This window comes from Rhodococcus sp. As11, assembly GCF_048957735.1.
GTDB lineage: Bacteria > Actinomycetota > Actinomycetes > Mycobacteriales > Mycobacteriaceae > Rhodococcus > Rhodococcus gordoniae.
The window spans coordinates 1-115,343 of sequence record NZ_JARDJE010000005.1; the positions used below are offsets into that span (position 1 = coordinate 1).

General features: G+C 68.7%; 84 protein-coding genes (1 of these 84 running past the window's edge). 68 read left to right on the forward strand and 16 right to left on the reverse strand.

The window, feature by feature from the left end; translation table 11 throughout:
- From PV766_RS07960 to PV766_RS07985, 6 genes are all read left to right on the forward strand, one after another.
- A partial coding sequence (locus PV766_RS07960) for an amino acid adenylation domain-containing protein (protein WP_421096829.1) occupies positions 1–8,010 on the forward strand: 8,010 nt, incomplete at its 5' end.
- Positions 8,011–8,215: 205 nt separating this feature from the next.
- Positions 8,216–15,688, forward strand: a complete 7,473-nt coding sequence (locus PV766_RS07965) for an amino acid adenylation domain-containing protein (protein ID WP_421096830.1) — start codon at positions 8,216–8,218, stop codon at positions 15,686–15,688.
- Between the two features lie 275 nt (positions 15,689–15,963).
- Complete coding sequence (locus PV766_RS07970) at positions 15,964–21,783, forward strand: amino acid adenylation domain-containing protein (RefSeq protein WP_421096831.1); 5,820 nt, start codon at positions 15,964–15,966, stop codon at positions 21,781–21,783.
- 141 nt (positions 21,784–21,924) lie between these two features.
- The gene (locus PV766_RS07975) at positions 21,925–27,759 is read left to right on the forward strand and encodes an amino acid adenylation domain-containing protein (protein ID WP_421096832.1); all 5,835 of its coding nucleotides are present in this window, start codon (positions 21,925–21,927) and stop codon (positions 27,757–27,759) included.
- A 184-nt stretch (positions 27,760–27,943) separates the two neighbouring features.
- Entirely contained in the window at positions 27,944–44,605 is a 16,662-nt protein-coding gene (locus PV766_RS07980) for an amino acid adenylation domain-containing protein (RefSeq protein ID WP_421096833.1), read from the forward strand.
- A 142-nt stretch (positions 44,606–44,747) separates the two neighbouring features.
- Positions 44,748–45,803, forward strand: a complete 1,056-nt coding sequence (locus tag PV766_RS07985; protein WP_421096924.1) for an alpha/beta hydrolase — start codon at positions 44,748–44,750, stop codon at positions 45,801–45,803.
- 122 nt (positions 45,804–45,925) lie between these two features.
- Here PV766_RS07985 and PV766_RS07990 read toward each other — a convergent pair whose 3' ends face one another.
- From PV766_RS07990 to PV766_RS08005, 4 genes are all read right to left on the reverse strand, one after another.
- Positions 45,926–46,990 carry an esterase/lipase family protein gene (locus PV766_RS07990; RefSeq protein WP_421096834.1) on the reverse strand — a complete coding sequence of 355 codons (1,065 nt, stop codon included), beginning with the start codon at positions 46,988–46,990 and terminating at the stop codon, positions 45,926–45,928.
- A 100-nt stretch (positions 46,991–47,090) separates the two neighbouring features.
- Positions 47,091–47,942, reverse strand: coding sequence for an ABC transporter permease (locus tag PV766_RS07995; protein WP_421096835.1), 852 nt, complete (start codon positions 47,940–47,942; stop codon positions 47,091–47,093).
- A gap of 4 nt (positions 47,943–47,946) precedes the next feature.
- A complete protein-coding gene (locus PV766_RS08000; RefSeq protein WP_421096836.1) occupies positions 47,947–48,798 on the reverse strand; it encodes an ABC transporter permease in 852 nt (283 codons plus the stop codon).
- The gene (locus PV766_RS08005; protein WP_421096837.1) at positions 48,795–49,895 is read right to left on the reverse strand and encodes an ATP-binding cassette domain-containing protein; all 1,101 of its coding nucleotides are present in this window, start codon (positions 49,893–49,895) and stop codon (positions 48,795–48,797) included. The genes PV766_RS08000 and PV766_RS08005 overlap by 4 nt, the downstream gene beginning before the upstream one ends.
- Positions 49,896–50,747: 852 nt before the next feature.
- On the opposite strand from PV766_RS08005, the gene rpsJ reads away from it, so the two are divergent.
- From rpsJ to map, 24 genes are all read left to right on the forward strand, one after another.
- Positions 50,748–51,053: a 30S ribosomal protein S10 gene (rpsJ, locus tag PV766_RS08010; protein WP_003938093.1), complete on the forward strand. Its 306-nt coding sequence runs from the start codon at positions 50,748–50,750 to the stop codon at positions 51,051–51,053.
- A gap of 45 nt (positions 51,054–51,098) precedes the next feature.
- Positions 51,099–51,752 (forward strand): 50S ribosomal protein L3, encoded by a 654-nt coding sequence (gene rplC / locus PV766_RS08015; protein WP_064063811.1) that lies wholly within the window; start codon positions 51,099–51,101, stop codon positions 51,750–51,752.
- Complete coding sequence (rplD, locus tag PV766_RS08020) at positions 51,749–52,432, forward strand: 50S ribosomal protein L4 (RefSeq protein WP_064063812.1); 684 nt, start codon at positions 51,749–51,751, stop codon at positions 52,430–52,432. The genes rplC and rplD overlap by 4 nt, the downstream gene beginning before the upstream one ends.
- Positions 52,429–52,734 carry a 50S ribosomal protein L23 gene (gene rplW / locus PV766_RS08025; RefSeq protein WP_016935026.1) on the forward strand — a complete coding sequence of 102 codons (306 nt, stop codon included), beginning with the start codon at positions 52,429–52,431 and terminating at the stop codon, positions 52,732–52,734. The genes rplD and rplW overlap by 4 nt, the downstream gene beginning before the upstream one ends.
- A 38-nt stretch (positions 52,735–52,772) precedes the next feature.
- Positions 52,773–53,606, forward strand: a complete 834-nt coding sequence (gene rplB / locus PV766_RS08030; protein ID WP_026003489.1) for a 50S ribosomal protein L2 — start codon at positions 52,773–52,775, stop codon at positions 53,604–53,606.
- A 19-nt stretch (positions 53,607–53,625) separates the two neighbouring features.
- Complete coding sequence (gene rpsS / locus PV766_RS08035; RefSeq protein ID WP_003938088.1) at positions 53,626–53,907, forward strand: 30S ribosomal protein S19; 282 nt, start codon at positions 53,626–53,628, stop codon at positions 53,905–53,907.
- Complete coding sequence (gene rplV, locus PV766_RS08040; RefSeq protein ID WP_006554606.1) at positions 53,904–54,296, forward strand: 50S ribosomal protein L22; 393 nt, start codon at positions 53,904–53,906, stop codon at positions 54,294–54,296. The genes rpsS and rplV overlap by 4 nt, the downstream gene beginning before the upstream one ends.
- Complete coding sequence (rpsC, locus tag PV766_RS08045) at positions 54,296–55,093, forward strand: 30S ribosomal protein S3 (protein WP_059382415.1); 798 nt, start codon at positions 54,296–54,298, stop codon at positions 55,091–55,093. The genes rplV and rpsC overlap by 1 nt, the downstream gene beginning before the upstream one ends.
- A gap of 4 nt (positions 55,094–55,097) precedes the next feature.
- The gene (gene rplP, locus PV766_RS08050; protein WP_006554604.1) at positions 55,098–55,514 is read left to right on the forward strand and encodes a 50S ribosomal protein L16; all 417 of its coding nucleotides are present in this window, start codon (positions 55,098–55,100) and stop codon (positions 55,512–55,514) included.
- The gene (rpmC, locus tag PV766_RS08055) at positions 55,514–55,750 is read left to right on the forward strand and encodes a 50S ribosomal protein L29 (protein WP_006554603.1); all 237 of its coding nucleotides are present in this window, start codon (positions 55,514–55,516) and stop codon (positions 55,748–55,750) included. The genes rplP and rpmC overlap by 1 nt, the downstream gene beginning before the upstream one ends.
- Entirely contained in the window at positions 55,747–56,031 is a 285-nt protein-coding gene (rpsQ, locus tag PV766_RS08060) for a 30S ribosomal protein S17 (protein WP_024101619.1), read from the forward strand. Before rpmC ends, rpsQ begins: the two co-directional genes overlap by 4 nt.
- Positions 56,032–56,321: 290 nt before the next feature.
- On the forward strand, positions 56,322–56,690 hold the full coding sequence (gene rplN, locus PV766_RS08065; RefSeq protein ID WP_006554601.1) for a 50S ribosomal protein L14: 369 nt from the start codon (positions 56,322–56,324) through the stop codon (positions 56,688–56,690).
- Positions 56,690–57,007 (forward strand): 50S ribosomal protein L24, encoded by a 318-nt coding sequence (gene rplX / locus PV766_RS08070; protein WP_006554600.1) that lies wholly within the window; start codon positions 56,690–56,692, stop codon positions 57,005–57,007. The genes rplN and rplX overlap by 1 nt, the downstream gene beginning before the upstream one ends.
- A gap of 1 nt (position 57,008) precedes the next feature.
- The gene (gene rplE, locus PV766_RS08075; protein ID WP_006554599.1) at positions 57,009–57,575 is read left to right on the forward strand and encodes a 50S ribosomal protein L5; all 567 of its coding nucleotides are present in this window, start codon (positions 57,009–57,011) and stop codon (positions 57,573–57,575) included.
- Between the two features lie 4 nt (positions 57,576–57,579).
- Complete coding sequence (locus PV766_RS08080) at positions 57,580–57,765, forward strand: type Z 30S ribosomal protein S14 (RefSeq protein ID WP_006554598.1); 186 nt, start codon at positions 57,580–57,582, stop codon at positions 57,763–57,765.
- A 173-nt stretch (positions 57,766–57,938) separates the two neighbouring features.
- Positions 57,939–58,337 carry a 30S ribosomal protein S8 gene (gene rpsH / locus PV766_RS08085; protein WP_006554597.1) on the forward strand — a complete coding sequence of 133 codons (399 nt, stop codon included), beginning with the start codon at positions 57,939–57,941 and terminating at the stop codon, positions 58,335–58,337.
- 15 nt (positions 58,338–58,352) lie between these two features.
- Entirely contained in the window at positions 58,353–58,892 is a 540-nt protein-coding gene (gene rplF / locus PV766_RS08090; RefSeq protein WP_006554596.1) for a 50S ribosomal protein L6, read from the forward strand.
- Between the two features lie 2 nt (positions 58,893–58,894).
- The gene (gene rplR, locus PV766_RS08095) at positions 58,895–59,302 is read left to right on the forward strand and encodes a 50S ribosomal protein L18 (protein ID WP_026002910.1); all 408 of its coding nucleotides are present in this window, start codon (positions 58,895–58,897) and stop codon (positions 59,300–59,302) included.
- A 31-nt stretch (positions 59,303–59,333) separates the two neighbouring features.
- The gene (gene rpsE, locus PV766_RS08100) at positions 59,334–59,981 is read left to right on the forward strand and encodes a 30S ribosomal protein S5 (RefSeq protein WP_006554594.1); all 648 of its coding nucleotides are present in this window, start codon (positions 59,334–59,336) and stop codon (positions 59,979–59,981) included.
- Positions 59,981–60,160, forward strand: coding sequence for a 50S ribosomal protein L30 (gene rpmD, locus PV766_RS08105; RefSeq protein ID WP_006554593.1), 180 nt, complete (start codon positions 59,981–59,983; stop codon positions 60,158–60,160). The genes rpsE and rpmD overlap by 1 nt, the downstream gene beginning before the upstream one ends.
- Positions 60,161–60,162: 2 nt before the next feature.
- Positions 60,163–60,606: a 50S ribosomal protein L15 gene (rplO, locus tag PV766_RS08110; RefSeq protein WP_016932433.1), complete on the forward strand. Its 444-nt coding sequence runs from the start codon at positions 60,163–60,165 to the stop codon at positions 60,604–60,606.
- A 203-nt stretch (positions 60,607–60,809) separates the two neighbouring features.
- The gene (gene secY, locus PV766_RS08115; protein ID WP_016932432.1) at positions 60,810–62,123 is read left to right on the forward strand and encodes a preprotein translocase subunit SecY; all 1,314 of its coding nucleotides are present in this window, start codon (positions 60,810–60,812) and stop codon (positions 62,121–62,123) included.
- Positions 62,120–62,665, forward strand: a complete 546-nt coding sequence (locus PV766_RS08120; RefSeq protein ID WP_016932431.1) for an adenylate kinase — start codon at positions 62,120–62,122, stop codon at positions 62,663–62,665. Before secY ends, PV766_RS08120 begins: the two co-directional genes overlap by 4 nt.
- A 14-nt stretch (positions 62,666–62,679) precedes the next feature.
- Positions 62,680–63,477 carry a type I methionyl aminopeptidase gene (map, locus tag PV766_RS08125; protein WP_016932430.1) on the forward strand — a complete coding sequence of 266 codons (798 nt, stop codon included), beginning with the start codon at positions 62,680–62,682 and terminating at the stop codon, positions 63,475–63,477.
- 9 nt (positions 63,478–63,486) lie between these two features.
- Here the strand turns inward: map and dtd are convergent, their stop codons facing one another.
- Positions 63,487–63,924 carry a D-aminoacyl-tRNA deacylase gene (dtd, locus tag PV766_RS08130; RefSeq protein ID WP_129976486.1) on the reverse strand — a complete coding sequence of 146 codons (438 nt, stop codon included), beginning with the start codon at positions 63,922–63,924 and terminating at the stop codon, positions 63,487–63,489.
- A 220-nt stretch (positions 63,925–64,144) separates the two neighbouring features.
- Between dtd and infA the strand changes: the two genes are divergently transcribed.
- From infA to PV766_RS08175, 9 genes are all read left to right on the forward strand, one after another.
- Complete coding sequence (infA, locus tag PV766_RS08135) at positions 64,145–64,366, forward strand: translation initiation factor IF-1 (RefSeq protein WP_006554587.1); 222 nt, start codon at positions 64,145–64,147, stop codon at positions 64,364–64,366.
- A gap of 93 nt (positions 64,367–64,459) precedes the next feature.
- Positions 64,460–64,573 carry a 50S ribosomal protein L36 gene (rpmJ, locus tag PV766_RS08140; protein WP_003938068.1) on the forward strand — a complete coding sequence of 38 codons (114 nt, stop codon included), beginning with the start codon at positions 64,460–64,462 and terminating at the stop codon, positions 64,571–64,573.
- 209 nt (positions 64,574–64,782) lie between these two features.
- Entirely contained in the window at positions 64,783–65,151 is a 369-nt protein-coding gene (rpsM, locus tag PV766_RS08145) for a 30S ribosomal protein S13 (RefSeq protein ID WP_016932426.1), read from the forward strand.
- Positions 65,151–65,564, forward strand: coding sequence for a 30S ribosomal protein S11 (gene rpsK, locus PV766_RS08150; protein WP_006554585.1), 414 nt, complete (start codon positions 65,151–65,153; stop codon positions 65,562–65,564). The genes rpsM and rpsK overlap by 1 nt, the downstream gene beginning before the upstream one ends.
- A gap of 22 nt (positions 65,565–65,586) precedes the next feature.
- Positions 65,587–66,192 carry a 30S ribosomal protein S4 gene (gene rpsD, locus PV766_RS08155; protein ID WP_016932425.1) on the forward strand — a complete coding sequence of 202 codons (606 nt, stop codon included), beginning with the start codon at positions 65,587–65,589 and terminating at the stop codon, positions 66,190–66,192.
- Between the two features lie 101 nt (positions 66,193–66,293).
- Entirely contained in the window at positions 66,294–67,355 is a 1,062-nt protein-coding gene (locus PV766_RS08160; RefSeq protein WP_016932424.1) for a DNA-directed RNA polymerase subunit alpha, read from the forward strand.
- Between the two features lie 30 nt (positions 67,356–67,385).
- Positions 67,386–67,940: a 50S ribosomal protein L17 gene (gene rplQ / locus PV766_RS08165; RefSeq protein ID WP_421096838.1), complete on the forward strand. Its 555-nt coding sequence runs from the start codon at positions 67,386–67,388 to the stop codon at positions 67,938–67,940.
- Between the two features lie 65 nt (positions 67,941–68,005).
- The gene (gene truA / locus PV766_RS08170) at positions 68,006–68,842 is read left to right on the forward strand and encodes a tRNA pseudouridine(38-40) synthase TruA (RefSeq protein ID WP_245959018.1); all 837 of its coding nucleotides are present in this window, start codon (positions 68,006–68,008) and stop codon (positions 68,840–68,842) included.
- A 35-nt stretch (positions 68,843–68,877) separates the two neighbouring features.
- Positions 68,878–69,879 carry an alpha/beta hydrolase gene (locus PV766_RS08175; RefSeq protein WP_421096925.1) on the forward strand — a complete coding sequence of 334 codons (1,002 nt, stop codon included), beginning with the start codon at positions 68,878–68,880 and terminating at the stop codon, positions 69,877–69,879.
- Between the two features lie 171 nt (positions 69,880–70,050).
- On the opposite strand, the gene PV766_RS08180 is transcribed toward PV766_RS08175, so the two are convergent.
- Both PV766_RS08180 and PV766_RS08185 read right to left on the reverse strand, forming a co-directional pair.
- Positions 70,051–70,908 carry a phosphotransferase family protein gene (locus PV766_RS08180; protein WP_242496680.1) on the reverse strand — a complete coding sequence of 286 codons (858 nt, stop codon included), beginning with the start codon at positions 70,906–70,908 and terminating at the stop codon, positions 70,051–70,053.
- Between the two features lie 47 nt (positions 70,909–70,955).
- Positions 70,956–72,098: an acyl-CoA dehydrogenase family protein gene (locus PV766_RS08185; protein ID WP_129976485.1), complete on the reverse strand. Its 1,143-nt coding sequence runs from the start codon at positions 72,096–72,098 to the stop codon at positions 70,956–70,958.
- 68 nt (positions 72,099–72,166) lie between these two features.
- Between PV766_RS08185 and PV766_RS08190 the strand changes: the two genes are divergently transcribed.
- Both PV766_RS08190 and PV766_RS08195 read left to right on the forward strand, forming a co-directional pair.
- Positions 72,167–72,772, forward strand: a complete 606-nt coding sequence (locus PV766_RS08190; RefSeq protein WP_026002907.1) for a TetR/AcrR family transcriptional regulator — start codon at positions 72,167–72,169, stop codon at positions 72,770–72,772.
- A complete protein-coding gene (locus PV766_RS08195; protein ID WP_016932418.1) occupies positions 72,769–73,344 on the forward strand; it encodes an NADPH-dependent FMN reductase in 576 nt (191 codons plus the stop codon). The genes PV766_RS08190 and PV766_RS08195 overlap by 4 nt, the downstream gene beginning before the upstream one ends.
- Here PV766_RS08195 and eccE read toward each other — a convergent pair.
- Positions 73,332–74,975 (reverse strand): type VII secretion protein EccE, encoded by a 1,644-nt coding sequence (gene eccE, locus PV766_RS08200; protein ID WP_421096839.1) that lies wholly within the window; start codon positions 74,973–74,975, stop codon positions 73,332–73,334. The genes PV766_RS08195 and eccE overlap by 13 nt on opposite strands.
- 177 nt (positions 74,976–75,152) lie before the next feature.
- Between eccE and eccB the strand changes: the two genes are divergently transcribed.
- Positions 75,153–76,622 carry a type VII secretion protein EccB gene (eccB, locus tag PV766_RS08205; protein WP_421096840.1) on the forward strand — a complete coding sequence of 490 codons (1,470 nt, stop codon included), beginning with the start codon at positions 75,153–75,155 and terminating at the stop codon, positions 76,620–76,622.
- Here eccB and mycP read toward each other — a convergent pair.
- Complete coding sequence (gene mycP / locus PV766_RS08210) at positions 76,611–77,939, reverse strand: type VII secretion-associated serine protease mycosin (protein WP_421096841.1); 1,329 nt, start codon at positions 77,937–77,939, stop codon at positions 76,611–76,613. The genes eccB and mycP overlap by 12 nt on opposite strands.
- A 35-nt stretch (positions 77,940–77,974) precedes the next feature.
- Positions 77,975–79,429, reverse strand: coding sequence for a type VII secretion integral membrane protein EccD (gene eccD, locus PV766_RS08215; RefSeq protein WP_255161421.1), 1,455 nt, complete (start codon positions 79,427–79,429; stop codon positions 77,975–77,977).
- Positions 79,430–79,624: 195 nt separating this feature from the next.
- Here eccD and eccCa point away from each other — a divergent pair, with 195 nt between their 5' ends.
- The 9 genes from eccCa (at position 79,625) to PV766_RS08260 (ending at position 90,085) form a co-directional block, all read left to right on the forward strand.
- Positions 79,625–83,608 (forward strand): type VII secretion protein EccCa, encoded by a 3,984-nt coding sequence (eccCa, locus tag PV766_RS08220; RefSeq protein ID WP_421096842.1) that lies wholly within the window; start codon positions 79,625–79,627, stop codon positions 83,606–83,608.
- The gene (locus tag PV766_RS08225; RefSeq protein ID WP_421096843.1) at positions 83,608–85,110 is read left to right on the forward strand and encodes a type VII secretion-associated protein; all 1,503 of its coding nucleotides are present in this window, start codon (positions 83,608–83,610) and stop codon (positions 85,108–85,110) included. Before eccCa ends, PV766_RS08225 begins: the two co-directional genes overlap by 1 nt.
- Before the next feature lie 131 nt (positions 85,111–85,241).
- Entirely contained in the window at positions 85,242–85,595 is a 354-nt protein-coding gene (locus tag PV766_RS08230) for a WXG100 family type VII secretion target (RefSeq protein ID WP_421096844.1), read from the forward strand.
- 45 nt (positions 85,596–85,640) lie between these two features.
- Complete coding sequence (locus tag PV766_RS08235; protein ID WP_016932690.1) at positions 85,641–85,931, forward strand: WXG100 family type VII secretion target; 291 nt, start codon at positions 85,641–85,643, stop codon at positions 85,929–85,931.
- Between the two features lie 292 nt (positions 85,932–86,223).
- Positions 86,224–86,667: a 50S ribosomal protein L13 gene (gene rplM / locus PV766_RS08240; protein WP_213930144.1), complete on the forward strand. Its 444-nt coding sequence runs from the start codon at positions 86,224–86,226 to the stop codon at positions 86,665–86,667.
- On the forward strand, positions 86,664–87,167 hold the full coding sequence (rpsI, locus tag PV766_RS08245; protein WP_085470052.1) for a 30S ribosomal protein S9: 504 nt from the start codon (positions 86,664–86,666) through the stop codon (positions 87,165–87,167). Before rplM ends, rpsI begins: the two co-directional genes overlap by 4 nt.
- A gap of 152 nt (positions 87,168–87,319) precedes the next feature.
- Positions 87,320–88,660, forward strand: coding sequence for a phosphoglucosamine mutase (gene glmM / locus PV766_RS08250; protein WP_421096845.1), 1,341 nt, complete (start codon positions 87,320–87,322; stop codon positions 88,658–88,660).
- Between the two features lie 73 nt (positions 88,661–88,733).
- Positions 88,734–89,090, forward strand: a complete 357-nt coding sequence (locus PV766_RS08255; protein ID WP_129976477.1) for a hypothetical protein — start codon at positions 88,734–88,736, stop codon at positions 89,088–89,090.
- 11 nt (positions 89,091–89,101) lie between these two features.
- Positions 89,102–90,085 carry a hypothetical protein gene (locus tag PV766_RS08260; RefSeq protein WP_421096846.1) on the forward strand — a complete coding sequence of 328 codons (984 nt, stop codon included), beginning with the start codon at positions 89,102–89,104 and terminating at the stop codon, positions 90,083–90,085.
- Positions 90,086–90,109: 24 nt separating this feature from the next.
- Here the strand turns inward: PV766_RS08260 and PV766_RS08265 are convergent, their stop codons facing one another.
- Complete coding sequence (locus tag PV766_RS08265; protein WP_421096847.1) at positions 90,110–90,958, reverse strand: hypothetical protein; 849 nt, start codon at positions 90,956–90,958, stop codon at positions 90,110–90,112.
- A 128-nt stretch (positions 90,959–91,086) separates the two neighbouring features.
- On the opposite strand from PV766_RS08265, the gene glmS reads away from it, so the two are divergent.
- From glmS to tsaD, 8 genes are all read left to right on the forward strand, one after another.
- The gene (gene glmS, locus PV766_RS08270) at positions 91,087–92,952 is read left to right on the forward strand and encodes a glutamine--fructose-6-phosphate transaminase (isomerizing) (RefSeq protein WP_255161415.1); all 1,866 of its coding nucleotides are present in this window, start codon (positions 91,087–91,089) and stop codon (positions 92,950–92,952) included.
- 44 nt (positions 92,953–92,996) lie between these two features.
- Entirely contained in the window at positions 92,997–94,448 is a 1,452-nt protein-coding gene (locus tag PV766_RS08275; RefSeq protein ID WP_421096848.1) for an NAD(P)H-hydrate dehydratase, read from the forward strand.
- Between the two features lie 58 nt (positions 94,449–94,506).
- The gene (gene alr, locus PV766_RS08280) at positions 94,507–95,697 is read left to right on the forward strand and encodes an alanine racemase (RefSeq protein WP_421096849.1); all 1,191 of its coding nucleotides are present in this window, start codon (positions 94,507–94,509) and stop codon (positions 95,695–95,697) included.
- The gene (locus PV766_RS08285; RefSeq protein WP_421096850.1) at positions 95,685–96,743 is read left to right on the forward strand and encodes an alpha/beta fold hydrolase; all 1,059 of its coding nucleotides are present in this window, start codon (positions 95,685–95,687) and stop codon (positions 96,741–96,743) included. The genes alr and PV766_RS08285 overlap by 13 nt, the downstream gene beginning before the upstream one ends.
- 22 nt (positions 96,744–96,765) lie before the next feature.
- Positions 96,766–97,224 (forward strand): tRNA (adenosine(37)-N6)-threonylcarbamoyltransferase complex ATPase subunit type 1 TsaE, encoded by a 459-nt coding sequence (gene tsaE / locus PV766_RS08290; RefSeq protein WP_084421696.1) that lies wholly within the window; start codon positions 96,766–96,768, stop codon positions 97,222–97,224.
- 91 nt (positions 97,225–97,315) lie between these two features.
- On the forward strand, positions 97,316–97,984 hold the full coding sequence (gene tsaB / locus PV766_RS08295) for a tRNA (adenosine(37)-N6)-threonylcarbamoyltransferase complex dimerization subunit type 1 TsaB (protein WP_064063827.1): 669 nt from the start codon (positions 97,316–97,318) through the stop codon (positions 97,982–97,984).
- Positions 97,981–98,496, forward strand: a complete 516-nt coding sequence (gene rimI, locus PV766_RS08300) for a ribosomal protein S18-alanine N-acetyltransferase (protein WP_064063828.1) — start codon at positions 97,981–97,983, stop codon at positions 98,494–98,496. The genes tsaB and rimI overlap by 4 nt, the downstream gene beginning before the upstream one ends.
- A 44-nt stretch (positions 98,497–98,540) precedes the next feature.
- Positions 98,541–99,569 (forward strand): tRNA (adenosine(37)-N6)-threonylcarbamoyltransferase complex transferase subunit TsaD, encoded by a 1,029-nt coding sequence (tsaD, locus tag PV766_RS08305; RefSeq protein ID WP_064063883.1) that lies wholly within the window; start codon positions 98,541–98,543, stop codon positions 99,567–99,569.
- Between the two features lie 24 nt (positions 99,570–99,593).
- Here the strand turns inward: tsaD and PV766_RS08310 are convergent, their stop codons facing one another.
- A complete protein-coding gene (locus PV766_RS08310) occupies positions 99,594–101,246 on the reverse strand; it encodes an Hsp70 family protein (protein WP_421096851.1) in 1,653 nt (550 codons plus the stop codon).
- 312 nt (positions 101,247–101,558) lie between these two features.
- Between PV766_RS08310 and groES the strand changes: the two genes are divergently transcribed.
- Both groES and groL read left to right on the forward strand, forming a co-directional pair.
- Positions 101,559–101,861, forward strand: a complete 303-nt coding sequence (groES, locus tag PV766_RS08315; protein ID WP_006550071.1) for a co-chaperone GroES — start codon at positions 101,559–101,561, stop codon at positions 101,859–101,861.
- Positions 101,862–101,948: 87 nt separating this feature from the next.
- On the forward strand, positions 101,949–103,559 hold the full coding sequence (gene groL, locus PV766_RS08320) for a chaperonin GroEL (protein ID WP_016934255.1): 1,611 nt from the start codon (positions 101,949–101,951) through the stop codon (positions 103,557–103,559).
- A gap of 219 nt (positions 103,560–103,778) precedes the next feature.
- Here the strand turns inward: groL and PV766_RS08325 are convergent, their stop codons facing one another.
- Positions 103,779–104,072 (reverse strand): WhiB family transcriptional regulator, encoded by a 294-nt coding sequence (locus PV766_RS08325; protein WP_006550073.1) that lies wholly within the window; start codon positions 104,070–104,072, stop codon positions 103,779–103,781.
- 521 nt (positions 104,073–104,593) lie between these two features.
- On the opposite strand from PV766_RS08325, the gene PV766_RS08330 reads away from it, so the two are divergent.
- The 3 genes from PV766_RS08330 to PV766_RS08340 all read left to right on the forward strand — a co-directional run bounded on the left by PV766_RS08330 (position 104,594) and on the right by PV766_RS08340 (position 107,238).
- The gene (locus tag PV766_RS08330; RefSeq protein WP_421096852.1) at positions 104,594–105,481 is read left to right on the forward strand and encodes a hypothetical protein; all 888 of its coding nucleotides are present in this window, start codon (positions 104,594–104,596) and stop codon (positions 105,479–105,481) included.
- A 127-nt stretch (positions 105,482–105,608) separates the two neighbouring features.
- On the forward strand, positions 105,609–106,187 hold the full coding sequence (locus PV766_RS08335) for a sigma-70 family RNA polymerase sigma factor (protein WP_026003555.1): 579 nt from the start codon (positions 105,609–105,611) through the stop codon (positions 106,185–106,187).
- Entirely contained in the window at positions 106,180–107,238 is a 1,059-nt protein-coding gene (locus tag PV766_RS08340; RefSeq protein WP_421096853.1) for an anti-sigma-D factor RsdA, read from the forward strand. Before PV766_RS08335 ends, PV766_RS08340 begins: the two co-directional genes overlap by 8 nt.
- Before the next feature lie 96 nt (positions 107,239–107,334).
- On the opposite strand, the gene PV766_RS08345 is transcribed toward PV766_RS08340, so the two are convergent.
- Positions 107,335–107,745, reverse strand: coding sequence for a DUF5319 domain-containing protein (locus PV766_RS08345; RefSeq protein WP_016934277.1), 411 nt, complete (start codon positions 107,743–107,745; stop codon positions 107,335–107,337).
- Between the two features lie 260 nt (positions 107,746–108,005).
- Here PV766_RS08345 and guaB point away from each other — a divergent pair, with 260 nt between their 5' ends.
- The 4 genes from guaB to guaA all read left to right on the forward strand — a co-directional run bounded on the left by guaB (position 108,006) and on the right by guaA (position 114,288).
- A complete protein-coding gene (guaB, locus tag PV766_RS08350; protein ID WP_064063832.1) occupies positions 108,006–109,529 on the forward strand; it encodes an IMP dehydrogenase in 1,524 nt (507 codons plus the stop codon).
- Positions 109,530–109,600: 71 nt separating this feature from the next.
- Positions 109,601–110,734 carry a GuaB3 family IMP dehydrogenase-related protein gene (locus PV766_RS08355; RefSeq protein WP_064063833.1) on the forward strand — a complete coding sequence of 378 codons (1,134 nt, stop codon included), beginning with the start codon at positions 109,601–109,603 and terminating at the stop codon, positions 110,732–110,734.
- 186 nt (positions 110,735–110,920) lie between these two features.
- Positions 110,921–112,645 carry an FAD-dependent oxidoreductase gene (locus PV766_RS08360; RefSeq protein WP_421096854.1) on the forward strand — a complete coding sequence of 575 codons (1,725 nt, stop codon included), beginning with the start codon at positions 110,921–110,923 and terminating at the stop codon, positions 112,643–112,645.
- A gap of 68 nt (positions 112,646–112,713) precedes the next feature.
- Positions 112,714–114,288 carry a glutamine-hydrolyzing GMP synthase gene (gene guaA, locus PV766_RS08365; RefSeq protein WP_064063835.1) on the forward strand — a complete coding sequence of 525 codons (1,575 nt, stop codon included), beginning with the start codon at positions 112,714–112,716 and terminating at the stop codon, positions 114,286–114,288.
- Positions 114,289–114,396: 108 nt separating this feature from the next.
- Here the strand turns inward: guaA and PV766_RS08370 are convergent, their stop codons facing one another.
- Together PV766_RS08370 and PV766_RS08375 are read right to left on the reverse strand one after the other, a co-directional pair.
- Complete coding sequence (locus tag PV766_RS08370; RefSeq protein WP_064063836.1) at positions 114,397–114,630, reverse strand: hypothetical protein; 234 nt, start codon at positions 114,628–114,630, stop codon at positions 114,397–114,399.
- Positions 114,623–115,343: the 3' portion of a PspC domain-containing protein gene (locus PV766_RS08375; RefSeq protein WP_421096926.1), read on the reverse strand. Its footprint extends 701 nt past the window's final position; only the last 721 of its 1,422 coding nucleotides appear in the window; its start codon lies off the right edge, out of view; its stop codon occupies positions 114,623–114,625. The genes PV766_RS08370 and PV766_RS08375 overlap by 8 nt, the downstream gene beginning before the upstream one ends.

Consider the following 115,343-nt stretch of genomic DNA (forward strand, 5'->3'; position numbering starts at 1 on the left):
CGGGATCCGGCCTATCTGAACCGGTTGCTGACGGAGCGGGCGGTGACGACGTTGCATGTGGTGCCGTCGATGCTCGAAGCATTGATGGTCGACGCCGACGGAGTGCTGGCCCCCTCGCTGCGCCACATCCTCGCCATCGGCGAAGCGCTGCCGCCGGCGACCGCCCAGCGGTTCCTGACCCACAACCGGGCGCGGCTCGTGAACCTGTACGGTCCGACCGAGGCCGCGGTGTCCGTCACCGCCGGTGATGTCACCGACACCTCCGGTGCGTCGGTGCCGATCGGTGTGCCCGAGTGGAACACCCGTGTCTACGTGCTCGACGAGCGTCTGCATCCGGTTCCGGCCGGTGTCGCCGGTGAGTTGTATCTGGCCGGTGCGCAGCTCGCGCGCGGGTATTTCGGGCGTGCGGATCTGAGTGCGGAGCGGTTCGTCGCGTCGCCGTTCGGTGACGGGGAGCGGTTGTACCGTACGGGCGATCTGGTGCGGTGGACCCGTGACGGGCAGTTGGATTACCTGTCGCGCACGGACTTCCAGGTGAAGGTGCGTGGTTTCCGGATCGAGCTCGGTGAGATCGAGTCCGCCCTGCGCGCGATGGATGCGCTGCGTGATGTCGCGGTGATCGCCCGGGAGGACGAGCGGGTCGGCACGCAGCTGGTCGCCTACGTCGTGCCCGCGGACGGTGCGCAGGCGGACATCGAGTCGATAAGATCCGCCCTCGGTGCTCGAGTGCCGTCGTACATGGTGCCGTCGGCGTTCGTGACGCTCGATGCGTTGCCGCTGAACGTCAACGGGAAGCTCGACCGCAGGGCCCTGCCCGAACCGGTCTTCGAGACCCGCGAGTTCCGTGCCCCGAGCACACCGATCGAGGAGATCGTGGCCGGCGTGTTCGCCGACGTCCTCGGCCTCAGCCGAGTGGGCGTCGACGACGACTTCTTCGAACTCGGCGGCAACTCGCTGCTCGCCACCCAGGTCGTCTCGCGGATCGGCGCGGCGCTCGACACCCGCGTCCCCGTTCGCGTGCTGTTCGAGGCCCCCAGCGTCGCGGCGCTCGCCGTCGCGGCCGAGCAGCACACGGGTGCGGCGGCACGTCCGGCGCTGGTGCCGCAGCCGCGGCCCGACCGTGTGCCGTTGTCGCTCGCGCAGCAGCGCATGTGGTTCCTCAACCGCTTCGACACCGAATCGTCGGTCGACAACATCCCGGTCGCGGTGCGCCTGAGCGGTGCACTCGACCTCGGTGCGCTGCAGGCGGCGGTCCAGGACCTGCTGGCCCGGCACGAGGTGCTCCGCACCATCTACCCCGAGATCGACGGACAGCCCTACCAGCTGATCCTCCCCGTCTCGCAGGCCGCGCCCGACATCGACGTCGAACCGGCCACCGAGGACGACCTGCTGCACAAGGTGACCGGGGTCGTCTCCCGCGGGTTCGACGTCACCACCGAGATCCCGCTGCGCGCACGACTGTTCGAGCTCTCCGAGCGCGATCACGTGCTCGTCTTCGTCGTCCACCACATCAGCGCCGACGGCTGGTCCATCTCGCCGCTGACCCGCGACGTGATGACGGCGTACATGTCCCGCGCCGAGGGTGAAGCCCCCGGCTGGGCGCCGCTGCCGGTGCAGTACGCCGACTTCGCGATCTGGCAGCGTGCGGTCCTCGGCGGAGAGGACGATGCCGAGAGCCTGCTCGCTGCGCAGGCCGAGTACTGGAAGCGCACGCTCGCGGGTCTGCCCGACGAGCTGAATCTCCCCATGGACCGGCCGCGTCCTTCGATCCAGTCCTTCACCGGCGGCAAGATCGAGTTCGTCCTCGGCGCGGACCTGCACCGCGGCCTCGCGGCACTCGCACGCTCCACGGGCACCACGATGTTCATGGTGATGCACACCGCGCTCGCGGTGTTCCTGTCGAGGATCTCCGACAGCGACGACATCGCGATCGGCACGCCCATCGCCGGTCGTGGCGAATCGGAGGTCGACGACCTGGTCGGCATGTTCGTCAACACGCTCGTCCTGCGCACCCGGGTGGACGCGGGCAAGAGCTTCTCGGACCTCCTCTCGCGCGTGCGGGAGGGCGACCTCGAGGCGTTCGCCCACGCCGACATCCCCTTCGAGCGGCTCGTGGAGATCCTCAACCCCGAGCGGTCGACGGCACGCCACCCGCTGTTCCAGGTGGCACTGTCGTTCGAGAACCTGCCCGAGACGGCGCTGGAACTGCCCGAACTCACGGTGTCCGGAGTGCCCTTCGAGGTCGACACCGTCAAGTTCGACCTGTCGCTGACCCTCCGCGAGCATCGCGGCGGATCGGATGTCCCCGCCGGAATCTCGGCTGAATTCTCCTACGCGAGTGCGTTGTTCGACCGCTCGACGATCGAAGGATTCGCTCGACGGTTCGAGATGCTCGTCGCGGGAGTACTGGGCGATCCGCACCTGCCGGTCGGAGATCTACCGCTTCTCGACACAGACGAGTTCGACCGGCTCACGCACGTCCACGGCGACCGCGTCAGTGCAGGTGGAAGCCTCAGCGACATCCTCACTTCGGGCGTCGCGCGGGCCCCCGAGGCCGTCGCGGTGCGGTACGAGGGCCGGTCGGTCACCTACCGGGAACTCGACGAGACCTCGTCGCGCCTGGCCCGCATGCTCATCGAGCGAGGGGTCGGACCGGAGGACATCGTCGCCGTCGCGTACCCGCGTTCGTACGAGATGGTGCTGAGCGTGTGGGCGATCGCGAAGGCCGGTGCCGCCCACCTGCCGGTCGATCCGAACTACCCGATCGACCGCGTGCGCTACATGCTCGCGGATTCCGGTGCGGCCATGGGTATCACCGGGTCCGAATATCGCGAGGCGATGCCGGACGACTCCGACTGGGTCGTGCTCGACGCGCCGGAGACGGCCGCGGAACTGGACGCGCGGTCCGGTGCACCGGTCACCGACGCCGACCGCGTGCGGCCGATCCGGCTCGAACACCCGGCCTATGTGATCTACACGTCGGGTTCGACGGGTAGGCCCAAGGGCGTCGTGGTCACCCACACCGGTCTCGGTGGCGTCGTCGACACCGCCGTGGACCTCTACCACCTGCGTGCCGGCCACCGGTTCCTGCACATCTGCTCGCCGAGCTTCGACCCGTCGGTGCTCGAGTGGATGGCTGCATTCTCGAGCGGTGCGACGCTGGTGATCGTGCCGGGCCGGATCATCGGCGGCCCGGATCTTGCGGAACTGCTGCAGACCGAACAGGTGACCCACACGATCATCACGCCCGCAGTGCTGGGCACGATGGATCCTGCCGGTATCGACAGCCTCGAGGTGGTGTCGGTGGGCGGCGACGTCACCACACCCGAACTGCTCGGTCGCTGGGCGCCGGGACGGAAGTACTTCAACGGTTACGGCCCCACCGAGACCACGATCATCTCGTCGTTCGCCCGCCTGCAACCGGGCCGGCCGATCACGATCGGCAACCCGACCCACGGTGTATCCGCGCTCGTCCTCGATGCCCGGCTGAACCCGGTGCCCGAGGGTGTCGCAGGCGAGCTCTACATGGCAGGTGGCGCGCTCGCGCGGGGTTACCACGGGCGCACCGCCCTGACCGCCGAGCGGTTCGTCGCCAATCCCTACAGCAGCGACGGCTCGCGCATGTACCGCACGGGCGACGTGGTTCGCTGGCGTTCGCTCGAGGGCGGTCCCGTCGAGCTCGAATTCGTCGGCCGCAGCGACTTCCAGGTCAAGGTCCGCGGTTTCCGTATCGAGCTCGGCGAGATCGACGCGGCTCTCGCCGGACACGACAGTGTGGATTTCGCGGCTACTCTCGGCCGGACCACCGGTTCCGGCGCCACCGTGCTGGTGTCGTACGTGCTGCCGGTGCGGGGCCGAACGGTCGACACGGTGGAGTTGACCGAGTTCGTGGCACGGTCGTTGCCGCCGCACATGGTGCCGTCGGCCATCGTGGTGCTCGACGAGGTGCCGCTCACGCCGGTGGGCAAGCTCGATCGCGATGCGCTGCCGGAACCGGTGATCGAGGAGCGTGAGTACCGGGCCGCCGAGGGTGAGGTCGAGCAGATCATCTCCGAGGTGTTCGCGGAGGTTCTGCATCTGGACAAGGTGAGCGTCGACGAGTCGTTCTTCGCGCTCGGCGGCGACAGCATCGTGTCGATCCAGTTGGTGTCGCGGGCGAAGGCGCGCGGTGTGGTGTTCACCCCCCGGGACGTCTTCGAGCGTCGGTCGGTCGCCGGTCTCGCCGAGGTCGCGACGCGCTCCGAGGGCGGGACGACACTGCGTCCGGCCGAGCTTCCCGGTGGCGGTGTCGGCGAGGTTCCGCTGACGCCGATCATGCACGAGGTCCTGTCGTGGCCCGGTGGTTTCGATCGGTTCTCGCAGATCGTCGCCGTGACATTGCCGCGCGGGATCGATCAGGACGTGCTCGTTCGTACGATCGGTGCCGTCGTCGATCACCACGACGCCCTGCGTTCGATCCTCGAGCGCGGAACCGATGGGGAGCATGTCCTACGCGTTCGCGCCGCGGGAAGTGTCGATCCGGTGTCGATTCTCGAACGGGTCGAGCTACCCGCCGGAATCAGCGACGCAGATCTGACCGTCGTTGCGGAACGCGAGATCGACGCGGCGCTGGGCCGGCTCGATCCTGCCAGCGGTTCGGTCCTCCGGTTCGTGTGGTTCGATTTCGGCGGTGAGCGTGCGGGCATCCTCGCGGTCGTCGCCCACCATCTGGTCGTGGACGGCGTCTCGTGGCGCATCCTGCTGCCGGACCTCGGCCTGGCCTGGGGGCAGATCGTCTCCGGCCAGGAAGTGTCGCTCGACGCCGTGGGCACGTCCCTGCGGCGATGGGCGCACGGTCTCGTGGCTGCGGCCTCGGAGCGCCGGGCGGAACTTCCTCTGTGGGAGCGCATTCTGGAGGGCCCGGACCCGGCTCTGGGCTCACGTCCGTTCGATCCTGCCGTCGACACCGTCTCCACCGTCCGACGGATCGAGCTGTCTCTCCCGGCGTCCGAAACCGATGCTCTGCTGACGTCGGTGCCGACATTGTTCCGCGGTGGTGTCGCCGACGGCCTGATGGCTGCGCTCGGCCTGGCACTCGTGCGGTGGCGACGCGATCGAGGCATCGAATCGTCTTCGGCACTGGTCGAATTCGAAGGTCACGGACGGGAGGAGTCCGTCCTGCCGGGAGCGGACCTGTCGAGGACGGTCGGGTGGTTCACCAGTGCGTACCCGGTCCGGGTCGACCTGACCGGAGTGGACGTGGACGAGGCGTTCGCCGGTGGCGCTGCGATCGGATCGGCCGTGAAGGCGGTCAAGGAACAGCTCCTGGCCATCCCGGACAAGGGCATGGGATTCGGCCTGCTGCGCTATCTGGATCCGGAATCGTCGGCGCGGTTGGCGTCGATCGCCCGAGTGCCGCAGGTGAGCTTCAACTATCTGGGCCGGATGTCGTCGGCGGACGTACCGGAGGGTCTCGCGGAGATCGGCTGGGCACCGACCTCCGCGCTCGGCGAGCTGGATGTTGCTCAGGACGCCGACATGCCCGCCAACGCGAGCGTCGATATCAATGCGATCGTCTCGGACGGCGACGGCGGACCCCAGCTCGGCGCGAGCATCGCCTTCCCGTCGGGGTTGCTGGATTCCGACGACGTGGACGAGCTTGCTCAGCATTGGTCGCAGGCGCTGAGCGCACTCGCACAGTACGCGGCATCACCGGATGCGGGTGGCCTGACACCGTCCGACCTGCTGCTCGCCGGTCTGGAACAGAGCGAGATCGAGGAGTGGGAGCAGCGCTACCCGGCGCTCTCGGACGTGTGGCCGCTGTCGCCGCTGCAGGCGGGTCTGCTGTTCCACGCGTCGATGGTGACCGAGGAGCACGTCGACGTCTACACCATGCAGGCCGTGCTGGACCTCGAGGGTGAGGTGGATCCGGCGCGCCTGCGTGCGGCCGGACAAGCACTGCTGGACCGATACCCGAATCTCAGGACCGCTTTCGTCACGGACGCGGAGGGACGGTCCCTGCAACTGGTGCTCGACGACGTCGAGCTTCCCTGGCGAGAACTCGATTCGAGCGACACCGAGGACGAGCGACGGATGGCCGCGGTCGCATCGGCATTGGCGGACGAGCAGTCCCGCCGCTTCGACATGGAGTCGGCACCGCTCATTCGGTTCCTGCTCGTGAGATCCGGAACGAACCGGTACCACCTCGGAGTCACGACCCATCACATCCTTCTCGACGGCTGGTCGATGCCGCTGCTCATGCAGGATCTGATGGCCCTGTACGTGCTCCGCGGTGATCCCACGGCACTGCCGCGCGCGCGCTCCTACCGCAGTTTCCTCGCGTGGCTCGCCGAGCAGGACAGGACGGTTTCGCTCGACGCGTGGGCCACCGCGCTCGAAGGGCTCGGAGATCCGACCGCCATCGCTCCGGTTCAGCGCGACCCCGGGAACGACACGATCTCCACGGTCCGCGTCCTGCTCGACACCGAGCGCACCGCCCGGTTGACCGCCCTCGCGGCCGATCTCGGCGTAACCGTGAACACCCTCGTGCAGGCTGCCTGGGGCGTAGTGCTCGGCCGCATCACCGGCAGCTCGGACGTCGTGTTCGGCGCGACCGTGTCGGGTCGTCCCGCCGACCTGCCCGGCGTCGAGTCGATGGTGGGTCTGTTCATCAACACACTGCCGGTGCGCGTGAGGACGAACCGGCACGAATCCGTGTCGCAGATGCTCCGACGTCTGCAGGCGGAGCAGGCGGGATTGCTCGATCACCACTATGTCGGCCTGTCCGACATCGAACAGCGCATCGGCACGCCGATCGGATTCGACTCCCTGCTGGTGTTCGAGTCGTACCCGATCGATCGGGACGCGCTGTCCGACGCTGCGGGCTCGATCGACGGCATGACGATCACGGGCGTCGGAGTGAAGGACGCCACGCATTATCCGATAACGCTGCTCACCGTCGCCGACAACGAGATCGAGCTGACCTTCAAATACCTGGAGCGGTTCTTCGACGAGGCCGAGGTCGTTCACCTCTCCCGGCGATTCGTGCGTGTGCTGGAGGCGTTCGTCGAGGATTCCGACACGGCGGTCGCCGACATCGAACTCGTCGAGGCCGACGAACTCGCGCGTATCGTGGCCGAATCCGGGCCCTCCGCGGTGGTGGCCGGTACGGGAGCGGGCACCCTCGCCACCGTGCTCGCGGAAGTGGTCGAAGTGGACCCCTCGGCGCCCGCACTCGCCGTGCCCGCCGAACCCGAGGCCGACGGGCAGGGTGTGGAGATCTCGTACCGCGAACTCGACGAACGGTCTTCCCGCCTGGCCCGCATGCTCATCGATCGCGGGCTGGGAACAGGCGATGCTGTCGCCGTCTCGATGCCACGATCGGTGGACTCGGTGGTCGCGCAGTGGGCGGTGGCCAAGACCGGCGCGGCACTCGTGATGGTCGACCCGGCTCGCCACGGCGAAGAGCTGCCGGCGGGAGCCGCGGTGGGTCTGACCCTCTCGAAGGCGGCAGGATCCCTGTCGGGCGACTGGATCGTCGTGGACGACGAGAAGGTGCAGACGGACCTGTCGGCTCTCTCGGCCGCTCCTGTGACGTACTCGGACCGGCTGCGTCCGGTGGAACCGTCGGACGCGGCGGCGGTCATCGGGTCGCGGACGTTCACGAACGCCGAACTTCTCGAGCGGATCGACGAGCTCCGCGAGAGGTACGAGCTGACCTACGAGTCGCGGAGCGCCGCCCTGGGCAGCGTCGACGTCGAATCGGTGGCCCTCGAGCCGCTGACCGTGACCGCGACGGGTGCGGTCGTCGTGGTCGTACCCGAGAAGACGGTGTCGGGGGCCTCCCTGGACGGTGTGCTCTACAACGAGTGGGTCACGCACGTCCACCTGCCGGAAGCCTCGCTGCGCACGCTCGAGCCGGGCAGTCTCGAGGATCTCGCGGTGGTCGTCGTGGTCGACGAGGTGCCCCAGGATCTGCTCGACGAATGGGGCGCGGCGCACCGGGTGCACCGGCTCTCCGATCCGGACTGACCGCAGGCGGGGCCGTCCTCGGACGGCCCCGCCGATGCGCGAGGTGGGACCCCGGAGGTACCGCCCGGTAACGTCGAGGGCGACTCGGGAGATGAACCAGAGAGGTTACTGTCGAGTAAGGTCACGCGATTCGGGTGGATGACTATGCTTGCTCGGTTCGCAGGCGCGACCACTGGTATCGAAAGCGAAGGGTGTGGGCTTTTTCATGCGTTCACGACACGACGGCAGCGCGGACGGAGCCACTCCGGTGAACGCATCGCGATCGAGTGACGCGGACTCGCACGTATCTCCGGCCGATCGCGCTCGTGCCCGGGCGTCGCGTCCCGAACGAGCTCCCCGCTCCGAACGTGCTCCCCGCCCCGAGCGCGCCGCGCGTTCCGAGCGTGCTGCCCGCCCGGAGCGGCGTGGGCGTGGTCGTCGTGGTGTGTTGTTGCCGCAGTTGTTGGTGTCGGCGGTGGAGTCGGCCGGTGATGCGGTGGCGGTGGTGGAGGGTTCTCGGTCGTTGTCGTATCGGGAGCTCGATGCGGTGTCGTCGCGGTGGGCGCGGTGGTTGATCGGTCGTGGGGTGGGGCCGGGGGATGCGGTGGTGGTGGCGGTGCCGCGGTCGCTCGAGTCGGTGGTGGTGTTGTGGGCGGTGGCGAAGTCGGGGGCGACGTTCGTGCCGGTGGATCCGGGTTATCCGGCCGAGCGGGTGCAGTTCATGGTGGCCGATTCGGGTGCGGTGGTGGCGTTGACGGTGTCGTCGGTGTCGTCGGTGGTGGCCGGGGCGGCGGGGTCGGTGCCGGTGGTGGCGGTCGATGAGGTGTCGGTGGCGGCGCAGGTGCGGGGGTTGTCGTCGCGGCCGATCTCGTATGCGGATCGGGTGCGGTCGCTCGAGCCGTCGGATGCGGCGTGGATGATCTATACCTCGGGGTCGACGGGGCGGCCGAAGGGTGTGGTGGTCTCGCATGCCGGTGTCGGTGGGGTGATCGCGGCCGAGCGTGAGCATTTCGGGGTCGATTCCTCGTCGCGGGTGTTGCATGTGTGTTCGCCGAGTTTCGATGTGTCGTTGCTCGAGTTGGGGGTGGGGTTCTCGGCGGGGGCGACGGTGGTGGTGGCGCCGGCGGGGGTCGGTGGTGGTCCGGATCTGGCGGATGTGATTGCCGCGCAGTCGGTGTCGCATGTGTTCATGACGCCGGGTGCGTTGGGGTCGATGGATCCTGCCGGGTTGGATGCTCTGCGTGTGGTGGTGGTGGCGGGGGAGTCGTTCACTCCGGATCTGGTGCGGCGGTGGTCGGTGCCGGGTCGGCGGCGGTTCTTCAATGCTTATGGTCCGACGGAGACGACGATTCTGGCGACGTCGTCGGCGGAGTTGGTGCCCGATGCGCCGGTGGTGATCGGGTCGGCGATCGCGGGGGTGGGGGCGTTCGTGCTCGATGAGCGGTTGCGTCCGGTGCCCGAGGGTGTGGTCGGTGAGTTGTATGTGGCCGGGGCGCAGGTGGCGCGGGGTTATCACGGTCGGTTCGGGTTGACCGCGGCGCGGTTCGTGGCCGATCCGTTCACCCCGGGTGGTCGGATGTACCGGACGGGGGATCTGGTGCGTCGGGGTGGCGATGGGGTGTTCGAGTATGTGGGGCGCAGTGATTTCCAGGTCAAGATCCGGGGGTTCCGGATCGAGTTGGGGGAGATCGATGCGGTGTTGTCGGCGGTGCCGGGGGTCGGGTTCGCGGTGACGGTGGGGGTGGTGTCGGCGTCGGGGGAGTCGGTGTTGGTGTCGTATGTGGTGCCCGAGGCGGGGGCGGTGCTCGATCCGGTGCGGGTGCGGGCGTCGGTGGGGGAGGTGTTGCCGGGGTTCATGGTGCCGTCGTCGGTGACGGTGCTCGACGAGGTGCCGCTGACGCCGGTGGGGAAGGTGGATCGGGCGGCGTTGCCGGCGCCGGTGTTCGAGGTGGCCGAGTATCGGGCGCCGCGGTCGGTGGTCGAGGTGGCCGTGGCCGAGGAGGTGGCGCAGGTTCTGGGGGTCGAGCGGGTCGGGTTGGACGATTCGTTCGTCGATCTGGGGGGTAATTCGTTGGCGGCGACGCGGTTGGTGGCGCGGTTGTCGGCGCGGTTGGGGTATCGGGTGGCGGTGCCGGTGGTGTTCGAGACGTCGTCGGTGCAGGAGTTGGCGGCTCGTCTGGGTACCGAGACCGCCGGTGCCGGTGCCGGTGGCGGTGCCGGGACTGTGGTGTTGTCGGCGTGGGAGCGTCCGGAGCGGGTGCCGTTGTCGTTGGCGCAGCAACGCATGTGGTTCCTCAACCGTCTCGAACCGCACTCCGCCGTGAACAACATCCCCGTGGCCATTCGCCTTTCGGGGCGACTGGACACCGACGCGCTGCAGGCGGCGGTCTCCGACGTGGTGGAACGCCACGAATCGCTCCGCACCGTCTACCCCGAGATCGACGGTGTCGGCCATCAGCAGGTGCTGCCCGCCGCGGAGGCGATCGTCGAAGTCCGCCCCGAGAGCATCGACTCCGACGAGGTCGCGACCCGGGTCGCCGAAGCAGTCACCACCGGCTTCGATGTGACACAGCAGGTTCCGATCCGGGTGCGCCTGTTCTCCGTGGCCCCGGACGAGCACGTGCTCGTCGTCGTGGTGCACCACATCTCCGCCGACGGCTACTCGATGGGACCGCTGACCCGCGACGTGGTGACGGCCTATGCCGCGCGTGTCGCGGGCGGGGAACCCGGATGGGCACCGCTCGAGGTGCAGTACGCGGACTACACGCTGTGGCAGCGCGAGATCCTCGGCGACGAGTCCGATCCCGAGTCGCTCATGGCGCGGGAGGTGGACTTCTGGAAGCGGACCCTGGCGGATCTGCCGGAAGAAGTGACGCTGCCGTTCGATCGTCCCCGGCCGGCCGTCGCGAGCCATCGGGGTGCCTCGCACCGCCTCACTCTCGGGGAGCGAGTCCGCGCAGCGATCGCCGATCTCGCCCGTCGCAGCGGTGCAACGGAATTCATGGTCGTCCATGCCGCACTCGCCGTGCTCCTCGCCCGGCTCGGCGGCAACGAGGACATCACGATCGGCACTCCCGTCGCCGGCCGTGGCGACGCGGCGCTCGACGACCTGGTGGGCATGTTCGTCAACACCCTGGTGCTGCGCACACCCGTCGAATCCGATGCGTCCTTCGGAGACTTCCTCGACTCGGTGCGCACGGCCGACCTCGAGGCGTTCACCCACGCCGACGTGCCGTTCGAGCGGCTCGTCGAGGTGCTCGACCCGTCGCGTTCCCTTGCACGCCACCCGCTCTTCCAGGTGATGCTCACCTTCCAGAACATGCCGGTCTCGCAGCTGGAACTGCCCGAGCTGACCGTGTCCGGTATCGATTTCGACACACAGGTCGCCAAGTTCGACCTGCAGGTGACCGTCGCGGATGTCGTCGACGCCGCCGGCGATCCCTCCGGCCTCGTGGTGGAATTCGACTACGCCACCGAACTGTTCGACCCGCAGACCGTCGCCGCTGTCGCAGAACGATTCTCGCGGATCCTCGAGGCGGTCACCACCGATCCGCGCATCGCGATCGGTGACGTGCCGCTCGTCACCGACGGCGAGCTCGACCGCATCCTCACCGAGTGGAACACGCTCGGCGAGTCCGTCCCGGTCGTCGAACCGGCCACGCTGACTGCACGTTTCGACACGGCCACCCGTGCCCACGCCGCGAACGCCGCGGTGACCCACGGGGAGACGACCCTCACGTACGCCGAGCTCGGTGCCCGCGCGAACCGGATCGCACGTCGGCTCGCCGCCGCGGGGGTCGGACCCGGCACTCTCGTCGCGGTGGCCCTGCCGCGGACCGAGGACCTCGTGGTCGCCCTCACCGCGGTCGTGCTCTCCGGCGGCGCCTACCTGCCGATCGACACCGCACATCCGCAGGATCGTGTGCGGTACATCCTCGACCAGGCCCGGCCCCGCGTGATCCTCACCTCCGATGCGCTCGGAGACGAGCCCGGAGCAGAGGCGTTGCGCGACAGCGGAATCGAGATGCTGGACGTCGTCGCCGCGCAGAACGACGACTCGGTCTCCACCGATCCGCTCACCGCCGCCGACCGGATCGCATCGCCGCAGCCGGACGATCTGGCGTACGTCATCTTCACCTCCGGTTCGACCGGTCGCCCCAAGGGCGTCGCCGTCACGCACCGGAACGTGCTGACCCTCTTCGCCAACGCCGAACCCCGTTTCGGCTTCGGCCCGGACGACGTGTGGACGCTGTTCCACTCCTACGCCTTCGACTTCTCGGTGTGGGAGCTGTGGGGGCCGCTGCTCCACGGTGGTCGTCTGGTCGTCGTCGACTACCTGACTTCACGATCGCCGGAACTGTTCGTCGAACTCGTACGGCGCGAAGGAGTCACGGTTCTCAACCAGACGCCGTCGGCGTTCCACCAGTTCGACGAGGCCGAGCGGATGCTCGCGTCGTCCGCTTCGGTCGACGCCGGGCCGCTCGCGCTGCGGTACGTGATCTTCGGGGGCGAGGCGCTCGACCCCGGCCGGCTGACGGCATGGTTCGAACGCCATCCCGTGCGGCCGCAACTCGTCAACATGTACGGCATCACCGAGACCACGGTGCACGTGTCCTTCCATGTCGTGGAACCGACGGAAGCGCGACCGGGCGTTCCGAGCGCGATCGGACGGTCGCTGCCGGGTCTGGACGTCCGGATCCTCGACGAGCGGCTGCACCCGGTTCCCGCCGGCGTGGCCGGCGACGTCTACGTCTCCGGCGATCAGCTCGCCCGCGGCTATCTCGGACGCCCCGAGCTCACGGCGGCCCGTTTCGTCGCCGACCCCTTCGGCTCCGGACGTCTCTACCGGACGGGCGACGTCGCCCGGTGGAACGCCGACGGCATCATCGAGTACGCCGGCCGGAGCGACTCGCAGGTGCAGCTCCGCGGCTTCCGCATCGAGCTCGGGGAGGTCGAGGCAGCGCTGCTGCGCGCTTCCGGCGTCGCCCACGCTGTGGCAGTGGTGCGCGACGACGGCATCGGCGAACGTCTGGTCGGATACGTCGTACCGCGGGCCGGCGACAGCATCGAGCCCGCCGCCGTCCGTCGGGCTGCCGCCGAGTTCCTCACCGGATACATGGTGCCCGACGTGGTGACGGTCCTCGAAGAGCTGCCGTTGACGGTCAACGGCAAGCTCGACCGGCGCGCACTGCCGGCACCGCAGGTGACCGCGGACGGTGGCGACCACCGCGAGCCGGTCACGGAGTCCGAGATTGCCGTCGCGGCCGTCTGGTCCGATGTCCTGGGGCTCGAGCGCGTGGGTGCCGACGACTCCTTCTTCGATCTCGGAGGCAACTCGCTCGTGGCGACGCGGGTGATCGCCCGGATCAACGAGGCACTCGGATCCTCCCTGGCCATTCGTGAGTTGTTCGAGGAACCGACGGTGGCGGGCCTCGCAGCCCGGATCGACGGCGGTTCGACCGCCGCAGCCGTGCCCGAACTGCGGGCACGGCCCCGTCCCGAGCGCATTCCGCTCTCGCTCGCACAACAGCGGATGTGGGTGCTCAATCAGCTCGACCCCGGTTCGTCCACCTACAACATCCCCCTGGCGATCCGGCTGCGCGGAAACCTCGACACCGAGGCACTCGCAGCTTCCGTGCGCGATGTGATCGAGCGCCACGAGACGCTGCGTACCGTCTACCCGCACGACGATCAGGGTCCGTACCAGCGGATCCGGTCCGTCGACGCGGTCGAGGAACTGACGGTCGTCACCGCGGGTACCGAGGGAGAGGCGTTCGAGGCGGTCGTGGAGGTCGCGTCGCAGGGCTTCGATGTCTCCACAGACGTACCCGTGCGGGGCCGGTTGGTCTCGCTCACGCCGGACGACCACGTCCTCGTGCTCGTCGTGCACCACATCTCGGCGGACGGTGCGTCGCTCGCACCGCTCGCCCGCGACCTCGTGTCGGCGTACATCGGGCGCATCTCCGGCAGCTCCGTCGAGCTCCCTCCGCTCGAGGTGCAGTATGCGGACTTCGCGCTGTGGCAGCAGGACGTGTTCGGGGACGCCGACGATCCGGCATCGCCTGCGGGGAAGCAGCTCGACTACTGGCGTGAACGCCTGGCAGGGGTGCCGGACCTGCTGGACCTTCCCGCCGACCGGCCGCGACCCGCACAGACCAGCACCCGCGGTGCCACGACCATGATCGATGTGTCCGCGGACACCCGTGCTCGTCTCGACCTTCTCGCCTCGGAACATCGTGCCTCGCTGTTCATGGTGGTGCATGCCGCTCTCGCGGTGTTGCTGTCGAGACTGAGCAGTTCGCGCGACGTCGTGATCGGGACGGCAGTGGCCGGGCGCGGTGCTCGGGCACTCGACGACGTGGTCGGCATGTTCGTCAACACGCTGGCACTGCGCAGCGACGTCGACCCGGCTACGGCGTTCGACGCCCTGCTCGACACGGTCCGAGCCGGCGACCTCGAAGCCTTCGCGAATGCGGACGTGCCGTTCGAGCGTGTCGTGGACGAACTGGGGATCGCTCGTTCGAGCTCCCGGCATCCGGTCTTCCAGACGGTGCTGTCCTTCCAGAACCTCGACCCCGTGCGTATGGAACTGCCGGAGCTGACCGTCGAAGCGCTCGACACGGGAGAGCTCTCCGCCAAGTTCGATCTGCAGGTCACGGTGGAGCCTCGGGAGGACTCCGCGAGCGGGCCGGGTGGGATGGCCGTTGCCTTCACCTACGCGACCGATCTGTTCGACGCGGACACCGTGGAGGCCTACGCGCGTCGTTTCGTGGCGGTGCTCGACGCGGTGGCCGCCGATCCCGCCGCGGTGGTCGGGGACATCGATATCCGGACCGCTGACGAGGTCGCCGTGGTCACCGGTGCCCCTCGCGCCGTGCCGGAGTCGTCCTCTCAGGTCCCCGATACGACGATCGCCCAGGAACTGCGCGTTGTGGTCGAATCGGATCCCGACGCTCCTGCCGTCGTGTTCGGCGAGACCGAGTCGACCTTCGCGGAGGTCGAGAAACGATCCTCTCGGTGGGCGCGGCATCTGATCTCGCTCGGTGCGGGTCCGGGCGAGACCGTCGCCGTCGACGTCCCCGCCGGAATCGACCTGGTGACCGCCATCTGGGCAACCGTGAAGACGGGGGCCGCGATCGCGGCGGGGACGTCCTCCGAGGCTCGTTGGATTCTCACGACCTCACAGCGCACCGCCGACGGCTCGGCGGTTCTGCTTCCGATGGACGACCCGGAACTGGTGTCGAGGGTGTCGGCGCAATCGGAGCGCCCCGTCGCCTACACCGAGCGCAGGTCCGTCCTCCGTGCCGGGGACCCTGCGCTGAGGCTGCCGCAGGGCGACCTCACTCAGGGACGTGCGGTGGCTGCTCTTCGCCGCGATCGCACCGAGTTCGGTCTCACCTACGATGCTCGGATCCTGGTGTCGGGGCGGGCGGCAGACCCCTGGTCGGTATATGCGGTGCTCGCTGCCGCACTGGCCGGTGCTGTCGTGATCGTTCCCGAAAACCGTGACGATCTCGCCCGTGCTGCGGAAGAGGAATGGGTGACACACGCATTCGTTCCCGGTGATGCGGTGGCCGACCTCGTCGGCTGTGCGGATCTCGAGTTCGTCTCGGTCACGGACGGGGTCGGGACGGCGGCTTCCGAATCGGTCGACGCCACCATCTGCGCGAGAACTCACCCGTGGTCGTCCGGTTCATGATCGACTTCTCGGGGTGACACTCCGGACGGATTGTGAGCTGTGACGAACACGAGCGCCCGACGGTCCTCCCGGTCGGGCGTGCAGGACACGTGACCGAACGGTAACTTTACCGTGACCGGGGCCGTCGGGGTGCTCCGACGGGGAGGAGTTGTCACGTGGCCGAGGCGGGGTCCGAACGAGGAATCGACAGGTTCGGAGGAGCCGCGACACAGTCGCGGAGTGGTCGCCGGTCCGGCGGACCCCGCCCGGAGCGGCGTGGGCGTGGTCGTCGTGGTGTGTTGTTGCCGCAGTTGTTGGTGTCGGCGGTGGAGTCGGCCGGTGATGCGGTGGCGGTGGTGGAGGGTTCTCGGTCGTTGTCGTATCGGGAGCTCGATGCGGTGTCGTCGCGGTGGGCGCGGTGGTTGATCGGTCGTGGGGTGGGGCCGGGGGATGCGGTGGTGGTGGCGGTGCCGCGGTCGCTCGAGTCGGTGGTGGTGTTGTGGGCGGTGGCGAAGTCGGGGGCGACGTTCGTGCCGGTGGATCCGGGTTATCCGGCCGAGCGGGTGCAGTTCATGGTGGCCGATTCGGGTGCGGTGGTGGCGTTGACGGTGTCGTCGGTGTCGTCGGTGGTGGCCGGGGCGGCGGGGTCGGTGCCGGTGGTGGCGGTCGATGAGGTGTCGGTGGCGGCGCAGGTGCGGGGGTTGTCGTCGCGGCCGATCTCGTATGCGGATCGGGTGCGGTCGCTCGAGCCGTCGGATGCGGCGTGGATGATCTATACCTCGGGGTCGACGGGGCGGCCGAAGGGTGTGGTGGTCTCGCATGCCGGTGTCGGTGGGGTGATCGCGGCCGAGCGTGAGCATTTCGGGGTCGATTCCTCGTCGCGGGTGTTGCATGTGTGTTCGCCGAGTTTCGATGTGTCGTTGCTCGAGTTGGGGGTGGGGTTCTCGGCGGGGGCGACGGTGGTGGTGGCGCCGGCGGGGGTCGGTGGTGGTCCGGATCTGGCGGATGTGATTGCCGCGCAGTCGGTGTCGCATGTGTTCATGACGCCGGGTGCGTTGGGGTCGATGGATCCTGCCGGGTTGGATGCTCTGCGTGTGGTGGTGGTGGCGGGGGAGTCGTTCACTCCGGATCTGGTGCGGCGGTGGTCGGTGCCGGGTCGGCGGCGGTTCTTCAATGCTTATGGTCCGACGGAGACGACGATTCTGGCGACGTCGTCGGCGGAGTTGGTGCCCGATGCGCCGGTGGTGATCGGGTCGGCGATCGCGGGGGTGGGGGCGTTCGTGCTCGATGAGCGGTTGCGTCCGGTGCCCGAGGGTGTGGTCGGTGAGTTGTATGTGGCCGGGGCGCAGGTGGCGCGGGGTTATCACGGTCGGTTCGGGTTGACCGCGGCGCGGTTCGTGGCCGATCCGTTCACCCCGGGTGGTCGGATGTACCGGACGGGGGATCTGGTGCGTCGGGGTGGCGATGGGGTGTTCGAGTATGTGGGGCGCAGTGATTTCCAGGTCAAGATCCGGGGGTTCCGGATCGAGTTGGGGGAGATCGATGCGGTGTTGTCGGCGGTGCCGGGGGTCGGGTTCGCGGTGACGGTGGGGGTGGTGTCGGCGTCGGGGGAGTCGGTGTTGGTGTCGTATGTGGTGCCCGAGGCGGGGGCGGTGCTCGATCCGGTGCGGGTGCGGGCGTCGGTGGGGGAGGTGTTGCCGGGGTTCATGGTGCCGTCGTCGGTGACGGTGCTCGACGAGGTGCCGCTGACGCCGGTGGGGAAGGTGGATCGGGCGGCGTTGCCGGCGCCGGTGTTCGAGGTGGCCGAGTATCGGGCGCCGCGGTCGGTGGTCGAGGTGGCCGTGGCCGAGGAGGTGGCGCAGGTTCTGGGGGTCGAGCGGGTCGGGTTGGACGATTCGTTCGTCGATCTGGGGGGTAATTCGTTGGCGGCGACGCGGTTGGTGGCGCGGTTGTCGGCGCGGTTGGGGTATCGGGTGGCGGTGCCGGTGGTGTTCGAGACGTCGTCGGTGCAGGAGTTGGCGGCTCGTCTGGGTACCGAGACCGCCGGTGCCGGTGCCGGTGGCGGTGCCGGGACTGTGGTGTTGTCGGCGTGGGAGCGTCCGGAGCGGGTGCCGTTGTCGTTGGCGCAGCAACGCATGTGGTTCCTCAACCGTGTCGATTCGTCTGCGGCCTATAACATTCCGGTCGTCGTCCGGTTCACCGGAGCGCTCGACGCAGACGCGCTCGGCCGTGCGATCGATGACGTCGTGGCCAGGCACGAGTCGTTGCGGACGGTCTACCCGGAGGTCGACGGCCGTCCCGTACAGCACATTCTCGGTGCGGACTCGGTGCGGTCCGGGCTCGTCCCGGTCGACATCTCGCCGGATGCGCTGGCCGGCAGGATCGAACGGGTCGTCTCCACTCGGTTCGATGTCACCCGTGAGGTCCCGTTCCTCGTCGAACTCCTCCGGACGGCGCCGGAGGAGCACGTGCTCGTCGTCGTGGTGCACCACATCTCCGCCGACGGCTACTCGATGGGACCGCTGACCCGGGATCTTGCGGCTTGCTACGTCGCCCGACTCTCCGGTTCGGAACCGCGGCTCCCCGAATTGTCCGTGCAGTACGCGGATTACACGCTGTGGCAGCGCGAGATCCTCGGCGACGAGTCCGACCCCGGCTCGATGTCCTCCCGACAGGTGGATTTCTGGCGTCGCGCCCTCGACGGGATCCCCGACCGGATCGACCTTCCCGCCGATCACCCGCGGCCGAAGGCGCAGTCGTATCGTGGTGCAAGCGTGGATGTCTCGATCGGTACGGAGGTCCACACGGCGCTCCGGGCACTTGCGCAGGATCACGGCGCCACGCCGTTCATGGTGGTTCACGCGGCGTTCGCGGTGCTGCTCTCCCGGCTGTCCGGCATGCGCGACATCGTGGTCGGTACTCCCGTCGCGGGACGGAACGACCCGGCACTGGACGACCTCGTCGGAATGTTCGTCAACACCATCGTCTTCCGGGCCGAGGTAGATCTCGTGGAGTCGTTCTCCACTCTGCTCTCCCGGGTCCGGAAGGCGGACCTCGCCGCGTTCGCGCACGCCGATGTGCCGTTCGAGCGTCTCGTCGAGGTGCTCGATCCGGTGCGGTCTCTCGCGCACCACCCGTTGTTCCAGGTCGGATTGTCCTTCCAGAACCTGTCGCGCGCGTATCTCGACCTACCGGGTCTCGAGGCCGAAAGTCTCGTAGCGGAAAGGAACGTCTCCCAATTCGATCTGCACCTGATCCTCGCCGAACGCTACGACGGCGAGGGCGTGGTGGACGGGTTGGCCGGTGTGCTCACCTACGCGACAGATCTCTTCGAGGAGTCCACCGCGCAGGCACTCGCGGGCATGTTCGTGCGCCTGGTTCGCGACCTCGTGACCGACCCCACGCGGCCGGTGGGCGACGCACAGATGCTCGACCCCGCGCAACGCACCCGCCTCCTGCACATCTCGGGCGGCCGGCGACACCCGGCCGACGCGCAGACGCTACCGGAGCTCTTCCGCAGAAACGTATCCCGTGTCCGGGAGGCCACCGCGGTGGTCCACCCCGGCGGACGAGCGTCGTACCGGGAATTCGCTGCGCGGGTGAACCGTACGGCACGCGCACTCGTCGCAGCAGGTGTCGGACCCGAGACCCGGGTGGGACTTCTGATGCCGAACTCTCTCGAGCTCGTCGTCGCGATGTTCGCCGTCTCGACGGCAGGCGGCGCCTACGTTCCCCTCGATCCTTCTCTGCCGCCCGGCCGGATCGAACAGATCGTGGACACCGCCCGTCCCGCGCTCGTTCTCCGTTCGTCGAAGACCACCGGCGCAACCCGCACGGTCGATACCCGTGACGCGGTTCTGTTCGACATCGACGACCCGGCGTGGGAAGAGCTGCCGGCGGACGATTTCACCGATGCGGACCGGATTTCGCCGCTGTCACCCGACAATGCGGCCTACGTGCTGTTCACCTCGGGCTCCACGGGAACACCGAAGGGGGTGGTCGTCCCGCACCGGGCGGTGGTGAACCAGCTGGAATGGATCCGTTCCCGGTTCGGAGCGGACGACCGTGAAGTGGCAGTGCTGCACACACCGCCGACCTTCGATCTGTCGGTGTGGGAGTTCTGGGGTGCGCTCACTTCCGGTGGATGCCTGGTCGTTCCGCCGCCCGGACGGTATCTCGACCCTGCGGCGATGCTGGCCTTGATGGATCGGGAGGAGGTCACCACCTTCCACTCCGTACCGACCATGCTCGATATGCTCACCGCGGCAGCGACCGGCGGATATCCCGCCTCGTTGCGCCGGGTGCTGTCCATCGGGGAAGCGCTGTCGCCCGCCTCGGCCGAGGGATTCCGGAAGTGCTCGGATGCCGTGCTGACGAATCTCTACGGTCCCACCGAGGCGACCGTCTCGGTCACTGCCCACGAGGTGCGGGAGGACGACCGGCATGTCGTTCCGATCGGTGTGCCCGCATGGAACACGACCGTGCGTGTGCTCGATGGGCGCCTGAACCCGGTTCCGGTGGGGGTCGTGGGCGAGCTGTATCTGGGTGGGGTACAGCTTGCGCGCGGATACCTCGGCCGTACGGCGGAGACCGCCGCTCGGTTCGTCGCGGACCCGTTCGGCGACGGACGGTTGTACCGCACCGGTGATCTCGTGCGGTGGGTGGAGACCTCGGCCGGCACCGAACTCGAGTATGTGGGACGTCGGGACCAGCAGGTGAAGATCCGCGGTTTCCGGGTCGAACTCGCCGAGATCGAGGATGCGCTGCGTTCGTGCCCGGGGGTGATCACCGCCGCCGCGGCGGTGCAGAAGGATGCGGACCGGGGAGACCGGCTGGTGGCCTTCGTCGTGGCGGACGACGACACCGACCTCGACGTGGAAGCGCTACGACCCGCCCTCACCGAGCGGCTGCCGGGATACATGATTCCGACCGCGATCGGCCTGCTCGACCGACTGCCCCGGGGGACCACCGGAAAACTCGACCGCAATGCTCTTCCCGTTCTGCGGGCCGAAGCCTCTCGGTACCGTCCGCCACGGACGGACACCGAAGCAGCTGTCGCGTCGGCATTCGCTCGCACGCTCCGGATCGAGCGAGTGGGACGGGACGACGACTTCTTCGCACTCGGCGGTACGTCGTTGCTCGCGATCGCCGTCAACGGCGAGTTGGCGGCTACGGTGGGGCACACCGTGCCGGTCGAGTGGATCTTCGACAGTCCTGTGGTCGCCGATCTCGCGGAACGGATCGATCGCACCGACCCGACCGGCGAGGACGGACGCAGTGCGGCTTTCGACATCGTGCTACCGCTGCGCACACCGGATGCCGATGGTCCACCGGTGTTCTTCGTGCATCCCGTCGTCGGCCTGGCGTGGAGTTTCGCCGGGCTGGCCGAGTATGTGGAGGACGGACGCCCGGTCTACGGACTGCAGTCACCGGCACTGTCGGGTGACGCGCCGCTACCCGGGTCCATCGAGGAATGGGCGGCCGTCTACGTCGAGGCCGTTCGTGAAGTCCGGCCCGCCGGTCCGTATCACCTCGTCGGTTGGTCGATGGGTGGCGTCATCGCCCACGAGATGGCGGTCCGGTTGCAGCGTGCGGGATCGATCGTCTCGTCGCTGACCCTCCTCGACGCGCACGTACGGATCGTCCTGACCGATCGGGTCGATCCGGCGGAGGTCGCGATGGCAGGCCTGATGGGGGCCGGGCAGGGTGGCGACACACCACCCGCAGGTGTGTTTCGTTTCACAAACAACCCGGCCGACGACAACGGGCCGGCGCTCGGGTCGCTTCCCCTCGACGGGATTCTGCGCGGCATAACCCACTCCTTCGAGGTGCTCGAAGGTCACACACCGGGCCTGTTCGACGGGAACATGTTGTTCGTCGAGGCCGGGAAATCCTCCCGCCGGGAACAGCCTTCGCTTCGGGAGTGGGATCCGTTCGTCACCGGTCGCGTGGTGCGGCACATCGTGGACGTCGATCACTGGGGCATCACCTCCGATGAAGGATGCCGTGAGATCGGGCCGATCCTGGCGAAGTTCACCTGCGGTGAGAATGTCCGAATTGCCCAGTCGGGCAACCGGGGAGACGGAGTCGGTCCGTCCGTTCGAGTGGAGCCCTAGCCCGGCCTGTGCCAGACTCGATCACGATCGGCAGGTGTGGACCGGTAGTCGGGGACCAGTCCACACGGATGCTCGATCGATGGGCGCCGCGAACTCTCGCGACGTCTGGTTCTGCGTACCCCCGGCGAGATCGGGGAGGGCATGACCACCAGTGCAATCGGGCCGGAATCGAGTCCGGCGGTGTCCGCAGACGCTCACCGACAGCGCGGTTCTCGCCGGTGGAAGCACCGTCTACGCCGCCGTCCCGCGACCGCGCTTCTCCCGCATCTGCTGGCCGCGGCGGTCGAGCGCGATCCTTCCGGTATCGCGATGCTCTCCGAATCGGGATCGACGACCTACGCGGAACTCGACGCCGCTTCGTCACGTCTGGCGCGACTGCTGATCGGCCGTGGTATCGGCCCCGAGGACGTCGTAGCGCTGGCTTTCGTCCGGTCGCCGGAATCGGTGGTCGCCACCTGGGCCGTCGCCAAGACGGGCGCGGCCTTCGTTCCCGTCGACCCCACATACCCGCCCGATCGGGTCGAGCACATGGTGGTCGACTCCGGCGCTGTTACCGGACTGACCCTTTCGGACACCGCTTCCTCGTTGCCGGAGACCGTCGAGTGGCTGCGGATCGATGCACCGGACGTGTCGTCCGAAGCGGAGGCGCTGGCCTCGACCCCGGTGGGCTTCGACGAGCGACGCGGTCCGCTGCGACCGGACAACGCCGCCTACGTCATCTACACGTCCGGTTCGACCGGACGGCCCAAGGGTGTGGTCGTCACCCACACCGGTCTCGCGAACTTCTGTGCGGAGCAGGTCGAACGCTACGGCCTGACGGCCGATTCGCGCACCCTGCACTTCGCATCGCCGAGTTTCGACGCTTCCGTACTCGAACTGCTCCTGGCGGTCGGGGCGTCGTCGACCATGGTCGTGACGCCGCGCTCGGTCTTCGGCGGTGGCGAATTCGCAGAATTCGTTCTGCGACACGGGGTCACCCACGCCTTCGTCACTCCGGCCGCGTTGTCCTCGGTGGACCCGTCCGGGCTCGGCGTGCTGAACACGGTCGTCGTCGGTGGTGAGGCGTGCCCGCCCGAACTGGTGACGCGATGGGCTCTCGGACGCCGATTCTTCAACGGCTACGGCCCCACCGAGACGACGATCATGTCGAACATCTCGGACGAACTCGCTCCCGGCGACCGGGTGACGATCGGGCCCCCGATCCGCAACGTGTCGGAGTCCGTGCTGGACTCGCGTCTGCATCCGGTTCCCGCAGGTGTCGTGGGGGAACTGTACGTCTCGGGTCCGGGCGTGGCCCGCGGCTATCACGGACGTCCCGGATTGACGGCGACACGATTCGTCGCGGCTGCCGGAGGCGCACGGATGTACCGCACCGGTGACGTCGTACGCGGACCCGAAAGCGCCGATGCGGGCATCGTCTACGTGGGCCGCAACGACTTCCAGGTGAAGGTGCGCGGATTCCGCATCGAACTCGGGGAAATCGACGCGGCGCTGTCGTCCTTCCCCGGAGTGGATTTCGCCGTCACCCTCGGCCGCCCGACACCTGCCGGGGAGACACGTCTCGTGGCGTACGTGCACGGGGCCGGCGCGGCGCTCGATGCGGATGTCCTCACCCGCCACGTCGCAGACCTGCTTCCGGCGTACATGGTTCCCGCAGCCGTCGTCGTCCTCGACCGGATTCCCCTCACCCCGTCCGGCAAGGTCGACCGCGCCGCCCTGCCGGAACCCGAGATCACGGCCACCGAGTTCCGTTCCCCCGCGACGGTATCGGAACGGGCGATCGCCGAGGTGTTCGCCGACGTGCTCGGTGTGGACCGGGTCGGGCTCGACGACAACTTCTTCGATCTCGGCGGCAACTCGCTGCTCGCGACCTCCGTCACCGGTCGTCTCCGGACACGTCTCGGAGTCACGGTCGGTGCCGCGGCGCTGTTCGAGGAACCGACCGTCGCGGGGCTCGCGGGCCGTCTCGACGCCACCTCGTCCGGCGGAACGGTGCCGCTCGTCGCACGGCCCAGACCCGCACGCCTGCCGCTGTCCTACGCCCAGCAGCGCATGTGGTTCCTCAACCGCCTCGATCCCGAGTCCGCCGTCTACAACATTCCGCTGGCGGTCCGGCTCGCGGGCACGCTCGACATCGACGCGATGCGTACGGCGTTCGCCGACATCGTCGAACGTCACGAGACCCTGCGCACGGTCTACCCGGAGGTCGACGGCACCGGGGAACAGCGCATCCTCGAACCCGGGAGGGTCGCGGTCGACGTGCCGGTGGAGCAGATTCCGGCAGAGGCACTGGTCGAGCGGCTCGCGGCCGTCGCCGGACGTGGATTCGACGTGACCGCGGAGGTGCCGGTCCGCGCGGCCCTGTTCGAGACCGGAACCGACGACCATGTGCTCATGCTCGTGATGCACCACATCGCCGGTGACGGCACGTCGCTCGCGCCGCTCGTGCGCGATCTCGTGACCGCGTACACCGCCCGCGCCGGAGGCCGTCCGCCGGCGTGGACGCCGCTGCCGGTGCAGTACGCCGACTACACGCTGTGGCAGCGCGAGGTCCTCGGCAGCGACGACGATCCCGGCTCCGTCGCCGGCCGACAACTGGCGTACTGGACCGAAGCGCTCGCCGGTATCCCCGACCACCTCGACCTCGCCACCGACCACGTCCGCCCCGCCATCCTCGGCTCGGGCGGCGGCACCGTGCGCACCGAACTCGACGGCGACACCTACGAGTCGATCACCGCGCTGGCACGCCGCACCGGGACGACGCCGTTCATGGTCGTCCACGCCGCGCTCGCGGCGCTGCTGGCGCGACTGTCGAACACCCACGACGTGGTGATCGGGACGCCCGTCGCGGGCCGATCGGCACCCGAACTCGACGACCTCGTGGGCATGTTCGTCAACATGCTCGCCCTGCGCACCGACGTCGACCTCGGCGCGTCCTTCACCGAACTGCTCGACCAGGCGCGCCGAGTGGACATCGCGGCCTTCGACCACGCCGACGTCCCGTTCGAGCGGCTCGTGGAGGTGCTCGACCCGGTTCGGTCGCCGGCGCGCCATCCCCTCTTCCAAGTGGGCCTGTCGTACCACAATTTCACTCTCGACGCGCTCGAGTTGCCGGGCCTGCGGGTCGAACCGCTCGACGCCTCGTCCTCGTCGGTCCGGTTCGACCTCCACGTCACGATCGTCGACCGCGGCGTGAACGGCGGACCCGGTGGGTTCGACATCGAATTCGGTTACGCCACCGACCTGTTCGACGAGTCGTCCGTCCGCCGCATGGTCGACCGTTACCTGCGGATCCTGTCGGTCGTCGCCGACGACGCGGACGTCGTGGTCGGCGATATCGACCTGCACGATCCCGACCAGCTCGCCGCCATGCTCGAAGCATGGGAGGCCGAGCAGGTCGCGGTGGGCCCCGGCCGGACCCTCGCCGACCTGTTCGCCGACCAGGTCCGCGCAACACCGTCGGCCTGCGCGCTCGTCGATGCGAAGGGCGAACTCACCTACGGTGAATTCGCCACGCGGGTACGCCGTCTCGCACGGGTGCTGATCGAACACGGAGTCGGCCCCGAGACGGTCGTCGCCCTCCCCATCCGTCGTTCGATCGATCTCGTCGTCGCGATGTATGCCGTCGTCGAGGCCGGTGGAGCGTACCTGCCGCTCGACCCCGACCATCCCCGCGAGCGGATCGAGTACATCGTGGAGTCGGCCGACCCGGCGTGTGTGCTCACCACCGGCCGCGACCGGATCGACCTCCCCGGTGACCGCCCGACGATCGAGGTCGACACGGTCGATCTCGCCGCGTACGACGGTCGCGCCCTGCGGAACTCCGACCGTCTCGCACCCCTGCGCGCCGGGAACGCGGCGTATGTGATCTACACCTCGGGCTCGACCGGCCGTCCGAAGGGAGTCGTCGTCTCGCACGAGGCGATCGTCAATCAGCTGGTCTGGAAGAAGAACGAGTACCGGCTCGGCGAGGGGGACGCGGTCCTCCTCAAGACCGCCGCGACCTTCGACCTGTCGGTGTGGGAGTTCTGGTCGGCGCCCACCTCGGGTGCGAAGCTCGTCGTCGCGTCGCCCGACGGACACCGTGACCCCGCCTACCTCAACGAGTTGATCCGCCGCGAGAACGTGACGACCCTGCACGTCGTCCCCTCGATGCTCGATGCGCTGCTCGACGACGCAGAAGGAGAACTGCCGGGTTCGCTGCGACGCGTCCTGGCGATCGGCGAGGTACTTCCGATCGACACCGCGGAACGCACCCTCGAGCACTCCGACACGGACCTCGTCAACCTCTACGGTCCGACCGAGGCGGCGGTCTCGGTGACGGCTCACCGAGTCACCGAGACGGCGGACACATCCGTGCCCATCGGGGCGCCGATCCCCAACACGCAGGTGTTCGTCCTCGACGACCGCCTGCATCCGGTGCCGCCGGGTGTCGCGGGAGAGCTGTATCTCGCCGGTGCCCAGCTCGCTCGCGGTTACCTCGGGCGTCCCGAGCTCACCTCCGAACGGTTCGTGGCGAACCCGTTCGGTGCACCCGGTACGCGTCTGTACCGCACCGGCGACGTCGTGCGCTGGCGGTTCGACGAGGACGGGCTGTCGGGCACGCTCGAATACCTCGATCGCGCCGACTTCCAGGTGAAGGTGCGGGGTTTCCGCATCGAACTGGGGGAGATCGAATCGGCGTTGCGTGCGCTTCCGCAGGTTCGTGACGCCGTCGTCACCGTGCAGAACGGCGATCGGATCGTGGCATTCGTGGTTCCCGTCGCCGAATCCCCGGACATCGCGTCGATCCGCGCCGCACTGACCCGGACCCTGCCGTCCTACATGGTCCCCCAGGGCTTCGTCACGCTCGACGTGCTGCCGCTCAACGTCAACGGCAAGGTCGACCGCAAGGCTCTTCCGGAAGCGGAGGTCGCCTCGGCGCCGTATCGCGCCCCGCGCGGCCGCACGGAGACGGTCGTCGCCTCGATCTACGCGGAAGTGCTCGGTACCCGGGACCGCGTGGGTCTCGACGACGACTTCTTCGGAATCGGGGGCAACTCGCTCAGCGCCGTGAAGGTCGCCGCACGCCTGCGGGACGTCCTCGACGCCCACGTCGAGTTGCCGTGGCTCTTCCTTCATCCGGGCGTCGAGGAACTCGCCGCCCGGATCGATGCGCACGGCGACTCGGCGCGAGACGCACTCGGCGACGCAGGCCTGGATCTCGTTCTACCCCTGCGTGCCGGTGGGGAGGGTGCGCCGGTGTTCTGCATCCATCCCGTGACGGGACTCGCATGGGGTTTCGCCGGTCTCGTCCCGTATCTGGGCGACCGTCCCGTCTACGGCCTGCAGTCGCCCGCCCTCGGGGCGAGTGGCGCTCTCCCCTCGAGCATCGATGCGTGGGCGGACGAGTACGCCCGGCGTATCCGGGAGATCCACCCTCACGGTCCCTACCATCTCGTCGGCTGGTCGATGGGAGGCATCCTCGCCCAGGCCGTCGCGATACGACTGCGCCGCGCCGGGCAGGAGGTTCCGACCCTCGCGCTGCTCGACGCCTACCCGGAGACACGAGGCGCTGCGGCTCCGGAGCGGGCGACCGCACCCACCGTCGCCGAGGTCCTCGGTTTCGGCGGGGACTTCCCGGAGGCCTCGGTGCCCTTCACCGAGCTCACCCCCGAGAACGCGCAGAAGATCGTCGAGGGTCTACCGGCCCCGTTCGACGTACTCACCCCGGAGCGGATCGAACGGATCGTCGAGGGTGTGCGTCACTCCTACACCCTCCTCGCGTCACATCGACCCGAGGTCTACGACGGGGACCTGACGGTCTTCGTCGCCGAGGCCGACCGCTCCGCGTCATCCGCGGAGACGTGGTATCCGTTCGTGAACGGACTGGTGACCACGCGCGAGGTCCCCGTCTCCCACTGGGACCTCGCCACCCGGAAGGCCTGGGCCGTGATCGGTCCCGCCCTCGGCCGACGGCTCGATTCGGGGCGCTGACCGGCAAGAACTCGATATCTCTGCCGCATGGGGCGAACCGCCGAGGGTCGCCCCATGCGGGCGTGCCCGAGGCTCGCCGTAACATGACGCCTTGCCCCGCGATGCTCTAATGGGGCAACTGACCACCCGGTAACAACGGGTGGTCGCGGCCGAAACGGGACGTTCGAGGGAATCGGTACCAGTGGTGAGTGAGTTCTCGCGCGAGGTCGGCGGGCAGCAGGGGGACGAGGCTCGGACGAACCTCGACGACGTCCGGAACGCCGATCCGGCACGGACGGACCGCGGCAGCCGGCCCCGTCGGCGCCCCGCCCGGCGGCGCGGACCGCGTGCCGTGCTCCTTCCGCAGTTGCTGGCGGCTGCCGTGGAACGAGACCCGGCGGCCACGGCCGTGGTCTTCGGCGACCGTTCCCTGACCTACGCCGAACTCGACGCCGCGTCGTCGCGAACGGCTCGTCTCCTGATCGACCGGGGGATCGGCCCCGAGGACGTGGTCGCGGTATCGCTCGCCCGTTCGATCGAGTCCGTGCTCGCGGTGTGGTCGGTCGCCAAGTCGGGCGCGGCATTCGTTCCCGTCGACCCGAACTATCCGGCAGACCGCATCGAGTTCATGATCGCCGACTCCGGCGCACGCCTGGGTCTGACCCGGGCGGCCGCGGTGGCCGCGCTGCCCGAGACCGTCGAGTGGATCGCGCTCGACGATCCGCAGACGATCACCGATGCCGACGCTCTGCCGTCCGCTCCCGTGAGCTTCGACGAGCGGGTGCTGCCGCTGCGGGCCGAGAACCCGGCCTATGTCATCTACACCTCGGGTTCGACGGGCCGGCCGAAGGGCGTCCCCGTCACCCACACGGGCCTCGACGACCTCGCGCAGGAAGTCGCGGCACGCTTCGATCTGACACCGCAGTCGCGCGTGCTGCACGTGGCGTCGCCGAGCTTCGACGCGTCGGTCTTCGAATGGCTGATGACGATCTCCGTCGGCGCGACCATGGTCGTCGCACCGCCCACCGTGTTCGGCGGGGACGAGCTCGCCGAACTGCTACGCCGCGAGCGCGTGACGCACGCCGTGATCACCCCGGCCGTGCTGACCTCGATCGACCCGAGCACTCTGACCGATCTGGAGATGGTGCTCTCCGCTGGTGAGGCATGTCCGCCGGATGTCGTGGAGCGCTGGGCACCCGGGCGCCGATTCTTCAACGGTTACGGACCGACCGAGTCGACGATCATGACGCACTGCAGCGGGCCGCTCGAACCGGGACGGCCTGTGACGATCGGTACGCCGGTTCGCAATCTGAGCGCGTCCGTCCTCGACGCCCGCCTGAATCCGGTCGCTCCCGGCGTGGCCGGTGAACTGTACGTGTCCGGGACGGCTCTGGCCAGAGGCTATCGGGGACGCCCCGGTCTGACCGCAGAACGATTCGTCGCAGGGCCGGGCGGTACCAGGCTCTACCGTACCGGCGATCTCGTCCGTACCTCCCGCGGCACGAACGGCGAATTGATCTACCTGGGACGCAACGACTTCCAGGTCAAGATCCGCGGTTTCCGAGTCGAACTCGGTGAGATAGACGCAGCGCTCGCCGCCTGTGACGGAGTCGATTTCGCGATGACGGTGGGTCGCGAGACGCCGGCGGGTCAAGCACAGTTGGTGTCCTACCTGCACTCCTCGGAGGGGGCGGGGATCGACACCCGCGTGGTTACCGAAGAGATATCGAACGCTCTTCCGTCGCATATGGTTCCGTCGGTGATCGTCGTACTGGACGAGATCCCGCTGACGCCGTCCGGCAAGGTCGATCGCGCGGCGCTGCCGGACCCCGATCCGGTGACCGTCGAGTTCCGCCCGCCTGTCACGGATACCGAGATCGCTGTCGCCGAGGAGTTCGCGACGCTGCTCGGCCTGGAACGGGTGGGTCTCGACGACGACTTCTTCGATCTCGGCGGCAACTCGCTCGTGGCGACCCGGGTGGCGGCCCGGCTCGGTGAACGCCTCGACACCCGTGTGCCGGCCCGACTGTTGTTCGAGGGCTCGACCGTGGCTGCGCTCGCCGCGCTGATCGAACCCCTCGGCACCGGCGGCCGTATCCCGCTCACCGCCGGTACGCGGCCCGAGACGATTCCGCTGTCGCTCGCCCAGCAGCGGATGTGGTTCCTCAGCCGGTTCGACACCGGCTCGGCAGCGAACAACATCCCCGTCGCGCTCCGGTTGCGCGGGGCGCTCGACGTCGACGCGCTCCGCGCGGCGATCGCCGACCTCGTGGATCGGCACGAAACGCTCCGCACCGTCTACCCCGATCGCGACGGGGTGGGCAGTCAGGTGATCCTTCCCCCGTCGGCGGCCACCCCGACGGTGCGTGTCGAGGACGTCCCGGTCTCCGAAGTGGAGAACCGCGTCCTGCGCACCGTGTCGGCCGGTTTCGACGTGACGACGGAGGTGCCGCTGCGGCTCGAACTCCTGCGGGTCGCGCCCGACGAGCACGTCCTGGTCATCGTCGTCCACCACATCGCCGCAGACGGGGCGTCCACCGAACCGTTCGTACGCGACCTCGTCACCGCCTACCTCGCCCGCACCGCCGGAGCGGTCCCCGGGTGGCAACCGCTCGCCGTGCAGTACGCCGACTACACCCTGTGGCAGCGTGCGGTGCTCGGCTCCGAGGACGATCCCGATTCTCCGGTGGCGAAGGAGATCGCGTACTGGACGTCCGTTCTCGCCGACCTACCGGACCGGCTCGAACTCCCTACGGACCGGCCCCGGCCGGTCGAGGCGTCGGGTCGCGGCGCCACCGTCGATTTCGAGATCGATCCGGCACTGCACGCGGCCGTCGCCGAACTCGGCCGGGCAGCGGGATGTTCGCCGTTCATGGTCGTCCACGCAGCCTTCGCGGTGTTGTTGTCGAGGATCTCGGGCGCACACGACATCGCGATCGGCACACCCGTCGCCGGGCGTGGCGAACAGGCCCTCGACGACCTCATCGGCATGTTCGTCAACACCCTTGTGCTGCGCACCGACATCACGCCCGACCTGACCTGCGCCGAGCTCCTGCGCCGGGTCCGCGATACCGACATCGACGCATTCGCGCACGCCGATCTGCCGTTCGAGCGGCTCGTGGAGATCCTCGATCCGGTCCGCTCCGCGGGGCACCACCCGCTCTTCCAGGTCGCCCTGTTCTTCCAGAACATGGCGCAGCCCGAACTCGCGCTGCGCGATCTCGAGCTCGTACCGGTGGATCTCGGCGGAAGCATCGCCAAGTTCGACCTCCAGCTCACGGTGACCCCCCGGGAGGTGGACGGGCGCCCCGCCGGAATCGGAGCCCAGTTCACCTACGCCACCGATCTTTTCGACGACTCGACCGTTCGCGCCCTGGCGGAGCGCCTGGTGTCGGTGCTCGGAGCCTTCGCGAGCGACGCCGACATCCCGGTCGGGGAGATCGACCTGCTGACCCCGCACGAGCGTCATGCACTCACCGTCGGGGTCAACGCGACCGACCATCCGACGGACACGGGGACACTGCTGTCACGCTATCGGGCCCAGGTCGACCGCGTCCCGGGAGCCACCGCGGTCCTCTTCGGCGACGAGTCGCTCACCTATGCCGAGTTCGACGCACGCGTCAACCGACTCGCGCGGCACCTGATCTCGTCCGGGGTCGGACCGGAATCGCTCGTGGCCCTGGGGATCCGGAGGTCGATCGATCTCGTGGTCGCCATGTACGCGGTCGTCACCGCCGGCGGTGCCTACGTGCCGCTCGATCCCGACCATCCGGCCGACCGGATCGGTCACATCCTCGACACCGCCCGACCGGTGTGTGTGCTCAGCACGAGCGCGGACACCGGCGACCTCCCCGAGGGAATCGCCCCGATCCTCCTCGACACCCTGGAGACGGATGGGTACGACGCGCATCCTGTCCGGGAGGACGAACTGCGCGGCACCGTACAGCCCGCATCACCGGCCTACGTGATCTTCACGTCGGGTTCGACGGGACGGCCGAAGGGTGTGTCCGTCCCCCACGAAGCGATCGTCAACCAGCTCGAGTGGATGGCTGCCGAGTACGACATCGCCGGGAGCGATGTGTACCTGCAGAAGACCGCCACGACCTTCGACGTCTCGCTCTGGGGCTACTTCCTGCCACTGCGCACCGGGGGCACCCTCGTCGTGGCGCCGCACGACGCCCATCGCGACCCCGCCTGGGTGGCGGATGCCGTCACACGCCACCGCGTCACCCTCACCGATTTCGTCCCGTCGATGCTCACCGTCTTCGCCGCACAGGCACCCGCCGGCAGCTGCGCGAGCCTGCGGCACGTGTTCGTCATCGGAGAGGCACTGCCGCCGGAAACGGTGTCGGCCTTCCGCCGGCTCGGCGATGCGGCGCTCCACAATCTCTACGGCCCGACCGAGGCGGCGGTCTCGGCGACCTACTGGCCGGCCGACGGCGACGGTCACGCCGTGCCGATCGGTGTGCCCGAGTGGAACGTGCAGGTCTACGTCCTCGACTCGGGCCTGGCTCCCACACCGGTCGGGACGCCGGGCGAGCTGTATCTCGGCGGGGTTCAACTCGCTCGGGGTTACGAGAAGCGCCCCGACCTGTCCTCCGACAGGTTCGTCGCGAGTCCGCTCGGACGACCGGGGAGCCGGATGTACCGCACCGGCGACCTCGTGCGGTGGCGTCGTACCGCTGCGGGAGAGCTCGTCCTGGACTATCTGGGTCGCACCGACTTCCAGGTCAAGTTCCGCGGCCAGCGCATCGAACTCGGCGAGATCGAGACGGCTCTGCTCGGCTGCGCCGAGGTATCGCAGGCAGTCGCGCTCGTCGTGCCCACCTCCACCGGTGAGCAACTGGTCGCGTACGTCGTGCCGGCACCGGGACACACCGTCGACCGGGCGGCGCTGCTCGATGCGGTGAAGAAGACGTTGCCTTCCTACATGGTGCCCTCGGCCGTCGTCGCGCTCGACGAGTTCCCCTTGAACACCAGCGGAAAGCTCGACCGCAAGGCCCTGCCCGCACCGGTCTTCGAAGCACGCGAGTTCCGCGCGGCCCGTACCCCGATCGAGGAGATCGTGGCAGGTGTCTACGCCGACGTGCTCGGCGTGGCCCGGGTGGGTGCCGACGACGACTTCTTCGAACTCGGCGGCAACTCGCTCGTCGCGACGCGCGTCGCATCACGGATCTCCGACGCACTCGGCACGCGGGTCCCGGTTCGGGAACTGTTCGAATCGCCCACGGTCGCGGCGCTGGCCGTGCGCCTCGAATCGCGCGGGACGGGTGAGGACCGGCCCCGTCTCGAGGCCCGGCCCCGTCCCGAGCGCGTGCCACTGTCGCTCGCACAGCAGCGCATGTGGTTCCTCAACCGATTCGATCCGGACTCGCCGGCCTACAACCTGCCGGTGGCGCTCCGGATCACGGGATCTCTCGACGCCCGGGCTCTCGAAGCCGCGGTCGCCGACGTGATCGATCGGCACGAAATCCTGCGCACCGTCTACCCGGAGTCCGAGGACGGTCCGGTGCAGGTCGTGCTGCCGGCGGCCGGGGCCGTTCCCGACCTGACACCGGTCGAGATCGTCCCCGGCGATCTCGAGGCCGCCGTCACCGCGCTGGCCGTCGCCGGATTCGACGTCACAGCCGATGCCCCGCTTCGTGCCAGGCTGTTCCGCTTGGATGCCGACGACCACGTGCTCGCGTTCGTCGTCCACCACATCAGTGCCGACGCGTCGTCGATGGCGCCGCTCACCCGCGACCTGATGACCGCGTACATGTCGCGACTCGCAGGTGAACGTCCGTCGTGGACGCCGCTGCCGGTGCAGTACGCCGACTACAGCCTGTGGCAACGCGAGGTGCTCGGCTCCGAATCCGATGCGGATTCCGTCGCGGCAGCGCAGATCCGGTACTGGGTCGAGACCCTCGACGGTCTTCCCGACCAGCTGGAACTGCCGATCGACCGTCCCCGCCCACCGGTGCAGTCCCTGCGGGGTCGCCGCGTTCCGTTGCGGATCCCGGCGGACGTGCACTCCGCGCTGTCGTCTCTCTCGCGCGAGCGCGGGGCGTCGCTGTTCATGACTTTCCATGCAGCGCTCGCGGTCCTCCTGTCACGATTGAGCGCGAGTTCCGACGTCGCGGTCGGCACGCCGATCGCGGGTCGCGGCGAGGCCCGGCTCGACGACGTCATCGGCATGTTCGTCAACACGCTCGTGTTCCGCACCCGAGTGGACGACGACGCGCGATTCGGCGAGCTCCTCGACCGCGTGCGGGAGATCGATCTCGACGCCTACGCCAATGCGGACCTGCCGTTCGAGAGGATCGTCGAGATCCTCAACCCCACCAGATCGCAGGCGCGGCACCCCCTGTTCCAGGTCGGCCTGTCGTTCCAGAACGTCGAGCGGTCGAGCCTCGAACTGCCGGGCCTGACGGTCACGGGTCTCGACATCGAGACCGGGATCTCCCAATTCGACCTGCACTTCATCGTCGCGGACCATTACGCCGAGGACGGATCGCCCCTCGGTGTCGGCGGTTTCGTCACCTACGCCACCGACCTGTTCGACGAGTCCACGGTCGTGCGGTTCACCGAACTGCTCGAGACGGTCCTGCGCGCGGTGACCGCCGACCCGCACGTGGTGGTGGGCGACATCGATCTGCTCGGGGAGGCCGATCGGCGACGGCTCGCCGAGCTCGACGACACCGACCGGACCACGGACGGTTCCGCCACATTGGTGACCCTGTTCGACGAGCAGGTCGCACGCCGACCGGACGCGGTGGCTCTCGTATCGGGTGACAGGCACTGGACCTATGCGGAGCTCGACACCGAGGTCAACCGGCTCGCGCACATGCTGCTCGAGCGGGGTGTCGGTACGGAGGATCGTGTCGCGCTCCTCCTGCCGCGTTGTGCGGAGCTCCCCATCGCGATGTACGCGGTCGCGAAGACGGGTGCGGCATACGTACCGATCGATCCCGCGATGCCCGTGGCCCGCGTCGAGTACATCCTGGAGACGAGCGCCCCCACGGTCGTCCTCACGAACGGCGACGCTCGCCGGACCTGCGCCCTCGATCTGCCGAAGATCGTCGACCTCGACGAGATCGACACGGCCAGGTATCCGTCCGGTCCGGTACTCGACGCGCATCGGAGCTCACCGCTGCGGCCCGACGATCTCGCATACGTGATCTTCACGTCCGGGTCGACCGGCCGGCCGAAGGGCGTCGCGGTCGGCCACCGCGCCGTCACCAACCAGTTGCTCTGGAAGGCCGAGGAATTCGATCTCGGCCCCGACGACGTCGTGCTTCTCAAGACCGCCTCGACGTTCGACCTGTCGGTGTGGGAGTTCTGGTCGGCGCCCACCACAGGCGGCCGGTTGGTCGTGGCACGACCGGACGGTCATCAGGACCCGGACTATCTGCTTGCCACGATGCAGGAGCAGGGTGTCACCGTCGTGCACCTGGTGCCCTCGATGCTCGAGATGCTCATGACCGCCTCGGAGGGGTCGCTCCCCGAATCCGTGCGCGCCGTCCTCGCGATCGGTGAAGCGCTACCGGCCACGACCGCTCGCGCGTTCCGCCGCACCCACCGTGCAGCACTGTTCAACCTCTACGGCCCGACCGAAGCCGCCGTGTCGGTCACCTCGCACGAGGTCGACGACGCGGACGAGCACGTCGTGCCGATCGGCACACCCGAATGGAACACCCGCGTCCACATCCTCGATCGGCGTCTCCATCCGGTGCCCGCCGGGGTGATCGGGGAGCTCTACCTCGCCGGTATCCAGCTCGCACGCGGCTACCAGGATCGACCGGCCCTGACGGCGGACCGCTTCGTCGCCGACCCGTTCGGACCGGCCGGGACGCGCATGTACCGCACCGGTGATCTCGCGGTGCTCCGCACCGACGGCGAGATCGAATACCGGGGCCGCTCCGACTTCCAGGTGAAGATCCGCGGTTTCCGCATCGAACTCGAGGAGATCGAATCGGCACTCCGTCGCCTCGACGACATCGCTGCGGCCGTCGTGACCGCGCACCACGATGCGCGTCTCGGTGATCGGCTCGTCGCGTACCTGGTTCCCGCCGCCGGTGCGGTCGTCGACACCGGCCGGGTCGCCGAGGCTCTCGCCCGGGAACTGCCCGGATACATGATCCCCGGGACGTTCGTCGTTCTGACCGAGCTTCCGCTGACCGCCAACGGAAAGCTCCACCGCGCAGCACTTCCCGCGCCCGTCTTCGAGTCCACGGAGTTCCGCGCCCCGACCACGACGATCGAGCAGACCGTGGCCGGTGTGTTCGCGGAAGTGCTCGGCGTCGACCGCATCGGTCTGGACGACGACTTCTTCGATCTCGGCGGCAACTCGTTGCTCGCCACCCAGGTCGTCGCGCGTCTCGGTAAGACATCGGGACTGCGCGTTCCCGTCCGCGCACTGTTCGAGGCCCCCGGCGTGGGTGCGCTCGCTGCCCGCCTCGAGCAGTGCTCCGCGGTCGAACACCACGAACCTCTCGTCCCGGTGATTCGCCCGGTGGAGATTCCCCTCTCGCTGGCGCAGCAGCGGATGTGGTTCGTCAACCAGTTCGACACGTCCTCGCCCGCCTACAATGTCGCCGCGGCGGTGCGGCTGTCCGGATCGCTCGATGCCGAGGCCCTGCAACACGCCGTCAACGACGTCGTGGCGCGACACGAGACCCTGCGTACGCGATATCCGCGCGGGACGGAAGGTCCGATCCAGCAGATCCTCCCGGCAGTGGAGGCCACCGTTCGCCTCGAACCCGTCGACGTGACCGAGACCGACCTGCCGGCCCGGGTACACGACATCGTCGCGCGCGGCTTCGATGTCACCACCGAGATCCCGGTCCGGCTCGCGCTGTTCCGTCTCGCCGCGACCGAGCACGTCCTCGTGACGGTGGTGCACCACATCAGCGCCGACGGCTGGTCGGTCGGGCCGCTCACGCGAGACCTCGTGGTCGCCTACAGCGCACGCTCGACGGGCGCGGTGCCCGCCTGGGCGGCACTCCCGATCCAGTACGCCGACTTCGCTCTGTGGCAGCGACGGATGCTCGGTTCGGAGGACGATCCCGCCTCGGTCCTCGCCGGACAGGCGGCCTACTGGAAGAACGCCCTCGCCGGGATCGCCGACGAGATCGCCCTGCCCACCGATCGTCCGCGCCCGCCCGTGCAGTCGATGCGAGGTGGCAAGGTGCGCTTCGTCGTCGACCCGTCGACCCATCACGGGCTCACCGAGGTCGCCCGCACGCACAACGCGACCCTGTTCATGGTGCTGCACGCCGCACTCGCCGGCTTCCTGCACCGCATCACCGGTGACGTCGACATCGCGATCGGTACGCCCGTCGCCGGCCGCGGACACGAGGAACTCGACGACCTGATCGGTATGTTCGTCAACACTCTCGTGCTGCGGACCGCGCCGCGTGGCGACCGGTCGTTCGCCGACCTGCTCGCCGAGGCACGTGAGACGGATCTCGATGCGTTCGCACACGCCGATATCCCGTTCGAGAGACTGGTCGAGATCCTGGCGCCGGAACGGTCCACCGCGCGGCAGCCACTGTTCCAGGTCGCACTCTCCTTCGAGAACCTGGGCCGGACCGGTTTCGATCTGCCGGGCCTGAGTTTCGGCATCGTGGATTCCGATATCGACGTCGCCAAATTCGACCTGTCGCTCACCCTCGCCGAACAATTCGATCAGGCCGGCGAACCGGCCGGTATGGCAGCCGAGTTCTCGTATGCGCGAGACCTGTTCGACGAGAACACGATCGACGGCTTCGCGCGTCGCTTCGTGCGTTTCCTCGACGGTGTCCTCACCGACACCGACCGGGCGATCGGCGACGTGGACATCCTCGACGCCGACGAACGTGCACGTCTCGCGGGAGTGCGCGGCGCCGAATCGGTCGAGCCGCAGACCCTGTCACGGCTCCTGTCGCTCGCCGTGGCGGGGGGGCCGGACCGCATCGCCGTGCGCTGCGGCGACGAGGCCCTGACCTACCGTGAGCTGGACGCCGAGACCAACCGGCTCGCCCGCATCCTCCTCGCTCGCGGCGCCGGCCCGGAGACGTTCGTGGGCCTCGCCTTCCCGCGATCGGTCGACATGATCCGGGCGGTGTGGGCGGTCGCCAAGACCGGGGCGGCCTACGTGCCGATCGACCCCGACTATCCCGCCGACCGCATCACCTACATGCTGGAGGACTCCGGCACCCGTCTCGGCGTCACCTCCTCGGCTCACGCCGGCGAGCTCCCCGACGCCGAGTGGCTCGTACTCGACGACCACGAGTTCCGCGACCGGTGTGATCGGATGTCGTCCGACCCGATCGACCCGTCGGAACTGCGCGGCGCGGTCCGCGTCGACAATGCGGCCTACGTCATCTACACTTCCGGCTCCACCGGCCGGCCGAAAGGTGTCGTCTCGACCCATGCGGGCCTGGCGAATCTCGCACGCGCGCAATGCGAGACCTTCCGAATCACGGCCGACGCACGCACCCTGCAGTTCGCTTCACCGAGCTTCGACGCGTCCGTGCTCGAGATGCTTCTCGCGGTCGGAGCGGGAGCGACGATGGTGATCGTGCCGCCCGCGATCTACGGCGGCGAGGAACTTGCGGCCGTCCTGCGGCGCGAGGCCGTCACGCACGCCTTCGTCACTCCGGCCGCGCTGGCCACCGTCGATCCGTCCGGCCTCGGTGAACTCGAGGCGGTGATGGTCGGCGGCGAGGCGTACTCCTCCGATCTGGTGACCCGGTGGGGAAGCGACCGTCGGTTCTACAACGTGTACGGCCCGACCGAGACCACGTGTATCACCACCAGCTCCGAACCGCTCGTGCCGGGAGGCGCGATGCCTATCGGTCATCCGTTGCGCGGTGTGGGTGCGCACGTGCTCGATGCCCGGCTGCATCCCGTCCCGCTCGGCGTCACCGGCGAGCTCTACCTCTCGGGACCGGCGCTGACCCGCGGATATCACCGCCGGGCCGGGCTCACCTCGGAACGGTTCGTCGCATCCCCGTTCGGCGACGGGCAACGCCTGTACCGCACGGGCGATCTCGTCCGCTGGGCCGCAGGCGGAGAACTCGAGTACGTCGGACGTGCCGACCAGCAGGTCAAGATCCGCGGGTTCCGGATCGAGCTGGGGGAGGTCGACGCGGCCTTCGTCGCACATCCGGACGTCGACTTCGCGGCTACTCTCGGGCACGAGACCGCAGCCGGCGCCGTAGTTCTCGTGACCTACGTCAAGCCGTGCGAAGCGCGGACCGTCGACACCGACGAACTGCTCGGGTTCGTGGCCGGGTCACTGCCCGACTACATGGTGCCCACGGCCGTCGTCGTCATCGACCGGGTGCCGTTGACCCCGGTGGGCAAGCTCGACAAGAAGGCCCTGCCGGAACCGGTGTTCGCTTCCACGGAGCGTCGCGCACCGTCGACTCCGGCGGAGACCGCGATCGCCGGGATCTTCGCCGAGATCCTCGGTGTCGACGAGATCGGCGCCGACGACTCGTTCTTCGCCCTCGGTGGTGACAGTATCGTGTCCATCCAGTTCGTCGCCCGAGCCCGGACGCTCGGATTCGAACTGAGCCCGCGCGACGTCTTCGAACGGAAGACGGTCGCGTCGCTCGCCGAACTCGTCGATGCCGGGGCTGCCACGGAGGCAGGGGAGGCGGAGGCGGATCCTGCAGCCGAGGACACCGCTCCTCGGACACCCGAGATCGCGCGTGTTCGCGCAGGCGGGCACCACGGTGTCACGAGTGTCGTCATCGAGATGCCGGGCGGAGTCGACGACGACGGGCCGGCCGAGTGCCTGACCGCTGTACTCGCGGCGCATCCGCTGCTGCGTCTGGTCGTGCCGCGCGAGGTCGACGAGTCCCCGCGGGTCGTTGCCGCGTCGGCCCTCGATATCTCGAAGGTGTTGCGGCACCAGGTGATCGAAGGCCCCCTTGCGCTCGAGGAGATCGTCGACCGCGTCGTGCGGGAGGCCGCAGACCGGCTGGACCCGGCTGCCGGCATCGTCGTGCAATTCGTCCGGGTGTCCGCCGGTGACTCCGATCTGCTCGTGGCCGTCGGCGACGCGGTCGCCGTCGACGGAGTGTCGTGGCAGGTGCTCGCCGACGATCTGGCCGCCGCCTGGACCGCCCGTGCCGCCGGTCGCACCCCCACCGTGGCGGCCGAGAAGGTCTCGGCGCGGGCATGGTCGAACACGTTCGCGACGCCTCCGGCCGCGCCGGTGACGAGAGTCACGACTGCGGATTCGGACGAGCGGGCTCCCCTCGGGGCCACCGTCCGTCATTCGGCCTCGGACACCGCATCCGTCTTCGCCGATCTCGCTGCGGCCTTCCGCGCCGAACCGATCGACGTGCTCGTCGCGGTCGCTGCGGTCGCGGTCACCGGCACCGGCGGGTCGACACAGGTCGATCTCGTGGTGGGCGCCGACGGGCGACGACTCGCATCTGCGGCCGGTACGTCCCGGACGGTCGGCGGCCTGCAGGTGCAGTATCCGGCGCGCATCGACCTGGACGGGGTCGGGGAACTCACCGGGCCCGAAGGGGCGGCCCCACTCGTCAAGGCCGTCAAGGAACAACTCCGTGCGGCGCTGCGCCGGTCGCCCGACGACGCGGTGACGGCTGGTCCCGACACGATGGTGACCCTGCACGGCGAACCACGCGCCGGGGACATGCGCGAGGCCTGGCGGTTGTCCGCCGAGTACGGGATCCGGCCCGTCTTCCGTACCGCACCGGAACATCGGCTCGAAATCCACGCCTCGTCGGTTGCGGGGGAACTCACCGTGACCCTCACCGCCGATCCCGCGCGCGTCCACGAAGACGAACTCGCCGACGTGGTCCGGACATGGACCGCGACGGTGGACGCACTCGCCCGGTACGCGGCACAACCCGGTATCGGCGGACTCACCCCCTCCGACCTGCCCCTCGTCGACGCGGATGCCGACGACATCGAGATATGGGAGCAGCGGTACCCGGGCCTCGAGGACGTGTGGCCGCTCACCCCGCTGCAGCAGGGCATGTTGTTCCACGCCCTGCTCGCGAGCGACGGCGTCGACGTGTACACGACCCAGTTCGTGCTCCGTCTCCGCGGTGATCTCGACACCGCCCGCTTGCACCGGGCCGCACAGACCCTGCTCGACCGTTACCCCAACCTGTGCGCGGCGTTCACCACGACGCGCAGCGGTGTGCCGGTGCAGGTCGTGCAGCGCGGGATCGAGGTTCCGTGGCGTGAGGTGGACGTCACCGAGGCCGGCGACCCGGACGCGATCGACGCGCGCATCGAGCAGGCGAAAGCAGAGGATCTCGCAACGCATTTCGTGATGGACCGCGCCCCGCTGCTGCGGTTCACCCTGTTCCGTGCCGCCTCGGACCGTGTCGATCTGCTCGTCACGAGCCATCACATCCTCATCGACGGCTGGTCGATGCCGCTGCTGATGCGCGACATGCTCGTGCTGTACGCAGCCGACGCGGATCCGGCCGTGCTGCCGCCCGTCGCTCCCTATCGGGACTATCTCGAGTGGCTGCACGCACGGGATCACGCCGAATCGAGGGAGGCATGGAAGCGCTCGCTCGACGGCCTGGACGGTCCCACGACGATCACCACGCTCGACACCGCTCGCGGGATCGAGGCGGGCATCGGCGAAGCCGGTTTCGAACTCACGCCGGACACCACGGCGAAGCTGTCCGCGACGGCGCGCCGACTCGGCGTCACCCTCAACACCATGGTGCAGACGGCATGGGGGCTGTTGCTCTCCCGGATGACCGACCGCGACGACGTCGTCTTCGGCGCCACCGTATCCGGACGTCCGCCACAGCTACCCGGTATCGAGTCGATGGTCGGCCTGTTCCTCAACGCCGTCCCCGTCCGGGTGCGCATCGACCCGGACGAGACCGTCGCGAACCTGGCGTCGACGGTGCAACGCGAACAGGGCGCGCTCCTCGATCACCACTATCTCGGGTTGGCCGAGATCCAGGAGTCGGCCGGTGCGGACGCACTGTTCGACTCGCTCGTGGTCTTCGAATCGTTCCCGGTGGACGCGGCCGCCCTGTCGGAGGCGCGCTCCGGCATCGGTCTCGACGTCGCCGCCGTGGACGCGGCCAGCGGCACACACTATCCGCTGACACTCATGGTGGTCGCCGACGACCGGGTTCGGGTGACGGTGAAGTATCTGGAGGACGTGATCGGCGGGACCTTCGCGCGCGACGTGGCCGGCCGGCTGGAGGTCGTGCTCGACGCGTTCGCCGAGTCGGTCGACCGGCGGATCGGGCAGCTCGACGTGTCGACCGGACACGATCGGGCGCGTCTCGACCGATGGAATGCGACGGACGTCCCCGAACTGCTCGACGAGGCGACGCTGGTGTCGTTGTTCGAGGAGCAGGCGGCCCGCACCCCACAGGTGCCGGCGCTCGTGTTCGAGGACACCGAGTGGGACTACGCGACCTTCGACGCGGAAGCCAACCGGCTCGCCCGGCACCTCGTCGCACTGGGCGTGGGGCCGGAGACGCTCGTCGCGGTGGCGATGCGGCGCTCGCTCGAACTGCCGCTCGCGATCTACGCGATCGTCAAGGCCGGTGGTGGGTACGTACCCATCGACCCGGATCATCCCGCCGATCGCACCGCGCTCGTACTCGACGGGGCGCGTCCCGCATGCGTCCTCACCACGAGCCGTGACGGTGTCGACGTCGCGACGACCGTTCCGGTGATCGACGTGGACCGCCTCGACCTCGGTCACCTGCCCTCTCACCCTCTCGACGACTGCGAACGGCTCGGCTCCCTGAGGCCCGACAACACGGCCTACGTGATCTACACGTCGGGGTCGACGGGCCGTCCCAAGGGCGTCCAGATCACCCATCGGCAGGTCGCCAACCAGTTCCGCTGGGCGCAGCGCACATTCCCGCATTCCGTGGGGGATGTGGTCCTGCACAAGACTCCCGTCACCTTCGACATCTCCACATGGGAATTGTTCTGGCCGTTGCAGACCGGGGCGACGGTCGTGGTGGCCCGGCCCGACGGGCACCGCGACCCGCAGTATCTCGCCGAGACGATCCGTCGCCGGTCGGTGAGCTCGGTGCATTTCGTGCCGTCCATGCTCGATGTCTTCTGCGAGTCCGCGGATGCCGGCGACCTCGCATCGCTGAAGTACGTCTTCGCGGCCGGGGAGGAACTGACCGCCGACACCGTCGACGCCTACCAGGCGATCGGCACGGCGGCACTCGTCAACTGGTACGGCCCTGCGGAAGCAACCGTGGTCACCAGTGTGGACACGGCCCGAGTGCACGGCCGGCCGGTGCCGATCGGTGCACCGGTCGCCAACACGACGGTGCACGTACTCGACAGCCGGCTCCGGCCGGTGCCGGTCGGAAGCGTCGGCGAACTGTACGTCGGGGGAGTGCAACTCTCCCGCGGATACGCCCACGCAGCGGTTCTCACGGCGGAGCGTTTCGTCGCCGATCCCCGCAACACCGGAGCGCGGTTGTACCGCACCGGAGACCTCGTCCGGTGGAGGGAGGACGGCAGACTCGACTACCTCGGCCGGTCCGATTTCCAGGTCAAACTGCGCGGGCAGCGCATCGAGCTCGGTGAGATCGAAGCAGTGCTCGTCTCGCGACCCGAGGTGGCGCGCGCCGTGGTCACCGTCGTCGCGGGACCGGACGGAGGCGACCGTCTCGCGGCCTATGTCGTCGCTGCCGAAGGATCGTCGCTGGATGTCGGCGAACTCGCCGTGCATGCGCGGCATTCGCTGCCGTCGTACATGGTGCCTGCGGTCCTCGTGCCCTTGCGCGAACTGCCGCTCAACGCCAACGGCAAGCTCGACCGGAAGGCGCTTCCCACCCCGGTGATCGACACCGTCGCGTACACGGCGCCGCGTACTCCGCTCGAAGAGCTCGTCGCAGGCGTCGTCGAGGAGGTCCTCGGCGTCGAGAAGGTCGGTGTGGACGACGACTTCTTCGCGCTCGGCGGCAACTCGTTGAATGCGACGCAGGTCGCGAGCCGGCTCCGCGACAGCGTGGGCGCCGACGTCCGCGTCCAGTGGTTGTTCACCGACCCCACCGTCGCTGCACTGGCAGGACGCATCTCGGCCGAACGCGACGCCGGCGAGGAGTTCGATCCCTTCGCCGACAGTGCGATGCAGGTGCTGCTCCCGCTCCGGGCACGCGGTTCCCGGGCCCCACTGTTCTGTGTCCATCCGATGTACGGACTCGCGTGGACGTACTCGGGCCTGACCCGCTTCGTGCACGATCGGCCGATCTACGGCATCCAGTCGAAGGCGCTGTCGGAGGACGGATACCTGCCGGAGTCCCTGGCCGGGATGGCGGCGCGATACGTCGAGGAGATCCGGACGGTGCAGCCACACGGTCCGTACAACCTCATGGGCTGGTCGCTCGGTGGTGTGCTCGCGCACGAGATGGCCGTGCAACTGCAGGCGGCGGGGGAGAGCGTCGACTGCCTCGCCATGCTCGACAGCCATCTGAATCTCGATGTCGGCGACTTCCGGGGAGCGATCCGCGACGAGCTCGAACAGATCGGCGTCGTCCTCGACGACTCGGCCGACGTGACGAGCCTGTCGGACGAGCACCTCCAGCGCGTGATGGAGACCGTTCCGCAGGAGATGGTCACGCTCACCGCGGAGCGTTTCCGCAATCTGTACGAGAGTGCGCTGCGATCGGCGGAACTCATCGCGTCGCACACCCCAGGGGTGTTCGAAGGAGACCTGATGTACTTCAGCGCGGCCGATCATCCGCCCGCCCAGGACGGTGCCGCGGGACGCTGGTCGCACCTGGTGACCGGCACCATCTCGGACGTTCCGATCGACTGTGTGCACGGCGCGATGACCACACCCGAGTCGCTGGCAGCGATCGGGCCGGTGCTCGAGGAACACCTCCACAGGGAGTGGATGTAACGAGTTGCTCCCGGACGACGACGCATGTAACTGTACGTAGGCCGCCATCGGGTAGGTTCCGTTCGAGCATCGGACCGCACCGCGCCCGACGCCGACCACCACTGCCTATTCGAAAAGGTGAGAGAACCGTATGAGGCATCCGATGCGAGGATCCGGACGACTTCGCGTACTGACCGTCGGCGCGGCATGCGCAGTTTTCTCGGCTGCGTTGTCGGTGGCTCCGGCAATTGCCCAGCCGGCAGACCCTGTGGCCGAGAGCCAACAGCCGCTCCAGTCGGTGACCAGCGAGAACGGCTCGAAGATCACTCGCATCGAGAACTACGGCGAGCAGCAGCTGCTCGTCTATGTGTACTCGGCCTCGATGGACAAGGAGATCCTGCTCGACGTCTGGCGTCCCGCCGACACCAGCGAGCCGCGCCCGACGCTGTATCTCCTCAACGGAGCCGGTGGTGGCGAGGACAGCGCGACCTGGCGCTTCCGCACCGACGCGATCGAGTTCATGAAGGACAAGAACGTCAACGTCGTCTCCCCGGTCGGTGGCAAGTGGAGCTATTACACCGACTGGAAGGAAGAGGACCCGGTTCTCGGTGTCAACAAGTGGGAGACCTTCCTGACGAAGGAGATCCCGCCGCTGATCGACGCGGCGCTCGGTACGAACGGGATCAACGCGATCGCGGGTCTGTCGTCCTCGGGTACGTCGGTCCTGCAGCTGCCCATCGCTGCTCCCGGCCTGTACCAGGGCGTCGCAGCGTACAGCGGCTGTGCCCAGACCTCCGACCCGATCGGGCAGCAGTTCGTCAAGCTCGTCGTCGAGACCTGGGGTGGCGGCGACACCCGCAACATGTGGGGTGAGCTGAACGATCCGGCCTGGGCCGAGAACGATCCCTACGTGCACGCCGAGGAGCTGCGCGGTCTCGATCTCTACATCTCCAACGGCACGGGCCTGCCGGGGCGTTACGACACCCTGAACGGTCCGGAGATCGACGGCCAGGTCGATGTGCTCGCCAACCAGGTCGTGGTCGGCGGCGTCATCGAAGCGGCGACCAACTACTGCACGCACAACCTCCGTACCCGCCTCGACGAGCTGGACATCCCCGCCACCTACAACTTCCGCGACTCCGGCACCCATTCGTGGGGTTACTGGCAGGACGATCTGAAGGACTCGTGGCCGGTGCTGCAGAAGGCCCTCGGCCTCTGACCGTCCTCGTCGGTCGGTTCGTGTGACCGATCGGAAAGGCCCCTACCGCCTCCGGGCGGTAGGGGCCTTTCCGTGTCGACGAGCGAATCGCCGGGTGTCCGTGGCGGCCGAGGCCGCCGGCGCTATCCGTTCTCGGGCAGGTCGCACGGCACCGCGTGGGCCTCAGCGTATCCGGGGTCGAGCGCCGACTTCACGAGGTGGAGTGATTCGGGTCGTACGAGGATCGTGGAGTGGTCGGCGGGCGAATCAGGGCAACCGTCCTGAACCCACACGTTGTGGACCTCGGCGTCCGGTCCCGGGCGCAGGAACGAGCTCTCGGGCGGTGTGACGATCTGATCGTGGCGCGTCGCGATCGAGGTGTAGGTCACGCCGGGAAGCGTGTCGCCACCCTCGTTGAGATTGCTGAGCATGCGCGACCCGATCAGCTGCTGCTGCCCGGCCGCGCCGAGATTGCTCCCGCGGAACAGCAACTCGGCCACGGCATCGTTGCCGTTCGTCACGCCGAGCACCGCGAGCACCGTGTACAGCTGCTGCAGGCCGTTGAAGGTGGTGCCGTGATTCGTCGCGCCCAGCATGACGAGGTTCCGGACCCGGTTGCGGGAGGGATCCGTCGCGTCCGTCCCGCCCTCGAACTTGAGGTACTGACGGGAGACGACGCCGCCCTGCGAGTGGCCGACCAGATCCACCTGTTCGGAGCCGGTGTGCTCGCGAACGGCATCGACGAACGTTCCGAGTTCCACGGCGGACCGTTCGATGTCCGAGACACCCCAGACCGTGCGGTCGGGATCGAAGTATCCCTGCGCAGCGCCGTAGTTCAACGCGTATACGCAGTAGCCGAGCCGTGCGAGTTCGGGAGCGACGTAGACCCACGTGGGGTACATGCCCGTCCCGGTGCCGTGCACGAGCACGACCGGCCGGGGATGCTCCGGCGACGGGACGCAGCCGAGGTCGTTGGCTCCCTCGACCCCCTCACCCATCGTGCTCAACAGGGTCGCGAGGGGGCTCCCCGGAGCGTCTGACGAGGTGGGCAGGGGAACCGGATCGGGCACGGTGATGGTAGGCGCCGGCTCGGCCGGCGCGGCAGGGGCAGGATCGGCCGCCGATATCGCCGGGGTGGCGAACATCGACGACGCAAGGGCGAGGGCAGCAGTGGCTGTGGCTACGACGCTGCGACGCGCACGGATCATCGGTACTCCTCGACGAACATGGGGATCGTATGTTCGTGCTGGTTGGGGGATCGCCGAGTAGGTTAGCAGCCCGTCGGGGGACGATCCGGGCAGCGGAAGATCAATTCTGTTCGGCCGAGCGCCGGTAACCGACGACGGCGGGGACCACGAAGACCGCCACCATCCCCACCGACCACGCGACCGTCTTCAGGAAGGGCTCGGCGACAGGCCCTCCCATCGCCAGCGCGCGCATCGTGTCGATCGCGCAGGACATCGGCTGGTTCGCCACGACGGGTTGCAACCAGCTCGGATACGCCATGACCGGCACGAACCCCGAGTTGAAGAACATGAGCAGGGTGCACAGGATCGAGACGGTCTCGACCAGGGGTGTGCGCCCCGGCAGGGTCGCCAGAGCGGTCACCATCATCGCGAAGCCCAGACCGAAGATCAGTGGGACCACGAGGATGAGCAGGGTGGGACCGAGACCCTGGGTGAACCGGAAGCCCAGCGCCATGCCGGCGGCGAAGATCACGAGAGAGGTGACGAACACGCGCACCATCTCGGCCGTCAACCGGCCCACGAGCCCCGCCGAACGATGAACGGGCAGCGTGTGGAATCGGCTCAGCAGACCGGAATCACGTTCGGTGCGCAATCCCACCGCGCTGACCACCGAACCGAACATCGCGCCGACGAGCACGATCATGGGGACGGTGCCGAAGATCGACGAATATCCGGTCGCGGCAGTGATGCTGTCACCGAGCACGATACGGAACATCACGAGCGTCAGAGCCGGATAGACGAGCGCCTGGATCATCGTGGCGGGATCGCGGGCCCACCTCAGCAGCAGCCGTCCGCACTGGAGACGGCTGTGCTCCCACAGGGCACCGAGCGAACGCTCGCCGCGGATACGATCCGGCTCCGGGTAGGCGAAGCCGTGGCCCGGCCCCCGCGACGTCTCGACGGTTCCGCTCATCGCCTCACGCCCGTCTCGTCGCGGCCCATACGGCCCCCGGAATGCAGATCACGGCCAGCCCGATCATCCAGAACAGACTCGGGCGGAAGACCTCCCAGGTCACCCCGTCCTGGGCCATGTCGCGCATCGCGAAGGAGAACTGGGAGATCGGCTGGTTGCGGACGAACGGCCTGATCCACTCGGGGAATCCTTCCTCGGGCACGAAACCGCACGACAGCATCCCGAGGATCAACTGCGGCAGGGTCAGCGCCTGCGCGGTCGCTTCGGGGCTCCGGGACAGACAGCCGATCGCATCGGCGCCCAGGCACAACAGCACGCTGATGATCAGTGCGGTCGCGCAGAACAACACCGCCTGCCCGAGCCCTGCGGAGAAACGGAAACCGATCAGATAACCGAATCCGATCGCGGCCGCCAGGGAGATGACCGATCGCACCGTGCTCGCCGTCATCCGCGACGCCAACGGCGCCGCGGCGGCGACGGGCATCGTCTGCAGGCGGGAGGTCACACCGGTCGTGCCCTCCTGCGCCGCCAGTTGCGCCGCGGAGATGGCGGTGAACGCCATCGACTGCAACACGATGATGGGCATGAGGAACTGCGCGTAGTCGATGCCCTGCAGCTGCATGACGAACTTGAGCGGCAGGTAGAAACCCAGGCCGAAGACGAACGGTGCCAGGACCGCGAGGACCAGCTCGCCGTATCTGGCCATCGTGCGCAGCGAACGGGCCGTCAGCACCCACCACTGGTCGAGCGACGACGGGGTGATCCGGCGGTGCGCGCCGCCCCGGCGTGACGGAGGAGCGAACGAGGAGGACTCCGGTGAGCGTGCCACCGTCACCTCGTCGGTGCGGGCGGTCACGGTCGTTCCCCCGCCGGGGCAGGTCCCGCTCGCTCGGACGGAGGCGCAGCGGTTCCCTGAGCGAGCGCGGTCGGGTCGGTGTCGGACGCTTCCGGATCACAGCCGTCCGGGGTGGACGCTCCCGGAGCGTGACCGTCCGGAGTGGACGCCGAGTGCCCGGTGAGCCGGAGGAAGACGTCGTCGAGGGAGGGCCGCCGCAGGCCGATGTCGGCGAGCTCTACACCCAGGGGTTCGATACGCCGCAGCACCTCGGTGAGGGTCGCGGCGCCGCCGGGCGCCGGAACGGACACCCGATCCGTCTCGGGGACCGTGCCCTTCTTCGGATCCCGCGGGAGGAGACCGTCGAGTGCCCGGAGGAGCTCGGGTATCGCGCGCGGGTCGACCGGGACGATCTCGCAATGGGTGCCGCCTGCGGACGACTTCAACTGGTTCGCGGTGCCCTCCGCGATCACCGTCCCCTTGTCGATGACGATGATGTTGTCGCTCAGCACATCCGCTTCTTCGAGGTACTGCGTCGTCAGCAACACCGTGATGCCCTGCTCCTTGAGTGCCGCCACCAGCGACCACACACCCTGCCGGCTACGCGGGTCGAGTCCGGTGGTGGGCTCGTCGAGGAAGACCACCTTGGGGCGGACCACGAGGCCGCACGCGATGTCGACCCGTCGGCGCATGCCGCCGGAATAGCCCTTCACGGGGCGGCGACCGGCGTCGACGAGATCGAACTCCTCGAGCAGTTCGTCCGCTCGTCGCGTGGCGGACTTCTTGTCGAGCCCCATCAGGCGACCGAACAGGATCAGATTCTCGCGACCGGTGAGGGTGTCGTCGAGCGCGGCGAACTGACCGGTCATCATGATCGAACGCCGGACCGCGGCGGCCTCGGTCACCACGTCGTGCCCGGCGACCACGGCGCGACCCGAGGTGGGCCGCAGGAGGGTCGACAGCACCTTGACCATCGTGGTCTTGCCGGCGCCGTTGGGACCGAGAATGCCGAGGACGCGGCCCGGCGGTGCGGAAAAACTGATCCCGTCGAGCGCGCGGACCTCGCCGAAGGACTTGTGGACGTCCTCTACGAGAACTGCCTGGTCGTGATCGCTCACATCACACCCCGCCGTAGATCTCGGTCCCTGTCGGGGACGGGTCGGTCCGTCACCGTCGGAATCGTACCGGGACGCACGGTTCCGGGAGGTGCGGACGGACACGCTCGTCCGCGTCCGCAGGTCAGGACCGGACGCCGAGATCGTCGCGATGATCGACGAGGCGGCGGGCCCGTCGGTGAAGTGCGCGCGCCCGGCGGCTTCGACGTCGTCGCGGCGCAGTGCCTGCAGCAGCCGCTCGTGGGACGCGACCGCCTCCGTTCCCCGACCGCGATCACGCAGGCCCCTCCCGACGCCGGTCCCGTCCCGGCGAATACGATGGAGCGGCTGCGCCGGTACGGACACTGCCGATGAACCCCATCGGTCAGGGTCGATCGCGCAGACCCGACCGCGCGGCGTGCCCTGTGGAGGCGCACATCACGCACCGTCGTGAGTTGAACTCTCGGCCGTGCTCCTGCATACTGGTCGGGTTGCCTTGACCGGGCCATGGATGTTTCGCGGCTCGGATCGGGAAAGACGTGACAGTCGCGGATCGAGCCTCACGGCCTGGTCGCGGCCACATGCAAGACGGAAGCAGTACCCCTGTGTGCTCCTGCGAGCACAGCCGGTTCCGTTCCTTGCGGTGTCGAAGCCTACGAGTCTCGACGCCGGGGAATGAGCGGCGGGCCGACACGCCCGACCGCGTGGGCCGGAGAACAATGACAGATGAACAGCGGCAAGCGGATCGGATACGTCCGGCTCGCACTGTGTTTCGAGTGCTGTTCTCGGTCGCCGTTCCTCGGGGAACTGTGCAGACGAGGTGATTTCCCGGCTCCGCCGGGGATCACGAAACGCGGCAAGAAAAGGACACTAAGCGTGGCGGGACAGAAGATCCGCATCAGGCTCAAGGCCTATGACCACGAGGCGATCGACGCATCTGCGCGCAAAATCGTCGAGACGGTGACCCGTACGGGTGCCCGCGTGGTCGGCCCGGTGCCGTTGCCCACTGAAAAGAACGTGTACTGCGTCATCCGCTCGCCGCACAAGTACAAGGACTCGCGCGAGCACTTCGAGATGCGGACGCACAAGCGGCTCATCGACATCCTCGACCCGACGCCGAAGACCGTCGACGCGCTCATGCGCATCGATCTCCCGGCAAGCGTCGACGTCAACATTCAGTGACATTCGATTACAGCGAGCTTGTGAAAGACGCAGCGGAGACAACACATGACTAACCAGATCAAGGGAATCCTGGGCACCAAGCTCGGCATGACCCAGGTCTTCGACGAGAACAACCGGGTCGTCCCGGTGACCGTCGTCAAGGCCGGACCGAACGTGGTCACGCAGATCCGTACCGAGGAGCGCGACGGCTACAACGCCGTGCAGCTCGCCTACGGTGCCATCGCGCCGCGCAAGGTCAACAAGCCGGTTCGCGGCCAGTTCGACAAGGCCGGCGTCACGCCGCGCCGTCACCTGGTCGAGCTCCGGGTCGAGGACGCCTCCGAGTACGAGGTCGGCCAGGAACTCACTGCGGAGGTCTTCGAGGACGGCGCCTACGTCGACGTCACCGGAACTTCCAAGGGCAAGGGCTTCGCCGGCACCATGAAGCGTCACGGCTTCGCCGGCCAGGGCGCGTCGCACGGTACGCAGGCCGTGCACCGCCGTCCGGGTTCCATCGGTGGCTGCGCCACCCCGGGCCGCGTGTTCAAGGGCACGCGCATGTCCGGCCGTATGGGCTCCGACCGCATCACGACGCAGAACCTCTCGGTCCACAAGGTGGACGCCGAGAACGGGCTGCTGCTGATCAAGGGCGCGATCCCGGGTCGCAAGGGCGGCCTCGTGATCGTCAAGACCGCAGTGAAGGGTGGTGCACGGGCATGACCAGCACCGAGACCGCAACCAAGCTGACCTTGGACGTCAAGGCCCCCGGTGGCCAGACCTCCGGCTCCGTCGATCTCCCCGCCGAGATCTTCGACGCTCCCGCGAACATCGCGCTGCTGCACCAGGTCGTCACCGCGCAGCTCGCCGCGGCTCGTCAGGGAACGCACTCCACCAAGACCCGCGGCGACGTCCGCGGTGGTGGCAAGAAGCCGTACCGCCAGAAGGGCACCGGCCGCGCACGTCAGGGCTCGACCCGTGCGCCGCAGTTCGCCGGCGGTGGCGTCGTCCACGGCCCGCAGCCGCGCGACTACAGCCAGCGCACCCCCAAGAAGATGAAGGCCGCCGCTCTGCGCGGTGCCCTCTCCGACCGGGCGCGCAACGAGCGCATCCACGTGATCACCGAGCTCGTCGCGGGCCAGACCCCGTCGACCAAGGGTGCCCGCACCTTCCTCGCTGAGCTGTCGGATCGCAAGAACCTGCTGCTCGTCGTCGGTCGCCAGGACATCGCGGCGTGGAAGTCCGCGCAGAACCTGCCGAACGTCCACGTGCTCGCGCCGGATCAGCTGAACACCTACGACGTGCTCTACAGCGATGACGTCGTGTTCAGCGTCGAGGCGCTCAACACGTTCATCCACGGGCCGGCCGAGTCCGGCCAGGAAGTGAAGGAGGAGAGCAAGTGAGCACGATCGCCGATCCTCGCGACATCCTGCTGGCTCCCGTCGTCTCCGAGAAGTCCTACGGGCTGATGGAAGAGGGCACCTACACCTTCCTGGTGCACCCGGACTCGAACAAGACGCAGATCAAGATTGCCGTCGAGAAGGTCTTCGGCGTCAAGGTGAGCAGCGTCAACACCGCCAACCGTCAGGGCAAGCGCAAGCGGACCCGTTTCGGTTACGGCAAGCGCAAGGACACCAAGCGCGCGCTCGTGACCCTCGCGGCCGACAGCAAGCCCATCGAGATCTTCGGAGGCCCGGTCGCCTAGCGATCGGAACTCTCGAGAGATAGAGGACGAGAAGACTCATGGCAATCCGTAAGTACAAGCCGACTACGCCGGGCCGCCGTGGCGCCAGCGTGTCGGACTTCGCCGAGATCACTCGGTCGACGCCCGAGAAGTCGCTGATCCGCCCGCTGCACGGTCGCGGTGGACGTAACGCGCACGGCCGCATCACCACCCGTCACAAGGGTGGCGGACACAAGCGCGCCTACCGCCTGATCGATTTCCGTCGCAACGACAAGGACGGCGTGCCGGCCAAGGTCGCTCACATCGAGTACGACCCCAACCGCACCGCGCGCATCGCGCTGCTCCACTACGTGGACGGCGAGAAGCGCTACATCATCGCTCCCAAGGGACTCGTGCAGGGCGCCCCGATCGAGTCGGGCCCCAACGCCGACATCAAGCCGGGCAACAACCTGCCGCTGCGCAACATCCCGACGGGTACGACCATCCACGCGGTCGAGCTGCGTCCGGGTGGCGGCGCCAAGATGGCCCGTTCCGCCGGTGCGAGCATCCAGCTCCTCGGTAAGGAAGGCACCTACGCCACGCTGCGTATGCCCTCCGGTGAGATCCGTCGCGTCGACGTGCGCTGCCGCGCCACCGTCGGCGAGGTCGGCAACGCCGAGCAGTCGAACATCAACTGGGGCAAGGCCGGCCGTATGCGCTGGAAGGGCAAGCGCCCGACGGTCCGTGGTGTCGTGATGAACCCGGTCGACCACCCGCACGGTGGTGGCGAGGGCAAGACCTCGGGTGGTCGCCACCCGGTCAGCCCGTGGGGCAAGCCCGAGGGCCGCACCCGCAAGAACAAGGCGTCCGACAAGCTCATCGTCCGTCGTCGCCGTACCGGCAAGAAGCGCTAGTCAAGGAGGGAGTTAGAGAATGCCACGCAGCCTCAAGAAGGGCCCGTTCGTCGACGACCACCTCCTGGCGAAGGTGGACACGCAGAACGAGAAGGGCACCAAGCAGGTCATCAAGACCTGGTCGCGCCGTTCCACGATTCTGCCCGACTTCATCGGTCATACGTTCGCTGTCCACGATGGACGCAAGCACGTGCCGGTGTTCGTCTCGGAGTCCATGGTCGGTCACAAGCTCGGTGAGTTCGCGCCGACCCGTACGTTCAAGGGCCACATCAAGGACGACCGGAAGAGCAAGCGTCGATGAGCACTGAAACCACCACCAACAGCGCTCGGGCTGTTGCGCGCCACGTGCGCGTGACCCCGATGAAGGCGCGCCGCGTCGTCGACATCGTTCGCGGTAAGTCCGTCGAGGAGGCCCTGGCCATCCTCAAGTTCGCGCCGCAGGCCGCGGCCGAGCCGGTCGCCAAGGTGATCGCGTCGGCCGCTGCGAACGCGCAGAACAACTACAACCTCGACCCCAGCACGCTCGTCGTCGCGACGGCGTACGTGGACGAGGGCGCGACCCTGAAGCGGTTCCAGCCGCGCGCCCAGGGCCGTGCGTTCCGCATCCGCAAGCGGTCGAGCCACATCACCGTGATCGTGGAAAGCGTCGGGTCGGCTTCGACTCGTAACCGCCGGAAGGGAGCTCAGTAGTGGGCCAGAAGATCAACCCGCACGGCTTCCGTCTGGGCATCACCACCGACTGGAAGTCTCGTTGGTACGCCGACAAGCAGTACGCGGACTACGTCAAGGAAGATGTCGCGATCCGCAAGTTCCTGGCCTCCGGCCTCGAGCGCGCCGGCATCGCGAAGGTCGAGATCGAGCGCACCCGCGACCGTGTGCGTGTGGACATCCACACCGCTCGTCCGGGCATCGTCATCGGACGCCGCGGCGCCGAGGCCGATCGCATCCGCGCCGAGCTGGAGAAGCTGACCGGTAAGCAGGTCCAGCTGAACATCCTCGAGGTCAAGAACTCGGAGTCCGAGGCTCAGCTCGTGGCGCAGGGCGTCGCCGAGCAGCTCTCGAACCGTGTCGCCTTCCGTCGTGCGATGCGCAAGGCCATCCAGTCGGCCATGCGTCAGCCGAACGTCAAGGGCATCCGCGTGCAGTGCTCGGGCCGCCTCGGTGGCGCCGAGATGTCGCGTTCGGAGTTCTACCGCGAAGGTCGCGTCCCGCTGCACACGCTGCGCGCGGATATCGACTACGGCCTCTACGAGGCACGGACCACCTTCGGCCGTATCGGCGTGAAGGTCTGGATCTACAAGGGCGACATCGTCGGTGGCCGTCGTGAGCTCGCTGCTGCTGCAGCCGCTCCCGCCGACCGGCCGCGTCGTGAGCGTCCGAGCCGCCCGCGTCGTTCCGGCGCGTCGGGCACCACCGCGACGAGCACCGAGGCCGGCCGCGCCGCATCGAGCGACGCTCCTGCCTCGACCGAGAACAAGGAGGGCTGACGCAATGTTGATCCCCCGGCGGGTCAAACACCGCAAGCAGCACCATCCGAGCCGTACGGGTGCCGCCAAGGGCGGAACCCAGGTGGCCTTCGGTGACTACGGCATCCAGGCTCTCGAGCCGGCCTACATCACCAACCGGCAGATCGAGTCCGCTCGTATCGCCATGACCCGGCACATCAAGCGTGGCGGCAAGATCTGGATCAACATCTTCCCGGATCGTCCGCTCACGAAGAAGCCCGCCGAGACCCGCATGGGTTCCGGTAAGGGTTCGCCGGAGTGGTGGGTCGCGAACGTCAAGCCCGGTCGCGTGCTGTTCGAGATGAGCTACCCCAACGAGGAGATTGCGCGCGAAGCCCTGCGTCGTGCGATGCACAAGCTCCCCTGCAAGTGCCGCATCGTGACGAGGGAGGAGCAGTTCTGATGGCTACCGGTACCCCCGCCGCAGAACTCCGCGAGCTGAGCGACGAGGAGCTGACCGACAAGCTCCGCGAGGCCAAGGAAGAGCTGTTCAACCTCCGCTTCCAGATGGCCACCGGCCAGCTGGACAACAACCGTCGGCTTCGCGTCGTGCGCAACGAGATCGCCCGTATCTACACGGTGCTGCGCGAGCGCGAGCTCGGACTGGCCACCGGCCCGAATGCGGGTGACGTGGCATGAGTGAGGAAAAGGCAGTGAGCAACCAGGAACAGCGCGCGAGCCGTAAGGTCCGCATCGGCTACGTCGTCTCCGACAAGATGGAGAAGACCATCGTCGTCGAGCTCGAGGACCGCGTGAAGCACCCGCTGTACGGCAAGATCATCCGCCGTACCACCAAGGTGAAGGCGCACGACGAGAACGGTCTGGCCGGCATCGGCGACCGCGTTCAGCTGATGGAGACCCGTCCGCTGTCCGCGTCGAAGCGCTGGCGTCTGGTCGAGGTGCTCGAGAAGGCCAAGTAGGCCTCCTCGTCCTCGACGGAACGAGATCATGCAGCACCCCACCGCCCGCATCACGGGTGGTGGGGTGCTGTGCGTCCGGTAGGCACCGCCGCTCGCGACACGCCCGGTTCCGGGGTGGGGAGGGGCATCACAATTCGCGAATTTGCCCTGCGTACGGTATATGGCCTACTCTGGACGGGTTGCTTACAGGACCCGTGTGTGATTCGCACGTGCGTCGTGTGCAGCCGACGACCGCGTACGTCCAGGTCGGAAATCTGACGTACACACCAATCCAGGTCAAGGAGAAGTAAGTGATCCAGCAGGAGTCGCGACTGCGTGTCGCCGACAACACGGGTGCCAAGGAGATCCTCTGCATCCGCGTTCTCGGTGGCTCGTCCCGTCGCTACGCCGGAATCGGTGACGTCATCGTCGCCACCGTCAAGGACGCGATCCCCGGCGGCAACGTCAAGCGCGGCGACGTCGTCAAGGCCGTGATCGTGCGCACCGCCAAGGAGCGCCGCCGGCCGGACGGCTCGTACATCAAGTTCGACGAGAACGCTGCCGTCATCATCAAGGGCGACAACGATCCTCGCGGCACCCGCATCTTCGGACCCGTCGGTCGCGAACTCCGCGACAAGCGGTTCATGAAGATCGTCTCGCTCGCTCCGGAGGTGCTGTGATGAAGGTGCACAAGGGTGACACCGTGCTCGTCATCTCGGGCAAGGACAAGGGCGCCAAGGGCAAGGTCATCGCGGCCTACCCGGCGACCGGCAAGGTCCTCGTCGAGGGCGTGAACCGTATCAAGAAGCACACCGCCGTCTCTGCGAACGAGCGTGGCGCCTCCTCCGGCGGCATCGTGACGCAGGAGGCCCCGATCCACGTTTCCAACGTTGCGGTCGTCGACTCGGACGGAAACCCCACTCGCGTGGGCTACCGCACCGACGAGGAAACCGGCAAGCGCGTTCGGATTTCCCGGAAGAACGGGAAGGACCTCTGACATGACTTCCACCGAGAACAAGACCCAGCCGCGCCTGAAGGCCCGCTACCGTGCCGAGATCAAGGACGCGCTGAACGCGGAGTTCGACTACGCGAACGTCATGCAGATCCCCGGCGTCGTGAAGGTCGTCGTCAACATGGGTGTCGGCGACGCCGCCCGCGACGCGAAGCTCATCAACGGAGCCGTCAACGACCTCGCGCTCATCACCGGTCAGAAGCCGGAGATCCGCAAGGCCCGCAAGTCCATCGCACAGTTCAAGCTGCGCGAGGGCATGCCGATCGGTGCGCGCGTCACGCTGCGCGGCGACCGCATGTGGGAGTTCCTGGACCGTCTCGTGTCCATCGCGCTTCCCCGTATCCGGGACTTCCGCGGCCTCAACGGCAACCAGTTCGACGGCAACGGCAACTACACGTTCGGCCTGAACGAGCAGTCGATGTTCCACGAGATCGACGTGGACAAGATCGACCGCCCGCGCGGCATGGACATCACTGTCGTGACCACCGCTACCAACAACGAAGAAGGCCGTGCCCTGCTCAAGCACCTCGGCTTCCCGTTCAAGGAGAACTGAGCCCATGGCTAAGAAGGCACTGGTCAACAAGGCCAACAAGAAGCCGAAGTTCGCGGTGCGCGCCTACACCCGCTGCCAGCGCTGCGGGCGCCCGCACTCGGTCTTCCGCAAGTTCGGACTCTGCCGCATCTGCCTTCGCGAGATGGCACACCGCGGAGAACTTCCGGGAGTTCACAAGAGCTCCTGGTGACGTGAGCGGTGGGCGGAGGACCGAGTAGTTCTCCGCCCACTGTCACGCTGTCATGGGTTCGTCGCCGATCCGTCGACGAATCCGCTATCGAAACCGAGTTTCGATGTAGGCCCACGGCCGGCATGTTCCGGCGTTGCATGGGAACCGCATCGAGAAAGGTGAACAGGTCAGCCATGACCATGACCGACCCCATCGCAGACTTCTTGACGCGTCTGCGTAACGCCAACACGGCGTACCACGACGAGGTCAAGCTCCCGTCCTCGAAGATCAAGGTGAACATCGCCGAGATCCTCAAGCGCGAGGGCTACATCTCCGACTACCGCACCGAGGACGCCGAGGTGGGCAAGACCCTCATCGTCGACCTCAAGTACGGACCTTCCCGTGAGCGCAGCCTTGCCGGCGTGCGCCGCGTGTCGAAGCCCGGCCTGCGCGTGTACGCGAAATCCACCAACCTGCCCAAGGTCCTGGGCGGCCTCGGCGTGGCGATCATCTCCACGTCCTCCGGCCTGCTCACCGATCGCCAGGCGGCCAAGCAGGGAGTGGGCGGGGAAGTCCTCGCCTACGTCTGGTAAAGGGAGGCCACCACAATGTCGCGAATCGGAAAACTCCCCGTTGCAGTTCCTTCGGGCGTCGAGATCACCATCGACGGCCAGGATGTTGCAGTCAAGGGCCCCAAGGGCAACCTGTCCCTGACGATCGCCGAGCCGATCGCCGTCGCCAAGGGCGAGGACGGGGCAATCAACGTCACGCGCCCGAACGACGAGCGTCGCAGCCGCGCGCTGCACGGCCTGTCGCGGACGCTCGTGCAGAACCTCATCGTCGGTGTGACCGAGGGTTACACCACCAAGATGGAGATCCACGGCGTCGGCTACCGCGTGGCCCTCAAGGGCAAGGACCTCGAGTTCTCGCTCGGTTACAGCCACCCCGTGCTGATCGAGGCGCCCGAGGGCATCACGTTCGCCGTCGAGAACCCCACGCGCTTCTCGATCTCGGGCATCGACAAGCAGAAGGTCGGCCAGATCGCGGCCAACATCCGCCGGCTGCGCAAGTCCGACCCCTACAAGGGCAAGGGCATCCGCTACGAGGGTGAACAGGTCCGTCGCAAGGTCGGAAAGACGGGTAAGTGATCATGAGCCAGACCGAGAACCAGAAGGCCAAGCGCATCCCGCGCGGCAAGGACGCCTCCACCACGCGTCGCCTTTCGAAGACGCGTCGTCACTTCCGCCTCCGCAAGAAGATCTCCGGCACCGCCGAGCGTCCCCGCCTCGTCGTCAACCGGTCGTCGCGTCACCTGCACGTGCAGCTGATCGACGATCTGACGGGCACCACCCTCGCCGCAGCGTCGTCCATCGAACCCGATGTGCGCGCTCTCGAGGGCGACAAGAAGGCTCGCGGCGCGAAGGTCGGTCAGCTGATCGCCGAGCGCGCGAAGGCTGCCGGCGTGGAAGCCGTGGTCTTCGACCGCGGTGGCCACACCTACAGCGGACGCATCGCGGCCCTCGCGGACGCGGCTCGCGAAAGCGGGTTGAAGTTCTGATGACCATTTTCTCGAACGGAAGGAACGCCTGATGCCGGGACGTCAGCGGCGTGACGGCGGCAACGGCCCCGCCGGACAGAACCCCAACAGCGGTGACAACCGCGGCGGTCGCGACCGCCGCGACCGCGACTCGCGTGGCGGCAACGCTGCCGAGAAGTCGAACTACATCGAGCGTGTCGTCTCGATCAACCGTGTGTCGAAGGTCGTCAAGGGCGGTCGTCGCTTCAGCTTCACCGCTCTGGTGATCGTGGGCGACGGCAACGGCCTGGTCGGCGTCGGCTACGGCAAGGCCAAGGAAGTTCCCGCGGCCATCCAGAAGGGTGTCGAGGAAGCTCGCAAGAACTTCTTCCGCGTCCCGCTCATCGGCGGAACCATCACCCACCCCGTCCAGGGAGAGGCTGCAGCCGGTGTCGTCCTGCTGCGTCCGGCTTCCCCCGGTACCGGTGTCATCGCCGGTGGCGCTGTGCGCGCGGTGCTGGAGTGCGCGGGTGTCCACGACATCCTGTCGAAGTCGCTCGGCTCCGACAACGCCATCAACGTGGTGCACGCGACGGTTGCGGCCCTCAAGGGTCTGCAGCGTCCCGAGGAAGTCGCGGCTCGCCGTGGCCTCACCCTCGAGGAAGTTGCCCCCGCCGGCATGCTGCGCGCACGTGCACAGGCTGCTGGGAGCGTGAAGTAATGGCAGAGCTGAAGATCACCCAGATCAAGAGCACCATCGGGGCCAAGTCGAATCAGCGCGACAGCCTCCGGACCCTCGGTCTGCGGAAGATCCGCCAGTCCGTCGTCCGCGAGGACAATGCGCAGAATCGTGGCCTCATCAACGTGGTGCGTCACCTCGTCACTGTTGAGGAGGTCTGAGAATGACCATCAAGCTGCATCACCTGCGCCCGGCTCCGGGTGCGAAGACGGACAAGACCCGCGTCGGACGCGGTGAGGGTTCGAAGGGCAAGACCGCCGGCCGCGGTACGAAGGGCACGAAGGCACGCAAGAACGTGTCGCCGGCCTTCGAGGGTGGCCAGATGCCCATCCACATGCGTCTGCCGAAGCTCAAGGGTTTCAAGAACGCATTCCGTACCGAGTACCAGATCGTCAACGTCGGGGACATCGCTCGCGTGTTCCCCGAGGGTGGACAGATCGGTGTCGCGGACCTCGTGGCGAAGGGTCTGGTTCGCAAGAACCAGCTCGTCAAGGTCCTCGGCGAGGGCGAGCTGACGGTGGCCGTGCAGGTCACCGCCCACAAGTTCTCCGCCTCCGCTCAGGAGAAGATCGCTGCCGCCGGTGGCAGCGCGACCGTCCAGGCCTGACCTGTACTTTCGCGTGTGAGTCACGGCTGTCGAACGGCCGCGGTGCAGATCCCTGCACCGCGGCCGTTCGCGCGTTCGCAGCGGTGACATAGGCTACCGGGCTACCCCTCTCCTCGGGGGCCACTGTTAGAGTTTCAGAGTTGTCTACCGTCCGACGGATCCTTCTCGATCCGTCGTCCCCGATCGGCCCGCCAGGAGGATCTTTGCTTTCCGCCTTCGTCTCGGCCCTCAGGACACCGGACCTGAGGCGGAAGATTCTCATCGCCCTCGGGCTCGTGGCGCTGTACCGCCTCGGCGCTACCGTGCCGTCCCCGGGCGTCGACTACGGCAACGTCCAGGCCTGTGTCGATCAGCTCGCCGGCAGCGAGCAGGCCGGTATCTACTCGCTGATCAACCTGTTCTCCGGCGGCGCGCTGTTGCAGCTGTCGGTCTTCGCGATCGGCATCATGCCGTTCATCACCGCGAGCATCATCGTGCAGCTGCTCACCGTGGTCATTCCACGCTTCGAGGAACTGCGCAAGGAAGGCCAGTCCGGCCAGGCCAAGATGACGCAGTACACGCGTTATCTCGCCGTCGCGCTCGCCGTTCTGCAAGCGACCGGCATCGTCGCCCTCGCCGCCCGAGGGCAGCTGCTGCAGGGCTGTTCGGAACCGATCCTCGCCGACGACAGCATCTTTGCGATGGTCGTCATCGTGCTGGTGATGACCGCGGGCGCCGCCGTCGTGATGTGGTTCGGTGAGCTCATCACCGAACGCGGGGTCGGCAACGGCATGTCGCTGCTGATCTTCTCGGGTATCGCGGCCGCGCTGCCGAGCGAGGGCCGCATGATCCTCGAATCCCGCGGTGGTCTCGTCTTCGCGATCGTCTGCGTCGTGGCCCTGGTCCTCATCACGGGTGTCGTGTTCATCGAGCAGGGACAGCGCCGGATCCCTGTCCAGTACGCCAAGCGCATGGTCGGCCGGCGCATGTACGGCGGGTCGTCGACCTACCTGCCGCTGAAGGTCAACCAGGCGGGCATCATCCCCGTCATCTTCGCGTCGTCGCTGCTGTACCTGCCGAATCTCGTCGCGCAGCTCACCGGTGCCACGACGAACCCCGATCCGAGCTGGTGGCAGCGGATCATCAACGAGTACCTGGTCAACCCGAACAACCCGGTCTATATCGCGATCTACTTCGCGCTGATCGTGTTCTTCGTCTTCTTCTACGTCGCCATCACCTTCAATCCGGAGGAACGAGCCGACGAGATGAAGAAGTACGGCGGGTTCATCCCGGGCATCCGGCCCGGGCGGCCGACCGCCGAATATCTCAGTTTCGTGCTCAACCGCATCACGGTTCCGGGCTCGATCTACCTCGGTCTCATCGCGACGCTGCCGAACTTCTTCCTGTCCGGCAGCCAGACGGCCTCGAGCATCTTCGGTGGCGCCGCGGTTCTCATTCTCGTCAGTGTCGCGCTGGACACTGTCAAGCAGATCGAAAGTCAATTGATGCAGCGCAACTACGAAGGGTTCCTCAAGTGAGACTTGTACTCCTCGGTCCTCCCGGTGCCGGCAAGGGCACGCAGGCCGCGATTCTGTCCGAGAAGCTCGGCGTCCCCGCCATCTCGACGGGCGATCTCTTCCGCGCGAACATCGGGCAGGGCACCCCGCTCGGCGTCGAGGCCAAGAAGTACATCGACGCTGGGGAGCTCGTCCCCGCCGAGATCACCAACAACATGGTGCGGGAGCGTCTGGCCGAGCCGGACGCGGCCAACGGCTTCCTCCTCGACGGTTTCCCGCGGAGCGTGGAGCAGGCCGAGGAACTCCGGAACATCTTGAAGGATCTCGGTGTCGAACTCGACGGCGTGCTGTCCTTCGTCGTCGACGAGGACGTGGTCGTCGAGCGCATGCTCGCCCGCGGTCGCGCCGACGACACCGAGGACGTGATCCGCAACCGCCTCCGGGTCTACCGTGAGGAGACGGCACCGCTTCTCGACTACTACACCGATTCGATCATCACGGTCGACGCGATCGGCGAGGTCGAGGAGATCAACGAGCGGGCTCTGTCCGCACTCGGAAAGTAGACGGGTAGTACGACATGGGTTTCGGGCGCAAGCGCTCAGTGGTTCCGTTCCGCACCTCGGGTGAACTCGACGCGATGGCGGCGGCCGGAGCCGTGGTCGGTTCCGCACTCGTCGCAGTGCGTGAGGCCGCCGAGCCGGGCGTGAGCACCCTCGAACTCGACCAGGTGGCGGAATCGGTCATCCGTGACGCGGGGGCCGTTCCGTCCTTCCTGGGCTACCACGGTTTCACCGGTTCGATCTGCTCGTCGGTCAACGAGGTCGTCGTCCACGGCATCCCGTCGGCGTCGGTGGTCCTCGCGGAGGGCGATCTCGTCTCGATCGACTGCGGTGCGATCCTCGACGGCTGGCACGGCGACTCGGCGTGGACCTTCGGCATCGGCGAGCTGTCGCAGGCCGACATCGACCTCAGCGAGGCCACCCGCCTGTCGCTCGAGGCCGGCATCGCGGCGATGCTTCCGGGGAACCGTTTGACCGACGTCTCGCACGCGATCGAGCAGGGCACACACGCCGCGGAGAAGCTGCACGGCCGGTCGTACGGCATCGTCGACGGCTACGGCGGGCACGGTATCGGACGCGAGATGCACATGGATCCGTTCCTCCCCAACGAGGGCAAGCCCGGCAAGGGCCCGAAGCTCGTCGTCGGCTCGGTGCTCGCAGTCGAGCCGATGCTCACCCTCGGCACCTACGAGACCGAGGTCCTCGACGACGAGTGGACGGTCGTGACCGTCGACGGCAGCCGGGCCGCGCACTGGGAGCACACGGTCGCGGTGACCGAGGACGGCCCGCGGATCCTCACGCTCCGCCCCGAGTGACGAACCGGGTCACACCTCGACGAGGAGCGTGACGGGGCCGTCGTTGACAAGGCTCACTTCCATGTGTGCCCCGAACTTCCCCGTCTCGACGCTCGCGCCGAGATCGCGCAGGGCGTTCGCGAAGGCATCGACGAGAGGCTCGGCGACCGCACGTGGAGCGGCGGCCGACCAGGACGGGCGCCGGCTCTTCCTCGTGTCGGCCATGAGCGTGAACTGGCTGACCACGAGGATCGGAGCGTCGACGTCGGAAGCGGATCTCTCGTCCTCGAGGATGCGCATCGTCCACACCTTCCGGGCGAGCGTCGCGGCCTTCGCCTCGTCGTCGTCGTGCGTGACGCCGACGAGCACGAGAAGGCCGTGACTGCCGCCGGCCGGGATGATACGGGCCACCTCGACTCCGTCGACCGACACTGCCGCCGTGGTCACCCGTTGAATCAACGCTCGCACGCGACGTCCTCCTCGTAGTTGCAGGCACACGTGTGCCCGAGCTCATTTGTCCTGGACGGTCAACTTCCCGTACCATTGATCGGTGGTGCGCGCTGCGCTCCGATCGGTCCCGTGTCGATTTCCTGTCGAATGTCGGTTCGTGTCCGGTTCCGGAGTTGCCGAGCGTCACGGTAACGGATGCCGATGCAACCACAACGCCGAACAACGGATCGCGGAGGATATGGCTAAGAAAGACGGGGCAATCGAGGTCGAGGGCCGGGTAATCGAACCGCTGCCCAATGCGATGTTCCGCATCGAGCTGGAGAACGGGCACAAGGTTCTCGCCCACATCAGCGGAAAGATGCGTCAGCACTACATTCGTATCCTTCCCGAGGACCGCGTTGTCGTGGAGCTTTCTCCTTACGACCTCACGCGTGGACGCATCGTCTACCGCTACAAGTAACGAAGCTTCCCCGGCCACACGGTCGGGGGGAATCATGTCGCCGGGCCGGCTTCTGCCGTGTCCGGCGGCGCACATACAGGAGATCGGACTTACGTGAAGGTTCAGCCTAGCGTCAAGAAGATCTGCGAGAAGTGCAAGGTGATCCGCCGTAACGGGCGGGTCATGGTGATCTGCGAGAACCTGCGTCACAAGCAGCGTCAGGGCTAGATCCACCTTCGTCTCGAAGATCTGCTTGGCAACAAGCACGAAGACCTTCCAGCACCAGTCGCGTGGTTACGATCCTCGATCCGTCGAGGAGCTGCGCGATCAACCCCCGGTACGGAGGCCGGGGCCCCACTGTGTTCATGATCTACACAGTTCTTCGACGCAGGGGACGGGCTGGGAGCAGACCTCCGCACACCGAATAGGAATGCCACATGGCACGTCTCGCAGGTGTCGATCTTCCCCGCGAAAAGCGGATGGAGATCGCACTCACGTACATCTACGGCATCGGCCGTACCCGCTCCAAGGAGATCCTCGAGGCCACCGGCGTCAGCCCGGACCTGCGCAGCAAGGATCTGACGGACGAGGACCTCGCCAAGCTCCGCGAGTACATCGAGGAGAGCTACAAGGTCGAGGGCGACCTCCGTCGCGAGGTTCAGGCGGACATCCGCCGCAAGATCGAGATCGGCTGCTACCAGGGCCTGCGACACCGTCGTGGTCTGCCCGTGCGTGGACAGCGCACCAAGACCAACGCCCGCACCCGTAAGGGTCCGAAGCGCACCGTCGCAGGAAAGAAGAAGTAATGCCTCCCAAGTCACGCAGCACCGGTCCGAAGAAGACCCAGAAGGCACGGCGCAGGGACAAGAAGAACGTTCCGCACGGCGCCGCTCACATCAAGAGCACGTTCAACAACACCATCGTGTCCATCACGGACCCGCAGGGCAACGTGATCTCCTGGGCGTCCTCCGGCCACGTCGGCTTCAAGGGCTCGCGCAAGTCGACCCCGTTCGCCGCGCAGCTCGCCGCCGAGAACGCCGCCCGCAAGGCGCAGGAACACGGTGTCAAGAAGGTCGACGTCTTCGTCAAGGGCCCGGGTTCGGGTCGCGAGACGGCGATCCGTTCGCTCCAGGCCGCAGGCCTCGAGGTCGGCACCATCTCCGATGTCACCCCGCAGCCGCACAACGGTTGCCGTCCGCCCAAGCGGCGTCGCGTCTAACGGGAAAGGAAGGTAAAGAATAATGGCTCGTTATACCGGTCCCGTCACCCGTAAGTCGCGTCGTCTCCGTGTCGACCTGGTCGGAGGCGATCAGGCCTTCGAGCGTCGCCCCTACCCGCCCGGCCAGCACGGCCGCGCGCGGATCAAGGAGAGCGAGTACCTGCTCCAGCTGCAGGAGAAGCAGAAGGCCCGCTTCTCCTACGGTGTCATGGAGAAGCAGTTCCGCCGCTACTACGAAGAGGCCGCAAGCCGCCCCGGCAAGACCGGTGAGGTTCTGCTGGCCATCCTCGAGTCGCGTCTGGACAACGTCGTCTACCGTGCCGGCCTCGCCCGCACGCGTCGTCAGGCCCGCCAGCTGGTCAGCCACGGCCACTTCCTGGTCAACGGCAAGAAGGTCGACATCCCCAGCTACCGCGTCTCGCAGTACGACATCATCGATGTCCGCGAGAAGTCGCTGAGCACGCTACCCTTCCAGGTCGCGCGCGAGACCCAGGGCGAGCGCCCGATCCCGGGTTGGCTGCAGGTCGTCGGTCCGCGTCTGCGGGTGCTGGTCCACCAGCTCCCCGAGCGTGCACAGATCGACATCCCGCTGCAGGAACAGCTGATCGTCGAGTACTACTCGAAGTAAGACACCTCGGTGTCGTGGTGTCCTCCGGTCCACCCGGACGGGAGGACACCACTCCATTCCACTAGGGCGTCATATGGCGGACGCCCACAAGGAGGCAACAGATGCTCATCTCTCAGCGACCCACACTGACCGAAGAGGTCATCGCTGACAACCGCTCGAAGTTCGTCATCGAGCCGCTCGAGCCTGGCTTCGGGTACACCCTCGGCAACTCGCTTCGTCGCACCCTGCTCTCCTCGATCCCGGGCGCAGCCGTCACCAGCATCCGCATCGACGGCGTGCTCCACGAGTTCACCACCGTTCCCGGCGTGAAGGAGGATGTCACCGACATCATCCTGAACCTCAAGGGTCTCGTGGTCGGCTCGGAAGAGGACGAGCCGGTCACCATGTACGTCCGCAAGCAGGGACCGGGCACCGTCACGGCCGGCGACATCGTGCCCCCGGCCGGTGTCACCATCCACAACCCGGACCTGCACATCGCCACCCTGAACGACAAGGGCAAGCTGGAGATCGAGCTCGTCGTCGAGCGCGGTCGCGGCTACGTTCCTGCCGTGCAGAACAAGGCGTCCGGCGCCGAGATCGGCCGCATCCCGGTCGACTCGATCTACTCGCCGGTGCTCAAGGTGACGTACAAGGTGGAAGCGACCCGCGTCGAGCAGCGCACCGACTTCGATCGGCTCATTCTCGACGTGGAGACCAAGAACTCGATCAGCGCGCGGGACGCGCTCGCCTCGGCGGGCAAGACCCTCGTGGAGCTCTTCGGTCTGGCTCGTGAGCTGAACGTCGAAGCAGAAGGCATCGAGATCGGTCCCTCGCCCGCCGAGGCCGACCACATCGCCTCCTTCGGACTTCCGATCGAGGACCTCGACCTCACGGTCCGGTCCTACAACTGCCTCAAGCGCGAGGGTGTTCACACCGTCGGCGAGCTCGTGGCACGCACGGAGTCCGACCTGCTCGACATCCGCAACTTCGGCCAGAAGTCCATCGACGAGGTCAAGGTCAAGCTGCACTCGCTCGGCCTGTCCCTCAAGGACAGCCCGGCATCGTTCGACCCCAGCACCGTCGCCGGTTACGACGCCGCGACCGGTACCTGGAGCGACACCGACGCCGGCTCCTTCGGTGACAACGACGGCAACGAGGACTACGCCGAGACCGAGCAGCTGTAGCAGCTCACGGTCCGTTACTAGGAGAAAATCATGCCCAAGCCCAAGAAGGGCGCCCGCTTCGGCGGATCGGCCTCGCATCAGAAGGCGCTCATGGCCAACCTGGCCACCGCGCTCTTCGAGCACGGCCGCATCACCACCACCGAGGCCAAGGCCAAGGCCCTGCGCCCGTACGCCGAGAAGCTCGTCACGCACGCCAAGGCCGGCACGCTGGCCTCGCGTCGTGAGGTGCTGAAGGTCATCCGCAACAAGGACGTCGTCCACTCGCTGTTCGCGGAGATCGGTCCCTCCTTCGAGGACCGCAACGGCGGTTACACCCGCATCATCAAGACGATGCCGCGCAAGGGCGACAACGCCCCCATGGCCATCATCGAACTGGTGCGCGAGAAGACCGTCACCTCCGAGGCCGACCGCGCACGTCGCGTCGCCGCCTCGCAGGCACCCGCCGAGGACAACGCGGTCCAGGCCGTCGAGGCCGAGGCCACCGCCGCCGAGGTCGCGAACGCCGACGCCGTCGTCGAGGGTGTCGAGGACACCAACGCCACGGCTGCCGACGCACCCGAGGCCGACGAGGCCAAGAAGGACTAGTCCACTTGGTTTCGGCATCTGCTGAAGCTCACGAGCCCGCCGTCCCTTCCGAGGGCGGCGGGCTCGTGGCTTCTCACGAGACGACACGTCTGCGACTCGACATCGCCTACGACGGCACCGACTTCTCCGGCTGGGCACGGCAACCCGGTCGCCGCACGGTGTGCGGGGAGATCGAGGAGAAGATCTCCGCGATCGTCCGGACCCCCGTGCTGCTCACCGTCGCCGGTCGCACCGACGCCGGCGTGCACGCTTCCGGGCAGGTCGCCCACGTCGACGTACCCACCGCGGCGCTGCCCGACGATCCGTCGCGCTGGGTCCGGCGTCTCGCACGGTTCCTGCCCCGCGACGTGCGTGTCACCGGGATCTCCGTCGCCCCCGAGCATTTCGACGCGCGCTTCTCGGCGATCCGGCGTCACTACGAATACCGCCTCACCACAGCGGTGTACGGCGCCGAGCCGCTGCGGGCGCGCGACACCGTTTCGTGGCCGAAGGCCGTCGATCTCGATGCGATGCGACGCGCCTCGCACTCACTGCTCGGTCTCCACGACTTCGCCGCCTTCTGCAAGCGTCGCGAGGGTGCGACGACCGTACGCGAACTGCAGCGATACGACTGGACCCGTGAGGACGACATCCTCACCGCCTACGTCAGCGCCGACGCCTTCTGCTGGTCGATGGTGCGCAGTCTCGTCGGCGCGGCCCTGGCCGTGGGGGAGGGGCGCCGCAGCGTCGACTGGATGACGGCCCTGCTCGAGGCGCGCGAACGCGCGGCGTCCGTAGCGGTGGCACCGGCTCACGGCCTGTCACTGGTCCGCGTCGACTACCCTGCTGACGAGGAACTGGCCGCGCGCAACGCTGCGACGCGGGAGATGCGCGGGCCCATCACGCCCGGCTGTTGCGGATGAAGGGAACGAATGTGCGCGCACGACGGTTTGCGTTGATGGGGATGATCGGGGCGCTCGCCGTCTCGTCGCTGGTCCTGCCCGGTGCCGCGGTTGCCCACGCCGACGAGTCCCCGGCTGCCGCGACCGGCGAGACCCGGTCGCAGAGCGCGACTGTCGAACGCATCGAGAAGCACACGGACCGCGACTGGTCCTTGTTCGTGTACTCGCCGTCGATGGATCGCACGATCGAGTTGCAGGTGCTGCGTCCGGCCGACACGAGCGCTCCGCGACCGGTCTTCTACCTGCTCAACGGTGCCGGCGGGGGACAGGACCGGGCGACCTGGCGCGAGCAGACCGACGTCGTGGAGTTCTTCGGCGACAAGAACGTCAACGTCGTCACCCCGATCGGTGGCGCGTTCAGCTACTACACCGACTGGCTCGAGGACGATCCCGTTCTCGGACGCAACAAGTGGACGACCTTCCTCACCGAGGAGGTCCCGTCGGTGGTCGACGCGACGCTCGGGGCGAGCGGCCGGAACGCGATCGCGGGTGTGTCGATGTCGGCGACGTCGGCGCTGGCCCTCGCCCAGCACGCGCCGGATCTCTACCAGGGTGTGGGTTCGTACAGCGGATGCGCCGAGACCGCCACGGAGACCGGTTCGCGTTACGCGGAGATCGTCGTCGGGTTCGGGGGCGGTGAGGCCGAGAACATGTGGGGACCGGTCGCAGGCGAATACTGGAACGAACAGGACGTCGTGCGCAACGCGGAGAAGTTGCGCGGCAAGGCCGTCTACGTCTCCACGAGTAGCGGTGTCCCCGGTCCGTACGAACTGAAGGCGTGGGAGCAGTCCGGTGTCGCCGTCCTTCCCGACGTGGCTCTGCTGGGGCTCATCGAGGCCGGTGTGAGCGACTGCACGACGCGGCTGCGCGGTGCGCTGGACGCAGCCGGCGTCGAGGCGACCTATTCCATCCGGTCCGAGGGCACCCACACCTGGGGTTACTGGCAGGAGGCCTTGCACGAGTCGTGGTCGGTGCTCGGCGAGGCCATCGGCGCCTGACACGACAACACTGCGCGGCACGCGCCGAGGGGGTGAGGTCCGCGACCTCGCCCCCTCGGGCGTTCTCATGTGCTCGTCGGATCAGCCGGTCCGGGAACTCGGGGACGTTGCCGATGAGCGCATCGAGCGAACCGAGAAGCATGTGATCGTCTCCGTGTATGCGTCGATGCGCTAGAACCGAGGGGCGAGCAGGAGCCTCGCGATCATGCGATGGCCCTCGGCCTCGTAGGAGTCGTCGCCCACATGGAAAGCCCACACCGCGACCGCGACCGCCGCGCGCACGCGCTGACGGAACCAGGCCTCCGCCTCCCGCGGATCCTCTCCGTAGCCGCGCAGGAAGGCCTGCTCGGCGCCCGGAACCCGGAGGAACTCGCGCACCGCGAGCCGTTCGAAGTCCTCACCCGCGGGACGCAGGGCGGCGCGGCCGAAATCGATCACCTTCACCACTCCCGCGTCGTCGGCGAGCCAGTTCCGGCTCTGCCAATCGCCGTGGGTGGGCACCAGGGTGGCCGTCGGTGTCGGCCATCCTTCGACCATCGCCCGCAGCCGGCCGGCGGCCTCGGGACCGATGCGGTGCGCCGCCGCCAGCCACCGCAGGGTCTTCGCGTTCGCCGATCGCTCGTACCCCTCGTCCACGATCCGCTCCTGGCGGTGGAACTGCGCGAGCAGCGCCCCGGCCTGCTCGTAGACATCGAGGGACGACGAGGCTGCCGTACCCTGGATCAACCGGCCCGGAAGATACTCCGTCACCACGAGTTTCGTCGCCCGGTCGGCGAACACCATCCGGGCGGCCCGCCCGCACCCCACCCACGGACCGGTCCAGCGCTCGTGGGCGCTGATCTCGCGTCCGATGTGGCGATCGGGCGCCCCACCGGCCTTCACGACGAGCCGACCCTCGGCGGTGTCGATCGCGAGGACGGTGGTCGACACCAGTCCCCAGCTCATGTCGGCGACCACGACCGTGCGGCCGAATCGCTGCGTCAGCAGGTGACGTTGCTGTGGGGTGAGCCGCTCCAGGGCGTCCGGCATGAAGGCACTCTAGCGACCTTCGTGCCGTGCGGCTGTCGTCCGATCGGTTATCCCGCCAGCGACCGCGCGATCACCAGCCGCTGAATCTGATTGGTGCCCTCGAAGATCTGGGTGATCTTCGCATCGCGCATGAAACGCTCGACCGGGAAGTCGCGGGTGTAGCCGTATCCACCGAGGACCTGGACGGCATCCGTCGTGACCTTCATCGCGGCGTCCGTCGCGACGAGCTTGGCCACCGACGCCTGCCGCGAGTAGGGCCGACCGGCATCCTTGCGCCGGGCGGCGTCGAGATAGGTGGCGCGGGCGGAGTCGACCGCGGCGGCCATGTCGGCGAGGACGAACCCGAGGCCCTGATGGTCGATGATGCGCTTGCCGAAGGCCTGCCGTTCCTTGGCGTAGGCCGTCGCCTCGTCGAGAGCGGCCTGGGCCAGGCCCGTCGCGACCGCGGCGATCCCCAGGCGTCCGGAGTCCAGCGCGCTGAACGCGATCGGCAGCCCCTGCCCCTCGGCGCCGATCCGGCGTTCGGCCGGGACGAAGGCGTCGTCGTAGTGGGCGGAGGTGGTGGGGATCGCGTGCAGGCCCATCTTCTCCTCGGGCTTGCCGAAGGACAGGCCCTCGGTGCCGGCGGGCACGAGGAAGCACGAGATGCCCTTGCTGCCGGTGTCGGCCGTGCGGGCGAACAGGGTGTAGAAGTCGGCCTTGCCGCCGTTGGTGATCCACGCTTTCGAGCCCGTGATGCGGTAGCCGCCCTCGACGGGCTTCGCGCGGCACGCGAGCGCCGCGGCGTCGGAACCGGCCTGCGGCTCGGACAGGCTGTATGCACCGATGGTGTTGCCGCCCAGCATCTCCGGAAGCCACGTGTTCTTCTGCTCGTCGGTGCCGTGGGTGGCGAGCGCGAAGCACGACAGGCCGTGCACACTCACCGCGACCGCCACTGCGGCCCAACGGGCGCCGAGTTCTTCGAGGACCTGCAGGTACACCTCGTACGGCTGGTCGCCGCCGCCGAACTCCTCGGGGTACGGCAGGCTCAGCAGTCCGGCGGCGCCGAGTGCGGGGAACACGCCTTCGGGGAAGGTCTCCGCGCGTTCGTGCTCGTCGACGCGCGGCGCGAGCACCTTGTCGGCGACGTCGCGGGTGAGGTCGATCAGGTCATAGGCCTCGCGGGTGGGAAGCAGACGCTCGACGGGCACGGTGGTTCCTCCTGGAAGGCTGGGACCGAAAGTAGTACTGACCATGATACTGCAGTACTGTTTTCCGTATGGCAAGAGTCGGTAGCCGGCGACCCACCGCCCGGCAGGCCCAACTGTTCGACGATCTGGTCGCGTTGTTCCTGGCAGAAGGCTTCGCACACCTGACCCTCGACGACGTCGCCGCGCGCCTGCGCTGCTCCAAATCCACGCTCTACGCACTCGCGGAGAACAAGAACCGGCTCGTCCACGCGGCGACCGTGCACTTCTTCAAGGGTGCCGCCGAGCGGGTCGAGGCCGACGTCGCACAGGCCGCGGACGCACAGGCACGCATCGGCACCTATCTCGAGGCCGTGGGACGCGAACTCGAACCGGCGTCCTCCCGATTCATGGAGGACATCGCCCACACGCCGGTCGCGCGCGAGGTGTACGAACGCAACACCCGCTTCGCTGCCGACCGGGTCCGCCAGCTCATCGCCGACGGCGTCACGTCCGGCGAACTGCGCGACGTCCACGCCGCCTTCGTCGCCGATGTCGTCGCGTCGGTCATGGTCCGCATCCAGCAACGACAGGTGGCCGAGGCGACGGGACTCGAAGACGCACGCGCCTACCGCGAACTCGCCGCACTGCTCGCACACGGACTGTCCGCCGCGCCCCACCTACGATCGACCCCATGACCACGGCAGTACCGAACGAACCGATCCGTCTCGAGGTCGTCGTCGCGAGTGTCCGTGCCGGTCGCATCGCCCCGATCGTCGCCGACTGGTTCGCGGCCACCGCGCGGAGCCGCTCCGAGTTCGACGTCGGCGTTCTCGATCTCGCCGAGACCCCGCTCCCGCAGGACCTCTCGGGCGGGCCCGGCGCCGACGCCTTCACCCGTCGTATCGGTGCCGCGGACGCCTTCGTGGTGGTGACCTCCGAGTACAACCACGGCTATCCCGCCGCACTGAAGACGGCCATCGACACCGTCAAGCACGAATGGCGCACCAAACCGGTCGGATTCGTCTCCTACGGCGGCCTGTCCGGCGGCCTGCGCGCGGTCGAACAGCTGCGGCAGGTCGTCGTCGAGGTCCACATGGTGCCGGTGCGGCAGTCGGTGAGTTTCCACCGCGTCAAGCACGCCTTCGCTGCCGACGGCACCACCACGGACGAGGCCGCGATCGACGGCGCGGAACGCATGCTCGACCAGATCGTATGGTGGGCGCGCACCGTCCGTGCCGGAAGCGCCCTCGACCGTTATCCCGGCTGAGGCGCCGGATCCGCCATGCGCGACCGGCCGAGATGGGTGCTCTCCGCCGCGATCGTCACGAGGGTGAGGGGTGTGCGTTCGTCGCCCGACGTGAGCACGACGCGGTCCCCGGCCGCCCCGGGCTGCAGCAGCGACACCGTGGGACGCTCGCGCGGCCATCCGTCCGGGTGGATGTGCACGTGGATCGCGGTCGCGTGCGGCATGGACGAGGTGGGCGGGACACCGTCGTAGACGACCGTATCGAAATCACGGTCGCCCGCGTACTCGCCCGCCAGCCGCAGCCGGTCGGGTCCGGCGGCGGATCCGACCAGGCCGCGCCACGCGCCGGGGCGGTCGGTGTGGACGACGACCCGCGCCCCCACCGCGACGGCCCGGAAGACCACCTGCCGGGCGAGGTACAACTCGCCCGCGATATGGACCGAGCGGATGCCGGGACCGGTGAGGCGGGCGGTGACGGCGCGACCGGCGTCGTCCGATCCGACGAGTTGCCCGCACCCGCCGGCCGGCAGGGCGAGGGCATCGAGTTCCTCGGCGTCCGACTCGCGCAGGGGAACGAGCTCCTCCAGATGGGGGACACCGAGTGGCAGTGCTGCTGTGAGAAGTTCGGCGTGACGCCCGTAGGCCGGAAGCAGACCCGCAGCGGACGGGACGTCCGGCTCGCGCGTGGTGAACCGTGCCAGTGCCCCGAGCCGGACCGAACCGCGGTCGCCCGGCCGCAGCCGGAGTACCAGCGTCGACGCCGACGTCGGATGTGCCCACACCGCGGCGGTGTGGTGCCGGTCGATCCGTCGGGGTTCGAACACCCCTCCGGAATCGAAGGCGGAGGACAACGTGACGTGCCGGTGCGTCGGTACCCATTCCGTCGCCGGCACACCGTGGGAGATGCGCAGTGCCGCCTGTTCGATCTCGTTCGCGTTCAGCAGCCGCGCGGCGTATCCGTCGTCGCCGAGTGCGCGGATCACACGCCGCCCCGCCGCGACGACCGTGCGCGCGGCGCCCTCGGAGCCGCCGCCCCGGCGGGCCGCGGCGGCCGCACAGGACGTGACATCGAGGCGGAGCACCACGCGGACCGTACGTTCGGCAGCGGCAGGAAGCGGTCCGAGCAACTGCGCGTAGGCCTGTCCGGCGGGCGTCGAGTCGAGAACCCGGCGCCCCTGCACCACGACGTCGATCCCGTCGAGGACGATGTCGTGCCGGTACAGGCATGCGGCGATCGCACTCAGGGGGAGTGTTCGTCCCGATTCCTCGCTGTCACGGCCGAGCCTGGTGATCCTGCCGGCCGGTGGCGCGAGCTCGAGGACGACGGTCGCGTACGGGCCGTCCCATCGCACCCCCACCGGACCTGCCGCCCCGGCGTGGAAGTCGCGGAGGACACCCGACACGGGAACGCCGCCGGGGCGGCGCAAGACGGTCGCGATCCAGTCGGCTGTACCGCGTCCGCCGATCCGGAGGAGGCACGCCGCGGCGACCGGTACGGCGATCGCACAGGCCACCCACGCGGACGACCCCAGCGCCACCGCGAGCACCCCCATGGCGACGGCCACGCACTGCGCCCCCGTCAACCGGACTGCGACACGACTTCTCGCTTCACCTGCCGCGGTGACGATTCGCGCGTCCTCCGACGCGGTCACGAATTGCGCGTGCTCCGACGCGGACACGGTCCGTTGCATCGATCCCCCCGAACGACGGCCGGCAATCATTTCGACGCGGTACCGGCCTTCCCCTGTGCCGCGCGGCGCGCGTGCGATGAGCGCCCGACAGGACTGTACTGTGTTGCGCCAGAGAGCGTGCCGTACGGGGGGAGATCGATGGCAGCGCAACCGACCACACGGTGGCAGGTCAGTGGATACCGGTTCCTGGCACGACGCATGGATCATGCGTTGGTGCGGGGAGACGTACGGATGATCCACGACCCCATGCGTTCCCAGTTCCGGGCATCGGTCGTCGGAACGGTCGTCGCGTGTGTCGTGCTGGGAGGCTGTGCCGCACTCGCCCTGTTCCGTCCCCAGGACCGGATCGGTGATGCCGCCGTCGTCGTCGGACGCGACTCCGGTGCGCTCTACGTCGCGATCGACACGACCTTCCACCCCGTCCTGAACCTGGCGTCGGCGCGGTTGATCCTCGGAGCTCCGGCCGAACCGGCGGTCGTGGCCGACGAGGAACTGACGAAGCGTCCGCGCGGCCCGCTCGTAGGGATACCGGGTGCGCCGTCCTCCCTGGTCCACGACGCGGAGGACACGCCGTGGACGGTCTGCGACGTCGCCGACCCCGACGGCCTGCAGTCCTCGACCACCGCCGTGCTCGCGGGCACCCCCGATCATCGGACGGGATCGGTGCTCGACGACGACGAAGCGCTCCTCGTGACGGCGGACGGCAGGTACCACCTGCTCTACGAGGGCAGACGCGCCGAGATCGATCCGAACGACCGGTCGCTCGTGCGGCTGCTGGGCATCGACATCTCCCGCGCACGACCCGCGAGTACCGGACTGCTCGCCGCCGTCCCGGAGGTGCCGAGGCTGACCGCACCTCCCATCGCCGGAGCCGGGGGTCCGCCGGTCGTGCCGATCCCGGGTACGCGCATCGGGTCGGTCGTCGCGGTGTCCGAACCCGACGGCCAGAGTTTCCACGTGGTGCTCGGGAACGGTGTGCAGGAGGTGTCACGGGCCACCGCGCACCTCATCCACTTCTCGGATTCGCAGGGGGCACCGGAGATTCCGGTGGTACCGCCCGACGTCCTCGCGGCCGCGCCGACGGTGCACGAACTCCCGGTCGACACCTTTCCCGAGTCCGTCCCGCGGATCGTCGACCCGGGGGAGAGCCCGGTGGCCTGCTCGACCTGGCAACCCGACGCGGGTGAGGACGACCGGCACCGGTCGTCGCTGCGACTGTCGGCGGGGACCGCGCTGCCCGTGGGGAAGGACGCCGTCCCCGTGACCCCGGCTCAGGCCGACGGTGCGGGACCACAGGTCGACGCGATCCACATCCCGCCGGGCCGTGGCCGATACGTGCAGGCCACCTCGCTGACCTCCGATACCGACCGACTCGGGTCGTTGTTCTACGTCGCCGACACCGGTGTGCGATACGGCATCACCGATGCGGCCGCCGCTGCGGCGCTCGGCTTCACGGATCCACCCGTCCGGGTCCCGTGGCCCGTCCTGCAGCTACTTGCTCCGGGACCCACGCTCGGCCGGGAGCAGGCGCTGCTCGCACACGACGGTGTCGCTGCCGATCCGGGAGCGGTCCCCGTACGGGCCGGCAACCGGCCGTCAGGTCCGTGACCGGGTGAGGCGTCGTGCCGGTGCGGTGAGGACGAGAACGAGGACGGTCACGGTGAGCACGGCCGCAGCCGAGACCAGCGCGATGCTGCGCGGCCGGTGATCCGGTACCGGGGGAGAGTTCGGTTCGTCCACGGACACCGCCGGCACCGGCGCCGCGCGATCGGCCGGCAATGGGGCGGTGACGGCCGCGAGCGGATCGACGACACCGTGCCCCACCCGTGGATTCCACCCTTCCGCAGGAGAGTGGGCGGTCCTCTCGATGCGCGCCATCACCTCCCGCGCGGACAACCGGGGGTGCCGGGACCGCACGAGCGCGACCGTCGCCGCGACGAGCGGTGCCGCGAAACTCGTTCCGGACACCGGCCTGCCGCCTTGCGGGCCGGGAATCAGATCGGCCAGTCCGTCGGTGCCGGGATCGAGCGACACGAGCCCGCTCCCGGGAGCAGCGACATCGACCCACGGCCCGGGAAGGCTGTATTCGGCGGGGGTACCGTCGTCCTCGACCGCGCCGACGGTGAGGACGTACTCGTCGTACCAGGCGGGAGACGCCAGGGTGACGACCGAATCCCACGGATCGGCACCGGGATCGGCCGGATCCACCGAGGACGGATTGCCCTCGCGGCAGGTGTCGGTGTTGCCGGCCGCCGCGACGACGACCGCGTCGTGCACATCGGTCGCGTACTGCACCGCCGCTCCCAGCGGACCGTCGGCGAGACCCTCGGCGACGGTCCGGCACGCGACCTCCGAGATGTTGACGACGGTGGCGCCGAGATCCACGGCGCGACGGACGGCCGCGGCGAGGGTCCGCACGTCGCCGTACCCGGATGCGTTGCGCGCAGCATCGTCGTCCGGCCGGGAGCGATCGGCGAAATGACCGCTGGACTGACGGATGGCGATCACCTCCACCTCGGGCGCGCCGCCGGCGAAGCCCGAGCCGGGTGCCGGGCGTGCCGCGATCAGTCCGGCGACGAGGGTGCCGTGCGCGTCGCAATCCTCGGTGCCGTCGCCCGTGGACACGTAGTCGCCGCCCGGCAGCGGAGCCGGCAGGCGCGGGTGCGGATGGACTCCGGTGTCGATGACGGCGACGACCTGTCCGGCCCCGCGTGTGATCGGCCAGACCGACGCGAAGTCGAGGATCCGTTGTGCCCGAGGGATCTGCGGCCCGTCGGGGGCGCGGGGAAGCTCCGCGCACAGCACCCGCAGTTCGGTGGCCTCGGGAGGTGCGGGCGTCGCCCCGGGAGGCAGTTGCGCGGGATCGGGTACCGGCGGCGCGGCGGCCGCGACACCCGTCGGGGCGGATGCCAGCAGGAGGGCCACGAGAAGGACCGTGAACGCCCGTAGCGGCTGCACCGTCACAGTCCGCGGATCGCCGCGTACACGCCGGCGACCCAGCACGCCAGTGGCACGACGGTTGTGATGGTCGCGTACTCGGCGAGTTCGGCGATCCGGCGCTGTACCGGAGTGAACGTCCGTCGCGGTGCGACCGCACCGAAGAGGAAGCCGGCAGACGCGAGTCCGGTTGCCGCCGTGAACGCCGCCCACGGTGGCAGCACCCCGGTCGCCGATGCACTCGCGAGCAACCCGAGCAGAAGCACCGCGCCGCCCGCTACGAGCGGAGCGGCCTGTGCGGCCGCGGTGTAGGTACGCCCCCGGAAGACCAGTACGACGGCTGCCGCAACGGCCAGTGCCACCGCGGGAACGAAGACCTCTCCGCCCCAAGGGAATGCGGCCCACCACGCCCCGGCCGCCGTGAGTACGACCACGGCGTGGACCATCCCGGTGAGTGCGCTCCGCGCGCGGTCGGCGCGGTGTTCGAGCTCCGCCGGTGACGGCAGTCCCGATATGTTCCCGTCCTCGGACGTCTCCGATTCGGGCGGTGCGCCGGGTGCGGGGACCGGCGGGATGGGAAGTTTCGCGAGCATCCCCGCGAGACGAGGCGCCATCCCGGCGAGCAGCAGTGCGGCCACCACCGTTCCGGCTCCGAGGGCACGCGCCTCGAGATCGGTGGTCGAGGCGAGGACGGCGTTCACGCCGGCACCCGCAGCGATCACGGCGACCGCCGTGCACGACGCGAGGCCGATGCGGGCGACGCGCACAGCGATCACCGCGATCGTGCCGGTGAGTGCCGCCGCGAGAACGAGGCGAGGTGCCGGCGAACTCCCCGGGACGAGCAGCGCGCCGGCGGTCGACGCGAGTGGGAAGGCGCACCACAACAGCGCGGTGGCGGTGCGTCGATCGTCGTGCAGTCGCGCGAGGATGCCCGCGGCGAGCAGCAACAGAAGCGGCAGCACCGCGCACAGCCCACCCAGGACGAGACGGCTCACGCCGTCGGGCAGGGACAGCAACGGCAGGCATCCCGCAGCGAGGGCGACCGGGCCCAGGACCGCTGCCAGGAGACCCGCCGGACCCGCACCCCACGGCGTCGCCGTCCGGTCCGAGGATGCGACGCTGTACATGACGTCGTCGAACAACGGTGGAGGAGCGGGTGATCCGGCGTCCTCCAGGACGAGGATCTCGCCGTCGCGGACGCCGTGTTCGTCGAGGCTCAGCGCACCGGGCAGAGGAGCCCGGCCGATGCGTGCGAGCGCCCAGCCGTCGGGTTCCGTACGTTCCGGCGTCGCGTCGAAGTCGTTGTCCGGCCGGTGCCCGGCGACGAGATCCACGATCCCCGGCAGCAGCAGCGCCACCGGAACGTCGAGGGGCAGAGCGAGATCGACCTCGGTGTGGCGGGCGAGTACGGTGATCCGGCACAGATCCGGGGCTCCCACCTGCCCCGGGGTCTCGGATCGCGCACGCACAGATGTCATCGGCCTCGGTTCCCCCCGTCACTGCAGTCCGAACGACGCAGACCATACGACATCGTCCCGGGCGATGTCCCGTCCGAGTTCCCCGTCGAGGTACCGGCGGACGAGGAGGGGTACGGAAGGCCGCAGCGGTAGGTTAGTCTTCCACGACCGTGGGGCCGTAGGGGGCGGCCGACGGCGTTCCGGGGGGTGGCGAACGTGAGTACCGTACGTTTCGTGCGGAGAGCACGGCGGGAGGCGCCGCGCGTGCCCAGTGGCGAGGTGAGTGTCCAACCGCCGCCCGACATTCCCCGTGCCACACCCGGCAACCTGGTGACCAAACTGCTCCCGCTCGTGATGGTCGCGGCGATGATCGGGATAGTCGCGCTGATGTTCGGCACGGGAGCGGCGCGCAGCCCCATGGCGATGATCTTCCCGCTCATGATGGTCGTGTCCCTGGTGGGCATGCTCGCCAACGGTGGTCGCAGCGGTGGGACGAAGACCGCCGAGGCGAACGAGGACCGCAAGGACTATCTGAGATATCTCGACCGACTCCGGCGCGAGGTCACCGAGACGGCGCACGAACAACGTCGGGCGCTCGAATGGACGCATCCCGATCCGGCCCTGCTGTGGACCCTCGCCGGCACCGTCCGGATGTGGGAGCGGCGCAGCACCGATCCGGACTTCGGTCATCTCAGGGTGGGGCGCGGAGGCCAGCGACTCGCGACCCGGCTCGTGCCACCCGACACGGGACCGGTCGAGGATCTCGAACCGGTCGCCGCCGTTTCTCTGCGCCGGTTCGTGCGCGCGCATTCGGTGGTGCCGGCACTGCCCACGGCCGTGTCGCTGCGAGGTTTCGCCGCCATCGGCATCGACGGAGACCGTGAGACGGCACGTTCGCTCGCGCGGGCGATGCTCGCGCAGGCGTGCACCTTCCACGGACCCGACATGCTGCAGGTCGCCGTCGTGTGCGGGCCCGACACCGCTGCGGAGTGGGAGTGGATCAAGTGGCTGCCGCACGCGCAGAACCCGGTCCTGCGCGACGGTGCGGGTAGCGCACGCACGGTGTTCGGCTCGGTGCTCGAACTCGAGACGGATCTCGCGACGGTGCTGGCCGGTCGCAGCAGGTTCGTCCGGAACGCCCCGGCCGACGAGGGCGCCGTGCACCTCGTCGTGGTCGTCGACGGCGGAGTCACGGGATCGGGTTCGGGTGTGCTCGACGACGGTCTCGACGCGGTGACCGTGCTCGACCTCTCCGGATACGCCGCACGGCTGAGCGCGACACGCGGTCTGCGTCTGGTGGTCGAGGAGGGGCGGGTCGGGGTCGCGACCGGCACCGACGTCGATGTCTTCGCCGATACCGACTCCATCGACGCCGCACAGGCACAGACCCTGGCGAGGCGGCTCGCCCCGTATCGGGTGACGAGCGGCGCGGTGGACGACAGCGCCGGCGACGACCGGCCGTCGAGCTGGCAGGAGTTGCTCGGGCTCGGGGACGTGGCGCGATTCGACCCCGACCAGGCGTGGGTCCCGCGCCGTGGACGCGACCGTCTGCGGGTTCCCATCGGCGTGGGCATCGACGGTGAGCCCGTCGAACTCGACCTCAAGGAGGCCGCCGAGAACGGGATGGGTCCGCACGGATTGTGCATCGGCGCAACTGGATCGGGAAAGAGTGAGTTCCTGCGGACACTGGTTCTGGGCCTCGTGGCGACGCACCCACCCGAGGCGCTCAACCTGGTCCTGGTGGACTTCAAGGGCGGCGCGACCTTCCTCGGACTCGAGCAGATCGCACACGTCGCGGCGGTGATCACCAATCTCGCGGACGAGATCGCGATGGTCGACCGTATGAAGGACGCGCTCGAAGGTGAGATGAACCGCCGGCAGGAGCTGCTCCGGACCGCAGGGAACTTCGCCAATGTCGGCGACTACGAGAAGGCCAGGGCGGCGGGCGCCCCGCTCGACCCGCTGCCCGCGCTGTTCATCGTGGTCGACGAGTTCTCCGAACTGCTCTCGCAGCAACCCGAATTCGCCGATCTCTTCGCGGCGATCGGGCGGCTGGGACGGTCGCTGCACATGCACCTGTTGCTGGCGAGCCAGCGACTCGACGAGGGCCGGCTCCGCGGCCTCGACAGTCACCTGTCGTACCGCATCGGTCTGAAGACGTTCTCCGCCAACGAATCGCGGAGCGTCCTCGGCGTCCCCGACGCCTACCACCTGCCGTCGACGCCCGGCGCGGGATACCTCCGGACCGATTCCGCAGACATCCAGCGGTTCTCCGCGGCGTACGTCTCGGGACCGTACGAACCCGGCCCTCCCACCCGGCGCATCCGGTCGGCGGCGCCGACCGGCGCGTCCCGGCCCCGCATCTTCACGGCCCGGACGGTGCCGGTCGAGTCCGGTCCGCCCGCTCCGGTCGCCGAGCCGCTCCCGGTCCCCGCCGCAGGCGACGGACGGAGCGTTCTCGAGGTGGTCGTCGACCGGATCCGGGGGCACGGCACACCGGCCCACGAGGTGTGGCTGCCCCCGCTCGACGAATCCCCGTCGCTGGACATACTCCTGCCCCGGTCGGTGCTCGCCGGCGACGTGCCACGTCATGCTGCGCTGCGCACCGTCGTCGGTGTCGTGGACCGGCCGTTCGAGCAACGCCGCGACCCGCTGGTGGTCGACCTGTCGGGGTCCGCCGGCAACGTCGTGGTCGTCGGTGGCCCGCAGTCCGGCAAGTCCACCCTGGTGCGCAGCCTCGTCCTGTCGATGGCACTGACGCACACCGCCGAACAGGTGCAGTTCTACGCTCTCGATTTCGGTGGCGGCACGTTGTCGGGTCTGGCCGGCCTGCCGCATGTCGGTTCCGTCGCCGGACGGCACGACACCGATCGGGTGCGCCGGACCGTTGCGGAGATGATGTCGCTGCTGCGCCGCCGCGAACGATCCTTCGCCGAGAACGGCATCGAGTCCATGGCCCAGGTGCGACGGATGCGCGCCGACGGAAACGCGCTCACCACCGACGATCCGTTCGGTGACGTCTTCCTCGTCGTCGACGGGTGGCCCAGCATCCGGCAGGATTTCGAGTCGCTGGAACAGACGATCGGGATCCTGGCGGCCCAAGGCCTGTCCTACGGCATCCACGTGGTGCTCAGCGCACCGCGCTGGGGCGACGTCCGGCCTGCCATGCGCGACCTGCTGGGTACGCGGCTCGAACTCCGACTCGGCGATCCGTCCGACTCCGAGTACGGCCGCAAGAGAGCGGCGACGGTGCCGGAAGGGCGACCCGGACGCGGCATCGACCGCGACGGACTGCACATCCTGGGCGCGTTGCCCCGGGTGGACGGAAGCTCCGATCCGGCCGATCTCGCGGCCGGTGTCGCCGCGGCGGTCGAGGCCGTCCGCGCTACCGCGTCCGGACGGTCGGCGCCGCCGGTCCGCATGCTGCCCGAGCACATCGACAGGTCCGACCTGCTCGCGGCAATGCCCACCGGATGGCCGCCGCCGGTCGATGCCTCCCGGTCCGCCCGGCTCCGTATCCCGATCGGCATCGACGAATCCGAACTCGCGCCCGTGTCGGTGGATCTCGCCGACAGTCCCCACCTGTTGATCTTCGGCGACTCGGAATGCGGCAAGACGAACCTGCTCCGGGGACTGTGCCGCGGATTGACCGAGTCCGGCAGCGGCGCCGAGATCAGGATCGTCATCGGCGACTACCGCCGGACCATGCTCGGCGTCGTCGGCGGTGGCCATCTCGGCGGATATGCGCCGTCGGCCACGGTCCTCGCGGCCATGGTCCGGGAACTCGCCGCTATCTGCGAGCGTCGGCTGCCGGGCCCCGACACGACACAACAGCAGCTGCGCGACCGGTCGTGGTGGACCGGGCCCGAGGTGTTCGTGGTGATCGACGATTACGACATGGTCGCGACGTCGGGTCAGAACCCGGTGCTGCCGCTGCTCGACTACCTCCCACAAGGGCGGGACATCGGGTTGCACCTGGTGGTCGCGCGCCGTTCGGGCGGAGCGGGACGTGCGATGTACGAACCGATTCTGGGGCGCCTGCGGGAGCTGTCGAGTCCGGGTCTGATCATGAGCGGAAGCCGCGAGGAGGGAGCGCTCGTCGGCGCGGTCCGTCCGTCACCGATGCCACCGGGCCGCGGCACGCTCGTGCGACGCGACGGCACGTCGCTCGTCCAGACGGCATGGGCGCCGGAGGCGTGATGACGAGCCGGGACGAGGCGGTGGTTGCTGCGGTCGCGTTCACGATGACATCCGGGTCGATTCACATCGGATGGCCCGGAACGACGCGCAGTGTGCCGGCTCTGGCGGCAGATGTGGGCGAGCGCCGGGTATTCGGAGCTTCCGCCGGTGAGGTGGCGGATCCGCTCGACGTCACAGAGTTCGCGGATATCGCCGCGGTCGGAACCGAACGCGAACTCGGGGAGTTGCTGACCGGACTCGTCGCGTACGGCGCGGCGACCGCGGGTGCGCCCGACACGGCCGGGCCGGCATGTGCGATACACCCCACCTGGTGGAACGAGCGGCGCCGCGACCTTCTCCGGACCGCCGTGCGGCAGGTTGCGGGCGACACGATCCTGCTCCCGGTCGCGGTGGCCGCCGCACGCGCCGCCGACACCGCTCCGCACGAGCGGTGCGCGGTGCTCGAATTCGCCGCCGGCGGAGTCACCGCGGTGAGTGTCGCCGGGTTCGCCCCCGACGGGCCGACCGTCGAGCGCGTCGCGCGGGATCCGGATCTGTCGCTGTATTCCCCGGACGCCGCGGCGCGTCTCGAGAGCCTGCTGACCTCGGTGTGCGGCGGGTCCGGACCGGAGGTGGTGGTGGTGACCGGCGGGCCGGGCGAACCGTCCGGTGTCGAACCGCTGGCCCTCGCGGTCGATCTCGTGGGTCCGGGCCGACGGGTCGTGCCCGTCGCGGCCTCGGAGATGCTCGTCGCGGTGACCGGTTCCCCCTCGGCGCCGACCACCCCGGGATCGGGTGCGCGGGGCGCACCTACCAGGTCGACGATCGACGGACCCGACCGGACGCTGCCGTGGCTGAACGAGGTACGCGCACGCCCGGATTCCGGCCGTCCCGGGCGGGACGGCCGGGTGCGCACATTGTTCGTGGCCGGCGCGGTGGTCCCGGCCCTGCTCGCCGCCGCGATATTCCTGTGGCCGCTCCTCGCAGGAGGAGACGACACGGACGTTCGGAATCTGCCCGAAGTCGTTGCCGCGGAGGAGATGCCGAGCGCCGTCGAATCGCCCTCGGTGGTGCCCACCGGCGACCCCGGACCTCGGGCGTCGACTCGGGTCGACGTCGGGCCGCTGAATCTCGAACTGCCCGACGGCTGGCGCATCCGGGACCCCGAGACCGTATCTGCGGGTCGTGCGGAACTGATACCGCTCGGCGGGGCCGATCGTCGGATCCTGGTCGTGTACCGGGATCTTCCCGACGGGACGGACGCGGGTTCCGTCGCATCCGCGTTGGTTGCGCGGGCCGCCGAACGTGCACCCGTCATCCGCGATCTCGACGCCGACACGACCTTCGCCGACCGCAAGGTCGTGGCGTACACGGAGGTTCCCGACGACTACTCGGTGGTGCGGTGGTCGGTGCTCGTCTTCCCCGGACTCCAGGTCTCGCTGGGATGCCAGTACCTCGAGGAGGATTGGACTCGTATCCGCAGTGAATGCGAGCAGGCCGTCCACACCCTCCGGCTCGGCTGACGACGGGGATTCGCGAATTTTCCGGACACGGCGGAACCGATACCGCACCGGGCGCGTCCAACCACATGTAAGAGCGAAGACCGGCTCGACGCCGAGCCGGGTGATCCACGCACGAGCGAAGGAGTACGCCGTTGAGTCAACCGACCGGCAATTCGAATCAACTCACCACCGATGTGGCGACCATGGAGGTCGTCGCGGGACAACTCCAGGACTCCCGCGCCGAACTCGACGCGATCCTCGGACGGCTGACGGGCGTGGTGCAGTCCGCGCCGGCCGTCTGGCGGAGCCGCTCGGCGGAACAGTTCGCCGGAATCATGGAGCGCTGGAACGTCAACCACACCAAGCTGTCGAACGCGCTGGACGAACTGGCCGAGGCCGTCCGCACCAGCGGACGGTCGTACGCCGCCGCCGAGGATCACCAGGCCCAGTCCCTGTCGGCGATCGACCCCGACGGCGGTTCGGTTCTCAACGGCTCGTTCACCTGATCCCCGGTCCTTCCGGCACACATTCGAGAACAAGGAGAACGATCCGTGTCCGAGATCTATCAGAACTTCGCCGGCGTCGCCGACCTGCACGCCCAGCTCGTGTCCGGTCAGAAGGCGATCGAGGCGACGCTCGACCGCATCGAGGGGCAGGTGGCGCCTCTCGTCGCCAGCTGGGACAGCGACGCGAAGGAGCGTTACGCCGCCACGCAGGCCCGCTGGAACGAGGCCGAGGCCGGTCTCATCCAGGTGCTGCACGACATCGGCCGGGTGGTCTCGACCGGTAACGACAACATGCAGGAGGTCGAGCGACTGAACCAGCAGCGCTTCCCGGGCTGATCCGGGTTCGTCGGATCCGACCGGTCCGGCGCTGTCACGTCCCGGTGGTGGAGAGGCCACCGGGACGTGGCTTGTCTCGGCGGCGCGTGCTCCCTGCACGGAGGCCGAGCGCAGGAGCCTGCCGAGGCGCTTTGACCCGTCCGGTCCGGGCCCGGTAGAGTGTCCCCTCGGCGTGTCGCACGTCGTCGTGCCCTGTGGCGCGACGAACATCTCTCCCGGGTCTCAACTGGCCGCCGGGCGTGACCATCGTCGACATGCAGGCCAGCAGCGAAACGATAGACGAGGAAGATCTGTGTCTACGTACACACCGAAGGCCGGCGACGTGACCCATCAGTGGCACGTCATCGACGCCACCGACGTGGTGCTCGGCCGCCTCGCGGTGCAGGCGGCAAACCTGCTCCGCGGCAAGCACAAGCCCACATTCGCGCCGCACGTCGACGGTGGTGACTTCGTCGTCATCATCAACGCCGACAAGGTTGCCATCTCCGGCAACAAGCGGACCGACAAGTTCCTCTACAGCCACTCCGGTCACCCGGGCGGTCTGCGGGCTCGTTCGGTCGGCGAGGTTCTCGAGAAGAACCCCGACCGCCTCGTGGAGAAGGCCGTCACCGGCATGCTCCCGAAGAACAAGCTCGGTCGCGCCATCGCGAAGAAGCTGAAGGTCTACGCGGGCCCGAACCACCCCCACGCCGCGCAGCAGCCGGTGCCGTTCGAGATCAAGCAGGTGGCACAGTGACGACGCCCGAGGAACAGAACGTGAACCCCGAAGAGTACGTCGAGAACGTCGAGGTCGCTGCCGAGGAGTACGTCGAGGACGTCGTCGAGGCACCTGCTGCCCCGATCGTCTTCGACCGTCCGGTCCAGACCGTCGGTCGCCGTAAGGAGGCCGTCGTCCGCGTCCGCCTCGTGCCCGGCACCGGCAACTTCACCCTCAACGGCCGCACCATCGAGGACTACTTCCCGAACAAGGTGCACCAGCAGCTCGTGAAGTCGCCCCTGGTGACGGTCGAGCGCACCGAGTCGTTCGACATCCACGCACGCCTGCACGGCGGCGGCCCGTCCGGCCAGGCCGGCGCGCTGCGTCTCGCCATCGCGCGTGCACTCACCGAGGTCACCCCCGAGGATCGCCCCGCGCTCAAGCGTGCCGGCTTCCTCACGCGTGACCCGCGTGCCGTCGAGCGCAAGAAGTACGGCCTGAAGAAGGCCCGTAAGGCATCGCAGTACTCCAAGCGCTGATGTGCCGCCGACGCTGATTTCGTCAGAGTCGGCACCTGTTCCACCACGAGAGCAGGCGTCGGTAGACATTTCCTACCGGCGCCTGCTTTCGTGCATTCTGTCCTCTATCGGCACCCGCGGCGGGGGCCGCACACGATTGGGAGGCTGTGTACATGGGTCGGTTGTTCGGCACCGACGGAGTCCGGGGCTTGGCCAATGCCGAGCTCACAGTGGAGCTGGCAGTGCGCCTCGCAGGCGCTGCCGCAGCGGTGCTGGCCCCGCAGGGTGCCGACCGGCGGCCGGTTGCGGTCGTCGGTCGCGATCCCCGCGCGAGCGGCGAGATGCTCGAGGCGGCCGTCACGGCCGGACTCACCGCCGCCGGAGTCGACGTGCTGTCGGTGGGCGTGCTGCCCACCCCGGCCGTCGCATTCCTCACCGGTGCCTACGAAGCCGACCTCGGTGTGATGATCTCCGCGTCGCACAATCCCATGCCCGACAACGGCATCAAGATCTTCGCGGCCGGCGGGCGCAAGCTCGACGACGAGGTCGAGGACCGGATCGAAGCGGTGCTGCACGGCGACGCCGCGACGGCCGCACGCCCGACCGGCGCCGGCATAGGCCGCGTACGCGCCGTGTCCGACGCACTCGACCGTTACCTCGCGCATCTCGCGGCTGCCGTGCACCGGCCCCTCACGGGTACGACCGTCGTGGTCGACTGTGCGCACGGTGCCGCCTCGACGGCCGGCCCGGCCGCCTACGCTGCCGCAGGCGCGACGGTGATCGCGATCAATGCCGAACCCGACGGACTGAACATCAACGACGGGTGCGGCTCCACGCACCTGTCCGTGCTGCAGCAAGCTGTGCTCGAGCACGGCGCCGACCTGGGCCTCGCGCACGACGGCGACGCCGATCGCTGCCTCGCGGTCGACGCGACCGGCACGGTGATCGACGGCGACGCCATCATGGCGATCCTCGCCCTCGGCATGCGCGAAGCCGGTGAACTTCCCGACGACACCCTCGTCGCCACAGTGATGAGCAATCTCGGTCTGCACCTCGCGATGCGCGCGGCGGGGATCGAGGTGCGCACGGTCGGTGTGGGCGACCGCTACGTGCTCGAGGAGCTCCGGCGCGGTGGCTACGGCCTCGGTGGTGAACAGTCGGGTCACATCGTCCTTCCCGCGCACGGCACGACCGGCGACGGCGTGCTCACCGGTCTCCGCCTGATGGAACGGGTCGCGACGACGGGTCTGCCCCTCGCGAAGCTCGCCTCGGTGATGACTTCGCTCCCGCAGGTTCTCGTGAACGTGCGGGTACACGACAAGGTCGCCGTGGCGAACGATCCTGCGGTGGCGGCTGCGGTCGCGGCCGCCGAGAGCGAACTCGGTGAGACCGGCCGGGTGCTGTTGCGTCCCTCGGGCACCGAACAGCTCGTGAGGGTCATGGTCGAAGCCGCCGACGACGATCACGCTCGCGCCGTCGCCGACCGTCTCGCGGAAGTCGTCGCCGCCGTCTGATCGCGAGCGGAACCGGATCGCCGCGCGCTGCGTCCAACCCCTTCGAGAAGGTTCGTCGGGACGGAGAGCGGACATGGACATACGGCAGGGCACGATCCGGTTCGACGGCGACGCGGTGCACGCGGTCGCGGCACGGCTGGCGGAGGTGGCCGAGGACGCCGACCGCGAGATCCGTCGCGGATTCGGCGGTCTCCGATTCGACGGGTCCGGCACCGGAGCGGCGCACCGCTCGGCCGGCGTCTGCGCCGAGACCGGATATCGCAGGGTGCGCGCCGCGTGCGAGACCTGGGTGGCCACCGTACAGGCGCATGCCGATGCGCTGCGCGCCGTGGCGGACGGCTACCTGGACCAGGACCTCACCATCGAGGTCGCACTCGCCGATGTGGCGGCCCGTGCCGCACTCGACCATTCGGGAGACCGCCGGTCGTGAGGAATCCTCCCGTGGACGTAGGCGACATCCTGGACGCCGGAGCGCCCGGCCTGGCCCGTCTGACCGACGACCTGCGATGCCTGCACGCTCTCGGCTGCACGACCGGAAGTACCGTCGCGGATGTCCGCGCCCGCTACGACGAGCACCGTGCCCTCTCCCTGCCGTCACTCACCGACGACGCGGCCGGAGCGCGCTCGCTCGCGGCATCCCTCGGCCGTCGGACCGACGAACAGCGTCGCCTCCTGCTGCGGCTCGACGAGGCATGGGACGGCTCCACCGCGGAGCACGCCCGCACGGCCCTGACGTCCACCATCGCCGGGGGAGTCGGATTGTGTGCGTCGCTGACCGATCTCGCGGGAGCGCTCGAGACGGCTGCTTCCGCGATCGCCGACGCGCTGCGTGAGAAGGCCCGCGTCGTCGGGGGTCTCGCGGAGCGGCCCGTGGACGGCCGGACGAGGGACGAGATCGACACGATCGTCGCCGGGGCGAGCGGCGGCCCGCACGGACCGACCCCGGAAGAGCGATCACGCTGGTTCGGCGATCCGCCCGGTGGGGGAGCAGCGGCAGACCCTGCCGTCGAGTGCCGGAGATGGGTCGAGGAACGACTGGTGCCGGCCGTCCGCGACGCCGTCGACGCACTGGTGCAGGCGTGCGACGACGCCGGCCGCCGGATCGCGGACAGTCTCACCGAGCTGTCGACCGCCACGGAACGAGCCGCGGACGGTGCCGAGGCGGCCGCAGATGCGTCCGGTGCCGAGGCGGCCGCAGATGCGTCCGGTGCCGAGACGGCCGCAGGCGCCGAGAGCGGGTCCGTGCAGGACGTACCGATGACGCAGGACCGCGCCGATCACGGTGCGGCCGTGTCCGTTCCGGGTGTCCGGCCGGGCGAACGCAAACGCGAGCACCCACCCGGATCCGTCCAGGAGGTCCGCCCGCAGGACGAGAGCGACGAGAGCGACGACGACGTCGTACTCGCCGAAGCCGGACCGCTGTGACGCGAACGACGAGGCGCCGCGCTGTCAGCGTCCGAGGAGCAGATTGACCTGCGTGCCGAGATCGCGCTCGACGGCGTCGGGATCGGCGATCACCGTGGACCCGGGCAGTTCGGTGGTGGGATCGGAGAAGATCGCGTACGTCTTGTCGCCGGTCAGGCGATGGAGCAGGAAGCCGGTGAGCACGGCACGGGTGCGTTCCTGCGTGCGCCGCTCCGCACCGCCCACACCGAGGGCGCCGAGCAGGCGGCGACCCTCGACGAGCCCTTCGTCGTCGGCCTTGTCGACCACGCGCAGCTGCACGTCGTCGCTGCCCCAGCCCCGGGCGACCGCGACGGCGTCGCTGGTCATCGACCCGATGCTCTTCTCTCCGACGAGGACGAGGCCCGGTGCCCGGACTCGGGCGGCCGCCTCGGACGCGGCGGGGGAGACGGGCGAGGGGTAGAGCGCAGCGACGGTCGCGACCTCGCGTCTCGCGGCGGCGAGCACCGCCGCACCCGCACCGGAGCCGTGGCCCACCAGCGCGAGCTTCGACGGGTGGACACTGATCCGCCCGGTGCCGAGACGCACGCCGGCGCAGATGTCGAGGGTGGTGAGCAGGTCGGTCGACAACCCGATCGCCGACGGCACCGGTCCGCGCTCGGTGTTGGGAGCCCCCACCACGATTCCCCAGGACGCGAGGTGCTCGAAGAGTTTCGTGTACTTGGTCACCCCGGTGAGCCAGCCGTGCCCGAACGCGATCGCGGGCAGGTCGAAACCTTCCGCGGGGGTGTACACCACACCCGGCTGACCGGCGAGCGCCAGGTCGCCGCGCAGCACCGTGTGCGGGCCGCGCCGGGAGAGTTCCTGAGCCAGTTTCTTGGGGTTCGCCGCCACGGCCTGAACGTTAGCGGATGGCGCCGCCCGCCGGGGTCGGTGCGTACCGGACGGCGTGCCTCGATGCAGGTGCGCGGCCCCACCGGTGTGTTGTTCCCGGGCGGGGGTCGACCAGTACCCTGCTAGGCATGTGCGGAATCGTGGGCTATGTCGGGCACCGTCGTGCTCTCGACGTCGTGGTGGAGGCGCTGCGGCGGATGGAGTACCGGGGTTACGACTCGGCGGGCGTCGCCATCCTGGACGGCAAGGGTGGTCTGGCCGTCGAGCGGAAGGCGGGGCGGCTGGTCAACCTGGAGGCCGAGCTCGCCGAGATCGGCGAAGAGCATTTCGCCGGGACCGCGGGGATGGGGCACACCCGGTGGGCCACCCACGGGCGTCCCACCGACCGCAACGCGCACCCGCATCGCGACGCGACCGGCAAGGTCGCGGTGGTGCACAACGGCATCATCGAGAACTTCGCGCCGCTGCGCGAGGAGCTCGAGAAGTCGGGTGTGGAACTGGCCAGCGACACCGACACCGAGGTCGCGGTGCACCTGGTGGCCCGCGCCTACGCGGAGGGCCCGACGGCGGGCAACTTCGTCGACAGCGCCCGCAGTGTGCTGCGCCGTCTGCAGGGTGCGTTCACGCTGGTCTTCGCCCACTCCGATCATCCGGGCACGATCGTGGCGGCCCGCCGGTCGACGCCGCTGGTCGTCGGGGTCGGCGACGGCGAGATGTTCATCGCCTCGGACGTCGCGGCGTTCATCGAGTTCACCCGTGACGCCGTCGAGCTCGGTCAGGACCAGGTGGTGGTGATCACCAACGACTCCTACGAGGTCACCGACTTCGAGGGCGACACCGACGTGGCGACACGTCCGTTCACCATCGACTGGGATCTCGCCGCCGCCGAGAAGGGCGGCCACGACTACTTCATGCTCAAGGAGATCGAGGAGCAGCCGGCGGCGGTCGCCGACACCCTGCGCGGTCACTTCGTCGACGGCTGCATCGTGCTCGACGAGCAGCGCCTGTCCGATCAGGAACTGCGCGACATCGACAAGGTGTTCGTCGTCGCGTGCGGCAGCTCGTACCACTCGGGCCTGGTCGCCAAGTACGCGATCGAGCACTGGACCCGGCTTCCCGTCGAGGTCGAGCTGGCCTCGGAGTTCCGTTACCGCGACCCGGTGCTCGACCGGTCCACACTGGTCGTGGCGATCTCGCAGTCCGGGGAGACCGCCGACACGCTCGAGGCGGTCCGCCACGCCAAGGACCAGAAGGCGCGCGTGCTGGCGGTGTGCAACACCAACGGCGCGCAGATCCCCCGCGAGGCCGACGCGGTGCTCTACACCCGCACCGGCCCGGAGATCGGGGTGGCGTCGACGAAGGCGTTCCTGGCGCAGATGGCCGCGAACTACCTGGTGGGTCTGGCACTGGCGCAGGCGCGCGGTACGAAGTATCCCGACGAGGTGGCTCGCGAGTACCAGGACCTGGCGGCGATGCCGGAGAAGATCGCCGAGCTGCTGACCGGGATGGAGCCCGTGCGGGCGCTGGCGCGGGAGCTGTCGGCCTCGCCGGCCGTGCTGTTCCTCGGCCGGCACGTGGGTTATCCGGTGGCGCTCGAGGGCGCCCTCAAGCTCAAGGAACTGGCGTACATGCATGCCGAGGGCTTCGCCGCCGGTGAGCTCAAGCACGGCCCGATCGCGTTGATCGAGGACGGCCTGCCGGTCATCGTGGTGATGCCGTCGCCGAAGGGCCGCGCCGTACTGCACAGCAAGTTGCTCAGCAACATCCGGGAGATCCAGGCCCGCGGGGCGGTCACCGTCGTCATCGCCGAGGAGGGCGACGAGACGGTCCGGCCGTTCGCCGACCACCTCGTCGAGATCCCGTCGGCGCCGTCGCTGCTGCAGCCGCTGCTGTCGACGGTGCCGCTGCAGGTCTTCGCCGCGGAAGTCGCACAGGCCCGCGGATACGACGTCGACAAGCCCCGCAACCTCGCCAAATCGGTCACCGTCGAATAGCGGCCCACCTGCCGCCGGTGCAGGAGGGCGGTGCAGGAGGAACGATGCGCAGTTATCACCCGTCCGAGGTGGTCCGTGGGGCGGAGGCCCCGCTGCTGGGGTCCCTTCCGGAAGGGACGCTCATGCGGCGGGCGGCCTACGGGCTCGCACGGGTCGTGGCCTCCGAATTGCGCGAACGTACCGGTGGGATCGCCGGTCGGCGGGTGAGCCTGCTCGTCGGATCGGGCGACAACGGCGGCGACGCGCTGTGGGCGGGAGCCTTCCTGCGCCGCCGCGGCGTGTCCGTCACGGCGCTGCTGCTCGACCCCGACCGCGCCCATCCCGCAGGCCTGCGGGCGCTGCGGCGGGCCGGCGGCCGGGTCGTGCCGGCGACGAGCGACCACCTCGGCGATCCCGACATCGTGCTCGACGGGATCGTCGGCATCTCGGGCCGCGGGTCGCTGCGACCGGTCGCTGCCGCCCTCGTCGACGCGATCTCCGCGCCGATCGTCGCGGTCGACACACCCAGCGGCGTCGACCCCGACACGGGGGCGACGGACGGACCTGCGGTGACGGCCGCGGTGACCGTCACCTTCGGCGCCTGCAAACCGGTGCATGCCCTCGCTCCGACACAGTGCGGACGGGTCGAGCTCGTCGATATCGGACTCACCCTTCCCGAAGCGCGGCTGGTCGCGGCCGAACCGTCGGAGGTCGGCGCGATCTGGCCGGTTCCCGGCGCCGACGACGACAAGTACAGCCAGGGCGTGGTGGGTATCCGCGCGGGCAGCGCGAGATATCCGGGCGCCGGCGTGCTGTGCACGGGCGCGGCCGTGGCCGCGACCTCCGGCATGGTGCGCTACGCCGGGTCGGGTGCTTCCGAGGTGCTCGCGCGGTTCCCCGAAGTCGTCGTGTCACCCTCGGTGGCCGAGACCGGACGAGTGCAGGCCTGGGTGGTCGGCCCCGGTGCCGGTACAGACGACGAGGCCTGCGCGACCCTGCGCGACATCCTCGCCACCGACCTGCCGGTGCTCGTCGACGCCGACGGGCTGACTCTGCTCGCCCGCGTCCCCGATCTGGTGCAGGGACGGTCCGCGCCCACCCTGCTCACCCCGCACGCCGGCGAATTCGCACGTCTGACCGGGAATCGTCCCGAACCGGACCGAGTCGGGGCGGTCCGTTCCCTCGCCGCCGACTGGGGTGTGCACGTGCTGCTCAAGGGCCGCGCGACGCTCGTGGCACGACCCGACGGGCATGTCTTCGTCAACGACGCGGGCGGCTCGTGGGCGTCGACCGCGGGCGCCGGCGACGTGCTGGCCGGCATCATCGGGTCTCTGCTCTCGTCGGGCATGCCGGTCGACCTGGCCGCGGCCGCCGGTGCACGGGCCCACGCACTCGCCGCGAACCTCGCCGCGCAGGACCCGAGCGGCTCCGGAGCGGCACCGATCTCGGCGAGCGCGATCCTCTCGCGCATCGGCGACTCGATTCGCCTGCTGCGCACCCATATTGCCGAATCGTGACGTGGCACACGGGGACGCGACGTCGGCGTCCGGCGGCGCAGTGGCAGGATCGACAGACGTGACCACGACCCAACGCACCCTGCGACCTGCACGTACCGTCCTTCCCCAAGCGGAAGCGGTCATCGATCTCCATGCCGTGGCGGAGAATGTGCGAGCGCTGCGGGAGTACGCGGGTCCGGCCGCGGTCATGGCCGTGGTCAAGGCCGACGCCTACAACCACGGAGCCGTTCCGGTGGCGCGGGCCGCGCTCACCGCGGGCGCCCGCGAGCTGGGTGTGACGACGCTCGGCGAGGCCCTCGAACTTCGCGCCGCGGGCATCGAGGCACCGATCCTGTCGTGGCTGCACACCGCGGACTCCGACTTCGCTCCCGCGGTGGAGGCCGGGATCGAACTGGGTCTGTCCTCACCACGGCACCTCGCGGCCGTCGTCGAGGCGGCCCGGCGGGTCGGCATCACTGCGACCGTCACCGTCAAGGTCGACACCGGCCTGAACCGCAACGGTGTGGCGGTCGACGAGTGGGGCGACATGCTCCGCGATCTCGGCCGGGCACAGGCCGAGGGTGTGGTGCGCCTGCGCGGTGCCTTCTCCCACCTCGCTCACGGCGACGAGCCCGAGCATCCGGGTAACGCCGAGCAGCGCGACCGGCTGAGCGAGGCCGTCGCGGATCTGCGGCGGCATTCCCTGGCACCGGAGGTGGTGCATCTGTCGAATTCCGCGGCCACCGTCACCCGCTCCGACCTGCGATTCGACATGGTTCGGCCCGGAATTGCGATGTACGGATTGACACCGATCCCGGAACTCGGCGACATGGGCTTCCGGCCGGTGATGACCGTACGGGCGAGGGTGGTGCTGGTGAAGAAGGTGAAGGCGGGGGACGGCGTGTCCTACGGGCACACCTGGACCGCTCCCGCGGATACGACGGTGGCGCTGTTGCCTCTGGGATACGCGGACGGCGTCCGCCGCAATCTCAGCGGGCGCATCGAGGTGCAGCTCGGCGGACGCCGGTGCCCGCAGATCGGGCGCGTGTGCATGGACCAGGTCGTCGTCGACCTCGGTCCCGACGGCGCCGGAGTAAGCGAGGGCGACGAAGCGTTGTTCTTCGGTGACGGGCGTCACGGAGAGCCGAACGCCCAGGACTGGGCCGACAAACTGGACACGATCAACTACGAGATCGTGACCGGGATCAGCGGACGGACGGTCCGGACCTACGTCGGGAGCGAAGGGAGCGTGACGGCATGTCCCTCGTGAGCAGGATGGGACTCCTCGGTGCGAGCCTCGTGACGCTCGCATCGTCGGCGGGTCTGTACGCGGTCAGGACTGCGGGAGCGCCTGCCCACGAGATCTACCGGAACGAGGACTTCGACGAGATCCTCCGGCTCCCGCGCCGGATCGTCACCACCGAGGACGGTGTCAGGCTCGTGGTCCGCGAGAGCGGCTCGGCCCTGGCTCCGCTCACCGTCGTGTTCGTCCACGGCTACTGCCTGCGGATGCAGTCCTGGCACCTGCAGTACCGGCATATGCGCGAACAATGGGGACGCGACGTGCGCGCCGTCTTCTACGACCAGCGTGGCCACGGTGAATCCGGCTTCTCCGGTTCGTCGAAGTGCACCATCGCGCAGCTGGGCCGCGACCTGGGCCGGGTGATCGACGAGGTCGCGCCTATTGGTCCGGTGGTCGTCGTGGGCCACTCGATGGGAGGCATGACCGCGATCGCCCTCGCGTCCCAGCGACCCGAACTGTTCGGCGACCGCATCGTGGGGGTCGGACTCCTGGCGACCACCGCGGCAGGCCTCAGCAAGACCGGTATCGGACGCAATCTCGAGAATCCGGTGATCGACGCGTTCCGTTATGCGGCGCGCACCGCCCCCGGTTTCGTGCAGTTCGCGCGCGGCGCCGCGCGTGCCGTCGTGACGCCGATCCTGCGGGCGGCGTCCTACGGCACGGTGGTGAGCCCGCGCCTGGCGCAGTTGTCCGACCGGATGCTCGACGAGACGTCGGTGCCGACCATCGTCAACTTCCTCCGCACCCTCGAACTTCACGACGAGTCCGCGGCACTGCCCGTCCTGGGCACCGTTCCCGTCCTGGTGCTCTCGGGGGACGCCGACATGGTCATCCCGTACGCGAGTTCCGAGGCGCTGGCGGACGAGCTGCCCGACGTCGAACTCGAGCGGGTGCGCGGTGCCGGGCACCTGGTCCAGCTCGAGTTCCCCGAGGTGGTCGACCGTGCGCTCGACCGTCTGATCCAGCGCAGTTTCACGCGGGGAGCGACCGGAAGGCAGATCGCAAGTGGGTGAGTCGCAATCGAATGGGTCGTGGGTGGGTGAGCAGAGCATCGAACTGCCGACCGTGGAGGACACCGAGGCCTTCGGCCGCCGGCTCGCAGCGGAGTTGCGTGCCGGCGACCTCGTGGTGCTCGACGGCCCTCTCGGCGCGGGCAAGACGGCACTGACCCGGGGAATCGCCGCCGGTCTCGGAGTCGAGGGACGCGTGACGTCGCCGACCTTCGTCATTGCACGCGAACACCGGCCGGGCAGTCCGGAGGGCCGCGAACCGGTGGGGCTCGTCCACGTCGACGCCTACCGTCTCGGCGACGGGCCGGACGCCCTCGACGAACTCGACGCGCTCGACCTCGACACCGATCTGACCGACACGGTCGTGGTGGTCGAATGGGGTGGTGGCCTGGTCGAACAGCTCGCCGAACGGCATCTGCGGGTCCGGCTCCGGCGTGATCCGGGCACCGACGTCCGGCGTGCCGCCTGGGAGTGGGTGGGCTGACCCTCCGGAAGCCTCCGGAGCGCACTGCCTGTCGGTGGCTTCGGTCACTGCGCACCGACCGGGCAGTTCGCGCGGGGTAGGCTGATACATCGTGCTCGTGCTCGCCGTCGATACCGCCACCCCCGCCGTGACCTCGGGAGTCGTCCGTCTCGACCGCGGTCGAAGCGACGCCCGGCCCGAGGTGGTCGCCGCACGGGTCACCGACAATCCGCGAGCGCACGCCGAAGTCCTCACGCCGCAGATCCTCGAGTGCCTCGCCGAAGCCGGTGCCGCACCCTCGGATCTCGACGCGATCGTCGTCGGCATCGGTCCCGGCCCGTTCACCGGTCTCCGCGTCGGCATGGCCACCGCCGCCGCCTTCGGCGATGCTCTCGGAATCCCCGTGCACGGTGTGTGCAGCCTCGATGCGATCGCCGCCGACGTCCACCGCGAACACGGTGCGGACGACGATCTGCTCGTGGTCACCGATGCCCGTCGCCGCGAGATCTACTGGTCGCGCTATTCCGGCGGTCGCCGGATCGATGGACCCGAGGTGCGCAAGCCCGCCGACGTGCCCGCGGAGCCGTCGGTGCGTGTCGCCGGATCGCCGTCGCATGTCGCGCTGTTCGACCTTCCGGAGGTGGACGTGCAGAGCCCGTCCCCGGCAGGACTGGTGGCCGTCGCCGCCGACGCCCTGCGCGCGGGTACCGAACCGGCTCCGCTCGTTCCCCTGTACCTGCGCCGGCCCGACGCGGTGGAGACCGCGAACCGTCGAGCATGAACGCGACCCCCGAGGAGAACACGGCCGCCGGCGACGCGGTCGTCATCGATGCGCTGCGTCCGGAGGATGCGCCGCGCTGCGCCGAACTCGAGCAGATCCTGTTCCCCGGCGACGACCCGTGGAGTGCGGATGCCTTCCGTTCGGAGCTGGCGTCGCCCCACAACCGCTACTTCGCCGCGCGCGACCCGCAGGGGCGCCTGATCGGTTACGCGGGGCTCGCGCGCCTCGGTACAGCGATCGGACCCGAGTCCGAGGTGCACACCATCGGCGTGGATCCCGCGGCGCGCCGCCGGGGGATCGGCGGGGCTCTGCTGGACGAGTTGCTGGCCGTGGCCGACCGCTGGGGAGGGCCGGTCTTCCTCGAGGTGCGCACCGACAACGACCCGGCGATCGCCCTGTACCGGCGCGAGGGCTTCGAGATCGTCGGAACCAGGAAGCGTTACTACCAGCCGAGCGGCGCGGACGCGTACACGATGCGTCGTCCGGATCCGCGAGAGGAGTCACCGGCGTGAGCACCACCAGTTCCCGATTCGAGCTGCCCGAGTGTCCCGTCGTGATGGGCATCGAGAGTTCGTGCGACGAGACCGGTGTCGGCATCGTCCGCTGGGTGGGCGACGGCACCCTCGAGCTGATGGCCGACGCGGTGGCGTCGAGTGTCGACGAGCATGCCCGATTCGGTGGTGTGGTGCCGGAGATCGCGTCGCGCGCCCACCTCGAGGCGATGGTGCCGACCATGCGGCGTGCGCTGGACGAAGCGGGGCTCGAGAAGCCGGACGCGGTGTGCGTGACGATCGGCCCCGGTCTCGCCGGGGCACTGCTCGTCGGTGTCGCGGCGGCCAAGGCCTACGCGGCGGCATGGAACGTGCCGTTCTTCGCGATCAACCACCTCGCGGGTCATGTCGCGGTCGACACCCTCGAACACGGGCCGATGCCGCCCTGCGTGGCGCTGCTCGTCTCCGGTGGCCACACCCATCTGCTGCACGTCGAACATCTCGGCAAGCCCATCGTCGAACTCGGCACGACCGTCGACGACGCCGCCGGTGAGGCCTTCGACAAGGTCGCCCGTCTGCTGGGGCTCGGCTACCCGGGGGGTCCCGAGGTCGACCGGCTGGCCCGCGAGGGCGATCCCACCGCGGTCGTCTTCCCCCGGGGTATGACCGGTCCGCGCGACGCACGCCACGACTTCTCGTTCTCCGGTCTCAAGACCGCGGTCGCCCGGTTCGTCGAAGCCAGGGAACGCGCGGGCGAGCCGGTGCCGGTCGCCGATGTCGCCGCGGGTTTCCAGGAGGCGGTGGCGGACGTGCTCACCATGAAGGCGGTACGGGCCGCGCAGGATCTCGGTGTCGACACGCTCGTCCTCGGTGGTGGAGCGACAGCCAACAGCCGACTGCGCGAGCTCGCCGAGGAGCGTTGTGCCGCCGCCGGGATCACCCTGAGGGTGCCCCGACCGAAGCTGTGCACCGACAACGGCGTCATGATCGCGTCGCTGGGTGCGCACCTCATCGCTGCGGGGGCGCAGCCCTCCTCGCTGGGAGCCGCGACGGATCCGGGTCTGTCGGTGTCGGTCTCGCAGGTGGTGGCCTGAGCCTTCCGATCGGGTCGTCCGGGCTCAGGTGGGGGCGATCGCCGAGGTGCCTGCTCCTGTCGTGGTCTCCGCTGACGTGCTCTCCTCCGTGACCGGCGTGATCGTCGAGGACGGCGACGCACCGGTGAGGGACGCGGCCGGCGACTCGACCGGTGACGTGCTCGACGGTGGCGTCGGGCTCACCCCGGTCCCCGGTTCGGTGGTCTCCGGATCGGTGGGAGCCGGGCTGGGGGTTGCCGGCGGAGTGCTCGGTTCGGTAGTGACCGGGGCCGGGGTGATCGGAGCTGTCGTGTCGGGGGCCGAGGTGTCGGGTGCCGTCGTGTCCGGGCTCGGCGTGGTCTCGGAACCCGGCGTCGTCGACGGCCGCGTGGTGTCGAATTCCTCCCCCGCGGACAATCCGGGTGTCGGCACCTGATCGATCGGCGTGGGTGTCACGGTGGTGCTCGGTGACTCGGGCACGGTGGGCCACGTCTCGCGGGTGGCCGGAGCGGTGTGCTCGACGGTCGGCAGCGGCCACGGGACCGTCGTCGGCGCGAGGATGTCCTCGGCGTCGCGGGACGTCACGGGTTCGGGCGGCGGGTCGTGGGACGGGATGCCCGTCTCACTCGGGCCGGCCTCCTGTGTAGGGACGGCTCCGCTGGTGAAGCGCGGCGACACCCGGGCGTCGGTGCTCTCGCGGCCGGTGAAGTGCTGGGTGGCGAAACCGGCCATGATCGCGCTGAGTACCAGCAGCCCGGCGACCGCGCCGGAGACGCGGCCCGAGGATCTGTTCCCGGTGTTCGGCAGTGCGCCGACCACGGCGTATCCGGTGGAGGAGGGGGAGTCGCCCGACAGCGCCGCGCCGATCGCGGCGGCCGCTGCCGGCTCGGGGACGGTGATGATCTCGCCGTCGAAATCCGCCGAGACGGCTGTGGCGAGCGCGGGGGAGGCGGCTGCGCCGCCGACGAGTGCCATCGTGTCGGGCACCGGATCGGTGCTCGAGCAGATGCGCCGAGTGAAGACTGCGGCCTCGGCCGCGAGTTCGGCGGTCAGTTCGTCCAGTTCCGCGCGGGTGAGGGTGACGGACGCGTCGGGGCCGGCCTCGGCGATGTCGATGCGGGTCGACGACGCGGTGGCGAGAGCCTCCTGGGCGCCCTGGCACCGGGCCGCGAGCAGTTCGGGGTCGATCTGCCGACGGGTGCGCATCCGTTCGGTGGCGGTGCGGACGTGATCGAGAACACGGGCGGCCAGGGCGTTGCCGCCGACGGTCTCGGTGCGTGCGGACCGCAGCAGGGTGCCGGTCTCCCGATCGAGAACGGAGACGGTCGTGCCGGTGGCTCCCATGTCGACGAGCGCGATCGCACCGGGTTCGCGACGGACCCCCACGGTGTAGAGATATTCGAGTGCGGCGGTGGTCTCCGGAACGAGGCGGACCATGTGGCCCGTCCGCTCCGCAGCCATGCGGATCTCGGTCGCCTGTTCCTCGGTGCGGTATGCGACGGTGACGGTGTCGGGGGTACCCGACCCCCGGGAGGACGTGAGCGAGACGGCGTCGAAGACGAGATCGCCGAGATCGCGGCCGGGCTGGGATTCGGCGGCGAGTCTGCGGAATTCCGTTGTGGGCGCGGTTGCAGCGTCGACGCGCAGGGCCGAGCCGACGCCGGAGGCGCCGACAGAGATGCCGAGCGACGTGGGCATTGTTCACCTTCCGTGCGTGATCGACGACCAGGCGGTCGGCGCCCTACCTCAGCTGAGGTCACCGAACGATCACGCTCATCGGTTTCCGTTATTCAACCGTAACATAGCGTCGAGTTTTGTGCAGGTCGGCGTGTTTGCACCCGTTGCCCTTGAGCGCTGGCACTCGCGTGTATAGAGTGCTAGTGACACCGAGCGCCGGCCCGGCACCCGCGACGACGGGACGCGTGCGGAGTCACCGTGATGACTGAACACACCCGTGTTCGAGAACAACGATTCTCGGACCCCAATACCCCTGAAAGTGGAGGGCTCATCGTGGCGAGCGTGAACATCAAGCCGCTCGAGGACAAGATCCTCGTCCAGGCCAACGAGGCCGAGACGACGACTGCCTCCGGCCTGGTCATCCCGGACACGGCGAAGGAGAAGCCCCAGGAGGGCACCGTCGTCGCCGTCGGCCCCGGCCGCTGGGACGAAGATGGCGACAAGCGCATCCCGCTCGACGTCAAGGAAGGCGACGTCGTCATCTACAGCAAGTACGGCGGAACCGAGATCAAGTACGCCGGCGAGGAGTACCTGATCCTGTCTGCGCGCGACGTCCTGGCTGTCGTCGCCAAGTAGGCCGCTTGCATTCCGCCCCGGTGTCCCGTTTCGGACCCGGGGCGGAATACGTTGGGGAACATCCGAGTCCAGGAGTAGTCGCAGAACATGTCCAAGCAAATCGAGTTCAACGAGACCGCGCGGCGGGCTCTCGAGCGCGGCGTCGACCAGCTGGCCGACGCCGTCAAGGTGACGCTCGGCCCGCGTGGCCGGCACGTCGTGCTCGCCAAGGCCTTCGGTGGTCCGACCGTCACGAACGACGGTGTGAGCATCGCCCGGGAGATCGAGCTGGAGGATCCTTTCGAGAACCTCGGCGCCCAGCTCGTCAAGAGTGTCGCGACCAAGACCAACGACGTTGCGGGTGACGGCACCACCACCGCCACCGTTCTGGCGCAGGCACTGGTCAAGGCCGGCCTGAAGAACGTTGCCGCAGGCGCCAATCCGATCTCGCTCGGAGCCGGTATCGCCCAGGGGGCGGACAAGGTGAGCGAGGCCCTGCTCGCGGCCGCCACCCCCGTCGAGGGCAAGACCGCCATCGCGCAGGTCGCCACCGTGTCCTCGCGCGACGAGGAGATCGGCGAGATGGTCGGCGAGGCGCTGACCCGAGTCGGGAAGAACGGTGTCGTCACCGTCGAGGAATCCTCCACGCTGCACACCGAACTGGTCGTCACGGAGGGCGTGCAGTTCGACAAGGGCTTCCTCTCGCCCTACTTCATCACGGACATCGAGGCGCAGGAGGCCGTCCTCGAGGACGCACTCGTCCTGCTCTACCGCGAGAAGATCACCTCGCTTCCCGATTTCCTTCCGCTCCTCGAGAAGATCGCAGAGTCCGGTAAGCCGGTTGTGATCATCGCCGAGGACATCGAGGGTGAGCCGCTGTCGACTCTCGTGGTCAACGCGATCCGCAAGACCCTCAAGGCCGTTGCCGTCAAGGCTCCGTACTTCGGTGATCGCCGGAAGGCGTTCCTCGAGGACCTCGCCGTCGTCACCGCGGGCACGGTCATCAATTCCGATCTGGGTCTGTCCCTCAAGGAGGCCGGACTCGATCTGCTCGGTTCGGCCCGCCGCGTCGTCGTGACCAAGGACAGCACCACGATCGTCGACGGTGCCGGCACGGCCGAGGACATCGAGGCGCGTGCGGCCCAGCTGCGTCGCGAGATCGAGGCCACCGATTCCGACTGGGACCGCGAGAAGCTCGAAGAGCGCCTGGCGAAGCTCGCCGGTGGCGTCGCCGTCATCCGCGTGGGTGCGGCGACCGAGACGGATCTGAAGGAACGCAAGTTCCGCGTCGAGGACGCCGTCAACGCTGCGAAGGCGGCCATCGAGGAGGGCATCGTCCCCGGTGGCGGTTCGGCTCTCGTGCAGGCCGCGCGTTCGCTCGAAGAGCTCCAGGCCTCTCTCTCCGGTGACGCCGCGACGGGCGTCGCCGCCCTGCGTACCGCGCTCACCGCACCGCTGTACTGGATCGCCGCCAACGCAGGCGTCGACGGTGCGGTGGTCGTGAGCAAGGTGGGGGAGAGCGGACAGGGCTTCAACGCCGCGACCCTCTCGTACGGCGACCTCGTAGCCGAGGGCGTCGTCGACCCGGTGAAGGTGACGCGCTCGGCCGTCGTGAACGCCGCGTCGGTGGCGCGCATGGTGCTCACCACCGAGAGCGCCGTCGTCGACAAGCCGGAAGAAGCAGCCGAGGCCGGACACGGCCACGGACACGCCCACTGAGCGACCGGGCACGCCTACGGGCCCGTCGTCCGGGCCCGTAGGCCGCACCGGACGTGGAAGCCGTTCCGGGTGGTACGAACACAGCGAGGCCCCGCAAGGAATGTTCGCATTCCCTGCGGGGCCTCCGTCGTGTCGGCGCATGCTCGCAGTCGCATCGTCACGGTCCTGTCACCGCACGGTCACGACCGTGCGGGCGTTGTCACGGGACCGGTGACGGTCTCACACCGCAACCTTCCGCCGTCGTTGCCTCGTGTACATCTCGCGCTCGGTCTCCGACATGCCACCCCAGATCCCGTACGGTTCGGCGACCGCCAAGGCGTGGTCGCGGCAGCGGGCCAGCACGGGGCAGGTGCGGCACAGCTCCTTCGCGCGGTTCTCCCGCTGGGCACGTGCACGACCGCGCTCACCGTCGGGGTGGAAGAACACGGAGGAGTCGACACCACGACACTTGCCGTGCATCTGCCAATCCCAGAGGTCCGCGTTGGGGCCGGGCAGTGTGTGTGGTGCAGGCATGGAGCACTCCTTTGCAGCAAGCTCGCGTGTGTGGGCGAGCGGACCGTGGACACATCGGTATTCCCGCTGTGATCCGAATCAAACAAACTCACCGTAGGATCTGTATCGATTCGTCGTCAATATTTTCGATGAGTGGGATAGTCCATAACCGGAAGTCCAAGATTTAACTGCGAGAATATTTACTTTCGCCAGAAGTCATGCGTGGGCCCCGTGAAACGGGAGCAATCGGAGGCGCCCTCCGTGCCGGATGTGGGTCCAACGGCTCTTACTCGCTGGTAACAGGACTTCCGAGGGTGGGTGAGGCCCTTTCCTGCGCTCGGGGCGCCGCGACTGCACGCTACATGCAGCACGTATGTTTAATCCGATGTTTAACAAAATGTTCGGAAATCGCTTCGGGGGAGCGCTGCGTTCCAATAGTCGAGACTATTTGCGCTCCCGGTGAGAATTTCTCCGGCAAATGCCCGGCTCTGCCTCGGCAGCCTCTGCCTTCCACCGGGATCCGGGAGTGCGATGATTCCGCGATGGCATCTTCCGACCGCCGGTCGTATACGACCGCGAGCACGTCCGACCGCCACGCGGTCCTGGTTTCTGCGGCCTTCGGCCCCACGCCGGGACTGCATCCGTTGCCGGCGGCCCACGGGCCGGAACAGAGCTGGTTGCGCGCTGTCGCACTGGGTGGGCAGGGACGCTATGCCGCTGCACGCGCCGAGCTCGCCCGGGTACGGGGAAGCGGTGGAGTGTGGTCGTCGTCGGCAGCAAGCACCGAGGCCTCCCTGCTCCGGCAGCTGGGCGGCCATCGCCTCGCCTCCGCATCGGACGGGCGCGCACTCGCTGAGGCGAGTGCGCTGCGGCGCGGGTCCGAGCGGGTCCTCGGCGTGTGGTGCGATGCCGCGACCGGGCTTGCCGCTGATGCACTCGGGCGAGGTCGCCTCCCCGTGTGCGGATACCTCCTCGACCGATGCGCATCCGCCCTGGACGCCGCCGAAGCGGAGGCCGGTGAGCGGGCCTTCGTGCGGCAACGGATCCGGCTCGCATGGGTCGGGGCCGAATCCGCTCTCGCCGCAGGGGACTTCACCCGTGCCCGCAGTCACGCGGACCGCGCCGTGGAACTGGCGGACGGATTCGGGTCGATCCGGCACGGGGTGAAATCCGATCTCGTCAGGGCGGCCTCGCTGACCGGACTGCCCGACCGTGGCCCGGCGACGACGCTGGCCGCCGATGTTCTCGCGCGCGCGGAGGAACACGGGCTGATCCCGTTGCAATGGGCGGCGGCGATGCTCCTCGTCGGACTGGGCACCGGAGACGATGCGGGTCGTGGCCGTGACGTCGATGCGGGTCGCGTCCGTGACGTCTGCGCGACCGTCATCGGGCGGCGTGGTGGCCGGTTCGTGACCCCGTCCGCTCGCTGAGTTCCGTTTGCGCGCGGGGGGTGACCCGATCGGTCGGTCACTGTAGTTACTCTGGGGGTGTTCCACGGTCAGGTGGAATCCCGCCCGGGGGGTGGTGCCGACTGTAACGCCAGGACTTGCGCAATCGATGACTGTTATGGGTGAGGAGCTGGACTCCGCGGTTGCTGCGGCTGCACAGGGCGACCGGGCGGCTCTCGCTCAGGTTCTTGCAAGTGTCCGGCCCCTCGTCGTGCGGTATTGCCGCGCTCGGGTCGGATCTGCAGAGCGCGGCCAGCTCTCTGCAGACGACGTTGCACAGGAGGTGTGCCTGGCTGTGATGACCGCTCTGCCGAGATATCAGGACCAAGGCCGCCCTTTCATGGCCTTCGTATACGGAATTGCTGCTCACAAGGTCGCCGATGCGCACCGTAGTGCAGCCCGCAACCGTGCGGAACCGGTGGCGGATGTGCCGGAGGTGATGTCGCTCGACGACAGCCCGGAGGAATACGCGATCAACTCCGAGGCGGGCCGGCAGATGAAGCAGTTGCTGGCCATCCTGCCCGAGAAGCAACGCGAGATTCTCATCCTCCGTCTCGTCATGGGGTTGTCGGCCGAGGAGACGGCCGCAGCGGTGGGCAGTACTGCAGGAGCGATCAGGGTGGCCCAGCACCGGGCCATCGCGAGACTCAAGAAGGAAGTCACGAGAGCAGGTGAGCGGAATGGGTAGGGGGCGTTTTTCGGGCGACGGCTTCGACGACGAGTTTCCCGACGACGAAACCTCCGTGGACCTCGCCGCCGTGCGTCGTGACGACACGCTGATCGATGCGATCGCGGGCAACGGGCTGGTCGAGACGAAGGACACCGAGGAGTACGAACTCGCCACTCTGCTCGCCGACTGGCGTGCGGAGATCCTGGCCGATCCGATGCCTGCCGGCCCCGACCTCGACGAAGTGGTGGCCGCCGTCCATCGCGAACTGGGGACGCGGGAAACGCTCACCGCAACGCCGGAGGTACCTCCGCTGCGCCCGAGATCGAGGGGGCAACTGCGGTTGCTCCGTCCCCTCGCAGGTGCAGCAGCGCTCGTCGCCGTCGCCGTCGGCGCCGCGACCGCGGTGTCCTACGGAGCCGAACCCGGCGACCCCTTGTGGGGCGTCAAGCAGGTCGTCTTCAGCGAGCAGGCGCAATCCACCGAGGCCCGGATCGACACCACCTCGACCCTGGAGCGTGCCGAACAGCTGATCGCCGAGGGCAATGCGGAAGAAGCTCGCGAGTTGCTGACCTCAGCGGAGTCCCGCTCGGGCGACGTCCGGGACGCCCAGGAGCGCGACGCGCTCGGAGACTGGCTGCACCGTCTCGCCGATGAACTCGGCAAGATGATGCCGCAGCTTCCTCCACCGCCGGTCCCCGCGGTGCCCGCGGTGCCGGCGCCCGGTGTTGTCGTTCCTCCGCCGGCCACGGCTCCCGGCACGGAAGGGCAGCTGCCTGCCCCGTCGACCGGTGCGGAAAGCGGCACGACCGTGCCGCCCACTACCACGACGGTGCCTCCGACCATCCTGCAAGCGCCGCCGCCGGTGTCGAACACCACGACGCCGTCGCCGACCGCGCCGCCGCCACCGTCGAGCACGCCGGCTCCGTCGGTGCCCAGCGAGTCTCCTCCGCCCACCTCCGCTTCTCCGACTTCCGTTCCGACGACGACGGCATCGTCGCCGCGTCCGACGCAGAACGGACCGGGAACAGATCTCGCTCCGGCGTCCGTGACCTTCTCGGAAGGCGGCTAGAAGTACGAACGAACCCGGGCCCGGCAGCACATGCTGCCGGGCCCGGGTTCGTTCGTGGAAGTGCCGTGATGCGTGGTCCGCGTGGGACGGGGTAGGTCAGGAGTCCATACCGTAGGGATCGACGGGCAGGGCCTCGTTCATGGACGCGTCCGCGTACCCGCGGCAGTAGTCCCAGGTGACGTAGGCGTCGGGAGAGGGATCGAAGGCCGGCTCGTGCGGTCTGACGGTGCCGTCGACGAGCAACTGGAGCAGGTTGGCTCGCAGCATGTCCCAGTCGTGGTAGTGGTCCTGGTGGCAGTCCTCGCAGCACACCACGAGTCCGCGGACGCCGCGGGGAGCCAGCAGCGCCTCGTAGACGGCCAGGTCTGCGAGGTCCTCTTCCACCGCGAGTCGCTCCGCAGGATCCAGGGGCTGGCCCGGCTCGATCGCGTCCAGTGCTGCGGACGGATCGTCGGGGTCTCCTGCGAACGGGTCCGGTGGGAGTCCGGGAGGCAACTGATCACGCACGACTCCACGGTACGCAGACCGAGGGGGTCTGCGCCAGCGGTCGCCAGGGGACACGCCGTGAAATCACAGGACGTGATGTGACGAACATCGGGGAACAGGGTGGTAGCCGAGCTTGTTCCCAGGAACAGATAACATGGACAGGTGCGTGCCGCTCTCCATCCGCCCGTCGGTGCGACGAGCGCGCACAGCCTTCATTCATTCCTGCTGCCGGACGGTTCTCCCGTCCGCTCCCATCGACTGTCACGGAGGGTCCGAACCGCATGAGTAGTACCGGAGGGCGCGTGCACACCGGCGGTGACGACCCGAACAAGGTCGCGATGCTGGGTCTGACCTTCGACGACGTGCTGCTGCTTCCCGCGGCTTCCGACGTCGTCCCGAGTCAGGTCGACACGTCGAGTCAGCTCACCCGTGAGATCCGTCTGCGGATCCCGCTGGTCAGCTCGGCAATGGACACCGTCACCGAGTCCCGCATGGCCATCGCGATGGCGCGGGCCGGCGGCATGGGCGTGCTGCACCGCAACATGCCGGCCGAGGTGCAGGCCGCGCAGGTCGAGACCGTCAAGAGGTCGGAGGCCGGCATGGTCACCGACCCGGTCACCTGCAAGCCGAGCGACACGCTGGCCGAGGTCGACGCGAAGTGCGCGCGATTCCGCATCTCGGGTCTGCCGGTGACCGACGACGCGGGCCAGCTCGTCGGCATCATCACCAACCGCGACATGCGGTTCGAGGTCGACCAGAACCGCCCGGTCGCCGAGGTCATGACGAAGGCCCCGCTCGTCACCGCCCGAGAGGGTGTCACCGCGGAGGCCGCGCTCGGTCTCCTGCGTCGCCACAAGATCGAGAAGCTGCCGATCGTGGACGGTCAGGGCAAGCTCACCGGTCTGATCACCGTCAAGGATTTCGTCAAGACCGAGCAGCACCCCAACGCCACGAAGGACCGCGACGGCCGCCTGCTCGTCGGTGCCGCCGTGGGTGTCGGCGACGACTCCTGGACCCGCGCCATGACGCTGGTCGATGCCGGAGCCGACGTCCTCGTCGTCGACAGCGCCCACGGCCACTCGGCAAACGTGCTGTCGATGATCTCCAAGCTCAAGAGCGAGGTCGGCGACCGCGTGCAGATCATCGGCGGCAACGTCGCGACCCGCGCGGGCACCGAGGCGCTCATCGGCGCCGGTGTCGACGCGGTCAAGGTCGGTATCGGCCCCGGCTCGATCTGCACCACGCGTGTCGTCGCGGGTGTCGGCGCGCCGCAGATCACGGCGATCCTCGAAGCGTCCACGGTGGCGCGCGCCCACGGTGTGCCGGTCATCGCCGACGGCGGTATGCAGTTCTCCGGCGACGTCGCCAAGGCCCTGGCGGCCGGTGCGTCCACCGCGATGCTCGGTTCGCTGCTCGCCGGCACCACCGAGTCCCCGGGTGAGCTGATCCTGGTCAACGGCAAGCAGTTCAAGAGCTATCGCGGCATGGGTTCGCTCGGCGCGATGCAGAGCCGCGGCGAGGCCAAGTCCTACTCGAAGGACCGCTACTTCCAGGACGACGTGCTCTCCGAGGACAAGCTCGTGCCCGAGGGCATCGAGGGACGCGTGCCGTTCCGCGGTCCGCTGCAGCAGGTCACGCACCAGCTCATCGGTGGTCTGCGCGCAGCGATGGGCTACACCGGCGCGACGACGATCGAGCGGCTGCAGGAGGCGCAGTTCGTGCAGATCACCGCCGCCGGCCTCAAGGAGAGCCACCCGCACGACATCACGATCACCGCCGAGGCACCGAACTACGTGGTCCGGTAGTTTTCGCGTCCGCAGCAGGGTCCCGTTCCGAGTAGGACGGGAGCATCGTCCAAGAGGAGAAAGGGGCGCGCGTGCGCGACCTCGTTGAAATCGGCATGGGTCGCACGGCCCGACGTACGTACGAACTGGGTGACGTGGACATCGTCCCGTCGCGCCGGACGCGTTCGTCGAAGGAGGTGTCGACGGCCTGGCAGATCGACGCCTACCGTTTCGACATCCCGGTGCTGGCTCACCCCACCGATGCGCTGGTGTCGCCCACCTTCGCGATCGAGCTGGGCAAGGCCGGCGGTCTCGGCGTCATCAACGGTGAGGGCCTGTGGGGTCGTCATGCCGATGTCGACGCCGTCGTCTCCCGTCTCGCGGAGGTCGCGAGCACGGATCCGCGCGCGGCCGTCCGCTACCTGCAGGAACTGCACGCGGCTCCGCTGCAGGGCGATCTGCTGGCCGCCGCCGTCGCACAGGTGCGGGATGCGGGTGTCACCACCGCGGTCCGCGTCAGCCCGCAGAACGCGCGTTCGCTCACGCCCGAACTCGTGAAGGCGGGTATCGATCTCCTCGTCGTCCAGGGCACCATCATCTCGGCCGAGCACGTGGCCCACGGTGAGGACGAGCCGCTGAACCTCAAGACGTTCATCTCGGAACTCGACGTGCCGGTCATCGCCGGTGGTGTCAGCGACCACCGCACCGCGCTGCACCTGATGCGCACGGGTGCGGCCGGTGTCATCGTCGGCTTCGGCTCCACGAAGCAGGCGACCACCACGTCCTCCTCGCTCGGCATCGGCATCCCGATGGCCACCGCCATCGCCGACGCCGCTGCGGCCCGGCGCGACTACCTCGACGAGACCGGGGGGCGCTACGTCCACGTGCTCGCCGACGGCGACATCGAAACCGCGGGCGACCTCGCGAAGGCGATCGCGTGCGGCGCCGACGCCGTCGTGCTCGGGGCACCGCTGGCCCTCGCCGAGGAGGCGGCCGGCCGGGGCTGGTACTGGCCGTCCGTGGCCGGACATCCGTCGATGCCGCGCGGTGCTGCCGTCCGGATCGCCCAGGACGGACGCCCGGGCCTCGGCCGGGTGCTGTTCGGTCCGTCCGACGATCCGTCGGGCTCGCTCAATCTCGTCGGTGGTCTGCGTCGCTCGATGGCGAAGGCCGGATACTCGGACCTGAAGGAATTCCAGAAGGTCGGTCTGTCGGTCCGCGGATAGAGCGGACTCCCTTCTCGGCACTTCCTGGTGGCCGGTCACAGCGTCGGACGACGCGGTGACCGGCCACCGGCGTTCGTGCAGTTCTTTTCGTGCAACTTCCCGTAACGGGTAGAGTCGGGTCTGTGCCTGTAGTCACACCGCCGAGGTGCATACTGGCCGGTAACAACTCTCGTCGCTGGAGGTTCCATGGGTAGGCAACGGGTCACGGACTACGACGTCCTGATCGTCGGTTCGGGTTTCGGTGGGAGCGTCACGGCGTTGCGCCTCGTCGAAAAGGGCTACAAGGTCGGCGTTCTCGAGGCCGGTCGCCGCTACGCCGACGCCGACTTCGCGAAGACGAGCTGGGACCTGCGACGCTTCTTGTGGGCTCCGAAGCTGGGCTGCTTCGGCATCCAGCGCGTCCACCTGCTGCGCGACTGCCTGATCCTCGCCGGCGCAGGCGTGGGCGGTGGGTCGCTGAACTATGCCAACACCCTCTACAAGCCCCCGATGCAGTTCTTCGAGGACCGTCAGTGGGCCCACATCACCGACTGGCACGACGAGCTGAGCCCCTACTACGACCAGGCGAAGCGGATGCTCGGTGTGGTGCAGTACGGCCGGATGACCGACGCCGACAAGGTGATCAAGTCGGTGGCCGACGACATGGGTGTCGGCGACACCTTCATTCAGACGCCCGTGGGCGTGTTCTTCGGCGAACCCGGCCGCACGGTGGCCGACCCCTACTTCGGTGGCGCGGGCCCCGACCGCACCGGCTGCATCGAGTGCGGCGAGTGCATGACGGGATGCCGTCACGGGGCGAAGAACACCCTCGTGAAGAACTACCTGGGTCTTGCCGAGCGGGCGGGAGCCGAGATCCTCCCCTCGACCACCGTCACCGACCTCCGCCAGGCAGCCGACGGCACGTGGGACGTGATCACCGAACGTACCGGCGCCTGGGTCCGCAAGGGGCGGCGCACCTACACGGCCGCGCACGTCGTCCTCGCGGCCGGAACGTGGGGAACGCAGCATCTGCTGCACCATCTCAAGGACACCGGGGCGTTGCCCGAGCTCTCCGACAAGGTCGGCGAACTGACCCGCACCAACTCCGAATCCATCGTCGGCGCAGGCAAGATGAGTGTCGATCCCGATATGAACCTCACCGACGGGGTGGCCATCACCTCCTCGTTCCACCCGACGCCCGACACCCACATCGAACCGGTGCGTTACGGCAAGGGCTCCAACGCGATGGGGTTGCTGCAGACGCTCATGACCGACGGCGACGGGCGCACCCCGCGCTGGGTGAAGTTCCTCGCGGAGGTCGTGAGGAACCCGGTGAAGATGCTCCGGATGCTCTCGGTGCACCGGTGGAGCGAGCGCACCATCATCGCTCTGGTGATGCAGAACCTCGACAACTCCATCACGACCTACACGACCAGGGGTCTGTTCGGTCGGCGCAAGGTGACCAGCAAGCAGGGGCACGGACAGCCGAACCCCACGTGGATCCCGGCCGGCAACGAGGCGACGCGCCGCATGGCCGAGAAGATCGACGGTGTCGCAGGCGGAACGTGGGGTGAGATCTTCAACATCCCGCTCACCGCGCACTTCCTCGGCGGCGCGGTGATCGGGTCCGATCCCGAACACGGGGTCATCGATCCCTACCAGCGCGTGTACGGCTATCCGACGCTGAGCGTCGTCGACGGCGCGGCGGTCTCCGCGAACCTCGGTGTGAACCCGTCGCTCACCATCGCGGCGCAAGCCGAACGCGTTGCGGCGTTGTGGCCCAACAAGGGTGAGGACGACCAGCGTCCCGCGCAGGGGCAGCCGTACCGTCGCGTCGCGCCGGTCGAACCGAAGAACCCCGTGGTGCCCGTCGACGCGCCCGGTGCGTTGCGTCTGCCGGTCGTCGGGATCACGCACAGCGGCGTCGCGTAGCGACCAGCAGAGAGACCGGATGAGCGGCCGCGTCGGGATCACCCGGCGCGGCCGCTTAGACTGTTCGAGTGTCGTCGCAAAGCCAGCAGTCCAGACCGGTCGTCGTCGTCGATTTCGGAGCCCAGTACGCGCAGCTGATCGCTCGCCGCGTACGTGAGGCCAATGTCTACTCGGAGGTCGTGCCGCACACGGCGGGTGTCGAGGAGATCGCAGCGAAGAACCCGCGCGCAGTGGTGCTGTCCGGCGGCCCTGCGAGCGTGTACGAGGAGGGCGCACCGCGCCTCGATCCCACACTGTTCGACCTCGGCGTCCCCGTCTTCGGCATCTGCTACGGCTTTCAGGCCATGGCGCAGGCGCTCGGCGGCACGGTCGCGCACACCGGTTCGCGCGAGTACGGCCGCACCGAACTGTCGGTGGCCGGTGGCGTGCTGCACGACGGCCTCCCCGAGACGCAGCCCGTCTGGATGAGCCACGGCGACGGTGTCACCGAGGCGCCCGAGGGCTTCGAGGTCACGGCGACCAGCGCCGGTGCTCCGGTCGCGGCATTCGAGGACCGGGCCCGCCGCCTCGCCGGCGTCCAGTACCACCCCGAGGTGCTGCATTCGCCCCACGGCCAGCAGGTGCTCAGCCGGTTCCTGCACGACATCGCCGGCATCCCGGGCGACTGGACCGCCGCGAACATCGCCGACGCGCTCGTCGAGCAGGTCCGCGAGCAGATCGGCGACGGTCGTGCCATCTGCGGTCTGTCCGGTGGTGTCGACTCCGCCGTGGCCGCCGCGCTGGTGCAGCGTGCCATCGGTGATCGCCTGACCTGTGTGTTCGTCGACCACGGCCTGATGCGTGAAGGCGAACGGCAGCAGGTCGAGAAGGACTTCGTCGCCGCGACCGGTGCCCGTCTGATCACCGTCGACGCGTCCGAGACGTTCCTGCGCGAGCTCGCCGGCGTCACCGACCCCGAGACCAAGCGCAAGATCATCGGCCGCGAGTTCATCCGCTCCTTCGAGGGCGCTGTCGCCGAGGTGCTCGGTGAGGGTGCCGACAAGGGCGAGACCGTGAAGTTCCTCGTGCAGGGCACCCTGTATCCGGACGTCGTGGAGTCCGGCGGCGGTTCCGGCACCGCGAACATCAAGAGCCACCACAACGTCGGTGGGCTTCCCGAAGACCTCGAGTTCGAGCTCGTCGAGCCGCTGCGCCTGCTGTTCAAGGACGAGGTGCGTGCGGTCGGACGTCAGCTCGGTCTGCCCGAGGAGATCGTCGGACGCCAGCCGTTCCCCGGCCCCGGTCTCGGCATCCGCATCATCGGCGAGGTCACCCGCGAGCGTCTCGAGATCCTGCGCCGCGCCGACTCCATCGCCCGGGAGGAGCTCACCTCCGCCGGTCTCGACGGGCAGATCTGGCAGTGCCCGGTCGTGCTGCTCGCCGACGTCCGCAGCGTGGGCGTGCAGGGCGACGGCCGCACCTACGGTCACCCGATCGTGCTGCGTCCGGTGTCGAGTGAGGACGCGATGACCGCTGACTGGACGCGCCTGCCCTACGAGACCCTCGAGCGGATCTCCACTCGCATCACCAACGAGGTGGCGGAGGTCAACCGCGTGGTGCTCGACGTGACGAGCAAGCCCCCGGGAACCATCGAGTGGGAGTGATCCTCGCTCGTGTGACCGAGTGGAAGTGATCTGCGCTCGCCGGAAGCGGTGAGACGGCGACGTCCCCCGGACCGATTCGGTCCGGGGGACGTCGCGTGGATGGGGTCGCTATCTCCGGCGGTTGGGGAGGAAGACCAGCACGGCTCCGATCAGCAGTGCCGCGCCCACCAGGACCCACCCGAGGTCGACGGCCGCGAGGAATTCGACCGAGAACGGTCCGATCATGGCCCATCCGCTCACGACCAGCGCTGCCAGTGCGGCCAGCAGGAGCAGGAGTGACGGTCCCGTGCGCATGCGTTCGGCCCGACCCTCGGTGTGTGTTCCGGTTTCGTGATCAGCCACGACGCACCTCCAGAGATCCGAATTCCATGTTCGCCTTCAGGTTCAGGACCGGCCCGTCGTCCACTCCGTCCGCACCGCCGTCGATGCCGGGGCCGGGGCATCCTTTGATCTCACCCGGGCCGATCGTGCAATCGGCGCGGACGTCGAGGTTCTCCGGCAGCAGCACCTCGACGCTGCCGAACCGGCCGTCGACCTGCACCGTGCGGTCCTCGGCGAGTTCGAGTCGCCGGAGGTCGAGGGTCATCGCGCCGAACTGGGAGCTGTACTCGGTCTGCAGCTGGTCCCCGTTCGCCGGCGCCCAGGTCCGGCTGCCCCAGTTCGAGGTATCGACCGGTCCGGCGATCGAGGCGAGGACGACGAATCCGAGCAGGGGCCCGGTCACCACGAGAAGTCCGTGACCGCGGTGCAGGAACGCGCCGATCAGCAGGCCCAGACCGATGACTGCGAGGGCCACGGCACCTACGCGGGCCGGGGTCACCCAGGCCAGGTCGGCGGCGGCACCGAGGGCGCCGGTCACGGCAGCGGCGATGACGGCCAGACCGAGGACCGTGGTGGTCAGGCGCGAACGGCGGTTCGTGACGACCGCAGGTTGGTGTGTCGGTGTGGGTTCGGGCAGGTCCCACGCGAACGGGGCGACCCCGAGGGGATCCCATGCCGGCGGTGACGGCCGTCGGGGCGAGAGCGCGTCGGCACCCGGAAGCGGAGCGTCGGTG

Bases quoted from the DNA above. Each gene is read 5' to 3' on its own strand.
- PV766_RS07965 (WP_421096830.1), top strand. From the start codon at position 8,216: ATGCGTTCACGACACGACGGCAGCGCGGACGGAGCCACTCCGGTGAAC.
- PV766_RS07975 (WP_421096832.1), top strand. From the start codon at position 21,925: ATGACCACCAGTGCAATCGGGCCGGAATCGAGTCCGGCGGTGTCCGCA.
- PV766_RS07985 (WP_421096924.1), top strand. From the start codon at position 44,748: ATGCGAGGATCCGGACGACTTCGCGTACTGACCGTCGGCGCGGCATGC.
- PV766_RS07990 (WP_421096834.1), bottom strand. From the start codon at position 46,990: ATGATCCGTGCGCGTCGCAGCGTCGTAGCCACAGCCACTGCTGCCCTC.
- PV766_RS07995 (WP_421096835.1), bottom strand. From the start codon at position 47,942: ATGAGCGGAACCGTCGAGACGTCGCGGGGGCCGGGCCACGGCTTCGCC.
- rplC (WP_064063811.1), top strand. From the start codon at position 51,099: ATGACTAACCAGATCAAGGGAATCCTGGGCACCAAGCTCGGCATGACC.
- rplD (WP_064063812.1), top strand. From the start codon at position 51,749: ATGACCAGCACCGAGACCGCAACCAAGCTGACCTTGGACGTCAAGGCC.
- rplB (WP_026003489.1), top strand. From the start codon at position 52,773: ATGGCAATCCGTAAGTACAAGCCGACTACGCCGGGCCGCCGTGGCGCC.
- rpsS (WP_003938088.1), top strand. From the start codon at position 53,626: ATGCCACGCAGCCTCAAGAAGGGCCCGTTCGTCGACGACCACCTCCTG.
- rplV (WP_006554606.1), top strand. From the start codon at position 53,904: ATGAGCACTGAAACCACCACCAACAGCGCTCGGGCTGTTGCGCGCCAC.
- rplP (WP_006554604.1), top strand. From the start codon at position 55,098: ATGTTGATCCCCCGGCGGGTCAAACACCGCAAGCAGCACCATCCGAGC.
- rpmC (WP_006554603.1), top strand. From the start codon at position 55,514: ATGGCTACCGGTACCCCCGCCGCAGAACTCCGCGAGCTGAGCGACGAG.
- rpsQ (WP_024101619.1), top strand. From the start codon at position 55,747: ATGAGTGAGGAAAAGGCAGTGAGCAACCAGGAACAGCGCGCGAGCCGT.
- rplX (WP_006554600.1), top strand. From the start codon at position 56,690: ATGAAGGTGCACAAGGGTGACACCGTGCTCGTCATCTCGGGCAAGGAC.
- rplE (WP_006554599.1), top strand. From the start codon at position 57,009: ATGACTTCCACCGAGAACAAGACCCAGCCGCGCCTGAAGGCCCGCTAC.
- PV766_RS08080 (WP_006554598.1), top strand. From the start codon at position 57,580: ATGGCTAAGAAGGCACTGGTCAACAAGGCCAACAAGAAGCCGAAGTTC.
- rpsH (WP_006554597.1), top strand. From the start codon at position 57,939: ATGACCATGACCGACCCCATCGCAGACTTCTTGACGCGTCTGCGTAAC.
- rplF (WP_006554596.1), top strand. From the start codon at position 58,353: ATGTCGCGAATCGGAAAACTCCCCGTTGCAGTTCCTTCGGGCGTCGAG.
- rplR (WP_026002910.1), top strand. From the start codon at position 58,895: ATGAGCCAGACCGAGAACCAGAAGGCCAAGCGCATCCCGCGCGGCAAG.
- rpsE (WP_006554594.1), top strand. From the start codon at position 59,334: ATGCCGGGACGTCAGCGGCGTGACGGCGGCAACGGCCCCGCCGGACAG.
- rpmD (WP_006554593.1), top strand. From the start codon at position 59,981: ATGGCAGAGCTGAAGATCACCCAGATCAAGAGCACCATCGGGGCCAAG.
- rplO (WP_016932433.1), top strand. From the start codon at position 60,163: ATGACCATCAAGCTGCATCACCTGCGCCCGGCTCCGGGTGCGAAGACG.
- map (WP_016932430.1), top strand. From the start codon at position 62,680: ATGGGTTTCGGGCGCAAGCGCTCAGTGGTTCCGTTCCGCACCTCGGGT.
- infA (WP_006554587.1), top strand. From the start codon at position 64,145: ATGGCTAAGAAAGACGGGGCAATCGAGGTCGAGGGCCGGGTAATCGAA.
- rpsM (WP_016932426.1), top strand. From the start codon at position 64,783: ATGGCACGTCTCGCAGGTGTCGATCTTCCCCGCGAAAAGCGGATGGAG.
- rpsK (WP_006554585.1), top strand. From the start codon at position 65,151: ATGCCTCCCAAGTCACGCAGCACCGGTCCGAAGAAGACCCAGAAGGCA.
- rpsD (WP_016932425.1), top strand. From the start codon at position 65,587: ATGGCTCGTTATACCGGTCCCGTCACCCGTAAGTCGCGTCGTCTCCGT.
- PV766_RS08160 (WP_016932424.1), top strand. From the start codon at position 66,294: ATGCTCATCTCTCAGCGACCCACACTGACCGAAGAGGTCATCGCTGAC.
- rplQ (WP_421096838.1), top strand. From the start codon at position 67,386: ATGCCCAAGCCCAAGAAGGGCGCCCGCTTCGGCGGATCGGCCTCGCAT.
- PV766_RS08175 (WP_421096925.1), top strand. From the start codon at position 68,878: ATGGGGATGATCGGGGCGCTCGCCGTCTCGTCGCTGGTCCTGCCCGGT.
- PV766_RS08180 (WP_242496680.1), bottom strand. From the start codon at position 70,908: ATGCCGGACGCCCTGGAGCGGCTCACCCCACAGCAACGTCACCTGCTG.
- PV766_RS08190 (WP_026002907.1), top strand. From the start codon at position 72,167: ATGGCAAGAGTCGGTAGCCGGCGACCCACCGCCCGGCAGGCCCAACTG.
- PV766_RS08195 (WP_016932418.1), top strand. From the start codon at position 72,769: ATGACCACGGCAGTACCGAACGAACCGATCCGTCTCGAGGTCGTCGTC.
- eccB (WP_421096840.1), top strand. From the start codon at position 75,153: ATGGCAGCGCAACCGACCACACGGTGGCAGGTCAGTGGATACCGGTTC.
- eccD (WP_255161421.1), bottom strand. From the start codon at position 79,429: ATGACATCTGTGCGTGCGCGATCCGAGACCCCGGGGCAGGTGGGAGCC.
- PV766_RS08225 (WP_421096843.1), top strand. From the start codon at position 83,608: ATGACGAGCCGGGACGAGGCGGTGGTTGCTGCGGTCGCGTTCACGATG.
- glmM (WP_421096845.1), top strand. From the start codon at position 87,320: ATGGGTCGGTTGTTCGGCACCGACGGAGTCCGGGGCTTGGCCAATGCC.
- PV766_RS08255 (WP_129976477.1), top strand. From the start codon at position 88,734: ATGGACATACGGCAGGGCACGATCCGGTTCGACGGCGACGCGGTGCAC.
- glmS (WP_255161415.1), top strand. From the start codon at position 91,087: ATGTGCGGAATCGTGGGCTATGTCGGGCACCGTCGTGCTCTCGACGTC.
- PV766_RS08275 (WP_421096848.1), top strand. From the start codon at position 92,997: ATGCGCAGTTATCACCCGTCCGAGGTGGTCCGTGGGGCGGAGGCCCCG.
- PV766_RS08285 (WP_421096850.1), top strand. From the start codon at position 95,685: ATGTCCCTCGTGAGCAGGATGGGACTCCTCGGTGCGAGCCTCGTGACG.
- rimI (WP_064063828.1), top strand. From the start codon at position 97,981: ATGAACGCGACCCCCGAGGAGAACACGGCCGCCGGCGACGCGGTCGTC.
- tsaD (WP_064063883.1), top strand. From the start codon at position 98,541: ATGGGCATCGAGAGTTCGTGCGACGAGACCGGTGTCGGCATCGTCCGC.
- PV766_RS08310 (WP_421096851.1), bottom strand. From the start codon at position 101,246: ATGCCCACGTCGCTCGGCATCTCTGTCGGCGCCTCCGGCGTCGGCTCG.
- groL (WP_016934255.1), top strand. From the start codon at position 101,949: ATGTCCAAGCAAATCGAGTTCAACGAGACCGCGCGGCGGGCTCTCGAG.
- PV766_RS08325 (WP_006550073.1), bottom strand. From the start codon at position 104,072: ATGCCTGCACCACACACACTGCCCGGCCCCAACGCGGACCTCTGGGAT.
- PV766_RS08330 (WP_421096852.1), top strand. From the start codon at position 104,594: ATGGCATCTTCCGACCGCCGGTCGTATACGACCGCGAGCACGTCCGAC.
- PV766_RS08335 (WP_026003555.1), top strand. From the start codon at position 105,609: ATGACTGTTATGGGTGAGGAGCTGGACTCCGCGGTTGCTGCGGCTGCA.
- PV766_RS08340 (WP_421096853.1), top strand. From the start codon at position 106,180: ATGGGTAGGGGGCGTTTTTCGGGCGACGGCTTCGACGACGAGTTTCCC.
- guaB (WP_064063832.1), top strand. From the start codon at position 108,006: ATGAGTAGTACCGGAGGGCGCGTGCACACCGGCGGTGACGACCCGAAC.
- PV766_RS08360 (WP_421096854.1), top strand. From the start codon at position 110,921: ATGGGTAGGCAACGGGTCACGGACTACGACGTCCTGATCGTCGGTTCG.